The sequence below is a fragment of the Novosphingobium sp. HII-3 genome (genome assembly GCF_002916655.1).
GTDB classification, from domain to species: Bacteria; Pseudomonadota; Alphaproteobacteria; order Sphingomonadales; family Sphingomonadaceae; genus Novosphingobium; species Novosphingobium panipatense.
Map to the genome: position 1 here is coordinate 1 of NZ_PPSM01000057.1, position 114,510 is coordinate 114,510.

The 114,510-nt window shown below is 65.0% G+C and carries 99 protein-coding genes and 3 tRNA genes (1 of these 102 only partly in view); 31 read left to right on the forward strand and 71 right to left on the reverse strand.

The features are described 5' to 3' along the window. Positions 1 to 75 precede the first annotated feature (75 nt). The gene (locus C2R25_RS16505) at positions 76 to 321 is read right to left on the reverse strand and encodes a FadR/GntR family transcriptional regulator (RefSeq protein WP_233204091.1); all 246 of its coding nucleotides are present in this window, start codon (positions 319 to 321) and stop codon (positions 76 to 78) included. Positions 322 to 438: 117 nt separating this feature from the next. Next, complete coding sequence (recG, locus tag C2R25_RS16510; protein WP_255400473.1) at positions 439 to 2,523, reverse strand: ATP-dependent DNA helicase RecG; 2,085 nt, start codon at positions 2,521 to 2,523, stop codon at positions 439 to 441. Positions 2,524 to 2,596: 73 nt separating this feature from the next. Between recG and C2R25_RS16515 the strand changes: the two genes are divergently transcribed. Both C2R25_RS16515 and C2R25_RS16520 read left to right on the forward strand, forming a co-directional pair. Beyond that, on the forward strand, positions 2,597 to 3,019 hold the full coding sequence (locus tag C2R25_RS16515) for a host attachment protein (protein ID WP_103730258.1): 423 nt from the start codon (positions 2,597 to 2,599) through the stop codon (positions 3,017 to 3,019). Between the two features lie 46 nt (positions 3,020 to 3,065). Beyond that, complete coding sequence (locus C2R25_RS16520; RefSeq protein ID WP_103730259.1) at positions 3,066 to 3,347, forward strand: succinate dehydrogenase assembly factor 2; 282 nt, start codon at positions 3,066 to 3,068, stop codon at positions 3,345 to 3,347. A 24-nt stretch (positions 3,348 to 3,371) separates the two neighbouring features. Here C2R25_RS16520 and C2R25_RS16525 read toward each other — a convergent pair whose 3' ends face one another. After that, a complete protein-coding gene (locus tag C2R25_RS16525) occupies positions 3,372 to 4,109 on the reverse strand; it encodes an SDR family NAD(P)-dependent oxidoreductase (protein ID WP_103730260.1) in 738 nt (245 codons plus the stop codon). A gap of 178 nt (positions 4,110 to 4,287) precedes the next feature. Here C2R25_RS16525 and mfd point away from each other — a divergent pair, with 178 nt between their 5' ends. After that, entirely contained in the window at positions 4,288 to 7,764 is a 3,477-nt protein-coding gene (mfd, locus tag C2R25_RS16530) for a transcription-repair coupling factor (RefSeq protein ID WP_103730375.1), read from the forward strand. A gap of 62 nt (positions 7,765 to 7,826) precedes the next feature. On the opposite strand, the gene C2R25_RS16535 is transcribed toward mfd, so the two are convergent. Then, on the reverse strand, positions 7,827 to 9,179 hold the full coding sequence (locus C2R25_RS16535) for an EAL domain-containing protein (RefSeq protein ID WP_103730376.1): 1,353 nt from the start codon (positions 9,177 to 9,179) through the stop codon (positions 7,827 to 7,829). Between the two features lie 60 nt (positions 9,180 to 9,239). Between C2R25_RS16535 and C2R25_RS16540 the strand changes: the two genes are divergently transcribed. Together C2R25_RS16540 and C2R25_RS16545 are read left to right on the forward strand one after the other, a co-directional pair. Then, a complete protein-coding gene (locus C2R25_RS16540; protein ID WP_369825717.1) occupies positions 9,240 to 10,079 on the forward strand; it encodes an NAD kinase in 840 nt (279 codons plus the stop codon). A 110-nt stretch (positions 10,080 to 10,189) separates the two neighbouring features. Then, a tRNA-Asn gene (locus C2R25_RS16545) sits at positions 10,190 to 10,264 on the forward strand. A gap of 82 nt (positions 10,265 to 10,346) precedes the next feature. On the opposite strand, the gene C2R25_RS16550 is transcribed toward C2R25_RS16545, so the two are convergent. The 14 genes from C2R25_RS16550 to C2R25_RS16615 form a co-directional block, all read right to left on the reverse strand. Beyond that, positions 10,347 to 10,787, reverse strand: coding sequence for a hypothetical protein (locus tag C2R25_RS16550; RefSeq protein WP_103730262.1), 441 nt, complete (start codon positions 10,785 to 10,787; stop codon positions 10,347 to 10,349). A 49-nt stretch (positions 10,788 to 10,836) separates the two neighbouring features. Next, a complete protein-coding gene (locus C2R25_RS16555) occupies positions 10,837 to 11,169 on the reverse strand; it encodes a hypothetical protein (RefSeq protein WP_103730263.1) in 333 nt (110 codons plus the stop codon). Then, positions 11,166 to 11,591: a hypothetical protein gene (locus tag C2R25_RS16560; protein ID WP_103730264.1), complete on the reverse strand. Its 426-nt coding sequence runs from the start codon at positions 11,589 to 11,591 to the stop codon at positions 11,166 to 11,168. The genes C2R25_RS16555 and C2R25_RS16560 overlap by 4 nt, the downstream gene beginning before the upstream one ends. A gap of 224 nt (positions 11,592 to 11,815) precedes the next feature. After that, positions 11,816 to 12,547: a hypothetical protein gene (locus C2R25_RS16565; protein WP_103730265.1), complete on the reverse strand. Its 732-nt coding sequence runs from the start codon at positions 12,545 to 12,547 to the stop codon at positions 11,816 to 11,818. A gap of 311 nt (positions 12,548 to 12,858) precedes the next feature. Then, positions 12,859 to 14,373 (reverse strand): DUF3987 domain-containing protein, encoded by a 1,515-nt coding sequence (locus C2R25_RS16570; protein ID WP_103730266.1) that lies wholly within the window; start codon positions 14,371 to 14,373, stop codon positions 12,859 to 12,861. A 75-nt stretch (positions 14,374 to 14,448) separates the two neighbouring features. Beyond that, positions 14,449 to 14,622 carry an AlpA family transcriptional regulator gene (locus C2R25_RS16575; protein ID WP_103730267.1) on the reverse strand — a complete coding sequence of 58 codons (174 nt, stop codon included), beginning with the start codon at positions 14,620 to 14,622 and terminating at the stop codon, positions 14,449 to 14,451. Between the two features lie 83 nt (positions 14,623 to 14,705). Beyond that, positions 14,706 to 15,305: a hypothetical protein gene (locus C2R25_RS16580; RefSeq protein WP_146049688.1), complete on the reverse strand. Its 600-nt coding sequence runs from the start codon at positions 15,303 to 15,305 to the stop codon at positions 14,706 to 14,708. Then, positions 15,302 to 16,729, reverse strand: a complete 1,428-nt coding sequence (locus C2R25_RS16585; protein WP_103730269.1) for a site-specific integrase — start codon at positions 16,727 to 16,729, stop codon at positions 15,302 to 15,304. The genes C2R25_RS16580 and C2R25_RS16585 overlap by 4 nt, the downstream gene beginning before the upstream one ends. A 556-nt stretch (positions 16,730 to 17,285) precedes the next feature. Next, on the reverse strand, positions 17,286 to 17,909 hold the full coding sequence (locus C2R25_RS21340) for a PilZ domain-containing protein (protein ID WP_103730270.1): 624 nt from the start codon (positions 17,907 to 17,909) through the stop codon (positions 17,286 to 17,288). A 148-nt stretch (positions 17,910 to 18,057) separates the two neighbouring features. Next, a complete protein-coding gene (locus tag C2R25_RS16595; protein ID WP_103730271.1) occupies positions 18,058 to 18,909 on the reverse strand; it encodes a glucose 1-dehydrogenase in 852 nt (283 codons plus the stop codon). A 100-nt stretch (positions 18,910 to 19,009) separates the two neighbouring features. Further along, entirely contained in the window at positions 19,010 to 20,359 is a 1,350-nt protein-coding gene (locus C2R25_RS16600; protein WP_103730272.1) for a PepSY domain-containing protein, read from the reverse strand. Then, complete coding sequence (locus tag C2R25_RS16605) at positions 20,356 to 20,937, reverse strand: hypothetical protein (RefSeq protein WP_158250714.1); 582 nt, start codon at positions 20,935 to 20,937, stop codon at positions 20,356 to 20,358. Before C2R25_RS16605 ends, C2R25_RS16600 begins: the two co-directional genes overlap by 4 nt. A 217-nt stretch (positions 20,938 to 21,154) precedes the next feature. Then, a complete protein-coding gene (gene secA / locus C2R25_RS16610) occupies positions 21,155 to 23,887 on the reverse strand; it encodes a preprotein translocase subunit SecA (RefSeq protein ID WP_103730274.1) in 2,733 nt (910 codons plus the stop codon). Positions 23,888 to 23,991: 104 nt separating this feature from the next. After that, on the reverse strand, positions 23,992 to 24,270 hold the full coding sequence (locus C2R25_RS16615; protein WP_103730275.1) for a hypothetical protein: 279 nt from the start codon (positions 24,268 to 24,270) through the stop codon (positions 23,992 to 23,994). Positions 24,271 to 24,642: 372 nt separating this feature from the next. Between C2R25_RS16615 and argJ the strand changes: the two genes are divergently transcribed. From argJ to C2R25_RS16630, 3 genes are read left to right on the forward strand one after another with little or no spacing between them, the layout of a single operon-like run. Then, positions 24,643 to 25,869: a bifunctional glutamate N-acetyltransferase/amino-acid acetyltransferase ArgJ gene (gene argJ / locus C2R25_RS16620; protein WP_103730276.1), complete on the forward strand. Its 1,227-nt coding sequence runs from the start codon at positions 24,643 to 24,645 to the stop codon at positions 25,867 to 25,869. 2 nt (positions 25,870 to 25,871) lie between these two features. Next, complete coding sequence (locus C2R25_RS16625) at positions 25,872 to 26,501, forward strand: glutathione S-transferase family protein (protein ID WP_103730277.1); 630 nt, start codon at positions 25,872 to 25,874, stop codon at positions 26,499 to 26,501. Beyond that, on the forward strand, positions 26,498 to 27,319 hold the full coding sequence (locus C2R25_RS16630; protein ID WP_103730278.1) for an inositol monophosphatase family protein: 822 nt from the start codon (positions 26,498 to 26,500) through the stop codon (positions 27,317 to 27,319). The genes C2R25_RS16625 and C2R25_RS16630 overlap by 4 nt, the downstream gene beginning before the upstream one ends. Before the next feature lie 81 nt (positions 27,320 to 27,400). Here the strand turns inward: C2R25_RS16630 and trxA are convergent, their stop codons facing one another. The 8 genes from trxA to ahcY all read right to left on the reverse strand — a co-directional run bounded on the left by trxA (position 27,401) and on the right by ahcY (position 40,368). Beyond that, complete coding sequence (gene trxA / locus C2R25_RS16635; protein ID WP_103730279.1) at positions 27,401 to 27,721, reverse strand: thioredoxin; 321 nt, start codon at positions 27,719 to 27,721, stop codon at positions 27,401 to 27,403. A gap of 76 nt (positions 27,722 to 27,797) precedes the next feature. Continuing rightward, positions 27,798 to 31,289: a double-strand break repair helicase AddA gene (gene addA, locus C2R25_RS16640; protein ID WP_103730280.1), complete on the reverse strand. Its 3,492-nt coding sequence runs from the start codon at positions 31,287 to 31,289 to the stop codon at positions 27,798 to 27,800. Further along, a complete protein-coding gene (locus C2R25_RS16645; RefSeq protein WP_103730281.1) occupies positions 31,286 to 34,288 on the reverse strand; it encodes a PD-(D/E)XK nuclease family protein in 3,003 nt (1,000 codons plus the stop codon). Before C2R25_RS16645 ends, addA begins: the two co-directional genes overlap by 4 nt. After that, the gene (locus tag C2R25_RS16650; protein WP_103730282.1) at positions 34,281 to 35,006 is read right to left on the reverse strand and encodes a nucleotidyltransferase family protein; all 726 of its coding nucleotides are present in this window, start codon (positions 35,004 to 35,006) and stop codon (positions 34,281 to 34,283) included. The genes C2R25_RS16645 and C2R25_RS16650 overlap by 8 nt, the downstream gene beginning before the upstream one ends. After that, on the reverse strand, positions 35,003 to 36,001 hold the full coding sequence (locus C2R25_RS16655; RefSeq protein WP_103730283.1) for an aminoglycoside phosphotransferase family protein: 999 nt from the start codon (positions 35,999 to 36,001) through the stop codon (positions 35,003 to 35,005). Before C2R25_RS16655 ends, C2R25_RS16650 begins: the two co-directional genes overlap by 4 nt. Continuing rightward, positions 35,998 to 36,438, reverse strand: coding sequence for a tRNA (adenosine(37)-N6)-threonylcarbamoyltransferase complex ATPase subunit type 1 TsaE (gene tsaE, locus C2R25_RS16660; protein ID WP_369825718.1), 441 nt, complete (start codon positions 36,436 to 36,438; stop codon positions 35,998 to 36,000). Before tsaE ends, C2R25_RS16655 begins: the two co-directional genes overlap by 4 nt. A 13-nt stretch (positions 36,439 to 36,451) precedes the next feature. Then, the gene (locus C2R25_RS16665; RefSeq protein WP_103730285.1) at positions 36,452 to 38,809 is read right to left on the reverse strand and encodes a PAS domain-containing sensor histidine kinase; all 2,358 of its coding nucleotides are present in this window, start codon (positions 38,807 to 38,809) and stop codon (positions 36,452 to 36,454) included. A gap of 149 nt (positions 38,810 to 38,958) precedes the next feature. After that, on the reverse strand, positions 38,959 to 40,368 hold the full coding sequence (gene ahcY / locus C2R25_RS16670; protein WP_103730286.1) for an adenosylhomocysteinase: 1,410 nt from the start codon (positions 40,366 to 40,368) through the stop codon (positions 38,959 to 38,961). Positions 40,369 to 40,569: 201 nt separating this feature from the next. On the opposite strand from ahcY, the gene C2R25_RS16675 reads away from it, so the two are divergent. Continuing rightward, positions 40,570 to 41,049 carry a peroxiredoxin gene (locus C2R25_RS16675; protein ID WP_103730287.1) on the forward strand — a complete coding sequence of 160 codons (480 nt, stop codon included), beginning with the start codon at positions 40,570 to 40,572 and terminating at the stop codon, positions 41,047 to 41,049. 158 nt (positions 41,050 to 41,207) lie between these two features. Next, on the forward strand, positions 41,208 to 41,885 hold the full coding sequence (locus C2R25_RS16680) for an SDR family NAD(P)-dependent oxidoreductase (protein ID WP_103730288.1): 678 nt from the start codon (positions 41,208 to 41,210) through the stop codon (positions 41,883 to 41,885). Here C2R25_RS16680 and C2R25_RS16685 read toward each other — a convergent pair. The 3 genes from C2R25_RS16685 to C2R25_RS16695 all read right to left on the reverse strand — a co-directional run bounded on the left by C2R25_RS16685 (position 41,848) and on the right by C2R25_RS16695 (position 45,584). Then, the gene (locus C2R25_RS16685; protein WP_103730289.1) at positions 41,848 to 43,299 is read right to left on the reverse strand and encodes a hypothetical protein; all 1,452 of its coding nucleotides are present in this window, start codon (positions 43,297 to 43,299) and stop codon (positions 41,848 to 41,850) included. The genes C2R25_RS16680 and C2R25_RS16685 overlap by 38 nt on opposite strands. Positions 43,300 to 43,428: 129 nt before the next feature. Further along, complete coding sequence (gene folE, locus C2R25_RS16690; protein WP_103730290.1) at positions 43,429 to 44,049, reverse strand: GTP cyclohydrolase I FolE; 621 nt, start codon at positions 44,047 to 44,049, stop codon at positions 43,429 to 43,431. After that, complete coding sequence (locus C2R25_RS16695; protein ID WP_103730291.1) at positions 44,046 to 45,584, reverse strand: phospholipase D-like domain-containing protein; 1,539 nt, start codon at positions 45,582 to 45,584, stop codon at positions 44,046 to 44,048. Before C2R25_RS16695 ends, folE begins: the two co-directional genes overlap by 4 nt. A 427-nt stretch (positions 45,585 to 46,011) precedes the next feature. Here C2R25_RS16695 and C2R25_RS16700 point away from each other — a divergent pair, with 427 nt between their 5' ends. After that, positions 46,012 to 46,626, forward strand: coding sequence for a hypothetical protein (locus C2R25_RS16700; protein ID WP_103730292.1), 615 nt, complete (start codon positions 46,012 to 46,014; stop codon positions 46,624 to 46,626). 129 nt (positions 46,627 to 46,755) lie between these two features. Here the strand turns inward: C2R25_RS16700 and C2R25_RS16705 are convergent. The 3 genes from C2R25_RS16705 to C2R25_RS16715 form a co-directional block, all read right to left on the reverse strand. Further along, positions 46,756 to 46,832 (reverse strand) — tRNA-Arg (locus C2R25_RS16705). Positions 46,833 to 46,879: 47 nt separating this feature from the next. Then, a tRNA-Arg gene (locus C2R25_RS16710) sits at positions 46,880 to 46,956 on the reverse strand. A 57-nt stretch (positions 46,957 to 47,013) separates the two neighbouring features. Further along, on the reverse strand, positions 47,014 to 47,466 hold the full coding sequence (locus C2R25_RS16715; protein WP_146049690.1) for an NUDIX domain-containing protein: 453 nt from the start codon (positions 47,464 to 47,466) through the stop codon (positions 47,014 to 47,016). 95 nt (positions 47,467 to 47,561) lie between these two features. Here C2R25_RS16715 and C2R25_RS16720 point away from each other — a divergent pair, with 95 nt between their 5' ends. After that, positions 47,562 to 47,750 (forward strand): Flp family type IVb pilin, encoded by a 189-nt coding sequence (locus C2R25_RS16720; RefSeq protein ID WP_103730294.1) that lies wholly within the window; start codon positions 47,562 to 47,564, stop codon positions 47,748 to 47,750. 121 nt (positions 47,751 to 47,871) lie between these two features. Further along, positions 47,872 to 48,042, forward strand: a complete 171-nt coding sequence (locus C2R25_RS16725) for a Flp family type IVb pilin (RefSeq protein WP_103730295.1) — start codon at positions 47,872 to 47,874, stop codon at positions 48,040 to 48,042. Between the two features lie 85 nt (positions 48,043 to 48,127). Here the strand turns inward: C2R25_RS16725 and C2R25_RS16730 are convergent, their stop codons facing one another. The 4 genes from C2R25_RS16730 to C2R25_RS16745 form a co-directional block, all read right to left on the reverse strand. Next, positions 48,128 to 49,609 carry a M48 family metalloprotease gene (locus tag C2R25_RS16730; protein ID WP_103730377.1) on the reverse strand — a complete coding sequence of 494 codons (1,482 nt, stop codon included), beginning with the start codon at positions 49,607 to 49,609 and terminating at the stop codon, positions 48,128 to 48,130. A gap of 109 nt (positions 49,610 to 49,718) precedes the next feature. Beyond that, on the reverse strand, positions 49,719 to 50,621 hold the full coding sequence (locus C2R25_RS16735; RefSeq protein ID WP_103730296.1) for a tyrosine recombinase: 903 nt from the start codon (positions 50,619 to 50,621) through the stop codon (positions 49,719 to 49,721). 18 nt (positions 50,622 to 50,639) lie between these two features. Beyond that, complete coding sequence (locus C2R25_RS16740; protein ID WP_103730297.1) at positions 50,640 to 52,541, reverse strand: hypothetical protein; 1,902 nt, start codon at positions 52,539 to 52,541, stop codon at positions 50,640 to 50,642. Then, positions 52,538 to 52,735, reverse strand: coding sequence for a hypothetical protein (locus C2R25_RS16745; RefSeq protein WP_103730298.1), 198 nt, complete (start codon positions 52,733 to 52,735; stop codon positions 52,538 to 52,540). Before C2R25_RS16745 ends, C2R25_RS16740 begins: the two co-directional genes overlap by 4 nt. Before the next feature lie 57 nt (positions 52,736 to 52,792). On the opposite strand from C2R25_RS16745, the gene C2R25_RS16750 reads away from it, so the two are divergent. The 4 genes from C2R25_RS16750 (at position 52,793) to C2R25_RS20750 (ending at position 56,193) form a co-directional block, all read left to right on the forward strand. Next, entirely contained in the window at positions 52,793 to 53,377 is a 585-nt protein-coding gene (locus C2R25_RS16750; RefSeq protein WP_103730299.1) for a shikimate kinase, read from the forward strand. Beyond that, the gene (gene aroB / locus C2R25_RS16755) at positions 53,368 to 54,483 is read left to right on the forward strand and encodes a 3-dehydroquinate synthase (RefSeq protein WP_103730300.1); all 1,116 of its coding nucleotides are present in this window, start codon (positions 53,368 to 53,370) and stop codon (positions 54,481 to 54,483) included. The genes C2R25_RS16750 and aroB overlap by 10 nt, the downstream gene beginning before the upstream one ends. Before the next feature lie 136 nt (positions 54,484 to 54,619). Continuing rightward, positions 54,620 to 56,002, forward strand: a complete 1,383-nt coding sequence (locus tag C2R25_RS16760; protein WP_103730301.1) for a peptide MFS transporter — start codon at positions 54,620 to 54,622, stop codon at positions 56,000 to 56,002. Between the two features lie 14 nt (positions 56,003 to 56,016). Next, the gene (locus tag C2R25_RS20750; RefSeq protein WP_199183864.1) at positions 56,017 to 56,193 is read left to right on the forward strand and encodes a hypothetical protein; all 177 of its coding nucleotides are present in this window, start codon (positions 56,017 to 56,019) and stop codon (positions 56,191 to 56,193) included. Between the two features lie 7 nt (positions 56,194 to 56,200). On the opposite strand, the gene C2R25_RS16765 is transcribed toward C2R25_RS20750, so the two are convergent. The 10 genes from C2R25_RS16765 to gor form a co-directional block, all read right to left on the reverse strand. Beyond that, complete coding sequence (locus C2R25_RS16765) at positions 56,201 to 56,980, reverse strand: thioesterase family protein (protein WP_103730302.1); 780 nt, start codon at positions 56,978 to 56,980, stop codon at positions 56,201 to 56,203. Then, entirely contained in the window at positions 56,980 to 57,351 is a 372-nt protein-coding gene (locus C2R25_RS16770) for a tRNA-binding protein (protein ID WP_103730303.1), read from the reverse strand. The genes C2R25_RS16765 and C2R25_RS16770 overlap by 1 nt, the downstream gene beginning before the upstream one ends. After that, positions 57,351 to 59,372 (reverse strand): acetyl/propionyl/methylcrotonyl-CoA carboxylase subunit alpha, encoded by a 2,022-nt coding sequence (locus C2R25_RS16775; RefSeq protein ID WP_103730304.1) that lies wholly within the window; start codon positions 59,370 to 59,372, stop codon positions 57,351 to 57,353. Before C2R25_RS16775 ends, C2R25_RS16770 begins: the two co-directional genes overlap by 1 nt. Further along, a complete protein-coding gene (locus C2R25_RS16780; RefSeq protein WP_233204094.1) occupies positions 59,372 to 59,740 on the reverse strand; it encodes a lysozyme inhibitor LprI family protein in 369 nt (122 codons plus the stop codon). Before C2R25_RS16780 ends, C2R25_RS16775 begins: the two co-directional genes overlap by 1 nt. 7 nt (positions 59,741 to 59,747) lie before the next feature. Next, positions 59,748 to 60,797, reverse strand: coding sequence for a biotin synthase BioB (gene bioB / locus C2R25_RS16785; protein WP_103730305.1), 1,050 nt, complete (start codon positions 60,795 to 60,797; stop codon positions 59,748 to 59,750). Between the two features lie 71 nt (positions 60,798 to 60,868). After that, positions 60,869 to 63,028 carry a methylmalonyl-CoA mutase gene (gene scpA, locus C2R25_RS16790; RefSeq protein WP_103730306.1) on the reverse strand — a complete coding sequence of 720 codons (2,160 nt, stop codon included), beginning with the start codon at positions 63,026 to 63,028 and terminating at the stop codon, positions 60,869 to 60,871. 119 nt (positions 63,029 to 63,147) lie between these two features. Further along, complete coding sequence (gene mce / locus C2R25_RS16795) at positions 63,148 to 63,585, reverse strand: methylmalonyl-CoA epimerase (protein WP_103730307.1); 438 nt, start codon at positions 63,583 to 63,585, stop codon at positions 63,148 to 63,150. Further along, positions 63,582 to 64,772 (reverse strand): beta-ketothiolase BktB, encoded by a 1,191-nt coding sequence (bktB, locus tag C2R25_RS16800; protein ID WP_103730308.1) that lies wholly within the window; start codon positions 64,770 to 64,772, stop codon positions 63,582 to 63,584. Before bktB ends, mce begins: the two co-directional genes overlap by 4 nt. A gap of 82 nt (positions 64,773 to 64,854) precedes the next feature. Then, positions 64,855 to 66,381 carry an acyl-CoA carboxylase subunit beta gene (locus C2R25_RS16805; RefSeq protein ID WP_103730309.1) on the reverse strand — a complete coding sequence of 509 codons (1,527 nt, stop codon included), beginning with the start codon at positions 66,379 to 66,381 and terminating at the stop codon, positions 64,855 to 64,857. Positions 66,382 to 66,555: 174 nt separating this feature from the next. Beyond that, positions 66,556 to 67,902, reverse strand: coding sequence for a glutathione-disulfide reductase (gene gor, locus C2R25_RS16810; RefSeq protein ID WP_103730310.1), 1,347 nt, complete (start codon positions 67,900 to 67,902; stop codon positions 66,556 to 66,558). Between the two features lie 184 nt (positions 67,903 to 68,086). Between gor and C2R25_RS16815 the strand changes: the two genes are divergently transcribed. After that, complete coding sequence (locus tag C2R25_RS16815; protein WP_103730311.1) at positions 68,087 to 68,734, forward strand: alpha/beta hydrolase; 648 nt, start codon at positions 68,087 to 68,089, stop codon at positions 68,732 to 68,734. Between the two features lie 51 nt (positions 68,735 to 68,785). Here the strand turns inward: C2R25_RS16815 and pgi are convergent, their stop codons facing one another. Further along, entirely contained in the window at positions 68,786 to 70,306 is a 1,521-nt protein-coding gene (gene pgi, locus C2R25_RS16820; protein ID WP_103730312.1) for a glucose-6-phosphate isomerase, read from the reverse strand. Positions 70,307 to 70,458: 152 nt separating this feature from the next. Between pgi and lepB the strand changes: the two genes are divergently transcribed. Genes lepB through C2R25_RS16840 form a run of 4 tightly spaced genes read left to right on the forward strand, consistent with a single transcriptional unit; the run spans position 70,459 to position 73,924 of the window. Beyond that, the gene (gene lepB, locus C2R25_RS16825) at positions 70,459 to 71,301 is read left to right on the forward strand and encodes a signal peptidase I (RefSeq protein WP_103730313.1); all 843 of its coding nucleotides are present in this window, start codon (positions 70,459 to 70,461) and stop codon (positions 71,299 to 71,301) included. Continuing rightward, a complete protein-coding gene (gene rnc, locus C2R25_RS16830) occupies positions 71,302 to 71,970 on the forward strand; it encodes a ribonuclease III (RefSeq protein ID WP_103730314.1) in 669 nt (222 codons plus the stop codon). Then, the gene (gene era, locus C2R25_RS16835) at positions 71,967 to 72,860 is read left to right on the forward strand and encodes a GTPase Era (protein ID WP_103730315.1); all 894 of its coding nucleotides are present in this window, start codon (positions 71,967 to 71,969) and stop codon (positions 72,858 to 72,860) included. Before rnc ends, era begins: the two co-directional genes overlap by 4 nt. Then, positions 72,860 to 73,924, forward strand: coding sequence for an SGNH/GDSL hydrolase family protein (locus C2R25_RS16840; RefSeq protein WP_103730316.1), 1,065 nt, complete (start codon positions 72,860 to 72,862; stop codon positions 73,922 to 73,924). Before era ends, C2R25_RS16840 begins: the two co-directional genes overlap by 1 nt. Positions 73,925 to 73,955: 31 nt before the next feature. Here the strand turns inward: C2R25_RS16840 and C2R25_RS16845 are convergent, their stop codons facing one another. The 4 genes from C2R25_RS16845 to plsY form a co-directional block, all read right to left on the reverse strand. Then, entirely contained in the window at positions 73,956 to 74,135 is a 180-nt protein-coding gene (locus C2R25_RS16845; protein ID WP_103730317.1) for a hypothetical protein, read from the reverse strand. Further along, positions 74,132 to 76,726 carry a type I DNA topoisomerase gene (gene topA, locus C2R25_RS16850; protein ID WP_103730318.1) on the reverse strand — a complete coding sequence of 865 codons (2,595 nt, stop codon included), beginning with the start codon at positions 76,724 to 76,726 and terminating at the stop codon, positions 74,132 to 74,134. The genes C2R25_RS16845 and topA overlap by 4 nt, the downstream gene beginning before the upstream one ends. Positions 76,727 to 76,919: 193 nt before the next feature. Next, positions 76,920 to 78,029: a DNA-processing protein DprA gene (gene dprA / locus C2R25_RS16855; RefSeq protein ID WP_103730319.1), complete on the reverse strand. Its 1,110-nt coding sequence runs from the start codon at positions 78,027 to 78,029 to the stop codon at positions 76,920 to 76,922. Next, positions 78,026 to 78,622, reverse strand: a complete 597-nt coding sequence (gene plsY, locus C2R25_RS16860; RefSeq protein ID WP_103730320.1) for a glycerol-3-phosphate 1-O-acyltransferase PlsY — start codon at positions 78,620 to 78,622, stop codon at positions 78,026 to 78,028. Before plsY ends, dprA begins: the two co-directional genes overlap by 4 nt. A 109-nt stretch (positions 78,623 to 78,731) precedes the next feature. Between plsY and murI the strand changes: the two genes are divergently transcribed. The 3 genes from murI to C2R25_RS16875 all read left to right on the forward strand — a co-directional run bounded on the left by murI (position 78,732) and on the right by C2R25_RS16875 (position 82,278). Further along, a complete protein-coding gene (gene murI, locus C2R25_RS16865; RefSeq protein ID WP_199183865.1) occupies positions 78,732 to 79,580 on the forward strand; it encodes a glutamate racemase in 849 nt (282 codons plus the stop codon). Between the two features lie 257 nt (positions 79,581 to 79,837). Then, complete coding sequence (gene hemA, locus C2R25_RS16870; RefSeq protein WP_103730321.1) at positions 79,838 to 81,052, forward strand: 5-aminolevulinate synthase; 1,215 nt, start codon at positions 79,838 to 79,840, stop codon at positions 81,050 to 81,052. 125 nt (positions 81,053 to 81,177) lie between these two features. Further along, positions 81,178 to 82,278 carry an NADH:flavin oxidoreductase/NADH oxidase gene (locus C2R25_RS16875; RefSeq protein WP_103730322.1) on the forward strand — a complete coding sequence of 367 codons (1,101 nt, stop codon included), beginning with the start codon at positions 81,178 to 81,180 and terminating at the stop codon, positions 82,276 to 82,278. 138 nt (positions 82,279 to 82,416) lie between these two features. Here C2R25_RS16875 and C2R25_RS16880 read toward each other — a convergent pair whose 3' ends face one another. The 5 genes from C2R25_RS16880 to C2R25_RS16900 all read right to left on the reverse strand — a co-directional run bounded on the left by C2R25_RS16880 (position 82,417) and on the right by C2R25_RS16900 (position 87,178). Then, entirely contained in the window at positions 82,417 to 83,625 is a 1,209-nt protein-coding gene (locus C2R25_RS16880) for a type III PLP-dependent enzyme (RefSeq protein ID WP_103730323.1), read from the reverse strand. 379 nt (positions 83,626 to 84,004) lie between these two features. Beyond that, positions 84,005 to 85,189: a carboxynorspermidine decarboxylase gene (locus C2R25_RS16885; protein WP_103730324.1), complete on the reverse strand. Its 1,185-nt coding sequence runs from the start codon at positions 85,187 to 85,189 to the stop codon at positions 84,005 to 84,007. 27 nt (positions 85,190 to 85,216) lie between these two features. Next, the gene (locus C2R25_RS16890) at positions 85,217 to 85,567 is read right to left on the reverse strand and encodes a DMT family protein (protein ID WP_103730325.1); all 351 of its coding nucleotides are present in this window, start codon (positions 85,565 to 85,567) and stop codon (positions 85,217 to 85,219) included. Positions 85,568 to 85,574: 7 nt separating this feature from the next. Beyond that, positions 85,575 to 85,967, reverse strand: coding sequence for a hypothetical protein (locus C2R25_RS16895; RefSeq protein WP_103730326.1), 393 nt, complete (start codon positions 85,965 to 85,967; stop codon positions 85,575 to 85,577). Then, complete coding sequence (locus tag C2R25_RS16900) at positions 85,967 to 87,178, reverse strand: saccharopine dehydrogenase family protein (protein WP_103730380.1); 1,212 nt, start codon at positions 87,176 to 87,178, stop codon at positions 85,967 to 85,969. Before C2R25_RS16900 ends, C2R25_RS16895 begins: the two co-directional genes overlap by 1 nt. 138 nt (positions 87,179 to 87,316) lie before the next feature. On the opposite strand from C2R25_RS16900, the gene C2R25_RS16905 reads away from it, so the two are divergent. After that, the gene (locus tag C2R25_RS16905; RefSeq protein ID WP_103730327.1) at positions 87,317 to 87,580 is read left to right on the forward strand and encodes a hypothetical protein; all 264 of its coding nucleotides are present in this window, start codon (positions 87,317 to 87,319) and stop codon (positions 87,578 to 87,580) included. On the opposite strand, the gene C2R25_RS16910 is transcribed toward C2R25_RS16905, so the two are convergent. The 6 genes from C2R25_RS16910 to C2R25_RS16935 all read right to left on the reverse strand — a co-directional run bounded on the left by C2R25_RS16910 (position 87,577) and on the right by C2R25_RS16935 (position 95,756). Then, the gene (locus tag C2R25_RS16910) at positions 87,577 to 88,881 is read right to left on the reverse strand and encodes a class I SAM-dependent RNA methyltransferase (protein ID WP_233204095.1); all 1,305 of its coding nucleotides are present in this window, start codon (positions 88,879 to 88,881) and stop codon (positions 87,577 to 87,579) included. The two genes, C2R25_RS16905 and C2R25_RS16910, sit on opposite strands and share 4 nt — an antisense overlap. Then, on the reverse strand, positions 88,878 to 90,275 hold the full coding sequence (locus C2R25_RS16915) for an NAD(P)H-hydrate epimerase (RefSeq protein ID WP_103730328.1): 1,398 nt from the start codon (positions 90,273 to 90,275) through the stop codon (positions 88,878 to 88,880). The genes C2R25_RS16910 and C2R25_RS16915 overlap by 4 nt, the downstream gene beginning before the upstream one ends. Before the next feature lie 99 nt (positions 90,276 to 90,374). Further along, the gene (ilvD, locus tag C2R25_RS16920; protein WP_103730329.1) at positions 90,375 to 92,231 is read right to left on the reverse strand and encodes a dihydroxy-acid dehydratase; all 1,857 of its coding nucleotides are present in this window, start codon (positions 92,229 to 92,231) and stop codon (positions 90,375 to 90,377) included. Positions 92,232 to 92,319: 88 nt separating this feature from the next. Further along, positions 92,320 to 93,096 (reverse strand): N-formylglutamate amidohydrolase, encoded by a 777-nt coding sequence (locus C2R25_RS16925; RefSeq protein WP_233204096.1) that lies wholly within the window; start codon positions 93,094 to 93,096, stop codon positions 92,320 to 92,322. 60 nt (positions 93,097 to 93,156) lie between these two features. Further along, positions 93,157 to 93,966 carry a 4-(cytidine 5'-diphospho)-2-C-methyl-D-erythritol kinase gene (locus tag C2R25_RS16930; protein ID WP_103730330.1) on the reverse strand — a complete coding sequence of 270 codons (810 nt, stop codon included), beginning with the start codon at positions 93,964 to 93,966 and terminating at the stop codon, positions 93,157 to 93,159. Positions 93,967 to 94,106: 140 nt separating this feature from the next. Continuing rightward, complete coding sequence (locus C2R25_RS16935; RefSeq protein WP_103730331.1) at positions 94,107 to 95,756, reverse strand: electron transfer flavoprotein-ubiquinone oxidoreductase; 1,650 nt, start codon at positions 95,754 to 95,756, stop codon at positions 94,107 to 94,109. Between the two features lie 57 nt (positions 95,757 to 95,813). On the opposite strand from C2R25_RS16935, the gene C2R25_RS16940 reads away from it, so the two are divergent. From C2R25_RS16940 to moaB, 3 genes are read left to right on the forward strand one after another with little or no spacing between them, the layout of a single operon-like run. Beyond that, on the forward strand, positions 95,814 to 96,599 hold the full coding sequence (locus tag C2R25_RS16940) for a uracil-DNA glycosylase family protein (RefSeq protein ID WP_103730332.1): 786 nt from the start codon (positions 95,814 to 95,816) through the stop codon (positions 96,597 to 96,599). A 58-nt stretch (positions 96,600 to 96,657) separates the two neighbouring features. Further along, positions 96,658 to 98,445, forward strand: coding sequence for a lytic transglycosylase domain-containing protein (locus C2R25_RS16945; RefSeq protein WP_199183866.1), 1,788 nt, complete (start codon positions 96,658 to 96,660; stop codon positions 98,443 to 98,445). Continuing rightward, positions 98,429 to 98,956, forward strand: coding sequence for a molybdenum cofactor biosynthesis protein B (moaB, locus tag C2R25_RS16950; RefSeq protein ID WP_103730334.1), 528 nt, complete (start codon positions 98,429 to 98,431; stop codon positions 98,954 to 98,956). Before C2R25_RS16945 ends, moaB begins: the two co-directional genes overlap by 17 nt. A 23-nt stretch (positions 98,957 to 98,979) precedes the next feature. Here the strand turns inward: moaB and C2R25_RS16955 are convergent, their stop codons facing one another. Beyond that, the gene (locus tag C2R25_RS16955; RefSeq protein ID WP_103730335.1) at positions 98,980 to 99,822 is read right to left on the reverse strand and encodes an arylamine N-acetyltransferase; all 843 of its coding nucleotides are present in this window, start codon (positions 99,820 to 99,822) and stop codon (positions 98,980 to 98,982) included. 98 nt (positions 99,823 to 99,920) lie between these two features. Then, positions 99,921 to 100,814: an alpha/beta fold hydrolase gene (locus tag C2R25_RS16960; RefSeq protein WP_103730383.1), complete on the reverse strand. Its 894-nt coding sequence runs from the start codon at positions 100,812 to 100,814 to the stop codon at positions 99,921 to 99,923. A 157-nt stretch (positions 100,815 to 100,971) separates the two neighbouring features. Here C2R25_RS16960 and malQ point away from each other — a divergent pair, with 157 nt between their 5' ends. Next, a complete protein-coding gene (gene malQ, locus C2R25_RS16965) occupies positions 100,972 to 102,942 on the forward strand; it encodes a 4-alpha-glucanotransferase (RefSeq protein ID WP_103730336.1) in 1,971 nt (656 codons plus the stop codon). Here the strand turns inward: malQ and C2R25_RS16970 are convergent. From C2R25_RS16970 to C2R25_RS17000, 7 genes are all read right to left on the reverse strand, one after another. Continuing rightward, complete coding sequence (locus tag C2R25_RS16970) at positions 102,930 to 104,096, reverse strand: alpha-hydroxy acid oxidase (RefSeq protein ID WP_103730337.1); 1,167 nt, start codon at positions 104,094 to 104,096, stop codon at positions 102,930 to 102,932. The two genes, malQ and C2R25_RS16970, sit on opposite strands and share 13 nt — an antisense overlap. Next, positions 104,096 to 105,400 carry an LLM class flavin-dependent oxidoreductase gene (locus tag C2R25_RS16975; RefSeq protein WP_103730338.1) on the reverse strand — a complete coding sequence of 435 codons (1,305 nt, stop codon included), beginning with the start codon at positions 105,398 to 105,400 and terminating at the stop codon, positions 104,096 to 104,098. The genes C2R25_RS16970 and C2R25_RS16975 overlap by 1 nt, the downstream gene beginning before the upstream one ends. Before the next feature lie 206 nt (positions 105,401 to 105,606). Beyond that, positions 105,607 to 107,241: an alpha-D-glucose phosphate-specific phosphoglucomutase gene (locus C2R25_RS16980; RefSeq protein ID WP_103730339.1), complete on the reverse strand. Its 1,635-nt coding sequence runs from the start codon at positions 107,239 to 107,241 to the stop codon at positions 105,607 to 105,609. Between the two features lie 138 nt (positions 107,242 to 107,379). Continuing rightward, positions 107,380 to 107,898, reverse strand: a complete 519-nt coding sequence (locus tag C2R25_RS16985) for a hypothetical protein (RefSeq protein ID WP_146049691.1) — start codon at positions 107,896 to 107,898, stop codon at positions 107,380 to 107,382. Between the two features lie 5 nt (positions 107,899 to 107,903). Continuing rightward, complete coding sequence (locus tag C2R25_RS16990) at positions 107,904 to 108,464, reverse strand: LuxR C-terminal-related transcriptional regulator (RefSeq protein WP_233204097.1); 561 nt, start codon at positions 108,462 to 108,464, stop codon at positions 107,904 to 107,906. A gap of 140 nt (positions 108,465 to 108,604) precedes the next feature. Beyond that, entirely contained in the window at positions 108,605 to 110,407 is a 1,803-nt protein-coding gene (gene lepA / locus C2R25_RS16995; RefSeq protein WP_103730341.1) for a translation elongation factor 4, read from the reverse strand. A 103-nt stretch (positions 110,408 to 110,510) separates the two neighbouring features. Continuing rightward, positions 110,511 to 113,234 (reverse strand): EAL domain-containing protein, encoded by a 2,724-nt coding sequence (locus C2R25_RS17000; protein WP_233204098.1) that lies wholly within the window; start codon positions 113,232 to 113,234, stop codon positions 110,511 to 110,513. Positions 113,235 to 113,393: 159 nt separating this feature from the next. On the opposite strand from C2R25_RS17000, the gene C2R25_RS17005 reads away from it, so the two are divergent. Next, positions 113,394 to 114,510 carry the 5' portion of an FAD-dependent oxidoreductase gene (locus C2R25_RS17005; RefSeq protein WP_103730343.1) on the forward strand. Its footprint extends 188 nt past the window's final position, so only the first 1,117 of its 1,305 coding nucleotides appear in the window; its start codon is at positions 113,394 to 113,396; its stop codon lies off the right edge, out of view.

Here is a 114,510-nt window from a genome sequence, read left to right on the forward strand (position 1 = left end):
CAACCAACATCCCTGTACCCGCCGTCCGGAACCCAAACGGCGGCGCTTCTCATGATGAGATGAAGGGGGTCAATTTTAGACGCCGATCACCCCGCTAAGGGGGTCAATTTTGCACGCCGCTCCACACAGCGCTTCGCGGATGACCGGCCGGCTCACTCCCATAAGCACGGCCAGCTCCCGTTCGGCCGGCATACGTCCGCCTACCGGGTAGAGCCCCTCGCGCACGCCATCCATCAGGCGCGCGGCAATCTTGCGGTAGAGCCGAGGCGATGCCGGCTCCCTGGCGGATTGCGCCCCTTCCCCTGGGCTATCCTGTTTCATTCTGGGCCCTTCCCCGTCTGACCGATCTTTCGGCTTCAGTCGTTCGGTCTTACCAGTTCCACGTCCAGCGGAACAAGCAGCCTGCCGGGGCAGTCAATCGGCCTTTCCGCCTCGGGCTTATCCGGAGCGAAGCAACTGGACACCCCAGTCCCGCTCGAACAGGTACAGCAGCAGCCGCGCCGCTTCGCCGCGTTCCCCGGACAGGCCGCCGTCCCTCTCGATCAGCAGGCGGGCGTCGTCGTGCGCCATCGGCAGCAGGCGGGTAATCTGCTCCAGATTGGCGATGCGGAAGGGCGTGTCGCCCGACTGGCGCGTTCCCAGCAGTTCACCCCCGCCGCGTAGCTGGAGATCCTCTTCAGCCAGCCGAAAGCCGTCCTGCGTCTCGCGCATGAGGGCAAGGCGCTGGCGCGCGGTCTCCGACAGCTTGTCGCCGCGTAGCAGGAGGCAGGTGGACTTTCCCGATCCACGCCCCACCCGCCCGCGCAGCTGGTGCAGTTGCGCGAGCCCGAACCGCTCTGCCTGTTCGATGACCATCAGAGTCGCATTGGGAACATCGACGCCCACCTCGATGACGGTGGTGGCGACCAGCAGGCTGGCCTCGCCTCGCGCGAACCGCTCCATCGCCGCGTCCTTGACCTCCGGCCGGAGCTGGCCATGGACAAGAGCCACAGCATCGCCAAAACGTTCCTTGAGCGCCGCGTAACGCGCTTCCGCGGCCGCAAGGTCTTCGTTCTCATTCTCGGTTACCATCGGGCAGACCCAGTAGGCCTGCTGGCCCGAGGCAATGTGTCTGGCGAGCGCCTGCGCCACGTCGTCCAGCCGCTCGACAGCGACGACCCGCGTATCGATCGCCTGCCGTCCCGGAGGCAATTCGTCCAGCTTGGAGACTTCCATCTCGCCGTACTGCGCGAGCGTCAGCGTACGGGGGATGGGCGTGGCCGTCATCGCCAGGGTATGCGGCACCCGGCGTCCCTTGCGCGCCAGCATCAGGCGCTGGCCAACGCCGAAGCGATGCTGCTCGTCGATCACGACAAGGGCGAGGTTGCGGTACGTGACACTGTCCTGAAAAATCGCGTGCGTGCCCACCACGATCTGGATGGAACCGTCCAGCAGGCCCATCAGGATCGCTTCGCGCGCCTTGCCCTTGTCACGCCCGGTCAGCAGGGCGATCTCGACGCCGGTGCCCCGCAGCATCCGCGACAATGTTTCGTAGTGCTGCCGCGCCAGGATTTCGGTCGGCGCCAGAAGCGCGGCCTGTGCGCCCGCCTCGACCGCGATCAGCATCGCGGACAGCGCAACGACGGTCTTGCCCGACCCCACGTCCCCCTGAAGCAGGCGCAGCATCGGGGCGCCCTGCGCCAGATCACCCTCGATCTCCCGGATGGAGCGGGCCTGTGCGCCGGTCAGGGCGAAAGGAAGCTGCAGCTTGGCGCGCAGCGCGCCGTCGCCCTGCAGCGGCGTCCCCCGTTGCGATCGATTGCTCTCCCGCACCAGCATGAGCGCAAGGGCGTTGGCAAGCAGTTCGTCATAGGCGAGACGGTCCCGCGCCTCCGCGTGGGCGCTGCGATGGGCTGCGGCCAGCGCTTCGCGCCAGACGGGCCAGCCGGTCTTGGCCGCAAGACCGGGCTCGATCCACTCCGGCAGGTCGGGAAGCCCCTGGAGGGCCTGCGACACCAGCGAGCCAAGGCGCCCTTGGGTGAGCCCCTCGGACAGTGGATAGACCGCTTCGCACAAGTGCCCGAGCGGCGCGGACGCGTTCTCCGAAACATGCTCGGGATGAACGATCTGGAGCATCTGGCCGTACTGGTCCAGACGCCCTGCCACCCAGCGGGTTTCCCCCACCGGCAACTGCTTCTTCGCCGAATACGAAGCGCGGCCGAAGTAGGTGAGCGTACAGATATTGCCTGCAACGTCTTCGGCGACCACCCGGAAAGGCCCGCGCCCTGGCGGAGCCCGGTGCTCCCGCACGGTGAGGGCGACCACCACGTTCTCCCCGATGCTCCCTTCGTCGAGATTTGTGATGACCCGGCGTTCCACGAACCGGTCAGGCAGGTGGTAGGCCAGATCCCGGATCCGCGTGAGCCCCAGCTTCTCCAGTGGCCGACGCAGCTTCGGGCCGACGCCATCGAGAGCTTCGGTTTCGACGAAAAGGGAATTGAGCGCTTCGGGCCGCATGGCGGGCCTCTTAGCCTGAGTGCGCACCGTTTCGCCAGAGCCGCTGGAACTCCGTTCCCTGCCCTTCCGTTGATCTGGCGAGTTCAAAGAGGAGACAACCATGCTCTTGCCGCACGGAACCGTATTCGCGATCGTCGATGGAGAGAAGTTCGAGCTTTACCGGAACACCGGCATGGAAAGCGAACCGCAGCTCACAGCCCTGAATGCGCCGGCCCTCGAAGCCACGAACTACAGCGCGGCCGCCAACAATCATGACAAGATCTCTCGCTTCCAGTCCGGCGCGCCCAAGGACCGGCTCGACAAGATGGAGGAAGCCGCGCACGTCACGGCGGTGGCCCAGTGGCTGAACGGGCAGGTTCTGGATCGCCAGATCGACAAGCTGGTGGTCGTCGCCGATCCGAAGTCGCTGGGGCAGATGCGGCGGCACTACCACAAGGAGCTGGAGAACGTGCTCATGGCCGAGGTATCCAAGAACCTCGCCGGCCGTCCTCCGCAGGAGATCATCAAGGTGCTGCACTCCTGAGCCCAAAAATCTTGTCCATGGCCGCGCTGCGCTGTAACGCGCGGCCATGACCGACCTCCCGCCCGACAACGCCAGCCGCCTCGCCCGCCTCAAGTTCCGCGCGTGGCATCGCGGCACGCGCGAGGCCGACTACATGATCGGCTGCTTCTTCGACCGGTTCCACCATGAATGGTCGGGTGAGGAGATCGACCTCTTCGAGCGCATCATCGAGGAGGAGGACGTCGACATCATGGGCTGGGCGCTGGGTACGATACCTGTTCCGGACGAATACCGCGGCCCGATGATCGAGCGGATGATGAAGCTGGACTACGTCGAGATCCCTCGCTGATCGGATCTGCACGCACAGGCGCGCCTAAAGCGAACTGACGGTGTGCCCGCCGTCCACGGGAATGACCACGCCGGTCATGTAACGGGACGCGTCCGAGCAGAGCAGCAAAAGCGGCCCATCCAGATCCTCGAAGGTGCCGAAGCGGCGTTGCGGAATGCGCTGGGTCATGGCCTCGCCAAGCTTGCTGGAAAGGAAGTCCCGGTTCATGTCCGTGGCGAAGTAGCCGGGGGCCAGGGCATTCACCCGGATCCCGTAGCGCGCGCACTCCAGGGCCATCTGCTTCGTCATCTGGACCACGGCTGCCTTGCTCATCGCATAGACCGCCAACTGCCCGCCTTGCCTCAGCCCGAGGATGGACGCGATGTTCACGATCGCCCCGCCGGTCCCGCGCTCCCGCATGCCCCGGCCGATGGACGTCGCCATCAGGAAAGCGCCACGCAGGTTTGTGTCCATGATATGGTCGTACTCCTGCGGAGTGGTATCCAGCACCGCTCGCGCGCCTGCCACGCCGGCGTTGTTGACCAAAACGTCGATAGGGCCGGCTTCCTCTGCCACCGCCTTGATGCTGGCGACGTCCGTCACGTCGAGCGGCAAGCACGTCGCGCGTCCGCCGATTTCGGCCGCAAGCGCCTTAAGCGCCTCGACCCGGCGGGCGGCGAGCACCACGTCCGCTCCCTCCCGGGCAAGAACGGTCGCGAAGTGCCGGCCCAATCCGCTTGACGCCCCCGTCACCAGCACGCGCTTGCCTTCCAAAGTGGCCATCATCCGCTCCGATCCTGATCCGGCCCGTTGCGAGCCTCATGGCGCACCATGGCGCCATCTTTCGCGTTGTCACGTCAAAGACGATGCGAGCTGCGGATCAAGCAGCCGGGCGCGGTGTTACTGCGCAAGATGATTGTATTTCCGCACAGTCCCGCATATCCCGCCTGCCATCTCCGTCATGACTGATTTCAATCGCATCATCACGGCCCCGGCGCCGCTGACCCTCGCCTCGGTCACTCGCGGCGCCCAGCCGCTGGTCATGGCCGACCTTGCCCGCGCCATCGCAGCGAAAGGCCGCACCGTCTTTGTCGCTGACAATGACGCGGCAATGAGCGCCGTCGCCAGCGCCGCGCAGTTCTTCGCGCCCGAGCTGGACGTGATCGAGTTCCCCGCGTGGGACTGCCTGCCCTACGACCGCGCCAGCCCCGCCTTGTCGGTCAGCGCTCGCCGCCTTGCCGCGCTTCATGCGCTGCAACTGAAGCGGCAGGGTCCACAACTGCTGGTCACCACGACCAACGCGCTGCTCCAGCGCGTGCTGACGCCGTTCCGCATCCGCGAATCGGTGCGCCTGCTCAAACCCGGCATGGAAGTGGGCCACGAAAGCCTGATCGCGCTGCTGCGTCGGCAGGGCTACCAGCGCATCGACACCGCCATCGACGCAGGCGAGTTCGCCGTGCGCGGCTCCATCTTCGACATCGTGCCGAGCGGCCTGGACGGCGGTCTGCGCCTCGACTTCTTCGGGGACGAACTGGAGACGCTGCGCCTGTTCGATACCGGCACTCAGCGCTCCACCGGCACTATTCCGGACCACCTGCTGCTGCCCGCCAGCGAAGCTCTGCTGGACGACGACACCGTCAAGCGCTTCCGCACCCGGTATCGTGAGATGTTCGGCGCCAACGCCACGGCGGACCCGCTCTACCAGGCGGTCAGCGATGGGCGCCGCCTTGCCGGCATGGAGCATTGGCTGCCGCTGTTCGAGGACCGGCTGGTAACTCTGTTCGACCATCTGGGGCCGGACGACCTCATCGTGATCGACAACGCCGCGCTCGGCGCTGCGGATGAACGCCTCACTGACATCGCCGATTACCACAAGGCGCGCCTCGAGACATCGGGACAGAAGGCCGGCTCCTATCGCCCGCTGCCGACCGATTCGCTCTATCTCGCCAGGGACGAGTTCGAAGGACTGATCGCGGCACATCCCGTCCACCGGGCCGATCCGTTCGCCCAGCCGGAAAGCGCGAAGGTCATCGACTTCGGCTTCGGCAATGCACGGGACTTCGCGCCTGAGCGCGCACGAGGCGACAACGCCTACGAAGCCGCCGCGAAGCACCTTCATTCCATTGCCAAGTCTGGCCGCAAGGCGATCCTCGCCGCCTACTCCCCCGGCAGTCGCGCCCGCCTCGTCTCGATCCTCGGCGAGGCACAGGGTCCGGAGCCGCGCGTCGCGGAGACCTGGCAGGAGGCACTGGGGCTTGCCGTGCAGGGCCGCTCCGCCGCGCTGGTGCTGCCGCTGGAGACCGGCTTCTCCAACGAGTCGGTCGAAGTCATCACCGAGCAGGACATCCTGGGTGACCGCCTTGTCCGCCGGAAGAAAAAGAAGAAGGACTCCGACGCCTTCCTCGCCGAACTGGCGGCGCTGACGCCGGGCGATCTCGTCGTCCACATGGATCACGGCATCGGTCGGTATGAAGGCTTGCAGTCGATCCCCGTCGGCAAGAGCCCGCACGATTGCGTGATGCTGACCTATGCGGGCGGCGACAAGCTCTACATCCCGGTCGAGAACCTCGACGTCCTCTCGCGCTACGGCAGCGAAGCGGAAGGCGTCGCGCTGGACAAGCTGGGCGGCGAGGCCTGGCAGAAGCGCCGTGCCCGCCTGAAGGAGCGCATCCGGGAGATCGCGGGCGAACTGATGAAGACGGCCGCCGAACGCGCGTTGCGTCAGGCCCCCGTCCTCGCCGCCGACGAATCCAGCTTCAACCAGTTCGTCGACCGCTTCCCCTGGCAGGAGACCGAGGATCAGGAAGCCGCCATCGCGGACACGCTGGAAGACCTCTCCAGCGGCAGGCCGATGGACCGCCTCGTGTGCGGCGACGTTGGTTTCGGGAAGACCGAGGTGGCGCTGCGCGCCGCCTTCGTCGCGGCCATGGCGGGCCAGCAGGTCGCCGTCGTCGCCCCCACCACGCTGCTGGCGCGTCAGCATTATTCGAGCTTCGCGGAGCGCTTCAACGGCTTCCCGCTCAACGTCGGCCGTCTTTCCCGCCTCGTGCCTGAAAAGGAAGCGAAGGCCACCCGCGACGGGTTGGCGGACGGAACCGTCGACGTGGTTTGCGGCACCCACGCAATCCTTTCCAAGACCGTCAGCTTCAAGCGCCTCGGCCTCGTCATCGTCGATGAGGAGCAGCGCTTCGGCGTGAATCACAAGGAGAAGCTGAAGCAGCTGCGTGCCGACGTGCACGTGCTGACGCTGACGGCCACGCCGATTCCGCGCACGCTGCAGATGGCGATGTCGGGCCTGCGCGAACTCTCCACCATCCAGACCCCGCCGGTCGACCGCCTGGCGGTGCGCACGTACGTCATGGAATGGGACGAGATGGTGATGCGCGAAGCCTTGCTGCGCGAACACCATCGCGGCGGGCAGAGCTTCATCGTCGTCCCCCGCATCTCCGACATGGCCGAGATCGAGGACTGGCTGCACAAGAACGTGCCCGAGGTAAAGTACATCTCCGCTCACGGCCAGATGGCGGCGGGCGAAGTGGAAGAACGCATGAGCGCCTTCTACGAGGGCAAATACGAGGTCCTGCTCTCGACCACGATCGTCGAATCGGGCATCGACATTCCGCGCGCCAACACGATCATCATCCACCGCGCCGACCGCTTCGGCCTTGCCCAGCTTTATCAGTTGCGCGGACGCGTCGGCCGTTCAAAGCTGCGCGCCTATGCCTATCTGACGACGCCTGCAGACCGGGCCCTGTCCGAAGTCGCTGAAAAGCGCCTCAAGGTGCTGGGTGACCTCGATTCACTCGGTGCAGGCTTCCAGCTCGCCAGCCACGATCTCGACATTCGGGGAGCGGGCAACCTCTTGGGCGACGAGCAGTCCGGTCACATTCGCGAAGTCGGCTTCGAACTCTACCAGTCGATGCTGGAGGACGCCATCCTTGCCGCGCGCGCGGGCGGCGTCGGGCTGGAGAAGGACACTTCGGGCCTGTCTCCGCAGATCACTGTTGAAGCGCCGATCATGATCCCGGAAGATTACGTGCCGGACCTCGCCGTCCGCATGGCGCTCTACCGCCGCCTCAACGATGCGGATTCGCGTCAGGAGATCGAGTCGCTGTCCGCCGAGATGATCGATCGCTTCGGCCCCGTGCCCCAGCCGACTGCGAACCTTGTCCAGCTCATCCAGATCAAGCGGCAGGCGATCGAGGCGCACATCGCCAAGATCGACGTCGGGCCGCGCGGCACCCTGGTCAGCTTCCACAACGACAGCTTCCCCAACCCGGCAGGCCTTATCGCCTATGCCGAGAGGCTGAACGGCGCGGTGAAGCTGCGGCCGGACAACAAGCTGGTGCTGCAACGCGCCTGGGGCGATCCGAAGAGCCGCCTCAACGGCCTCCTGCAGCTGACCAAGGGGCTGAGCGCAGTCGCACGCAAAGGCTGAAGCCGGATAGGCGCAGCGCCGTTCGCGCTGCCCCCTGCGCGGCTCGGCGGCACCGGCAGGTGCTAAGCGACAGCGCTCTCCAGACCCGGCTCCTGCGCGGCGGCCAGCGCTGCGAACTTCGCCGCGCTCATCGGCTGCGCGCGCAGGAATCCCTGATAGTAGGCGCAGCCCTCCCGTGCCGCCACTTCGCGCTGCCCCTCCTCCTCGATGCCCTCGGCTATGACTTCGAGGTCGAGCGCCCGGGCCATGGCGACGATGGCGCGCAGCACGGCCACGTCACGGCGATCGGTCGTGATGCCGTCGATCATGGCGCGGTCCAGCTTCAGGTAGTGGATCGGCAGAACCTTGAGATAGCGGAAGTTGCAGAATCCGGCGCCGAAGTCATCCAGCGCGATGCGGATGCCCTGCGCCGAAAAGTCCGCCATCGTCTGCGCCGCGACGGTCACATCGCCGATCAACGCCTGTTCGGTGATTTCCAGTGTCAGCCGCCGCAGCGGGAACCCGCTTTCCCGGATCAACTCCAGCATCTGGCGGGTGTAACTGGCGAAAGCCAGATCGGCAGGCGTGACGTTGATGGAAAGGCGCAACTGGCCCGGCCATTCCCGCGCCGCCCACATCGCCTTGTGCGCGATGTGGCGTGACAGCGGCCCGATATAGTCTGCCCTCTCGGCGATGGCGAAGAGCGCGCCCGCGCCGATGCGGCCAAGCTGCGGATGGTTCCATCGGGCCAGCGCTTCGGCGCCCGTCAGCCTGTCGTCCCCGAGATTGAACTGCGGCTGGAACAGCACTTCGATCTCGTCCCGATCGATCGCCCCGAGCAGGTCCACTTCGAACTGCTGGGCGGATCGGCCCGGCGGCGTGACGCCGCGGTCTGCCCAGGCCAGACGGGTGCCTGGCTGCTCGTGCGCGTCCTCCAGGGCATGGCCCAGTCGGTCCAGCATGGATTCCACCGTCTCGGCAGGATGCGCCCGGATCAGCGCCACGCGCGGGGACAAGCGCAAAACGCCCGAGGGAAGCGCGATCGGCCGCGCAATCATATCCGCCAGCTGATCTGCCACGAGTTGCCAGCGCTCGCGCGTGCAGGCCTCGTTTGCAACGAGCAGAAAGCTGCCGCCGCCGGCGCGTGCCACAAGCCAGGGGCCATCCAGTTCCTCGTCCGCGAAGTGGCTGATACGCGTGGCCACTTCCTCCAGCGCGCCGTCCCCGGCCGCCGCGCCATAGGCCATGTTGATGGCGTCGAGCCGGCGCAGGCTCAGCAGCATCGCGTGGACCTGCATGTCCGGCAGGCCGAACGAGGAGTCATCGCGCCAGACGGCCACGCGATCGTGCACGGCCTCCAGCCCGGGAATGGCGGACAGCCGATCCTCGATCCGCGCGGCACGGTTGCGGACCATCTCGTTCACTTTTGCGACCATGGCGCGCTCATAGCCCAAACCTCTTGCCAAACCCTTCAAAATTCTACAGCCAAAGCGCCGGTGCGGTCCCAGAATGGGACCATCCTGCCCCTCTCGGGAGACACGATGACCAACGACGCGGAGCTGGCCCTGCCAAAGCTCGCCCTTATCGTCTCTGACAGCGCCAAGGCGCAGGCCGGAGCCCGGGTCCTTCACGATTCCCATGACTGGGTTGCGCCTCAGGAAGCCGATGTGCTGGTGGTCCTCGGCGGCGACGGTTTCCTGCTCCACGTGCTGCACGAACTGCTGGACCGCGACGCGATCAAGCCGGTCTATGGCATGAATCTCGGCACCGTCGGCTTCCTCATGAACGGCCCGCTGGACGACGACGCGATCGCCCGGCGCGTGGCGGAGGCGCACCGGGTGCCGGTCCGCCCGCTCTGCATGAACGCGACGACGCAGGACGGGCAGGAATTCAGCTATCACGCCATCAACGAGGTATCGCTGCTGCGCGAGACGCGGCAGACCGCCAAGCTGGAGATCCGCATCAACGGCCGCGTCCGGCTGGAGGAACTCGCCGGAGACGGCATACTGCTGGCGACGCCGGTGGGCTCGACCGCGTACAACCTGTCGGCCCACGGTCCGATCCTGCCGCTGGGTTCGCGCATGGTGGCGATGACGCCGCTTAACCCGTTCCGTCCGCGCCGCTGGAAAGGCGCCATTCTGCCGGAGAGCGCTGAGGTGGAACTGCGCATCCTCGAACCGGGCAAACGGCCGGTGGCCGCGGTGGCCGACCAGAAGGAAGTGCGCGACGTGGCCACCGTCCGAATCAACGCCACTGCGGAGAAGGAGCTCACGCTCCTGTTCGACCCCGGCTTCACGCTGGAGGAACGCATCTTCGCCGAGCAATTTCAGGTCTGAGCCAGATTTTTTTTGAAAATTTTCAAAAATCCTCGCGCTCGGGCTTGCCAACCTCGGAGAAGCTGTTATTGGCGCACCCCTGCCCGGCGGTGGAAACACTGACAGGCTGCTCCCCGATAGCTCAGCGGTAGAGCATTCGACTGTTAATCGAATGGCCGTAGGTTCGAATCCTACTCGGGGAGCCAACTACTCCATATAAATCAAGGACTTAGCTGACAAAGCGGTCCGAGTGTCACACTAGATGTCACACTTTCGCGGTCGCTTGGCTCAGTGGTCCGCATGGCGCGCCACCTCCATGGCGTCCATCACATCCGACCATCGGGCCATCTGGTCAGCAGCGAGGTGCTTGTAGTACGCACCGTCTCCGAATGCGGGCAGACCGTGGACTGCTCGCACCGTTGCCCGCGTGAAATCCCTGCACAGAGGATCGCCGGGGAACCATCGGGCCATCTCGCGCGCGAATGACCATTGAGTGCGGCACTTTCCCGCAGCGTAAGATCGGGTGATCAGCGCGGCTATGACAGGTGCGCCGACGCGGAACGTGTCGCCTTCGAGCCGCTGGCGATGCGGTGTGATCGCGAGCCGGACGGGACGGCTCCCCGGCATCGCGCTCTGGCGCTGTTCCATGCCGAGCACGTTCCCGTTGGCGTCAACCGCCATGTGCAGTCGCTTATTAACGACGCGGACAAGGGTGACCGGGACTTTCATCTCATTTTCTCCTGTGAAAAATTATCGGGTCTTCTTCCTCGGGCCGAATTTACGCGCGGTCCGGGTGGGCCATCCGTTGCCACGCATCATAGAAATCACCGGCAGCGATGGCTGCGCGGACGGTCACGTTCTCCGGCATGATGGCGTCAATGATCCGCACCGGCAGTTCATCCAGTTGGACAGCACCGCTCAGCCACGCGCCAAACGCCTCACCCGGATCGTCGCTGGCACCGGCAAGCGCGCGAGCGTTGTTTCGCAAGAACGCCTCATACCGGACCCGATCATCATCGGACAGACGTGCGACCCGACCGGCAAGGCTATCGCCGGGTCGCCAGTGCTCGAACAAGCGCTCAAGCCGCCGACCGATCGAGACCCGGCTCACCGCTTCGCGTCCCGTGCTGCACCGATGAGCGTCTCGAGTTCATCAAGGCGGTGCCGCAGTTCCTTAACCTCCTGCGTATCTGCGATGACTTTGAGGGCCTGTGCCGCCTTGCCCGCTTCACCCACGGTGATCTCTCCCGCAGCCATGGCGTCGGCCCAAGCGCTCGGTTCGCTGCTCGGCATGTCGATGACCCTAGTATCGGGAAGGAACCGGGTGAGGACGAACAGCGCCGCCTTCAGGTCGCCCGCTGCGATCTTGTCCTTCAACACCGCGAACGATGGCCCAACCAAATTGCACAAGTTGTCCAGCGCAGACGCGTTGAACTTGCCCTTCGCGCCGACCTTGCGTCCGCCGAAACTGTTACCAGCGCCGAAACGCCCGTCCGGGCCACGAGCCGTTTGAATGCCGTTATGTTCCGTCATGTTTCTCTAAATCCAATGAAGCGACACACCACGGGCCGCTAGCCATGATGCTAGCGCCGCCGTGTCGATGAGGTGGCGGCGGTCGGACGGCGGAAAGCCGTGCCGACGCCAGACGTGCGCCGTAGCGCGACTGATGCCGACGCGCGCATAGGCGTCCCCCGCCCGGAGCATCGCCGCACCGGACGGGAGGACCACGCGGGTAGGCAACGTGATCGGGCGGGCCATCAGGCGTCCAAGACCATGTCAAGCGCAGCGGTTGCGGGAACACCAAGACCTGCGCCGATCCACCGGACCAAGTTCTGAAGCTGGCCCTCCCGCTCATCAATCAGCGCGCCCTTCGCGTAGAATTGATCGACAGCGGCCTGAGCATCGGCTTCCACAGCGGCCTGATCGACGCCCACGCCGGTCAAGCGCTCTGCGGTCGGACGAATGCCGCGCCCCGCCGTGAGGCCCGCTCGTTCGATGTGGTGGACGACCATCGCCCGCTCCCGCAGCGTCTCCACCTGATCGCTAGTCAGACCCGCCGCCTCGGGCAGTGCCAGCAGCGCCGCCGCTTCGGTGGCGGATGCGGTGCGCACCTTAACCTCACGGTCGGCAGGCTTGGCGGCGCGCGACAGCGCCCTGATCTCCGTGCCGAACCGCTCGGCCTTCTCAGCAGTCGCGGACACAGGGGTAGTCATGAATACCGCCCGTTCGGCGTGCTCCTGCGCATCCCGGCGCGCGGCGTCGATCATGCCCCCCGCTGCGCCTAGGACGGGAGCGAGCACGCGGGCCAGAGCGGGCGCAAGAGCGTCGGGGAGATACGTAGCAGCAGCGGCTTGCGCGGCTTCGGTGGCGCTGTCGAGTACCGGGATCGCGCGGGCCATGATGTCATCCGACTGATCAATGAAAACGTGCGCACCATCCACACCGAAGACCGGACCGCGATCGGTGGTGGCTTTTGTGAAGTTCGGCATCAGTTACTCCTAGGTCAATTAATAACCTTTAATTTGATGTCCGCTGGAATCGCCGTCAATCTTTCCAAAAAAATAAATAACCTTCCACCGTGTAAGTACAATTGTGCCAATTGCTACAATTGTACTGATGGGGATTGGCGCGAGCCGGACAGGATAAAGCGGGACGACATGAGACGATCCAGTTGTCGACGTTGTCGCTTGCGTGCGTGTCGGACAAAACAAAATTTGTCCTTTTTTCTATTGTCCGACACGCGCACGATTTCAGATGTTTCGGTGTAACGCGCGCGCAAGCGACAACGTCGACGCGAACCTCATCGCTCGCATATCCCGCTCAGGTCTAGAATCGAAGCGCGCGCCTGAAGGCGGCGAGCCCTCTCTTGTTCGGCGCGTTCGGCAAACAGAACGTGAGACCACGGATTGACTGCCCAGCGCGAACCGGTGCGCCGCCCGTCAATGTCATCAACTGGCGTCAACCAGCCCATCGCCTCCAACGTCTCGAAAATCGTGCGCGTCTCCTGCCCGCTGAGGCCCCGACAATCCCGAACGCCGCGCTGGACGGTCCTGCGGTCTACCGTGGTCAGCCCATGTGCGAGGATGTAACCTGCCACCGCTTCCACTCGGTCTTGATCGTCGGCAAGGCCGAGCGAGGCATAGAAGCTGAGGGCGTGAGGCAGCAGGAATCTCCGCATGAAGGCTGCCACTCGCTCGGCAAGCTCTGCCGGTATCATTGGCGGAATAGGAGACCATGCATTTTCGGCGACGTGCCAAACGATGCACAGCCGGGCAAAAATGCCGTCCAACTTGCCGACGTGAGAGGCAAACTTGCGATTGACCGCTTCGCCGCCCATCAGTCCGTGATGCCGGAACTCCATTGCCGCTCGCACCTCATGGGCCTCTGGCGAAAACTGCAGCGGGTTCATCGCAAGAACGTGAGGTAGCCGCTTAACAGTAAGGTCGTACATGCCGACATCGCTCGGGACTGGCGCGTCTTCACCGACAGTTGCCGCGCGCAACACGATGGGCAAGAATCGTTGCAGCAGGCCGTCGTCGACCGCGTCGGCCATGATCCGACGAATTGCGTCGGGCTGAATTCCTCCGAGGATCGAAGCCGACAAATTCGGCAAAAGGATAGACCCTCTACTAACGCGATTTACGGCGTATTGCCCACCGTTCCACGCCTGCAGCCAAAATGCTCGGTCCGCCGACGCCCCACGGCCTCCGCTGTATTTGTCGAGCGACCCGAACCAGCCGGACAATTCATCGGCGTGAATTAGAAGACCGCTGGTAGTGCTGCGAAATACCTCCTGCGCGGCTTCGATTGTGGTGTCGCTCAGTCGAAGCCGGACTTGCCCAGGTGGTGGCGTAACCTTCTTTTCGTCGCGATCCAGCGCGTCCCATTCCATCTTCTGCCGGGTCCACGTCGCGAACAATTCGTGATCCATGTCAAGCAGCGGTTTGCTCGCTGCCGTCATTGTGGGTGACTTCTTACTGGACGGATCGCCGATCAACACAGTCCAGAGTCGCGCACTCTCCTTCCATCGTGCGTCGTGCTGCTTGACCTGCAGCCGGACATGATCAGGAATTGCGGCGGCACAGGTGGTGATTGCCGACATTGCGAGCGCAGCCGGATCAGCGCCCATTTGTGCCGAAAGGGCGAAAGCAAATCGCTCGATGAAATGGGGCAGCAAACCCATCGGCAGCGCTGGCGGTTCGAATTTCCCCCACGGGTCGACGGGCCGCTCATCTTCGGGATGGCCCTTCGGGACAGGCGGAACGATGGGCATGGCAGGAACTTGCGCGATCGGCGCAGCGGGCGTATTATTCATGTTGCTAAGTCCTATCCGACCCGCCGTGCCGTCCTGCTATCGGCGCGGCGGGTTGTTTCTTTTGTCGGTGATGGATCAGGCTGCGGACCGAGCCGCGAGCCAGCGCTCCACCGCATCGGCGTCCCAACGGGTGCAACCCTCGGACAAGCGAATTTTCATCGGGAAGGTCGGGTTCACACGAGACCAGCGCCAGACGGTCGCGGGTCCGACATTGAGGCGCTTGGCCACCTGATCGACATTCAAAAGCATTGGTTGTCACTCCATGTTTGGGGTGACGCTCAATTTCACCAGATTGATCGCGATTAGTACCTCAACAAACCGAAGGTATTTATTTAGGAATTTGACCCGCCAAGCATCGTGCGCAATCCGTCGAGTGCCATGCCGCGAAGGTCTTCGTCACTCGTCGGCCATTCCTGTTCGTCAAGCGGTGCCAACCCCTGCGCTTCGCGCGCGGCACTTTGCCAACGATAATACTCCACAACCGACGCGATGACCCTGCCTGCTGCTGCGATCCACGCTTCGACCGTCTTGGTAGAGACGTGGTATCGATCAGCGATGTCCTTCTTTGCATCCGTGGCCGTGCCGTGCGGCGGTTTGGCGGATAGATAGTCCAAGCCGACCAGCATTGAGACCGATGTCGGGACAACACTCGACCCAACGGGACGCGCTCGTTTGCGCGCCGGAGGCCTCCACTCCGCGATGATATGTGCCACCACGGGCCGCATGTCGTCAGTAATCGTTATCGACTGCTCGCGTTCAGCGATCGCCGTATCCTGCGGTATGAAACCATAACGATACAGCATCTCATGTTCGCCGTCGCCAAGCCGTCCACCCGACATAACGTAACGGGCCAGCGCTTCGCGTGCTGTGCTGCCACCTGCATAGGCCTCGCGGACCATGGCGGCCCATTCGGCGTCCACTGATCCACTCACGCCGCCCCCTTTCTGATCGGGACCACGTTGTCGGCGGCAGCCGGTGTCAGCCGAGCCGCAATGTCCGATGCCGACAATCCAGCCGCGCGCAGCACGTCCAGCGCTGCCGCCAGCGGGTCCACCTGTACCGGTGCGTCGGTTTTGCCCGTGATGAAATCGGCCCATGCCTGCATCACAGCCACGCGCTGATCGCGATACGATCCCCGCTGATATGCCAGCGACGTAGTGCCACCGACTGCATGTGCCAGCACGGCTTCTGCCACCTCGAACTGCACTTCGCCCCGGTCGGCAGCCCACGTTCGAAAGGTAGATCGCAAACCGTGCGGCACGGCAGGACGCTTTGATGCCTGATCGATCCAGCCAGCCTCACCGGCTGCCAGTGCGGCGGCGTGCATGTCTCTCATGACCTTACTGAGCGCCATGTCGGACAAAGCGCCGTCTCTCGGTGCAGGAAATACCAGCGAGACACCGGCGCGCCGTGGCAGGCTGTTCAACAGGTCGATTGCAGCATCCGACAGCGGGACCACATGCGGCCTGCGATTCGGGTCGCGCGACATCTTCGAGTTTTCGACCGGAATCGACCATGTGCGAGCCGCAAGGTCCACCTGCCCCCACGTCATCGCGCGGACCTCCCCTGATCGCACGCACGTTAGCGCCAGAAACTCTACAGCCCGCGCCGCAATGCCTTCCTTGTCGCGCAGCGCCGCGAACCATTCAGCCACCTGCTCCACCGGAACAGCAGGCTGCGGACCTCTACGGCCTGCGGCGTCCATTATCTGCGCGTTGCGGAGTGATCGCCAATGCGCGTGCGCATCGGGACGCGCGGGGTTGAGACGGTCGCGGTCTCGAAGGCCCTCATCGATTGCGGCACCGATAATCGCGCCGACGCGCTGGACCACCTTGCGCGCGGTTTCCCGCTTCGTCGAGTAGATGGGCTCCATTATCTGCTGAATATGACCTTCGGTTATGTCGTTCACGCGGACCTTGCCGATCACAGGGAAAGCGTAGTCTCGAAGGGTCGCCATCCACAGCTTCGCCGCTTTGGGCGTTTTAAACGTGGACGCCCGGTTCTCCATGTATTGCGCGGTATACTTGGCGAATGTGATACGCCGCGCAACCGCCGCCCGTGCCTTCTCAGCCTCCTGCCGGTCCTGTTCGATCGGATCGACGCCCGCCTTCACCTTGGCGTACGCATCCCGAGCGGACTGGCGAGCCGCCGCCAGCGATACGGCTGGATATGGGCCTAGCGCCATCTGGCGAGCCTTACCGTGCAGCTTGAACCGAAACACCCACGTGATTGCGCCAGTGTCGAACATGCGAGCGTAGAGACCGCGAGCGCCGTCCACTCGGACTGCATTCAACCCCGGCGGCAAATCAGGGTTCGTCGGCTTCCATTTTCGCAGTTCGGCATCGGTCTCGATCATGGCTCACCGGCTCTAGTGTCACACCTACTGTCACACTTTTACGCGATAGGGCCTGATCGGCAAAGCGCTCATTTGATCGGGGTGAGCGATTGGACAGATTATGGCCGAATGAGCAAAAAAATGGCTCTATACCGCTGTTTTAACTCGACAAATTATCCGTTGAGTAACTTCGCGCCGGGTTAAGACCCCGCCGATTCAGGGGGGGCGGGGGGGCCTATTTGATCGGCCCTGATCCCCCTATCTGGCTCCTACTCGGGGAGCCAACTTCTTCCAGACAATCCAGCGTAATCGATCCCTTCGGGGTGCTGATTGTCTCCGGCCAAGCGGCAGGGAAGACATTATGCGTCTTCGCGGATCGCTGCCCCAGCTTCCTGACAGACGATTCCTACACCCACAGCGGCATCGCGATCCCTCTTCGGCAAGCCGCTTCTGATCCGCACCTTCGATTACTTCGCGAGCCTCTTGTCGGTGCGTTGGCCACTGACAGCCTTCATGCCTTTGTTCGTCATTCGCAGTTCGCCACTGGAGGCGCTCTGCAGCAGCCGGAAGAAGAGGTTTAATCGCGGAGACTGCCCTCGAAAGCCGAGCGGGCCGGAAGAAGCGACCGCGACAACGCTGAGGTGGCGTGCGTAGCCAGAACGTAGGCGCCGAATGCCACGGCTATGACCACCACCGCCCACTCTGCCAATCGCGCAAAATATCTGCTTCGATGATGCTGGAGGTCTGCGGAAATCCTCGGTCGCAGTGCAACGTCGTCGCGCGGCTTCGCGCGGCGATCATTGCCGTTAGTCTCTCCTGGGCGCTCCGCGAGGAGCTGCTCTGCATCGATTTTACTCTGGCTCCGGATCCCGAAGCGCCCTTCCCTGCTCCACCGAACTTGTCCGACAATGCAGGAATGTCCCCGGCGTACCTCGATGAAGGTACCCCTCGCCGGTGGCTGGTGGGACTCCAACATAAGGCCCCGCGTCGAGACATTACGGATGATGACGTCTGACCAGCCCGCATCGCAACGAAGACGAGCCGTGAGATGAACGGCGCGACGCGGTTCCCTTTGTCTGAACGACCCCATGCTTCCCAGTAGAACATAAAAGTTAATGAAGCGTTCTGTCCCTCGATCAGACTGCAATCGAAGGCAAAGGGCAGACGCGGGAACCCGCCGGGACCTGTGAGGTGACCGCATTTGTTCTTGAGGAAGATGCAAGCGGTTCTGGACGTGTCTCGCTCAGGCATCTTGCGCCGATAGCGGGAGCGGGAGCGGGATCACCTCAGCGCCCGCTCCCCCGGCTTTCTCAAGGTGGTGACCCCGCAAGACCGGCCAGCGCCATCGCTCAACCGTTGACGATGATGCCGCCGTTCGGATGCAGAACCTGCCCGCTCATGTAGCTGGCGTCGTCGCACGCGAGGAACAGGAAGGACGGGGCCACCTCGTTGGGCTGCCCCGGACGGCCCATGGGTGTGCTTTCACCGAAATGCTCCAGCTTGTCCGGCGTGGCCCCGCCGCAGGGGTTCAGCGGCGTCCAGATCGGACCCGGGGCAACGGCGTTCACACGAATACCGTGCTCGATGAGGTTTTCGGACAGCGACCGCGTGAAGGCGGTGATGGCGCCCTTGGTCGAGCTGTAGTCGAGCAGTTCCTTGCTGCCCTGGTACATGGTTACGCTCGTGCAGTTGATGATCGCGGCGCCGGCGGAAAGATGCGGACGAACCGCCTGCGTCATGAAGAACATGCCGAAGATGTTGGTCTGGAAGGTGCGGCGCAGCTGCTCCTCCGAAATGTCCATGATGTCCTTGTCGGGATGTTGCTCGCCGGCGTTGTTCACGAGGATGTCGATGCGACCGAACGCCGCCAGCGTCTCTTCCGCGACTTTCTCGCACATCTTGCGCGAGCCGACGTCCGCGCGCACGGTGATCGCCCGTCGCCCTTCCGCCTCGACGATCCGCTTCGTCTCCGCGGCGTCATCGTCTTCGAGCAAGTAGACGATGGTTATGTCCGCGCCCTCTCGCGCATAGAGCGCGGCCACGGCACGCCCGATGCCGCTGTCGGCGCCCGTGATGACCGCGACCTTCCCCTGCAGCCGGCCCGATCCGGGATACCGTGGCTGCCACTCCGGCTTGGGTTCGAGAGTGCTCTCGTGGCCCGGTAGCGGGTCTTCGTGGATCATCTCGTTGGTCTCGGTCATGTGTATCTCCTTTCCAGATGGAACGAAGGCACCGCGGCGCGGTTTCCCCGCGCCTGCCGTTCGTCGCATCTGCGGAGCCTTCGACGGAGAACGCAGGCCTTCAGAGATTCACGAACCAGAGCCCGGCGGCAATGGCACAGGTCAGGACGAGGAGCCCTTGCGCCGATCGACGGAACCGCTGCGGCGGTATCGGCGCCAGAGCGATCAGCACGGCAAGAAGCGAGCCCAGCCAGAAGATCGCGGCCAGCGGCGCCTCGTTGCCAAGGGCGAACCGTGCGGCCAGCGAGAGCGCCAGCGCCGAGGGCATGCCCCAGACGACCGCGTCCCAAGCCTTGAGCAGCCGGGGCTCGTCATGCCCGCGGCGGCGGCGCTTGCCGAGCCAGATGTACGTGCCGGTCGCGCAGATCGCCGTCAGGGCCAGCCCGAACAGGACATAGGCCATCTTGACCGGAAGGCCGCCGAAATTGCCGAAATGAAGCCGATAGTTGGACGCGGCGATCTGCTGCCCCACCTCTCCGTCGGAAAGTCCGGCCGTGGCGATGAAGCGGCCTTGCCCGTCGAAGCGATAGGTTTCGCCGAAAATCAGGCGACGCTCGTGGAGCGCGGAAACCTGGATCTCCTGCCCCCGGGTGAGCGGATCGTGCAAGGTGACGTACGTGATGGTGCGCGAGGGATGCTGGCGCGCCATATAGCCTAGCGCCGCCGCCACGTTCGGCGCCGGGGCCGCGCTGGCGTCATGCTCGCCCTCCTCGCCGAAAAGGGGCGCGTAGACCGCTTCGATGTCGCCGTCATGATCGAGCGCGGCGATGGTGAAGGCGGTGACAGTCGCAAGGCCGATGACGGCTCCGGTCAGGGCGACGGCCACGGAAAACGGGAGAGTCCAGACGCTCATCCGGTTGTGCCAGTCGGCAAGGGCCACGCCGTTGCCGTTGCGCGCGCGCAGCAGGAAGGCATCGCGGAAGATGCGCGGGTGAGCGACCACGCCCGAGAGGGCAAGCGCAAGCATCATGACGCCGAGGATGCCGACGATGGTGATGCCCACGAGCGCCGGCAGGTTGAGCGTATAATGCAGCGCGACGAGGAAGTCCGACCAGGCGATCTCCTCGGCATTGGCAAGCGTTCCATCCGTGTTCACGTGGGTCGCGCGGGTGTCGGTGGTGATGGTCGTGCGCGGCAGTTCGGGCACCGGCATGTGAACGTAGAGGTGCGTCGTGGTAGGCCCGCCGCGCTCGGCATCCAGTGCCGCCTCCACGCCCCGCTGTACAGCCTGCGGGGTGATGGTGCTCATTTCGGGGGCACGCACCTGCTCCACCCGCTGCATCTCGGCAAAGAAGACGGCGAGGGTTCCGGTGAGGCTGACGAGGTAAAGCAGCGCTCCGCCGAGGAGGCCGATGGCGGCATGCGCGGACAGGGCCCGCTTGACGGTGGAAGGTTCAGGCGCAGTCGTCATGCGGCGATCCCGGCGGCAAGAGCAGGCAGAAGGGGAAGGCTTGCGAGGGCCAGTATCTTAAGCTGCCCTTGGCGGTCCGCCCGCATCAGCACCGCATAGGTGATGAGTGCCCAGACCAGCGGGGCCGCCATCAGCGCCGTGACCAGCGCGTTGGCGGTGCTCCAGCCCAGGGCTTTTCCGAGCTGCACCAGTGCCAGCGCCGCTCCGACAGAAGGGACGAGCGGCAGGACGGCGACCAGCAGAAAGGTGATCAGGCGGCGACCTGTCCGTCGCGGTTCGTTGCCTTCCGGCAGCATCCCCGCCCGTCGGTTTGACGCAGGCGACCGCGCCGCAGGAGCCGTCAGAGCGGCAACAGCGAGCAGGACGAAAGCCGCGCCCATGGCCCACAGGGCCGAGACCGTCGAGCCCCAGGCGCCGGCCCCGGCCCAGCCCCCGGCGACGGAAGCCGCCAGCAGGCCCCAGCCCAGCGTATTCAGCACCGAGGACCGCTTCGCGCGCGACCACGCAAAGCGCAGCGTGCCGATCCCGAGGACGGCGGCCAGCGCAGAAGCGGCGATCAAGGCATCCGTCGCCATCATTCAGCGCCGGGCCTGGCGGAAAGACTGATGCACGGCGGCACGGCCACAAGGAGGGCAGGCAAGTTTCGACAACGCACTCGGGTCCCCTGACGTTTATCCGCGAGCCTTTAATGCGAGTTACTTGCATTAACAAGGTCGTCAAAAAAGAAGGAGCCCCGGGCGATGCCGAGGCTCCTTCGATTTCGTCAGCCGCGACCGCGAGCCGGCGCGAAGGCCGTCAGGCCAGAGCGCCGTGACAGTGCTTGTACTTGTTGCCCGAACCACAGGGGCACGGTGCGTTGCGGCTGATCTGGAGATCGGCCCAGGGATTACCCTCCCCGTTCGCCCCGACGCCGTCCGGGCTACCTGCGAGCGCGCCGAACAGCTGCGGCATGGCGGCGGAACCGTCGCCATCGTTGCTGTTGTCGAGCCCGCTGAGCGGATCGATGTGCCCGGTCAGGAAGTCCGGCAGTTCAGGCAGCTCCGCAGGCTCCGCCATCCGCAGTTCGCTGACGGAAATGATGCGGGTGACGTCTTCGCGGATGGTGTCGAGCATGCGCTCGAACAGGCCGAAGGCTTCCTGCTTGTACTCGTTGATCGGCTGCTTCTGGGCATAGGCGCGCAGGAACACCACCTGACGCAGCGCGTCGAGCGTGGCGAGGTGCTCCTTCCAGTAATGGTCCAGGCGGTCGAGCAGGATCGACTTCTCGACCTGGCGCCAGATCGCCGGATCGTCCTGCGCCATCTTGGCTGCCATGTGCGCGTCGGCAAGCTCCGTGATGCGCTGCTCGATGTCCTCCGGTTCGAGCCCGTCTTCCTCGATCCACGCGGAGATCGGCGCGTCGACATTAAGGATGTCCTTCACCTTGACGGTGAGTTCCTCGACCTTCCAGTTCTCCGGATAGGAGCCGGCCGGGCAGGTGTCCGCGACAAGGGCGTTGATGGTGTCGTGGCGCATTTCGACGACAACGTCGTCCACGGCATCCGCATCCATGATGTCGGCGCGCTGCTCGTAGATGACCTTGCGCTGGTCGTTCATCACGTCGTCGTACTCGACGACCTGCTTGCGCACTTCGTAGTTGCGGGCCTCCACCTTCTTCTGCGCCGTCTCGATCGCCTTCGACAGCCACTTGGAGCCGATCGCCTCGCCATCCGCGAGGTTATTGTTCATCATCTTGGAGAACAGGGTGTCCGGACCGAAGATGCGCAGCAGGTCGTCCTCGAGGCAGAGGTAGAACTTCGACATGCCCGGATCGCCCTGGCGGCCGGAACGTCCGCGCAGCTGGTTGTCGATGCGTCGGCTTTCGTGACGCTCCGTACCGATGACGCAGAGGCCGCCCGCCTCCAGGACGAGACGCTTCTGCTCCCCCACCTCGGCCTTGATGCGCGCGATCGCGGAGTCGCGTTCCGGGCCTTCGGGCAGGTCACGCAGCTCGTCCTCGACGCGGAACTCGACGTTGCCGCCCAGCTGGATGTCCGTACCGCGACCGGCCATGTTGGTGGCGATGGTGACAGCACCGAGAGAGCCCGCCTGCGCCACGATGTGCGCTTCCATTTCATGGAAGCGAGCATTCAGGACCGAGTGCTTGACGCCTTCCTTGTTGAGGAAGTCCGACAGCAGTTCCGACTTTTCGATGGACACGGTACCGACGAGAACTGGCTGGCCCTTCTCGTTCTTTTCACGGATCAGCTTCGCGATGGCCGCGAACTTGTCCATCGTGTTCTTGTAGAACTCGTCCTCCTCATCGACGCGCTGGACGGGCACGTTCGTGGGGATGGTGACGACGTTCATCTTGTAGATGTCGTAGAACTCGCCCGCTTCCGTGGCGGCCGTACCGGTCATGCCGGACAGCTTCGGATACATGCGGAAGTAGTTCTGGAACGTGATCGAGGCGAGGGTCTGGTTCTCCGGCTCGATGCGGACGCCTTCCTTGGCTTCCACCGCCTGGTGCAGGCCGTTCGACCAGCGACGGCCATCCATCATGCGGCCCGTGAACTCGTCGATGATGACGACCTTGCCGTCCTTCACGATGTAGTCCGTGTCGCGCTTGAACATGAACACGCCCTTCAGGGCCTGGTCCAGATGATGGACGACCTGCGTGTTCTCCACGTCGTAGAGGTTGGAGCCCACGAGGAGACCGGCCGCTTCAAGCAAACGCTCGGCCTTCTCGACGCCGTCTTCGGTGAGCGAGATGTTCTTGGTCTTCTCGTCCGCCTCGTAGTCTTCGGGCTGGAGCTGCTTCACGATGGCATCGACCTGGACGTAGAGCTCGCTCTTGTCGTCGGTCGGACCGGAAATGATCAGCGGCGTCCGCGCCTCGTCGATCAGGATCGAGTCGACCTCGTCGACGATGGCGAAGTTGAAGGGGCGCTGCACCATCTGGCTGCGCTCGTGCTTCATGTTGTCGCGAAGGTAATCGAACCCGAACTCGTTGTTCGTACCGTACGTGATGTCGGCGCCATAGGCTTCGCGCCGCTCCCACTCATTTAGGTTGGGTACGATGACACCGACCGTCAGGCCCAGGAAGCCGTGCAGCTTTTCCATCTGCTCCGCGTCGCGGCGGGCGAGGTAGTCGTTCACCGTGACGACGTGGACGCCCTTGCCCTCGAGCGCATTAAGGTAGGTCGCCGTGGTGGCCACGAGGGTCTTGCCCTCACCGGTGCGCATCTCGGCGATTTCGCCGCGATGAAGCACGATGCCGCCGATCAGCTGAACGTCGAAGTGGCGCATGCCGAACACGCGCTTCGAAGCCTCGCGCACGGTAGCGAACGCTTCGGGCAGGATGTCGTCAAGAGTAGCGCCGTCCGCCAGCAGCTGGCGGAACTTGGGGGTCTGAGCGGCCAGTTCCTCGTTGCTCATCGCCTCCAGCGTGGGCTCAAAGGCGTTGATGCGGCCGACGACCTTGTCGAGCGACTTGACGTAACGCTCGTTGGACGAGCCGAAGATGGATTTGACGAGTGCGCCGAGCATGGCGGGGAATCCCTGTTTTCGTGAATGCGTATGATCGATGTGCGCGCGCCGCAGCGAGGCTGGGCGCGAAAAGGTCGCGAGAAAGCGAGGAATGCGCGAACGCGCTATTCGTGCGCGCGGTCTATGCCGGTCAGGACCGTCCTGACGACGATCGGAGTCGGCTCGGCAGTCCGCAAGGGTGCCTGGCGGCGCGTGTTGCGCAGACCGGGTTCCGGCAGGCGCGCCAATGCGACGGGAGCCCGTGGTGACTTTGCGGCTGTACGTTCGAACGCTGCGGAGACCTGCTGGGCGGCCATCTGCGCAACCCGCGCTTCGGCAGGGCCGATCTGCGCGGCAAAGCCCGTAAGCAGGGCAAGCAGGGTCAGGAGCAGGCGATGTGCCATCAGCTCGTCAGATAGGGTCGATGACGGGATGTGTCCACATGCGTTTGCGGTGAACGCCTCGCAGCACGGCTTTCACGCCCTCGACAGCACTGCCGGGATCGGGCGGAAAGACTATCGGCTGCGCCAAACAATGGCCTGGAATACAGGTAACTCCCTTCTTCACGCTTTCCTACAACTCTCCTGGAAATGTAGCGTCCATTCGGTGCCCCTGCCCCGACCTATCCCGCATCCCGCCACCGTCTGCACCCAGGCCTCCATGAACCGCAAGGCCTTGCTTCAGGACCGTGTAAACCGTGTAAACCTCTCGCAGCGGGTAACCCTCACCCCAAGCTCCCTTGACCTCCAACGCGCACGCGCTAGGCACCCTGCACCATGGCCTACACCGTTTCTCCGCTCGCCTCTCCCTTCCCTGTTCTGCCCGATATCGCGGGTGCTACGCCGCACGCCGTCCGTGCGGGATACAAGGACTGGGGGCGATGCGACCTGACCTACGTCACCCTTGATGAAGGCACGACGGTCGCTGGCGTCTTCACCCGAAATCTCTGCTGCTCCAGCGAAGTAGAACTCGGCCGCGCGAATATCACGCAGGGCCATGCCCGCGCCCTCGTGGTGAACGCCGGCAATTCCAACGCCTTCACCGGTTACCGTGGCCGGGAGGCGGTGGAGCAGATCATGGACCAGGTCGCCGCCCATCTCGGCTGCGCGAGGGAGCAGGTCTTCGTCTCATCGACCGGTGTGATCGGCGTGCCCCTCCCGAAGGACAAGGCGCGCGAAGGCGTCGCCAAGGCTCTCCTCGCAGAGCCATGCTCGTGGGAAGAGGCGGCGAACACCATCGCGACGACGGACACTTTCGCCAAGGGTGCCACGGCAACGGCGATGATCGGCGACACGAAAGTCACGATCAGCGCCATCATCAAGGGTTCTGGCATGATCGCGCCCGACATGGCGACGATGCTGGGCTACATCTTCACCGATGCCGCCGTGGAACCCGCCTTCCTGCAACAGTGCCTCTCGGCCGCGAACGAGCGCACGTTCTCCTGCATCACCGTTGATTCGGACACCTCGACCAGCGACACCGTGCTCGCCTTCGCGACGGGCAAGGCCGGTAACACGCCGCTCGCCTCGTTCGAAAGCGCCGGCGCGGACGCCTTTGCAGCGGCGATTCACGACGTCTGCCTGCAGCTGTCCCACCTCGTCGTCCGGGACGGCGAAGGGGCCCAGAAGTTCATCGCCGTAAGCGTCACCGGCGCCGTTTCGGACGAGAGCGCCCGCAAGGTCGGCATGGCCATCGCCAACTCGCCGCTGGTCAAGACCGCCATCGCCGGGGAGGATGCGAACTGGGGCCGCGTGGTGATGGCCGTGGGCAAGGCGGGTGAGCCCGCCGACCGTGACAGGCTCTCCATCGGCTTCGGCGGCACATGGGCCGCCCGTGAGGGGCTGCCGCTGGCCGACTACGACGAAGCGCCCGTCGCCGCACACCTCAAGGGGCAGGACATCTCCATCGAAGTGGACCTCGGTCTCGGCGACGGTGCGGCGACTGTCTGGACCTGCGACCTTACGCACGGGTACATCTCGATCAACGCGGACTACAGGAGCTGAACATGGCTGGGGCAGAGCCGTTCTTCACGATCTGGGGCCGCCTGAATTCGCACAACGTGAAGAAGGTCGTCTGGTTCGCGGAGGAGCTGCGCCTCGCGTACCGCCGCCACGACATCGGCGGCGCTTTCGGCTACACCGACGCTTACCTTGCAAGAAACCCGAACCGGCTCGTCCCGATGATCGAAGATGGCAAGATCGTCCTCTGGGAATCGAACGCGATTTTGCGGTACATGGCGGCGGAATACGGCGGCCCCGCCTGGTTTCCCGCCGATCCGATCGACCGCGCGCTGGCGGACCGGTGGATGGACTGGCAGATCACTTACGCGGATGCGCAGCGCGAGCCGTTCCTGGCGTTCGCCCGCACGCCGGAGGATCAATGGGACTATGACGCGATCGCCCGCCGCATCAACCAGTGTGCGCAGCACCTGAAGGTCATGGACACGTACCTCGGTGAGAGGCCCTGGCTCTCCGGAAGCCAGTTCGGAATCGGCGACATCCCCATGGGTGTCTACGCTTACACGTGGTTCAGCCTGCCGTTCGACAAGCCGGAGTTCCCGGCCGTGGCCGACTGGTACGCCCGGATCCGCGAGCGCCCCGGCTTCGGGGACAAGGTCATGATCCCGCTGACATGACACGTTCATCGCTTACACCCAGCCTGCACGACGCCGTGGAAGCCATCATGCGCGAGGCGAGCGGCGCTGCGATCCTCCCGCATTACCAACGTCTCGCGGCAAGCGAGATCGACGCGAAGGCGCCGGACGACGTCGTCACCATCGCTGACAAGGAAGCCGAGCTTCTCCTGACGGATCGCCTCGCGGCGTTGCTTCCGGAGGCCGCGGTCGTTGGAGAAGAAGCCGTCTACGCAGATCCGTCCGTGATGGAGCGCCTGAAGGATCGGCTCTGCTGGATCGTCGATCCCTTGGACGGAACCAACAACTTTGCGGCCGGAAAGCCCCCGTTCGGCATCCTCGTCGCTCTCGCGGACAAGGGGGAGACGATCGGAGGCTGGATCCTCGATTGCCTGACAGGACGGTTCTGCAAGACCGATCTCGGCGGCGGAGCCTGGATCGACGGCGCACGCGTGAGCGCACGCGCAACCGGATGCCAACCGCCGGTCGCGGCCATATCGACCGTCTTTCTCGACGAAGGCGCACGCCAGAAGGTGCTGACTCACATAGCGCCGGAGTACACCCTGGTGGACATTCCGCGATGCGCTGCCGAGCAGTACCCGCGGCTGGTCCTGGGCATCAACGACATCTCGGTGTTCAACCGCACCTTGCCGTGGGACCACGCGGCAGGCGTGCTGTTCCTGAACGAAGCGGGCGGCATGGCGGCACGGCCCGATGGCAGTGCCTACAGGGTCGACGAATACGACCGGCGCGACCTCATCGGCGCATCCAGCCCGCAGCTGTGGGACAGCTTCGCCGCCCTCACCGCCGCGATGGGCTGAGCGCCCGAACGCCTCCCAAAACGAAAGCCCCCGCCGCTTTTCGCGGCAGGGGCCTGCTGGGAAACACAAGGGCAGAGCGGCTCAGAGCTCGCTTTCGATCCAGCCCTTGAGCGCGCTCTTGGGTGCCGCGCCAAGCTTCTTCGCCACCGGCTGGCCGTCCTTGAACAGCACCAGCAGCGGGATAGACTGCACGCCGATCTGAGCCGGCGTGTCCGTGTTGGCCATGATGTCCATCTTGGCGATGGTCACCTGTTCGCCCAGTTCCTCGGCGATTTCCTCAAGCGCGGGAGCGATCATCTTGCACGGACCGCACCAATCCGCCCAAAAGTCGACGAGGACGGGCTTGTCGGACTTGAGGACGTCGGCCTCGAAGCTGGCATCGGTGACGGCAATGGTGGACATCGAAACACTCCTGAAGGAAACTTTGCCTACAATTTAGGACAGATACCCGGCGGCGCAACGCCGCAGGGCGAAAGGTTTACTCACCCGGCTCCAAGTCGGGCTTGTGCCGGGCCAGCACCTCGGCGGGCACCTCGATGAGACGCGGGATCGCGGTATACAGCAAGGCGACTTCCACCGACCGCCCGGGGAACGTGGCCTCGAGCGCTGCGGCGTAAGCGCCCATCTGGCGCAAAACGCCACGAGGCACGGCATCAATGTGGTCAGGCGGCCGGCGCGCACTCTTGTAATCGACGATGCGCACGCGATCCGGCTCGATGACGAGGCGGTCGATGGTGCCGGCAATGACCTGGCCGCCCACGACTGCTGCCACCGGAACTTCCGCAAGACTGTCCGGCGTGAAAAGGTCAGCCCAGGCCGGGTTCTCCAGCACCGCCAGTGCGCTGGCGAGCAGCGCGGCGCGGTCCTCCTGCGCAACATCGGCGGCATGTCGCTGCAGCCATGCTTCGCCGGCCGACCGGCGCGACGGCGGCGCTACATCGGGCAGGCGTTCCAGCAGCTTGTGGACCAGGGTGCCGCGGCGCGCGGCATCGCGTCCGGCCCCGGGCGGGAACGGCGGATCGGGCGCGTCCTCCTCGCCAAGGGCCGAGGGAGCCAGAGGCCGCGGCGGGCGCGGCTCGGCGGGTGGTGCGCGGTCCAGCCAGCGCGGCAGCGGTTCGCGCAAATCGAGTTGCGGCGCCCCCGTCTTCAGCGGCACCGGCTCTGCCAGGACGCCATGTTCGCACCGCCCACCCCAAATCGGATCGGCAAGGACGGCGTCTGTGGGAAAGAGCTGGCGCAGCCGGGCGTACCAGCTCTTCGGGCTCGGCTCGCCCTTATCGCGGCTGGTCAGGGCCCCGCCCACGAACAGCGCTTCCTCGGCCCGCGTCATCGCGACGTATAGCAGGCGCCAGTGCTCCTGTTCGTCAGCGCGTTTCCCTTCCTCGATCCGCTGGGCAATGCGGCCCTGCTTCTCCTCCTTCGACAAGGGCGGGAGCGGGATCAGACGAGTCTCGTTCGCCGGGTCGGGCAGATCTATCCCGCGTTCGCGCGCGTTATCCGGATTGGTCGTGGCGTCCGCAAGGATGACTATAGGTGCCTGCAGCCCCTTCGATCCGTGGACCGTCATGACCCTGACCAGACCGGCGGCATTGTCCGCTTCGCGCTTCAACTCGCCGTCACCCGCATCAAACCACGCGAGGAAGCCGGCAAGGCTTGGGGTGGCCGTGACGGCATAGGCCTTGGTCGCGTTCACCAGTTCGTCGATCGGATCGTTGGCTTCGGTGCCAAGCCGCGCCACCAGCCGGCGCCGCCCCTGCCATGGCCCCACGAGCAGCCACTGGAGGAGGTCCTGCGGCGGCGCGTAGTCCGCCCGGGCGAGAAGCTCGCCCAGCTGCAGCATGACGGCCGCGACCTCCGGCTCGCGCGAACGGCGCAGGTGCTCCCAAAGGCGGGCATGCTTGTCCCGGTAGCCATGAGCCAGCAACTGCTCCTGACTCCATCCCACCAGCGGTGACACCAGAAGAGCCGCCAGGTTGAGGTCATCCAGCGGCTGCACGGCAAAGCGCAACGCGGCGACCAGATCCTTGACCGCAAGCGGAGCCCCGAGCCGCAGACGGTCGACGCCGGCGACAGGCACACCCGCCGCATGAAGCCGTGCAACGATCAGCCCGGCGAGCTCCTTGCGCTGACGGACGAGCACCATGATGTCTTCCGCCCGGGCGCGGCGCGGCCGGCCTTTCACAAGCGTGAAACCCGGCCCCTGTTCATCCAGCCATTCCCGCACCTGAAGAGCGATGCGTTCCGCCATCTGGCGGTCGGGTCGGGAGAGCCAGTCGGGGGAGACGCCCTCCTCATCCGGCAGTTCGTCGTCCTCGCCACCGGCGACATCGCTGACGGGCTGCCAGACGGCGACGTAGCCGGGCCGCTCCTGCCCCTGGTGCCGCTCGGCCGGGCGGTCGAGGCCGAAGTTCTCGTGGCCGATTCCGGCGATGGCGCGATCCACGAAGTCGAGCACCGGCTGCGCACTGCGGAAAGACCGATCGAGGCCGTACTCGCGGAACTGGGGCGGCGTGATGGCGCTGCGAAGGGAACTGGCGTTATCCGCCGCCGCGCCCATCTCGCGACGGACGCGATCTGCGGCGCGGCGGAAATTCTCCGGGCTGGTGCCCTGGAAGCGGAAGATGGCCTGCTTGTAGTCACCCACGACGAAGAGCGTGCGCATGACATTCTCATGCTGGCCGAGCCCAGCCCAGAATTCGCCCGCCATCGCGAAGATGATGTCCCATTGCGCCGCGTTGGTATCCTGCGCCTCGTCGACGAGGATATGATCGAAGCGGCGGTCCAGCTTGTAGCGGATCCAGTCCGCCTGCGCCTGGTTGGCAAGAAGATCCGCCGCGCGGCGGATCTGGTCGTCGAAGTCGATCAGGCCTTCGCGCTGTTTCGCCGCGTCCCATGCCAGCGCGAAGGCACGCCCCAGACGCAGGGCAGGAACGAGGCGATCGGCAAGGGCGAGAAGCGCACGAGCCGCCCGGATCGCCAGCACATCCTCGATCACGCGCGCGCAGGAGTCCGCGTATCCGGGATCGAGCCTGTCCTGCGACGTCGTGGACTTGGGCTCGCCTTTCTGAGTGAGAAAGACCCGGGCAAGCGCCTCCAGCGCCTCCAGCCGCTGCGTGCCGGTACCAAGGAGCCACTCGCTGATCGCATCGACCGCCGTAAGCCCCGTCTTCGTCCCCCATTCGTTGTTGACGGCCATGCAGTGCCGCACCGACCGCACGTCGAAGGCGGCATCCTCGCACCTCGCCGCCAACCAGTCCCAGTCCGCTTCGGGAGGAAGGCCGAGCAGGCGGAGCACGTTGGCGCGCAGGTCGCCCGCTTGCCATCCGCCGGGACCGAACCACGCCTCACGGGCGGAGGCGCAGCGCAGCAGGAACGCCATGACCGCGTCCGGGCCGTGGCGCAGGGAAAGCTGCTCCACCGCCCTGAGCAGCGCGGGGTCACCTTTCAGGCCATCCTCGGCATCGACGAGCAGATCCGCCAGCACCTCACGCGCCAGCAAGTCACGTTCCCGATCTTCCATGGGCCGGCTGCCGGGGATGAGGTCCGCCTCCAGCGGGAAGGTCGCCAGAAGCCACTGCGAAAAGGCATGGATCGTGTCGATCCTCAGCCCGCCGCCCGGAGAATCCAGCACCGAGGCGAACAGCGTACGCGCGCGCGCGATGTTCTCAGGAGTCGCCTGTGCACCGATGGCGGCGAGGCGCATGCCAAGCTCGGCTTCGTGCAGACGCACCCACTCGGCAAGCGTGCCGTTGATGCGCGCCGCCATTTCCGTGGCGCCGGCCTTGGTGAAGGTGAGGCAAAGCACCTGCGAGGGGTCCACGTCCGGCTGGAGCAACAGGCGAAGCACACGCGAGGAAAGAACCTGCGTTTTGCCGGTGCCCGCCGAAGCGGAAAGCCACACCGTCTCCTGCGGGTCCACGGCCCGCATCTGGTTGCCGTGCAGCGGATGGACAGTTGCAGGACCGCTCATGCCCGGTCCGCTCCCGTTTCGGGATCGAGGGCGCCGAGCGAGGTGATCCACTCGTCCAGCCGCATCAGCTGATCGTAATCGGCATAGCTTCCCAGTTCAGGATTGAGCCGCGCGGTGAACGGCTCCTCGCCCAGAATCCAGCGATCGAGGGCGTCGTCGAGGTAACGCTGGGTTTCCGGCAGGAAGTCCTCCCGCGGGATTCCGGTCTTCTTCCGTCCCTCCCGCACTGGTTCGAACATGTAGCCCATTGCCCCGTCCCGGCCCTTGGCCATCGACCAGTACTCGAACGAGTCCGCCACGCCTTCGATGCCTTCAAAGCCGCCTTCCCTGGCAATCAGTGCGATGAGGCCGAGCTGAAGTGCGAAGCCCTCTTCGACCCGGCTGCCGGTGGGCGGCTGCCCGGTCTTGTAATCGACCACGGCAAGGCTGCCGTCCTCGCGCCGGTCGATGCGATCGGCGCGCCCGTGTATGCGCACGTCGCGGTAAAGCATGTCGCCCCACTGCTCCACGGCGATAACGTTCCGGCCGGCTTGCTTGCCCTCCAGGATCATGCGTTCGAAGGTTTCGAGCGCCGCCGACAGTCGGGGCCACCACAAGGCCCGCATGAGCGGATGGGCGTTCTGCTCCGTCAGCACCCCTTGCGCGATCGCGTGCAGACCGCCTGCGGGCTCCTTCGCCTCGTGCCAGCGTTGCATGATGAGGTGCGCAACTTCACCTTTCCAAGCCGCGCTGGGTTCGGCGTCGAGCCCATCGATGCTGCGCAGGCGGAGGATGGCGCTGGCGTAGAACTGGTACGGGTCCCCCCGCAGCCGGTCGAGCCCGGTCACTGACAAGTCCACCCGCCGCTGTTCTGCCGTCGGCAGGGGCTGGGGCCTGGGATGCGGAGCCACCGGAGCCGCATCGTCGAGCCGTCGCGCATGACGGACCGCCTCGCGTTCGACGTGGCGCTCCAGCTGGTCGCCGAGCATGGCCCTCACTCGAAGGACGAAACGAGAGGGGATCACCGGGCCGCCCTCGTCACGCTGCGCCCAGCTCAGCACGACCTGCGGCGCGCCGAGTGCCGCAGCAAGGTCGTGCGCGGCCAGGCCGATGCGGAAGTCCGCACCCGGCACGCCCAGCGCCCGAAGCACGGCGGGCGGAAGCAGGGCATCCAGCGATGCGCTGCCGGGCCAGACGCCCTCCACCAACCCGCCACAGATGACGAGATCGGCCCGGCTCATCCGGGCCTCCAGAAGGCCATAGATGGAGACACGCGGATGGCCGCCCCAGGGCGGCCTGACGGAAACCCGATCCATCACGTCGCGCAGGACGGCGTGAAGTTCACGCGGGTCCAGGAGCGTTCCAGCCGAACCAGCCGCCTCCCTCAGCTCTTCGAGCATGCTGCTAAGCGCCCGGCCGTCGGCGCCTCCCCAGAGGCTTTCGCCGCAAAGTGCCTCCGCGGCATCGGCCAGGAGGCCCAGCAGGTGGTCGAGCGGTTCCGTTTCCCCAAGGCTGAACAGCGGCGTCAGGATGCTCTGAATGCCGCCCCACCATTCCGCCACCTTTGCCACATTCGCCCGAGCGCCGATGGGATCGAGACCGATCCCCGGCCGCGGCCCGCGTAGCTCCAGATCCAGCTTGCGCGCGTTCTCAAGCCATCGCGCCCGGTTTTCGCCTGCACCCGCCAGTGGATGGACGAGCAAGGCAATCAGCGGGACAGGCGCAGCCTGCTCCGAAACCACCTCGGCCAGGAGCAGCAGCAGGCGTCCCGCCGCCGTCTGCGGCATCGGCCGGCCGGCGGTATCATCGGCGGCGATGCCCCAGCGCTCCAAGTGGCTGACCACCCGCGCCGCAAGGCCACGGTCGGGCGATATGAGCGCCACTCGCCGTTCCGGCGTTTCCAGCGCCTCGCGGATCAGCACCGCAATCGCCTGTGCTTCTTCCCCGGGATGCGCGCTTTCCATGAGGCGCACGCCGCTCAGCCTGCGTTGCTCGGCGGGAAGATTGACCCAGGCAGCCGATGCGCGAGGAGGCAGGAACAGGCTCGAGATGGCGCGACTGCGCTCCGGCGGCGCGGCGGCAAGGCCGGAGCGATGCCACGGCTGCACTTCATGGCGCGAAACGCCCATGCGGTTCAGCAGGAGCTTGAGATGGTACTGCGGGTGCGTGACAGCATCGCTGCGGCCGAACGGCGGATCTCCGTCATCAGCGGGCGCCCCGGCGGTGCCGAGTTCCGACCACACTTCGTCGGAAAGGGAAAGGTCTAGGTCCGGCAGGACCACCAGGCCTTGCGGCAGCTCGCTGACGACGCGCAGCAGCCGGGCCAGTGCGGGAGAGGCGCCCGTTACCCCCGCCGCGATGACGGGGTACGCGGGAGGCTGCACGCGCCAGCGCGCGGCTGCGTGATCGAACAAACGGTTGCGGCGCTCCGGCGCGTCAATCTCTCCCCTTGCGGCGAGTTCCGCGATCCAGTGCTGCTGGACCATGAGGAAGCTGCGCGTATTGTCCGTCCAGTGCCCGGCGAGATCGCCGACGATGCCGACCACGCGCTCCGACATCAGGTCGATTGGCGCTATCTCCTCCGCGATCAGGCGGTCCATCGTCCGACCGAGCTCGAAAGCGCGGCGCAGCAATGCCGCGCCCTTGCCCGCAGCGTCACCCTCCACTTCGCGCAGGTAGTGCGCGAGACGCAGCCAGCGACGGGTGCCGTCGGCCGCCGGAGGGATATCCGCTGCGCCGAGCGGATCGAGCAGCGGACCGACCGCCTCATCGAGATCCAGATCGCCCACCACCACCATGCGCGGCAGAAGAAGGCCGTTACCGGAATGACGGACGAAGGCCTCCGTCATGGTGCGCACCGTACGGCGGCTGGGCAGCAGCAGTGTCAGGCGGGCAAGGCCAAGCTCATCTTGCGTGTAGCGGGGCACGAGGCCCGCCACGAGCGCGTCGGCGAAGCCTCTGTGTGCGGCGATGGAATAGACCTTCGGGCGATCCTTCCCGCCCCCGGCCCGATCAGACACGAGTCAGCCATTCCTCGGTCGGCCTGATCGCCGACGGCTCCCCCACTTCGAACCACAAACCCATGTGCGAGATGCCGAAGAGCCGCCCCTCTTCAATTGCGCGGGACCAAAGGATATTGGTCGAGAACGGACCATCCGGCGCATCGCGAAGCAGGCGTCGGGACACAAGCTGGATGCCCGTGAAGATGAACGGCGCCACACGCCCCGGGCTACGACGGGAGACCAGGCCCGCCGGATCGAGGTGAAAGTCGCCCTCGCCCTTGTAATTGAGCGCACGGGTATGCGGCACCATCAGCAGCAGCGCATCCATTCGCTCGGCGTCCCACGCGGTGGAAAGCTCCGCAAAAACGTCATTCGGGCCATCGAGCCAGATGTTGTCGCTGTTGAGGCAAAAGAAGGGATCAGGAAGACGGTCAGCCGCCCTGACCATGCCGCCCCCGGTCTCGAGCAGCATGTCGCGTTCATCCGAGATGATAATCTGCGGCAGCGCCTTGCGCACGGCAAGGTGCCCTTCGAGTGCATCGGCCATGTAGTGGACGTTCACGACCGCCTTGGCGATGCCCGCGTTTGCAAGCTTGTCCAATGCATGATCGATCAACGACCTGCCCGCCACGCGCACGAGCGGCTTGGGCTGGGTGGCGGTCAGCGGACGCATGCGCTTGCCCAGACCTGCGGCCAGAACCATCGCGGTATCGCTGGCGAGCTGTTTCATGGTCATCGTGCGAAGCTACCCCCCTGCGCGGCCCGCAGTTCGGCTGGGATGTTCGCGTCGAACCAGGCCGCCACCGGCGCCAGCGCCGGATGCGCGAGGTCCCGCTCCAGCAAGGCCCACACGCGGGGGATAAGGTCGAGATAACGGGGCTTGCCGTCGCGCCGCCAGAGCCGCACGAAGATGCCTACGATCTTGGCGTTCCGCTGGGCGCCGAGGCGGGCATAATCCGCCAGGAAGCGGTCCACGTTCACGCCCGTCTTCTGGACGTAACGATCGAACATCTGCGCTTCGAGTTCCGCCGAGACATCGCGGCGCGCATCCTGCAGCAGCGACACCAGATCGTAGGCCGGATGGCCGACGAGAGCGTCCTGGAAATCGAGCAGCCCCTGCTTTTCGAGGCTCCCGATCAGCATGATGTTTTCGGCGTGGTAGTCGCGCAGCACGGTGACGCCGGGCCGTTGCCGTGGCAACAGGTCGGCCAGGGCGCGCTCCCACGCGTTGGTGAACCCGGCCGCATCGACATAGAGGTTTTGCGCGGTGCAGTACCAGTCGATGAACAGCTTCGCTTCCCGCAGGTATTCCGAGAGCGAGTAATCGAGGAACGGCCCGGCCGGCAGCTGATGCAGCTTCACAAGAGCATCGACCGCCGAGGAATAGACTGCGCCCTCATCGTCCGGCCACTGGTCGAGATAGTCGCGCATCCGCGCTTCACCGAAGTCCTCCAGCAGCACCAGCCCGCGCTCCGGCCGTTCCGCCAGGATGCGCGGCGCACGCATGCCATTGTCGTCCAGCCAGTGTGCGGCGCGCAGGAACGGCCCCGGATCCTCGTGGGGCGGCGGCGCGTCCATGAGCATCGCGGTTTCGCCACCCGCCTTGCGGATGCGGAAGTAGCGCCGGAAGGAGGCGTCGCCCGGCAGCGGCTCTACCGCTGCGCCTCCCCAGCCGGCGGTGGCGAGGAAAGCATCGAGGCCTTCGGGATAGTTCGGGTTTTCTAACGTCATACCGGCATCCGCCCTAGCCAATCCGCCCCGCCTTCGACAATGGCGATCCTGCCGTCCTCGACAACTTCCAGCGCGACCGAGAGGCAGCCTGGCTCATGCGCGAAACCGCCGGCGTGCTCCGGCCACTCGGCAATGAGCGCCGCGCCTTCCCGGTAATCGTCGAGGCCAATCTCATCGGCCTCGCCGGGATGATTCAGCCGGTAGAAGTCGGCATGGACCAGCGGCAGCCGCACCGTGGGCGGATCGTAAGGCTCGATGATGGCAAAGCTGGGCGAGGGAACCTCCCCGTCATGGCCGAGACCGGCGATGATCGCCCGCGCAAGCGTGGTCTTGCCCGCCCCAAGCCCGCCGGTGAGAGCGATCACATCCCCCGCCCGCAAGGCATCGGCCACGGCACGCCCAAACCGATCCATCGCGGCAAGATCCGGTAACGCGATCGTCCTCACAGTCTCACTTCCAGGGCAATTCGATAAGGGCGGTGGTGCCTTGTCCAGGCTCCGATACGAGGCGCAATGCCCCGCCATGTGCTTCAACCAGTTGGCGCGCGAGCGGGAGGCCGAGCCCGTCGCGGCTCTGCACCTTGCCGTCCGCCCCGACCTTCATCCCATCCAGCGCGCGGGCAAGGGTACGGCTGTCCATGCCCTGCCCCCTGTCCTGCACCAATATCTGCAGGCAGTCGCCTGCGGCACCCTTGCTGCGCGACAGTTGCACCAGCACCCGCTCGCCCTTGGGAGAAGCGGCGATGGCATTGTCGACGATGTGCCCGATCGCCCGGGCAAGCCGCCTGCTGTCTGCCACGATGGGGCGCAGCAGCCCTTTCGCCTGAAGGTCCAGCGTCACGCCGGCCTTTTGCAGGCGCCCCGCCCGCTCCTCCACCACGGCCCGGACGAAGGACATCGGATCCACCTCGTCGAACTTCAACGGCAGGAGACCCGCCTCGCTTTGCGAGAGGTCCAGCAGGCTGTCGATATGGTCGCCAAGATGCCGCGAAGCTTCGATGATGGAGTGGACATAATCCTTTCCGGGCTCGTTAAGATCGCCGCCCAGACCAAGGTCGAGCATCTCCGCGAAACCGCCGATGGAGGTGAGCGGCGTGCGCAGTTCCTTGCTCATGTTCGCGAGGAAGCGCGTCTTGATCGCATCCGCCTCGATCAGCGCCTGGTTGCTTTCGCGCAGCGCCTGTTCGGCCTTCATAGAGTCGGTTATGTCCAGAACCGCAAGAAGACCGTTCCCGTCCGGGAGGGGAACCCCGGCGTACTCCAGCATACGGCCATCAGAGAGCCCGATCCGCCCGCCGGTCTGTGTCCGGTCAAGCGTGGCGGCCCGCACGACATCGCCGACCATTTCCGCCTCCTCGGCGCGCTGGAGGCGCCCGGCGAGCTTCTTCAGCAGCGCCTCGATATGCGGATGCGTGTCAAGGAACTCGCTATCGAGGCCCCAGTCTGCGGCGAAGCGGCGGTTCCAGATCTGCATCCGCCCGTCCGGTGCGAAGACGGCAATGGATTCGAAAAGACTGTCGAACGTCGCGGTACGGGTGCGCAGCAGGGTGTCGCGGACGGCGGAGAGGCGGAGCTGCTCGGTCCTGTCCTCGACGATAAGCAGCAGGCCTCCGTCAGGGACAGGCTGCGCCACGATGCGCAGGTGCGTGCCATCGGCAAGCGCCCACGCCTCCTCCTGCGCGTTCCCGGCGGCGAACCAGCCCGCCCGTTCGCGTCGCCAGGCGGGAAAGTCCCGCACTTCCGGCACGCGGCCCACGTCGCGTGCGGCATCAAGGAGGCGCTCGAACGCGGGTGGGTCGATCATGACGCGCGGATCGAGCTTGAAAAGACGCTGAAACGGCTGGTTGGCAAAGGCCAGCCGGCGTTTGGCGTCGAATTGGGCGACCCCTGCGGAGAGCTGGTCCAGCAGCGCGCGTTGCGCGTCGCGGAACGCCCGGAACGACCGCGACATCTCCTCCAGGTCCTCGATGTCGATGGCATAGCCGGCGACACCATCCTCTCCCAGCGGCAGATCGCTGACACGCAGGGCACGGCGCTGCCCCTCGATCGTGGTCGATACGATACGCTCGATCGGTGTGCCCTTCTCCGCTGCCTTGCGGGCGACATGCGCGGGGGATAGACCGTCCACGGCCTCGATGAGTTCGATGCCCCTGGCGACCGCATCCTCCGCGTTCTTCGCCCCTACGGCAGCGACATAGGCATGGTTGACCAGTTGCAGTTCGCCATCGGGCCGGCGAAACCACATGGGCATGGGCGCGGCTTCGATGAGCGAGACGAGCGCGTGGAAATCACCCCGCGCCCGTGCCGCTTCGTCACGCAGCCGCACGAGCTCCATCTCGTTGTCCGAAAAGTCGAACACCCACACCAGCGCAGCCCCGCCCGGGGAGACCTGCGGATCGGCGAGGTACCCTCGCAAGGCGAGACTGCGGGTCGATCCATGGGGCGTCACCGCCATGCGGAACGGCGTTGCCGCCTTCTGGCATCGGCGCACCGCTTCCGTCAGCTCCGAAAGCTTGTCCGCCGGAAGACCGCGCCCATTGCCGTCCAGTTCCGACAGGTACTGAGGCACTTCGTCCAACCCCAGCCACTGTGCCAGCCGCGGGCCGGCCTCGATGCGGCCATCGGTCCGCACCAGCATGGGAAGCGCGGGTGATTCCTCAACCAGGCGGCTGAGGCGGCGTGCGGACCGCAGCTGGGTTTCGGCATGATGCTGACGCGATCGGGCCGACAGAACGGCCCAGGCAGCAGCGATCGTCCAGGCGCCGAGCAGGAGACCTATGAGGAGAGGCAGGAAGCGCGAAAATTCCATCGCGCACGGCTATGATGTGCAGGCGGCGCGGTGACAATGGGTGTTGGCGCGAAAAGCGGTCGATACGCCCCGGGCCGGGGGCGGCCGCGAGGCGCGAACGCGAAAGGCGCGCCCTTCCGGACGCGCCTTTCTTCGTGGCTCCTGCCCGATCAGTAGCGGTAGTGATCCGGCTTGAACGGACCAGCCTGCGGCACGCCGATGTAGTCGGCCTGCTTCTTCGAGAGCTTGGTGAGCTTCACGCCCAGCTTCTCGAGGTGGAGCGCGGCGACCTTCTCATCGAGGTGCTTGGGCAGCACGTAGACGCGGTTCTCGTACTCGTCGTTCTTGGTGAACAGTTCGATCTGCGCGAGCGTCTGGTTGGTGAAGCTCGACGACATGACGAAGCTTGGGTGGCCGGTGGCGCAACCCAGGTTCACGAGGCGCCCCTTGGCGAGGACGATGATTTGCTTGCCGTCCGGGAAGGTGACGAGGTCGGTGCCCGGCTTCACTTCCTTCCAGTCGTAGTTGTCGAGCGCCGAAATCTGAATCTCGGAATCGAAGTGACCGATGTTGCAGACGATCGCCTTGTCCTTCATCGCCGACATGTGCTCGCCGGTGATGACCGCTTCGTTGCCCGTTGCTGTAACGAAAATGTCGCAGCGCGCGACGGCCTCTTCCATGGTGACGACTTCGTAGCCTTCCATGGCGGCCTGCAGGGCGCAGATCGGGTCGATTTCCGTGACCATCACGCGGGCGCCGCCCTGGCGCAGCGAGGCGGCCGAGCCCTTGCCCACGTCACCGAAGCCGGCCACGCAAGCCACCTTGCCAGCCAGCATCACGTCAGTGGCGCGGCGGATCGCGTCGACCAGCGATTCGCGGCAGCCGTAGAGGTTGTCGAACTTCGACTTGGTGACCGAATCGTTCACGTTGATGGCGGGGAACGGCAGCTTGCCGTCCTTGGCGAGGTGATACAGGCGGTGGACGCCCGTGGTGGTTTCTTCCGAGACGCCCTTGATGGCGTTGACGGTGCGCGAGAGATAGCCCGGCTTGGCCTTGAGGAAGGCGTTCAGTGCGCGCACGAATTCGATTTCCTCGGCGTTCGAGGGTTCGAAGAGCGTCTCGCCCGCTTCGACGCGTGCGCCCCAGAGCGCGAACATGGTGGCATCGCCGCCGTCATCGAGGATCAGGTTCGCGGTGAGATCGGGATTTCCTTCGCTCGACCAGTCGAAGATCTTGCCGACATAGTCCCAGTAGTCGGCCAGCGATTCACCCTTGATGGCGTAGATCGGGATGCCGGCAGCCGCAATGGCGGCGGCGGCATGATCCTGCGTGGAAAAGATGTTGCAGGTGGCCCAGCGGACCTCTGCACCCAGCGCCACCAGCGTCTCGATCAGCACGGCGGTCTGGATGGTCATGTGCAGCGAACCCGTGATGCGGGCGCCCTTCAGCGGCTGCGACGCGCCGAACTCCTCGCGCAGCGCCATCAGGCCCGGCATCTCGGTTTCGGCGATGGCGATCTCGGTGCGACCGAAGTCGGCGAGCGAGATATCGGCGATGGCGTAGTCGGGGGCAGTGGTCATAGTGGCCACGGGAAACTCCTGATCGTAGTAGGCTCGGCACGAGTGGCCGACGATGCGTGTCCGTACCCTGTCCGAGGGGACGAGGCAAATATAAAGATATCTTTATATGGCTGCCTGCAGCCGTGACACCGTTGCCGCGCGGGAAGCCACGCTTATATCTGGCCGCACCTCAAACTCCCCATCGAGCAAAGGACAAATGCCATGACCATCTCCGTCGGCGACAAGCTGCCCAGCGCAACTCTCATCAAGGTCGGCGAAAGCGGCCCGGAGCCTGTGCAGGCCGCCGATTACTTTGCCGGTAAGAAGGTCGCGCTCTTCGCCGTGCCCGGCGCTTTCACGCCGACCTGTTCCGCCAAGCACCTGCCTGGCTTTGTCGAGAAGGCGGCGGACCTCAAGGCCAAGGGCATCGATGAGATCGTCTGCACCTCGGTCAACGACGCCTTCGTGATGGGCGCCTGGGGCAAGGTTTCCGAGGCGCAGGACGTTACTTTGCTTGCGGACGGCAACGGTGAATTCGCGCAGGCCGTGGGCCTGACGATGGACGGCTCCGGCTTTGGCATGGGCACCCGCAGCCAGCGCTACTCGATGGTCATCAACGACGGTGTGGTCGAACAGCTCAACGTCGAGGCACCCGGCACGTTCGAGGTCAGCTCGGCGGATCACATGCTCGGCCAGCTCTGAGCCTTCCTCCACGTCCTACTGACGTGCGACAGGCGGTGCTCCCCCGGAGCGCCGCCTGTCTGCATGGGCATCGGGGGGGCGTTGGAACACCACGGTGGCTTGGCGACCGGCGTCGTCCGGTCTAGCACACCCGCCAGAAGAAGCGTCAGGGAAGCATCATGACTCGTAGCGTAATCGTAACCGGTGGCTTCGGCATTCTCGGCCAGGCCGTCGCCCGGACCTTCGCCGGGAACGGAGACAAGGTGGCGCGCGTCGATTTCGCATCCGCCGCGCCTGACCAGCAGGCCACCCTGGACATCGGCGGAGTGGATCTTACCGATCCCGCATCAACGCAGGACGCGCTGGACAAGGTGATCGCCGCCCATGGTGGCCTCGACGTTCTCGTCAATGTCGCAGGCGGCTTCACCTGGGAAACGCTTGAGGGCGGGTCGATCGATGCCTGGGTCAGAATGCAGTCCATGAACCTGCTTACGGGCGCCACCATCACCAAGCTTGCGCTCCCTGCACTGAAGGCCTCCGCGGCGGGGCGCGTCGTGAACATCGGCGCGGGCGCAGCCGCCAAGGCAGCCGCCGGCATGGGGGCGTACACGGCGTCCAAGTCCGGCGTCCACCGGCTGACGGAAGCTCTGGCGGACGAACTCTCCGGCACGGCGGTGACGGTGAACGCCGTTCTTCCCAGCACGATCGACACGCCAACGAACCGCGCGGACATGCCGGATGCGGACTTCGGCGGCTGGGTGCAGCCCTCAGCGGTGGCGGACGTCATCCTGTTCCTCGCCTCGCCGCAGGCACGCGCCATCAGTGGGGCGCTGATCCCGGTGACTCGCGGCGGCTAAGCCGGGGAAGATAGACCACGATGCCGTCACTGGCATAAGTCAGCCGCCACGCCGGACTTTGCGAAAGGGCCTCCGCAAGCGGGCGGTTGTGCACGCTATCGAGCACGAAAGCCGCCGGATTCCACTTACGTACCACGTCCACTAGGGGGACGATGCCGGTTTCGATGCCGCCGTTGTACTGCCACTCCTTGCGGGAGTACCGGTAGTAGCGGCCATCATAAGCCACTTTCCAGTCGGGATAGCCCGCATCGATAAGGACGCCGCCGAAAGGAAAGTCGCCGTATACGGTGCCCTGCACCTGGAATCGGCGCAGGTGCTCCACGGCGGCAAGAGGGAGGCTTGCGGAAAACCGTGTCGGCGCCAGCACCGGTGTGCCAATCGCCACCAGAAGCAGAGCGCTGCCGGCGATCAGCGCTTCCCGGCGGGAATGCCCCTCATCGTCCCCCCTCAAGCAGCGGGAGACTACCGGAACTATCGCGACAGCCCAGAAGAGGACGAAGCGATAGGCCGCCACCGTCATGACCAGAAGCCCCAGAGCTACGGCCAGTTCGCTCGCGTTCAGACGACGGTAGCGCCGCAGCAGCACGAGTGCCGCCAGCAGGACGACCGTGATCCGCAAGGCGTGCTTGCCGTTCGCTGCGATCCACAGCGGACGCCACTCGCTGGCTCCCATAAGGACGCTCATTTCCGCGTTGAGCGCAGATGTCTCCAACAGCGAGACGCCATCGGGCGTGGCGAACATCGCAGCGAGGCCCAGAAGCGCGAGCGCGCTAGCCGCCACCGGCGGTTCGTTGCGCCGCCGCAGCCATCCAATCCAACCAGGCAGCGCCGCCAGACTCATCGCGATCACCCCCACGCTTACGGAGGGATGCAGGTTCTGCCAGGCGACCAGCAGCGGTGCGCCGATCGCAATCGTGAGCACAGGGCGCAACTGCAATCTGTGCAGCGCCAGCAGCAGCCCGAAACAAAGGCACGCGAAGCTCTGAGGTCGTACGCTGGCGGTCGGCAAGGCAGCGAAGCACGCAAGGGCGATCGCCAGCGCCACTCCTGCAGCCGAAGCGCCGCGCCACCGGCACGCGGCGCTCACGGCCAGGAACCCGCCGAGCCAGCACACAGCATCAAGCACGCGAACCAGATCCCATCCGCCGATCTGGCGCGCGAAGGCGAGCACCGCCTGCCCCGCCCACGCCACGGCCGGCAAGGGCTCTCCGAGGTGCCTGGCCGCAAACGGTTCTGTCCGGATTGGCCCTGCCTGCTCGAGGATGAGTTCGCCCAGCTTCAACTGCCAGAAGATGTCGACATCCCAGACGGGACGCAGCAGCAGTACCAGCAGGATTCCCGCGGGAACGAGCGCCAAAAGTGGTCGCCACCGTGCCCCGTTCGCCCGATCGCCCTGTGAGGTCTGTTCGATCATCTGCCCATCCGTCAAGAACGAGCGCCTCTTGCCACCGCTGCAGCGGCGTTCAAGCCTCTTGTCGAAAGCTGGGTCTGCCCGGAAGGTGCGGGCGGCTCCGGTCCGCCCCCCGTCACCGTCCGTCAGCGATCAGTAGCCCATCAGGCTGAGGACTTCCTTGCGGGAGCGCTCGTCCTCCAGGAAGGTGCCCATCATGCGGCTCGTGGTCATGGCCACGCCCGGTGTCCGCACGCCGCGGGCCGTCATGCAGGCATGGCTCGCCTCGATGACGACCGCCACGCCTTGCGGCTTGAGGTGTTCCCAGATGCACTGCGCCACCTCGGCGGTCAGGCGCTCCTGGATCTGCAGCCGGCGCGCGAAACCGTGCAGCACGCGGGCCAGCTTCGAAATCCCGACCACGTGGTTGCGGGGCAGGTACGCGATGGACGCTTTGCCGATGATCGGCGCCATGTGATGTTCGCAGTGGGACTGGAAGGGGATGTCCTTGAGGAGCACGACCTCGTCATAGCCGCCTACTTCCTCGAACACGCGGGACAAGTGAATGGCCGGGTCTTCGTTGTACCCCTGGCAGTACTCCAGCCATGCGCGCGCCACGCGCTTGGGAGTGTCCAGCAGGCCTTCGCGTTCCGGGTCGTCCCCCGCCCATTCTATGAGCGTGCGGATGGCGTCCTGGACGTGATCGGGAACATCAGGCTTGCGAAGCAATCCATTGTACGGATCGTCCTCGTCCGGCCCCACAAGACTGCTCATCCCGACTTGCTCCTTCTCAGCTTTCTCATCAAGCGTGTACGCATCAGGTGTCCTCGTCCACGGAACAAGCCACGTCGCTCCATGGGCTCGAACATTTCGCCGGGGCGTTCTGGATCAAGCACACCGCTTTCACCAAGTGCTCTTTCAGCTTCCGACAGCTGTTTCAAGGGGAGGCGTTCGAGATATTTTCTTCCGCTGTGTGCTCCTTCGCGGTTTAAGGCGTCCACCATGGCCGCCATCGATCCATGCCGTTCGAGCCCGCTGGCGACCTCCTCTTCCGAGATGCCGCAATGCTCGGACAGAAGCCGGAGCCGCAGCCCGGTGATCCGCGCGGGATCGACATGGGCGTTGGCCGGCCGCCTTATGTCGAGGAACACGTCGCATTCACTGTCGAGGCCCATCGATCGGTTGTTCATGTTCGCAGAGCCGACGCGCAGGATCTCGTCGTCGACGATCATCAGCTTGGCGTGGACGTATATCGGTTCCCCGCCAGCGTTGACCGGTGTGTAGATGTGGAAGCGGTTATGGCGATCGGCGACCTGAAGCGTTTTCACCAGTTCGACACGGGCGGTGTCCATGGCCTTCTGTTCGAGCCAGCCATCCGCTGTCACCGGATTGACGATGAAGAACTCGGGGGGATCGTCCTCTTCCAGACGCCGGCACATAGCCTCCGCAATCGCGCGGGAGGCGAAGTACTGCGTCTCCGCGTAGATGAACCGCCTGGCCCGGCCGATCTGCTCGACGAACAGCCGCTCGATTTCCCGGACTTCCGGACACTTGCCGTATTCGGCCCGTGTCCGTGCTATGCCGATTTCCACATCCTCGAACTCGGCCTTCAGCCCCTCCGGCCAGGGTGAATGGTTCTGCGGCCGGCAGGGCTCGAGCGCTTCGCCTCCGGCCGTTTTCCACCGGTCCCGCCCGAGTTCGCCCAATGCCGCTGCGACGTCGCCCTCCAGCATCATCGTCACGTCGTGCCATGGTCCGTACAGCCGTCCCGTGGGGCGTCGCCGCCGCTTGTCATGGGGCAGATGGTCGGACGTGTCCCAGCGGTCCGACGTCATGTCGATACCGCCACAGGCCGCGACGACATCGTCGATGACAACGATCTTCTGGTGATGGCTGCAGCCGACCGGGTGAGCGGAATCGAACTTGAAGTCGATCCGGGGATGCTTGGCCCACCGTGCCAGGTCAAACAGCATTGTGCCCCGGAACATGTACTTCACGATGGCGAAGTTCCATTTCAGCACCCGGATCTCGAGATCGCGGTTGCGCTTCACCAGCCAGAGCATGAACGATCCGAGCCTCGCCGGAAACTTGCGCCGCCTGCCCGCCTGCCACCACCGCCGACCCGACGAGAGCAGGATACGTGAATCGAAGTCCCATCCAATGAGGAAGATGCGCTGCCGCGCCTCCTCCATCGTTTCGCGGATCACTTCGAAGTAGTTGGCCGCATCGATAACCACCAGGGCGCGCGACGTCTTCGCAAAGCGCCAGACAGCGGGCGAGGCCCGCTGGTCGCCATCATCATCTGTCATCACGTCTGTCTTACCTTCCACCACCCTCGATCAAGCCATGAGCCGCAGGTATGTTCCGTCAGACCCCGGCGCTCCGCGCGCGCGGGTTTGCCGTGCATCGAGCGGGAGGAAGACTTCCAACAGTCATCCCAAAAGATCGCCACAGCCCACGCAGGTGCGGTGCAACCGTGTTTTTTCCACAGATGAAAGTCGCTTCGCCGTGCCAAGAGGGCAGCCTGTCCCTTGTTTTCGCAACCGTTCACCTCCCGCTGTTTTTGCCTGCTTATAGTCGCAGACCGCCCGACGCCGTGAGCGAGACGCTTGTTCCGGCTCTCCACGCAATGTGGATGCGGCGGTCTGATCCCGGTTCGCCGGATCGCCTTTGATGCCCCAACAGGGGCTTGTTCCGGAGTCGTCCTCCCACGGCTCCGCCAACAAGGAGTACGCCATGAAAAAGACCCTTATCACTGCCGCACTTGCGGCAGCCGCTCTTGCTCCCGCTGCCGTGATGGCGCAGGCCGCTCCGGCAGCCGCGCCCGCTGCTTCCGCAACGGCAGCGGCAGCGGCCAATCCGACCGTCGGAGCGAAGGTGTTCGATGCTTCGGGCGCAGAAGTCGGCACGGTGGAAGCCGTTCAGGGCGATATTGTCACCGTGTCCACCGGAACGGCCCGCGCCGGGCTTCCCAAGAACGCATTCGTCATGCGCGACAAGGGGCTCACCATCGGCATGACCAAGGCTGAACTGGAATCGGCGGTGAACGGCGCCAGCGCCGAGAACAACGCCAAGAAGGACGCGGCGCTTGTCGCCGACGCTCCGGTCAAGAGCAGCGACGGCATCGTTCTGGGCACCGTCAGCAAGGTCGAAGGCGACAACGTCATCGTCCAGCTGAGCAGTGGATCGGCGGCACAGCTCAAGAAGAGCTATTTCGGCCTTGCCGCTGACGGTTCGCTTGCCCTCGGCATGACGGCTGCGGCCTTTGCAGAAGCCACCCAGTCGACCGCTGCCGCGCAGCCGGCAGCCGGCACCGGCACGGCCGCCCCCACTGCCACCGCAGGGCAGTAACACGGGGCACGCGCCCGTTCGATAGGCGCGCAAACGGGTTGGGTGCAGCAGCATCCAACCCGTTTTTTTATGCGGTGGGCAGAGAAGAGCAGAAACGAAAAACCCCGCACGAGGCGGGGTTCTTAAAAATGGCGCGCCCGGAACGATTCGAACGTCCGACCCTCAGATTCGTAGTCTGATGCTCTATCCAGCTGAGCTACGGGCGCGTGCCAATTTTTAACCCAACAGAGCCAAAATCCCCGACAAGGGAGAATGGCGCGCCCGGAACGATTCGAACGTCCGACCCTCAGATTCGTAGTCTGATGCTCTATCCAGCTGAGCTACGGGCGCGTTGGAGGGCCGCCTCTAGAAGGGGAATCGGAATCGGTCAACGCCTATCTTCCACAATCAGGCAATTTTTTCAGACTTACGAAGGAAGCCGAGGAGCGCGGCCGCCAGGGGGTAATCCAGCGGCGGCATGGCCATGTCCTTCAACGTGGCCGGAGCAGCCCACTGCAGCGCGGCCGCATCCAGCGCGCGCGGGAGTCCTTCCCACCGGGTGCAGGCATAAAGCAGGATGACGATGGGCCTTGCGCTTGCCCTGCCGGCCGGCGGCCGGGCCTCAGTGTACCCGCTGGCGAAACCCACAGGATGAAGGTCCTCCCGGGCGACTGTCACCCCAAGCTCCTCCTCCAGTTCACGTGCGAGCGCGTCTTCCGGCCCCTCCCCCGGCTCAACCTTGCCGCCGGGAAATTCCCATAACCCGGCGTGAGCCACGCGTGACGACCGCTGCTGAATGAGGACACGGCATTCTTCCTCACCAAACGGACGGTCGAGCAGGGCAGCCGCCACCACGATCATCAGTTCCGATGGACTTCCCAGCGCCGCCTCCTGCCTTCACACGTCATTAACTCCTGCGTGCGACTACAGGCTTTTCTACGAAATTGCAGGGTAAGATGCGCCTCAACCGCCTGCTCAGGACTTTGGCCGACAACCAGGTAGGCGCGTCCACCGTCGAGTACGGCATGATCCTGGCGTTCATAGTGCTTGCCATCCTCGCCGTGCTCCGGGGCTTTGCCGGTGAGACAGTATCGATGTGGGACAACGTCGCCACCCGGTCCTCGGAGGCAATGTCGAAAAACTGAGGCGCAACAGGCTTAAGTCTTTGTCAACGATTGCAGTCTAGAAGGAAGATGTCCAAGGCGCAGAAAGAGACTGAAGCGAGGCGGACCGGGTAAACCAAGACTGCTTTTTCAGGAGACCACCATGAAGTTTCTCAACAAGCTGCGCCGTGACGAAAAGGGCGCGACCGCCATCGAATACGGCCTGATCGCTGCCCTCATCGCCGTCGCCGCGATTGCCGCCATGCAGGGCATGGGTGGTCAGCTGAAGTCGACGTTCAACAAGACCTCCTCGTCGATGGCCGCTACCAACTAAGCGCTGCGACGACGTTGCCTGACAGGGGCGGCAGGGGGTACCTGCCGCCCTTTTCGTTTGTGCTCGGCTCGCGTCCGGTGCTGCCTCAATACGTGACCAGCTTGACCTTCTGCCCCGGCGTGAGTGTCGCATTCGCCTGAAGTCCGTTGAGGACCAGGAACCGCTCCGTCGCTGCATCGGTATAGGCCATCCGTGCAGCCAGGGAGCGCACCGTATCGCCCTGCTTCACCGTTACGACCCTGAGCAGCCGAGGCTTCACGTTGCCGCCTTCTGCCGCCGTGATCCGCCGCAATGAGCGAAACATGGGCGTGAACACCTCCGCGCCGCCAGCCTGCGCCAGCGCGACGAAATGATAGGCTTGCCCGTTACCGAAATCGTAGGCGAAGACGACCAGGTCGACCGTGCCGCTGGATGATTGCACGCGCGAGATGCCATAGGCTGCGGTGAGGCCGTTCACGGTGGTGCGTTCGATCGAGGACGGCGTGATCCGGGTCTGATTCGATTCGGTCAGTCCGGCGAATACATTCGTGATATAAGCATCGAGACCGCCGGTGAGCTTCCCGCCCGAGAACTGCGCTTTGCCCGAAGAGCCACTGATCGTCACCGCGCTCGTACCGTTCACCATGAAGAACCCGTCAGGCGCTTCGAAGGCGAAGCGCAGCGTAGGATGCGTGAACCTGCGCCCATCCACCACGCCCTGCTTCGGATCATCCCCGTAGACAAGACCGTCGATGCCCGAGAGGAAGCCGTCGCGGTTGGTCATCCCGGTGGCGGTTGACCCGGCATAAGTCATTGCCGAACGGACGCGCGAGGCGGGATCCGGGTGCGTGGAGGCCCACTCCGGCGTCTGGCTGGTGCTGCCACGAAGCTGCGCTTCCAGCGCATTCTGCCTTGCGAGGCTCTCAAGCACGCTGGACATCGCGCGCGGATCGTACCCGGCGCGCTTCAAATACGTGATGCCGAGCTGGTCTGCCTGCAGTTCCTGCGAACGCGAGAACTTCAGCGTCAGGAGCTGCGATCCTTGCGAGAAGATCCTTTGCCCCAGCTGCCCGAAAGCATTGTCGCCTAAGACCGCGCCCGCGAGCACCGACCCGAGCACGCCGAGGATCTGATTGCGCTGCGCCGTCTTCTGCCGCTGCGCCGAATGGCGAGCCGCGACGTGGCCCACTTCATGGCCCAGCACCCCCGCCAGTTCGGCCTCGTTGTTCATCAGCGCTGTAAGTTGGCGCGTGACGTAGACATAGCCCCCGGGGATGGCGAAGGCGTTGTTCACCGGAGAGTTCAGCAGAGTGACGGTGAAGTCACCCGCCGCGTTCGACAGTCCCGACTGGACGGCGATCCGCTTGCCGACCTGCGAGACGTAGTTTGCCTGGCTGCCGGTCAGCGCCCCGCCGAACTCCGCCAGCAGTTCCGGATGCGCCTGCGCACCCTGGGACTTGTCCGCCGCGCTTATGGCATAGACTTTGGGCGCCCGGGACGACTGCGCGCCCAGGGGTACAGGGCCGGTGACAAGGAAGGTCAAGGCGCCAAGAGCAGCCGTCGTTCGCAGCGTACGTTTCCAGTTCATGCCCAGATGTCCCCTTTTGCTCCTGCAGCCTGCGGCCAAACGTTGCGTCAGCGTCATGGCGGTCGAAACGAAGCACATCGAAGCCTTGTTCCCTCAGCGGCTTCCGCTCTTATGCCGCTGCGCCGGGCCGAGCGAGAGGATGACGCAGGTTGACCAGTTCGACGAGGCGCGCGCTGTCCACATGCGTATAGATCTGCGTCGTCGCGATGTCGGCGTGCCCCAGCATCATCTGCAGCACCCGCAGGTCCGCGCCCCCTTCCAGCAGGTGCGTGGCGAAGGCGTGCCGCAGGACGTGCGGAGAAACCCGCTCCGGCGGCAGTCCCGCCCTGAGCGCCAGTTCGCGCAACAGCTGAAAAAGCCGAACGCGCGTGAGGTGGCCGCTGGCCCCAGTGGAAGGGAAGAGGAAGCGCGATTTGTCTCGGCTCTTACCAGCCCTCACGTCCAGCCAGCGCGAGAGTGCCGCGCGGGCGCGCGTGCTTACCGGCACCATCCGTTGCTGCCCACCCTTGCCGTCGACATGCAGGAACGGAGCGTCTCTTGGAACGGCGGAGAGCGGAAGGGACACCAGTTCCGTGGCCCGCAAGCCTGAACCGTAGAGCATTTCCAGCAGCGTCAGCAGCCGAATCGCTTCCGGTCGGCCGCTTGCCGCCTCTTCGTCGGCCCGTGCAAGGAAACGCTCGACCTCGTCGCGGCTGAGCAGTCGGGGCAAGGGGCGCTGTGTCCGGGGGCGTGGAAGCGCACCGGAGGGATCATCGTCGCGCAGTCCCTCATCGACCAGAAAGCCGTAGAACTGCCTCAGCGCAGAGCAGCGGCGAGCAAGACTCGACGGAGCCAGTGCGGCCCAGGCGGCCCCCAGCTCCTCCAGCGCTTCCGCATCCGCACCGGCGAGGTTTCCAAGCGCTTCCTGCGCGGCGGTTAGATCACGCCGGTATGCCGCAAGCGTGTTGGCCGCCGCGCCCCGCTCCGCCGCCAGCATCGCGAGGAAGCGCCCGGCAGGATCGAGGTCGGCCATTCAGCGTGCCCCCGCCGCTCAGACGCGCGCGACCGCCTCGGCGGCAATCATGCGCGCCTCCGCCTCCAGGCCGACCGACCGCAGGGCCGAAACGATATGATAGAGGTAGCGCGGCGTCATGCGCTGCCAGCTTTCGCCCTGCATGCCGAAGGCGGCCAGGAGGACCACGGTCGCCTCATCGCCCCGGCCCGCAGCGCTTTCGATCGCCTCAGTCCAGCGCGTGGAACCGCCCATGTTCATGCCCGCGTCCCGCGCAATGCGTTCCGCCGTGTCCCGATCAAGGCGGTCGAGACCGGCAAGACCCGCAGCGAGCAAGGTGGAACGGCGGCTGTCGGCGCTGTCGTCCTCCTTGACGAAAGTGTCGATCGCGCCGCCATCCAACGCAGCAACCCGCCCGGGAGCAGCAAGCACCAACATGCCCCATGCACGCGATCCCGCCTCGACCACCCTCGACCAGCGCAGCGCGTTGGCGTCGTACCCGGCGGCCAGCATGGAGGCGATCAGCAGCGGCGCGCTGTCGGTCAGTTCCGCGCTCGGCGCCACCCGGGCCGCAGCGGCAGCCGTAAGAACCTGGCGACCGTACTGCGAAGGCCCTTTCACGTTCCACAGGCTCTTCATCGCCGTCAGACGTGCCGCGGCATCCTGCTGGACGTAGGCGTCGCGCAGCGCTTCCGCACGCTCCTGCCACTCGCCCGTGACGTACGGATCCGCGTAGATCTGTGAGTACAGGTCCACCATCGCCGCATTCGAGAGCACGCCTTCAGCGGCCGCCCGATCGGCAGCCGCCGCGCGGCGCGTCAGGCTCACCATGGGGGCAAGCGCTGTAGCGAAGTCGTAGGACGGGCCGGCCTGCGCCATCAACGCCGCCGGCGGCTCCAGCCCGGTGCCGATGGCTAGGCCATACCGCCACGGCGTCATCGTGGTGACCTTGTCCCACTCGATCGTCACCGCCCGGCGCGCCTTTCCGGCGGCGCCGGCGTATTTCTGCGCCAGAAGAAGATCGATCTGATCCATCTTTCCGCGGATCCGGTCCCGCTCCAGCCGCGCGATCGCGGCCGTGCTGTTGCCGCGGAAAGCCTCGCAGATCGTGCGCGACGTGTTCCACGCCGCGTCATCCCGCATCGAGCCGTGGGACGCCATGACCGGGCACAGGCCTGTGAAGTCCGCCGTTCGTGCGTAGACATCGAACGCGAGGGTGCCGAACGCGGGGCTGTAATCCGCGATATCGAGATCCTGCAACACCGCGCGCGCCGCGTCTGTCTCACCCATTCGCAACAGCAGGCCGACACGAAGCGCAACGAAGTCCGCGCCGCTCATACCGCTCGGGGGATTGAGCCGGGAGGCGAGCGCGCGACGCAGGAGGATGTGTCCCCACCGCGAGACGAGCTGCCCGCGATTGCCCAGAAGAGCCACCCGGATCAACGCGCCGTTCTGACCGCGCAGCGAATCCATCGGCAGGCCGCCTTCCTGCGCATCGATCAGACCCGCCTCATCGGGCGTGCGGCGGACGCCGGGCGGCATGTCTATCAGGACCTTGGTGCCCAGAAGCGCCTCGAAGTCTTCCGGCGACATCCGCTCGAGCTCTTCCAGTGAGGGAATTCGCTGGAGCGCACCTTCCGGAGGCTTCGATGCGGACACGACCGCTGCAGGAGCAGATGTGGCGGCCGGAATCGGCTGGACAACCGGGGTCGACGTGGCCGCCACGCGCGGGGCGGCCGAAGCCGCAGCGGCGGGCGTGGCAGCCGCACGCGGGGCTGGGCGGCTGGGCGCGGGGCGAGGCGTCGGCCGGGGAGAGGCGGAACGCGAGGGCGCCGGCTCGTCGAACATCTTGGGAAGAAGCGATTCGGGACTGTCCTGCGCCACCGCCCAGACCGAGGTGAGGGCCAGCGAAGCTCCCGCCAGCAGAACGATCCGCCTCACTTTGCCTGCTCCCCAGACGGCCGGGCGGCCGGCACTTCGGGCACGGGCACGGAAATGGTCTGATCCACCACGGGCTCCACGCCTGCATCGTACCAGGCCGCGGTGCCGAGTGCGAGGAGTGACAGCAGAACGACGATGGCTACTGCTCCTCCGAGCGGGAGCTTCCGCCCGGGCCTACGCGTACCGATGTTCACTCGCCTTCCTTCACCATGCTTGCGCTGCGACCTAGCGCAACTATAGGCGATGGGGCAATGGACGTTCAACAGACCCGGTTCTCAGCGCAAGAAATTGCGGCGCTCGCCCGTCGCATAGATCGGCCGATCGTCCTTGTCGGGATGATGGGCGTAGGCAAGTCGAGCGTCGGCAAGAGGCTGGCAACCCTTCTGGACTGCCCCTTCGTCGACGCCGATGACGAAATCGAGCGCTCGGCGCAGATGACCATACCGGAAATCTTCGAAACCTTCGGCGAAGACTACTTCCGAAACGGAGAGCGCCGGGTGATCGCCCGCCTCATTGCCGAAAGCGGCGCGGCGAAGAAGCGCATCGTCATAGCGACGGGGGGCGGCGCCTTCGTGAATGCGGAGACGCGTGCCCTGATCCTGGACAAGGCCATTACGATCTGGCTCGACAGCGAAGTCGATACGCTGGTCGAACGCACCGCCCGCAAGGACAACCGGCCGCTTCTGCGCAACGGCGACCCGCGCGAGATCCTGGCGCGCCTGCGGGAGGAGCGCGCACCCCATTACGCCCTTGCGCCGATCCACGTCGTCAGTTGCAGCGGGCCGCATGTGCAGACAATCAACAAGGTGCTTCAGGAAATCTCGCAATGGCTGTGATCCCCGTCGATATCGCCGCCCGCCCCTACGAGGTCCGCGTGGGTTCCGGGCTCCTCGCGACGATCGCCGAGAACTGCGCCGGCCGTCTGCGCAAGCGCGCCGTTCCGGTCATCACCGACAGCAATGTGCACGCCGCCTGGGGCGCGGTAATCGACAAGAGCCTGCGCGAAGCCGGCCACGAACCGCGCTGGCGCATCCTTGCACCGGGCGAACAGACCAAATCGTGGGAGGAACTGGCCGCCACGGTGAACTGGCTCCTTGAGCTGGAGGTGGAGCGCGGGGACCACATCATTGCACTGGGTGGGGGCGTGATCGGCGATCTGACGGGTTTCTGCGCATCCATCGTCAAGCGCGGCTGCCACTTCATCCAGGTGCCGACCACCCTTCTGGCGCAGGTCGATTCCAGCGTCGGCGGCAAGACCGCGATCAACACTCCGGCCGGCAAGAACCTGGTCGGCGCCTTTCACCAGCCGTCGCTTGTCCTTGCCGACCTTGCCGCACTGGACACGCTGCCGCAGCGGGACCTGCGCGCTGGTTACGCCGAAGTGGTGAAATACGGCCTGATCGACGACGCCCCATTTTTCGCATGGTGTGCTGAGAACGGCGCGGCCATGCTGGCAGGCGATCCAGATCTTCGGGAATATGCCGTCGCCCACTCGGTCGCGGCCAAGGCCCGCATCGTCGCGGAGGACGAGTTCGAAACCACTGGTCGCCGCGCGCTTCTGAACCTGGGGCACACGTTCGGCCACGCTCTCGAGGCGGAAACCGGATTTTCGTCACAGCTCCTTCATGGAGAGGGCGTCGCTTTAGGGATGGTGCTGGCAGCGCGCTATTCGGCGCGGGGCGGGCTGATGCCGGCTGAAAGGGCAGAAGACGTGGCAAGGCATATAGGCGCGGTCGGCCTGCCGGCAAACCTCGCGGCGCTGGGTCTCGACTGCGACGGCCGCGGGCTCGTCCGCCACATGCTGCACGACAAGAAGATGGATGCGGGCACCCTGCCCTTCCTGCTCATGAAAGGCATCGGTCAGACCTACCTCGACAAGCAGGTCTCGCTGGACGATGTCGCCGTATTTCTCGACGAGCAACTCGCGCACCAGCCCGCCTGAGCTGGCGCTCTGCCCGGCCCGGCAGCCAGGCGCTTGCCCCGCCACCGTTCCTCTCCGCTTTTGACCTGCCGGAGGGTCCGTGCCATGGCTCGCTGCACGTTGGCGCCATGCGCCGCAAGATGATAACGGGTCCAAGATGACGGCTGCAGAAGCAACCCCGAACCTCGACTTTCCAGAGGAAGCTACACACAACGACCGCGCCTTTCTCGGCCATCCAAAAGGGCTGGGGTACCTGGGACTGGTCGAGGCGTGCGAGCGATTCTCGTACTATTCCATGCAGACGCTGCTGACGCTTTACATGGTCAAGTACCTGCTGGTTCCTGGCCGCCAGGAGTCGGTGCTCGGTCTCGAATGGCTCAGCACCCATGTGTTCCCCGGCCTTCAGGGGCAGCCCCTCGCCTCGCAGATCTTCGGCGCCTACACGGCCCTCGTCTACCTGACCCCGATCCTCGGGGGCATTCTGGCGGATCTCGTGCTCGGCAGGCGCGCCGCCCTGATCGCGGGCGGCGTGATCATGTCGATCGGCCATTTCCTGATGGCTTTCGAGAGCGCCTTCCTCCTCGCGCTCGTTTCTCTCGTCATCGGCGTCGGCCTTTTCAAGGGCAACATCGCCAGCCAGGTGGGCGAACTCTACAGGCCCGAGGACAGCCGCAGGGCCATGGCGTTCCAGATCTTCTATATCTTCATCAACGTGTCAGTCATCGCCGCTCCTCTGATCTCGGGTACGCTCGGTGAGAAGGTCGGTTGGCACTGGGGCTTCGGCTCGGCCGGCGTGGTCATGGTGATCGGCCTGGTCATCTATCTGTACGCCCGGCCCTGGCTGCCGGCAGCCACGCGGAAAACCCGCTCGGCCGAGCCACGCGCCCGCTTTCGCAAGGGGGACGGCCCGCGGCTCCTCGCCGTGCTGCTCCTCGTGCCGATCATGGGCGTGTCGCTGCTGACCAATCAGCAGATCTTCAACGCCTATCTCATCTGGGCGGACCAGCAGTTCCAGCTCTCCTTCATGGGCACGACGCTGCCGACAAGTTGGATGATCACCGTGGACGCCACCCTAAGCTTCTCGATGCTTGTCGCTGTGGCAGCGTTCTGGGCCTTCATCAGCAGGCGGACGGGGCGCGAGCTGGATGATCTGGGCAAGATGGTGCTGGGCTGCGCCTTCATCATCGCCGGCGGCGGTTGCCTCTACATGGCGGCCGCCACGCAGGGCACCGGCAAGATCGGCCTGTTCTGGCCAGTGCTTTTCCATCTGGTGAACTCGATCGGCTTTGCGCACCTCCTGCCGGTTAGCCTCGCCCTGTTCACGCGGCTGGCCCCGGGGGCGTTGAACGCCTCAATCGTCGGTATCTATTATCTTGCGTTTTTCGGCGCCAATCTCGCTGTTGGCAAGATCGGGTCGCTGTTCGAGACCATGCCTGCGACTCAGTTCTGGCTGCTCCACATGGCCTCGGCCGCGGCCGCGCTGGTGGGCTTTGGCCTGTTCAAACTGTTCTTCGCCAGAAGGCTGATGGGCACGAGCTAGGAGACAATCGCATCATGGCGGTGATCGGCTGCCTTCTGCTTATCGTGCTGCCCCTGCTTGGCCTGATCGTCGGTGGTCTGCTGTGGGGAACCGAAGGCATGCGATGGGGCGCGGGAATCGGCTTTGTCCTCGCCCTCGCCGTGCTTGGTGGCAGCACTTACGCTCTGGTGAGGGCCACTCGCCGCAAATAGCAGGTCATCAACCGAAGACAGCGACCGACTGAAGCCCCATCATCGCGGCACTGCCCTCGCTGTTCCACTGGCCGATGTGCTCGCTTGCCGCGCCCTGCGCACAGTAGGGGCTGGTCGACCGTATCAACCACCAGCCATCCGCAGAGGGCGTCGGCTCGATCATGTTGACGTGCCAGTGCATCGAGGAGATGGGCACCGCAAAGTCGAGAAGGGGGAGCACCGCCGTCGGCAGGGCGTCTCCGACCAGGACGCATTCGACCTCCGGGTGGAGGCCCTCCCGCGCCTTCGCCCGCACCCACCAGCAAAGGTCCGCCTCTCCAGGCGCGGCCTTGGGCAAGGCAAACCGCGACTCAAAATGGGTGCGCAGGAAGGCCGGGGAACGCTCTGTCGGGACCGGCCGCGCCTCGCTCACCGGGATGAGATCCCGCGGCATGGTGTAATGATCGAGCGCGACCACGCTCTCGATCCGGCGCATGAACACGAAACTGGCCGTGAAGCCGACGCCGCTCGCGCCGCTGAGCTCAACGGAAATCCAGGTGGCGTTCCGGCCCCGGCGAAGCACCCGGGATCGCGCCTCCACTCGGCCGGCCAGCGGCGCGACCATGGCGAACTGACCCGACCGCAGCGGCGGCAGATCCTGATCGACGCACCGCGCCGCAGCTAGAGCGATCGCGGAGGTGAGGCCGCCGTAGGCGGTGCGCCCCTGGAGCCAATCCTCCGCGATGGCCACGGCAAAGCCGTCTTCCAGCGGTTCCGCCTCGCTCAGCAGCTGAGGAAGACCCGGCATCAGAAAAGGCGCGCGCCGTTCGGAACCGGCTTGTCCGGCGAGAACAGCGTCACGCGCCCCTCTTCATCCGCAAAGCCCAGCGTCAACGCTTCGGACAGCGCCTTCCCGATCTGGCGCGAAGGGAAGTTGACGACCGCGGCGACCTGCCGCCCCACAAGCTCTTCGGGCGAATAGAGCGCGGCCACCTGGCCCACGCTCTTCTTCTCCCCGACCCCGGGACCGAAATCGATCCGCAGCCGATAGCTTGGCTTGCGGGCTCCCTCATAGACTTCCGCAGCGACAATGGTGCCGATGCGAATATCCACCTTTAGGAATTCGTCGAAGCCAATCTGCTCGGCGGGGGGCGCCGCAGGGTCGTGGTCGAGGTGCATCACTCCATCTCGAGGATGATCGCATCCACGGCAAGGCTCTCGCCCGCCCTAGCGTTGACGGCCTTCACCACGCCCGCCTTCTCGGCACGCAGGATATTTTCCATCTTCATGGCTTCGACGACTGCAAGCGGCTGCCCCGCTTCGACCTTGTCCCCCTCACCCACATGGAGTGCAACGAGCAGGCCCGGCATCGGACAGATCAGGAAGCGCGAAAGATCCGGCGGGACCTTTTCGATCATGTGCCGGGTGAGCTTGGCCATACCGGCCGGCAGACAGCCGACCTTATGGACAGCGCCGCGTGTCGTCATCCTAAAGCCCGTGCGGGTCACTTCCAGCTTCAGCGTCAGGTCCTCGCCGTCCACCTCGGCATCCACGAAGCGGTCCCCCGGGGTGTATTCGAGGGCAAGGTCGACCTCCTCGCCATTGACGGTCACCACATCCTCGTCGATCGACACCTCGTAGACGTCCTTGTCGATGGTGACAGTCCAGTCGCCCGGCGGGTCGAGCGGAGCCCCCAACTGGCCTTCGACGCGCCGTGCGCGATCAGCCCGGGCGGTGGCAACGAACGCGGCGACCGCAGCCAGCTGCACCTTGAGCTCGTCCGATGCGGGCGCGCCGGTGAATCCTTCCGGATATTCCTCGGCGATGAAACCGGTGGTCAGTTCGCCCGAGCGGAAGCGCGGGTGCTGCATGATGGCCGAAACAAAGTCGATGTTGTGGCCAAGGCCCTCGATCTCAAAGGCGTCGAGCGCGGCAATCTGCTTGTCCGCCGCCTCGTCGCGCGTTTCGCCCCAGGTGATCAGCTTGGCGATCATCGGATCGTAGAACATCGAGACTTCGCCGCCTTCGTAGACGCCGTCGTCCACGCGAATACCGTCCACGCCGCGGCGGCCGTTCTCCTCACCATCATCCGTCCAGCCCTCGACTGGCGGATTGTAGCGCACAAGGCGGCCCGTCGAGGGCAGGAAGCCGCGATAGGGATCTTCGGCGTAGACGCGGTTCTCGATGGCCCAGCCATCGATCTTCACGTCGTCCTGCGTCATCTCCAGCTTCTCGCCGGCAGCGACGCGGATCATCTGCTCCACGAGGTCGACGCCGGTGATCGCTTCGGTGACCGGGTGCTCCACCTGCAGGCGGGTGTTCATCTCAAGGAAGTAGAAGCTCTCGCCCGTCGGGTCCGCGCCCGAAACGATCAGTTCCACGGTGCCCGCCGAATAGTAGCCCACCGCGCGCGACAGAGCGACGCACTGCTCGCCCATGGCCTTGCGCATGGCGGGCGTGACGAAGGGCGACGGCGCTTCCTCCACCACCTTCTGGTGGCGGCGCTGGATCGAGCACTCGCGCTCGTTCAGATAAAGGATGTTGCCGTGCTTATCGCCGAGGATCTGGATCTCGATGTGGCGCGGGTTGAGGATGAACTTTTCGATGAAGACGCGGTCGTCGCCGAAGGAATTGAGGCCCTCGCGCTTCACGCTCTCGAAGCCTTCGCGCACGTCCTGCTCGGTGTAGGCCAGGCGCATGCCTTTGCCGCCGCCGCCAGCCGAAGCCTTCATCATCACCGGGTAGCCGATCTCGTTCGAGATGCGCACAGCGTGCTCGGTGTCCTCGATCTCGCCGACGAAGCCGGGAACGACATTGACACCCGCTTCCTTGGCCAGCTTCTTGGACTCGATCTTGTCACCCATCGCGGCGATCGCGCCTACGGGCGGCCCGATGAACTCGATGCCTTCCGCTGCCAGCGCCTCGGCAAACGACGTCCGCTCGGACAGGAAGCCGTAGCCCGGATGAACCGCTTCGGCGCCGGTCTGCTTGCAGGCGGCGATGATCTTGTCGGCAATCAGGTAGGACTGCGCGGCCGGCGCCGGGCCGATGTGAACCGCCTCATCGGCCATCTGCACGAACGGTGCGCGGGCGTCGGCATCGGAATAGACGGCTACCGTCTGGATGCCCATGCGGCGTGCGGTCTTGATCACACGGCAGGCAATCTCGCCCCGGTTTGCGATCAGGATTTTCTTGAACATCAGTTCCCCGTCTCCACGTATCCGCGCAGCTGTTTCGTGCGCGCTTCGGTCAATTCCCTGAGGCAGCCGTTCTGCTGCAGCGGCCAGATCGTGCCGCTTTCCTCACGCGGGCCGTTCTCCGCCAGGCACTGGGCGTCGCGCCAGGTGAGCCACTTTCGCTGCGCATCGAGCAGCCGAGTGAAATTTCCGCCGGGGCCCTGCTGGTCGGTCGCCTTCGCCGCCGCAGCCGCCCTCCTCCAAGCCTCATTCATCACCCGATCGGCCGATTGGAAGTCGCGGTACGAACAGACGTTCATGTCCGTCTGCGTCATCGCGTTGGCGCAATCGGTCGTGGGCTCCGAGGCGAGGAGGAGGATCGGCAGGATCACCGCTTGATCACTCGGCCGCTTCCAGCTTCGCGCAGCCCCTGGGCATGCGCTGGGCCTCGACCTGCGCGGGCGTCAGTTCGATGGCCATCGGCTTGATGCCGAGGCGTGCGAACATCGCGAGATCGTTGTCGTCGCCCGCGTTGGGGGCGGTCAAGAGCTTGTCGCCGGTGAAGATCGAGTTCGCGCCGGCCATGAAGCACATCGCCTGCGTCATCTCCGACATCGATTCGCGCCCGGCCGAGAGGCGCACCATCGATTGCGGCATGGTGATGCGTGCCACCGCCACGGTGCGCACGAACTCCACGTCATCGATCTTGGCGAGCGGCGTGTCGGCCAGCATGTCGCCCAGCACGGTGCCCTTCACCGGCACCAGCGCGTTGACCGGCACTGACTGCGGATGGTCGGGCAGCGTCGCCAGCGTGTGGATGAAACCGACGCGGTCAGCGCGGGTCTCCCCCATCCCGACAATGCCGCCCGAGCACACGTTAATGCCCGCCATGCGCACGTTCGACAGCGTTTCGAGGCGATCGTCCATCGTGCGCGTGGTGATGACCCGGTCGTAGCGTTCGGGCGAAGTGTCGATGTTGTGGTTGTAGTAGTCCAGGCCCGCTTCGCTCAGCATGTCCGCCTGCTCAGGCGTCAGCATGCCCAGCGTCATGCAGGTTTCCATGCCCATCGCACGCACGCCCTTCACCATCTCGATGATGGCGGGCATGTCGCGGTCCTTGGGGTTGCGCCAGGCCGCGCCCATACAGAAACGGGTGGAACCCTGGTCGGCCGCCTGCGCCGCGCGCTGGAGCACCGCTTGCACTTCCATCAGCTTGGTCGCCTTGACGCCGCTTTCGGCATGGACCGACTGCGAACAGTAACCGCAATCCTCCACGCACCCGCCGGTCTTGATCGAGAGCAGCGTGGAAAGCTGCACCTCGTTTGCCGGATGGCTGGCGCGATGCACTTCGGCCGCGCGAAAGACCAGCTCCGTGAAGGGCAGGTCAAACAGGGCAGCGATTTCCTCGCGGGTCCAGTCGTTACGGGGAGCGATTGCGGATACGGTCATAGTCATTCCTTAGCTGGCCAGGGCCAAGCCTGCGTCATAGACGCTGGCGGTGCCCTGATCCAGCATCAGCCTTACTCGGCCGCCTGCAGGTCGGAACCGAGTGGCGGCATGTTGTGGCCGAGCAGCCTGAGCACGTCGGCCGCGCACTCCACCACGTTGGATCCCGGGCCGTAGATGCCCTGAACGCCGGCGTTGCGCAGGAACTCGTAGTCCTGCGGCGGAATGACGCCCCCGGCGATCACCTTCACATCGTTGCGACCCGCCTCGCGGAGCCTGTTGATGAGTTCCGGGATCAGGGTCTTGTGGCCGGCTGCCAGCGACGAGGCGCCGACGACGTCGACTTCGTTCTCCAGCGCCAGCACCACCGTTTCCTCAGGCGTCTGGAACAGCGGGCCGGACACGACATCAAAGCCCATGTCGCCGAAGGCAGAGGCAATGACATTGGCGCCGCGGTCATGTCCGTCCTGGCCCATCTTGGCGACCAGCAGCTTGGGCTTGCGACCAAGGCGACGTTCCACCGCAGCCACGCCGTCGAGCACCTGCTGCCAGCGCGGATCACCTGCGTAAGGCGCGGCGTAGACGCCCTTAACAGGAGTGGGCTGGGTGCCGTAGCGCTGGAAGCTCTCTTCCATAGCGCTGCTAATCTCGCCCAGAGTCGCGCGGGCGCGCGCGGCTTCGACGGCAAGGGCCAGCAAGTTGTTTTCGAGGCTCGCGGGTGCCGCGGCTCCGTCGCGCAGCGCCTGGAGTGCAGCCTGGCAGGCGGCTTCGTCGCGCTCTGCCTTGACCTTGTTTATGCGGGCAATCTGGGCCTCGCGCACCTTTGCGTTATCGACCTCCAGAGTTTCGAGAAGGTCTTCGTTGGCGAGGCGGTACTTGTTGACGCCGACGATCACATCCTCGCCCCGATCGACGCGGGCCTGACGGGCGGCGGCGGCTTCCTCGATCATCGCCTTGGGCCAGCCCGCCGCAACGGCCTTCGCCATGCCGCCTTCCGCTTCGACGCGCTGGATGATTTCCCAGGCCTTGTCGACCAGTTCCTGCGTCAACGCCTCGATATAGTAGGAGCCGCCCAAAGGATCGACCACCTTGGTCATCCCGGTCTCTTCCTGAATGACGATCTGCGTGTTGCGGGCGATACGGGCCGAGAAGTCGGTGGGCAGGGCGATCGCCTCATCCAGCGCATTCGTGTGGAGCGATTGAGTGCCGCCCAGCATTGCGGCCATCGCCTCGATCGTCGTGCGGATGACGTTGTTGTAGGGGTCCTGCTCCTGCAGCGATACGCCCGAAGTCTGGCAGTGCGTGCGCAGCATCTTTGAGCGCTCGTCCTTCGCGCCGAGGTTCGTCATCACGCGGTGCCAGAGCACACGCGCCGCGCGCAGCTTGGCGACTTCCATGAAGAAGTTCATACCGATGGCGAAGAAGAACGAGAGGCGGCCGGCGAACTTGTCGATGTCAAGGCCCGAAGCGACGCCGTACTTCACGTATTCGGCACCGTCGGCGATGGTGAACGCCAGTTCCTGGACCTGCGTCGCACCGGCTTCCTGCATATGGTAGCCGGAGATCGAGATCGAGTTGAACTTGGGCATCTCCCGGCTGGTGTAGCCGAAGATGTCGGAAATGATCCGCATGCTCGGCTCGGGCGGGTAGATGTAGGTGTTGCGGACCATGAACTCCTTGAGGATGTCATTCTGGATGGTCCCGTCGAGCAGCCTGCGCTCAACGCCCTGCTCTTCACCGGCGACGATAAAGAACGCAAGGATCGGGATCACCGCGCCGTTCATGGTCATCGAGACGGACATCTGGTCGAGCGGGATGCCGTCGAACAGGATCTTCATGTCCTCCACCGAATCGATCGCGACGCCCGCCTTACCGACATCGCCCACCACGCGCGGGTGATCCGAATCGTAGCCGCGGTGCGTGGCGAGGTCGAACGCGACCGACAGGCCCTTCTGACCGGCCGCCAGGTTGCGGCGATAGAACGCGTTCGACTCCTCGGCAGTGGAGAACCCGGCGTACTGGCGGATGGTCCAGGGGCGGCCGGCATACATCGATGCGCGCACGCCGCGCGTGAAGGGCGCAAAGCCGGGGAGGCCGGGATCGACGGTCACGTCCTCAGCGGTGTAGAGCGGTTTCACCGCGATGCCCTCGGGCGTGTTCCAGGTCAGGTCCTTGCCCTTGACCTCCTTCGCCGCCGCAGCCTGCCAGCTTTCGAAGGTGGGTTTATCGGTCATCGCGTTGCCTCGCCAAATCGCGGTGCTGAAGCCGTTTCAGCATCCGCCTCTTGTTCTAGATCGTTCTTCGTCAGTTCAGGTTTTTCCAAGCCCCGGGACTTCGAGGAACCTCGTATGCCTCAGTGCCCGTGCCTGGGCGCTTCCATGATTTCGGTCAGCTGGCCGCCCATGTCCCTGGGGTGGACGAAGAAGATCAGGGTCCCGTGCGCGCCCATGCGCGGCTCCCCCAGAACGCGCTTGCCCAGCTTCTCGAACCACGCCTTCGCGGCGTGGATGTCGGGCACTTCGTAGCAAATGTGATGCTGCCCCCCGAGCGGGTTCTTCTCCAGCCACTTGCCCACCGCAGAGTCGGGTGTCGTGGGCTGCAGCAACTCCACCTGCGTGCCGGCCGTACCGTTCTCGCCGGGCGTGTTGACGAAGCAAACCCGCACCTGCTGGCTCTCCAGCACGAAGGGTTCCGTGATGTCCGTGGCGCCCATCACGTCGCGATAGAACGCGATCGCGGCATCAAGGTCCGGCGTCGCGACACCGATGTGGTTCATCCGGCCAAGCTTCACGATCCTGCTCCCGCGTTCTCGATGACGAGGGCGATGCCCTGGCCGCCGCCGATGCACATCGTGATCAGGCCATAGCGACCGCCCACGCGCTTCAGCTCGTACATGCACTTGATGGTCAGCATCGTGCCCGTGGCGCCGACCGGATGGCCAATCGAGACTCCCGAGCCGTTGGGGTTTACCTTGTTCGCGTCGAAGCCGAGCGCCTTTGAGACGGCGGCGGCCTGCGCGGCGAAGGCCTCGTTGCTTTCGATGACGTCCATCTGGTCAAGCGTCAGCCCGGCGCGCTGCAGCGCGATGGGAACAGCTTGAATGGGGCCTTCGCCCATATATTCGGGCTCAACGCCGGCATGCCCCCAGGCGACGATCCGCGCCATGGGCTCGAGGCCTCGCTTCTCGACCTCGGAAGCGGTCGCCAGCACCACCGCGGCAGCGCCGTCGTTGATCCCGCTGGCGTTACCCGCCGTGACAGTGCCGTCCTTCTTAAATGCCGGGCGCATCTTGGCGAGGATCTCGGCAGTGGTATCCGCTTTGACATGTTCGTCGGTGTCGAACACGGTGACGCCCTTGCGGGTCTTCACCTCGACCGGAAGGATCTGGTCCTTGAAGCGGCCTTCCGCGATGGCTTTCGCCGCGCGGGCATGGCTGGTGGCGGACAGCGCGTCCATGTCCTCGCGAGAGACGCAATGACGCTCCGCCACATTTTCAGCCGTGATGCCCATGTGGTAGCCGCCGATGGCGTCGGACAGGCCGAGCGTCAGCGCGTCTTCCTGCGTGTTGGCGCCCATCTTCCTGCCCCAGCGCACGCCGTGATCGTGGTAAGGCACGTTGGACATCGATTCCGCACCGCCCGCAAGCGTCACGGACGCCTCGCCCAGCATCATGACGCGGGCCGCGGAGACGATCGCCTCGACGCCGGAGCCGCAGAGGCGGTTGAGCGTCAGCGCGGGGGTCGAGAGCGGCACGCCGGCGTTGATACCGATCACGCGGCTGAGCATCTCGTCGCGGGCGCTGGTCGGCATGACCTGGCCGATAACGACGTGCTGCACGGCCTCGGGTTCGACGCCGGCGCGCTTCAGCGCCTCCGCGGCGACGAGACCCCCGAGTTCGGCCGGCATGAACGACTTGAGCGATCCGCCGAAGTCTCCGACTGCCGTGCGAACGCCGCTGACGATGTAGATGTCTTCCATGACGTGCTTTCCAATCCCTTGTATGTTGCGCCGGTGCCTGAACTCCCGGCTGCCGCCCCGCCCCTGTCGACGACGGTGCGCTTCAGAGCGGAATGTTGTCGTGCTTCTTCCAGGGGTTCTCGAGCGCCTTGTTGCGCAGCTTGCGCAAGCCGAGCGCGATGCGCCGGCGGGTCGAGTGCGGGTAGATGACCTCATCGATATAGCCCCGGCTCGCCGCCACGAAGGGGTTGGCGAAGCGGTCTTCGTATTCCTTGGTCTTGGCCGCGATGCCGTCGGCGTCCTGGCCGCGGAAGATGATCTCCACGGCGCCCTTGGCGCCCATCACCGCGATCTCCGCGGTCGGCCACGCGTAGTTGAGATCGCCGCGCAGATGCTTGGAGCTCATCACGTCGTACGCCCCGCCGTAAGCCTTGCGGGTGATGACCGTGATCTTCGGCACGGTGGCTTCGGCGTAGGCGAAGAGCAGCTTGGCCCCATGCTTGATGATACCGTTGTGCTCCTGGTCCGTGCCCGGAAGGAAGCCCGGCACGTCGACGAAGGTGATCAACGGAATGTTGAACGCATCGCAGAAGCGCACGAAACGTGCTGCCTTCTTGGACGAATTGATGTCGAGGACGCCTGCAAGGACCATCGGCTGGTTGGCGACGATGCCGACGGTGCGGCCTTCGACACGGCCGAAGCCGATGATGATGTTGCCGGCGTGCAGCGGCTGAAGCTCGAAGAACTCACCCTCGTCGACCGTCTTACGGATGACTTCGTGCATGTCGTAAGGCTGGTTGGCGCTGGGCGGGATGATGGTGTCGAGGCTCGGCTCGAGGCGATCCCAGGCGTCTGCGGTGGGCCTTTCCGGCACGTCGTCACGGTTGCACGAAGGCAGGAAGTCGAAGAAGTCACGGGCTGCCAACAGCGCCTCGATGTCGTTCTCCAGCGCAAGGTCCGAGACGGAGGTCTTGCTGGAGTGCGTCACCGCGCCGCCCAGCTCTTCCTGGGTGACGACTTCGTTCGTGACGGTCTTGACGACGTCCGGCCCGGTCACGAACATGTACGAGCTGTCCTTCACCATGAAGATGAAGTCGGTCATGGCGGGCGAGTAGACCGCGCCGCCTGCGCAGGGGCCCATGATCAGGGAAAGCTGCGGCACCACGCCCGAGGCTAGCACGTTGCGCTGGAACACGTCGGCATAGCCGCCAAGCGAGGCCACGCCTTCCTGGATGCGCGCGCCGCCGGAGTCGTTGAGGCCGATGACCGGCGCCCCCACCTTCAGCGCAGCGTCCATCACCTTGCAGATCTTCTGCGCGTGACGCGCCGAGAGCGATCCGCCGAAAACGGTGAAATCCTGGCTGAACACATAGACGAGGCGGCCGTTGATCGTGCCCGAACCCGTGACCACGCCGTCGCCGGGGATCTTCTGGTCCTGCATGCCGAAGTCGACGCAGTCATGCTCGACGTAGAGATCCATCTCCTCGAAACTGCCTTCGTCCAGAAGGACGTCGAGGCGTTCGCGGGCGGTAAGCTTGCCCTTGGCGTGCTGCGCATCGATGCGCTTTTGCCCACCACCCAGCTTTGCCGCGTCCCGGCGCTTCTCCATTTCGGCGATATTGGCTGACATCCGGCTTCCCTTGCCTGCTCTGGTTCCAGCATCGAAAATGCTCACAGCGGTAAAGGCAGCTAGAAACGCACAGGTCAACTGTTTTTAATCGGCCGATTAAAAGCAGCGGCTGCGCGAAGCTTCGCGCAGCCGTCAGGAAAAGCGCCGAGGACACCCGTCGTGTAATTTAGTTGCTTACTTGAGCAACACCATCTCCTCCGACATCGTCGGGTGGATGGCCACGGTGGCATCGAAATCGGCCTTGGTAAGCCCCGCCTTAACGGCCACGGCGGCGACCTGCATGATCTCCGGCGCGTCCGGCCCGATCATGTGAATTCCAAGGATCTTCTCAGTCTCCACATTGCATACCATCTTGTACAAGGACCGCTCGTTGCGGTGCGCGACGACGTTCTTCATGGGACGGAAGTCGCTCGTGTAGACCTTGACAGATCCGAACTTCTGCGTCGCCTGAGCCTCCGTCAACCCGACGCCGGCAATCGGCGGATGGCTAAACACCGCGGACGGAATGCAGGAATAGTCGACCGTCGTCGGCTTGTTGCCGAAGAGCGTGTCAGCGAACGCCTGCCCCTCGCGGATGGCGACGGGGGTAAGCTGGACGCGATCCGTAACATCGCCGACGGCATAGATGCTGGGCACGTTCGTGCGCGAATTCTCGTCGACCTCGATCGCGCCGCGATCGGTCAGCCGGACTCCGGCACTTTCAAGACCAAGACCTTCGATATTCGGTACGCGCCCGGTGGCGAACAGCACGCTGTCGACCGCGAGCGGCTCGTGGTTGGACATGAACACGAGCAGCGAGCCGTCCTCCTGCTTCTCGATCTTCTCGAAAGCCGCGTTGAAACGAAAGTCGATGCCCTTTGTGAGTGAGATCTGCAGCAGACGGTCACGTACGCTCTCGTCATAACCGCGCAGCAACTGATCAGACCGGTTCATCAGGGTGACCTTGGCCCTGAACTGGTGAAAGATGCCCGCGAACTCGTTGGCGATATAGCCCGCTCCTGCGATCAGAACGCGCTTGGGTATCGCATCAAGGTGGAACGCCTCATTCGATGTAATGCCGTGCTCATGGCCCGGGCAGGAAGGAACGTGCGGGCGAGCACCCGTGGCAATGAGGATATAGCGTGCCGTCTTCTTCTCGCCGCTCGCCAGGGTGACCTCGTTGGGACCCGTGATCGTGGCGCGCTGGTGGTAGATCTCGACGTTGTTGTTCTCGAGCGTCTGCGTATACAGGCCGTTCAGCCGATCAACATCGCTCAGCACGTTGTCGCGAAGCTTCTTCCAGTCGAACGTGCAGCCTGAAATCTCCCAGCCGAAGTGCGTCGCATCCTCGAGATCCTCGGCGAAATGAGCACCGTAGACGAGCATCTTCTTGGGTACGCAGCCACGGATCACGCAGGTGCCACCGACCCTGTGCTCCTCAGCCACGGCTACCCGCGCGCCGTGCGCGGCCGCGACCCGGCTGGCCCGGACACCGCCAGAACCTGCCCCGATGGTGAAAAGATCGTAGTCGTAGTCAGCCATGCGAAAAATGCTCCCTAGGGTCCGGGGGCGCATATGGGACATGGTTGTTCCGATTGCCACCCGCCGGGGAGCGGAGCCCGATTTTCATCGGCGTCAACACATTCTTCCCGGCCCGGGGAACCAAACAGCATTTCTCTACTTTTACGATTGAGTTATAGCAGCAACGGCGAATTGGGAGATCCCCATGGCGAGCTTGCACGAAACCGAACACACGAAGCGCCCCTTGATCCTGCTCGTTCCCGGTCTGGAGGGGAGCGGCCCCGGGCACTGGCAACGCCGCTGGTCCGAAGAGTTGGACGATTGCCAGGTCGTTGAATTGGGCAGCTGGGACAACCCCCATCGCAACACATGGATCAACCGCCTCAACCTTGCGGTATATCGCGCGAACCGGCCGGTCGTGATCGTCGCCCACAGCCTTGGCTGCATCCTGACGGCCTGGTGGTCCAAGTTCGAGCAGCCCGTATCGACTGGCGCGGTCGTGGGCGCGATGCTGGTCGCACCGCCGGAGGTGGACTTCTTCCCGCGCGACGAACGCCTGACCGGTTTTTCCCCCACACCCGCCGAGGCGCTGCCCTTCCCTTCGCTGCTCGTCGCCAGCCGCAACGATCCATGGATGGGTTTCGAGACGGCGAAGAGCCTGGCCCGACGTTGGGGCAGCACCCTCGTCGATGCGGGCGACGCGGGTCACATCAACGCAGACTCGGGACTTGGCAGCTGGGATCACGGCAAGGCGCTCCTTGCCCGGCTGATCCAGAGCGTTTCCGGACCGGCGGCGGCCGGAACGCGGCCCCGTCAGCCAGGCCGGGACGAAGGTCTCGCGTTCCGCACCTGATGAGGCCCGCTACGTTTCAGGTGGACCGCCCCGGCCGCCCGGGACCACCGGTCAGCCGATGCCGGCAAGCGAGAGCAGCGCCATGGTCGAGGGGTCGAAATGGGCCTCCCCCTGCTCGATCTGCTTTGCGATTTCCTTGCCCAATTCCACGCCGAACTGGTCGAAGGGATTGATCCCCATGAGCACTGCGTTGGCGAAGGTGCGGTGCTCATGGAAGGCGATCAGTGCCCCGAAGGTGGCCGGCGTCAGGTCATCCACCAGGATCGTCGCCGAAGGTCGGTCGCCCGGGTAAACCCGCGCCGGATCCTCGCTCGCCTTGCCCGCCATCAACGCCGCACCTTGCGCGAAGCAGTTGGAAAGCAGGATGCGGTGATGATCGCTCGCGAGATCGTGACCGGGAGCGATCGAGGCTATGAAGTCCACCGGCACCAGGTTGGTGCCCTGATGCAGCAGCTGAAACACCGCATGCTGCGCATCCGTGCCGACGCCGCCCCAGGTGATCGGTGCAGTGGGACCGTCCACCGGCGAGCCGTCCAACTTCACCGACTTGCCGTTCGACTCCATTTCCAGCTGCTGCAGGTAGTCCGGCAGCAGGCTCAGACGCTCGTCATACGCAAAGACCGCGCGTGTCTGGCAGCCACGCAGGCGGGTGTAGTACTGGTCCGCGAAGGCGGCGCGCAAGGGCAGGTTGGCCGCGCCATCCGTGTCCCGGAAATGCAGGTCCATGGCGGCCGCGCCGTCGAGGAACTCCGCGAAGTCGGGCCAGCCCAGGGCCATCGCCACAGGGAAGCCGATCGACGACCACAGCGAGTACCGACCGCCCACGCTTTCCGAGAACGGCAGAATGCGGGTTTCGTCAACGCCCCACTCGATCGCCTTTTCCGGCGCGGCCGTGAGGGCCACCACACGGCCATAGGGATCCTCTATTCCGTTTTCGCGCAGCCAGATGAGAACGCTGTCGGCATTCGTCATCGTCTCGATCGTGGTGAACGTCTTCGAGGCGATCGCAAGCATCGTCGTGGCCGGGTCGCATCGGGCGAAAGCCTGTTCCAGTGCACAACCGTCGATGTTGGAGACGACATGCACATCCACCATGGCCCCCTCGCGGGCGAGGGCATCGATCGCCAGCGCCGGTCCAAGGGCCGACCCGCCGATGCCCACATGGATGAGGTGTTTGACCTCACCCATCGCCCCCCGGTGAATGGCCTCCACGATCGCTGCCATGCGGTGGTGGTTTTCCGCGGCCGTCCTGACGCTGTCTTCCTTGCCGATTCCGCGCTGCGCCGTATGCTCGGCGGCACGCCCTTCGGTCGGGTTGACGATGCCGCCGTCGAACAGCGCGGACCGACGTCCCGCGAAGTCCATCTCTGCCGCGAGTTCCTCGAACAGGGCGATGTGAGGGGCATCGAGGTGACTCTTGGACCAGTCGAAGAGGATGCCTGTGGAGTTCTCCTCCTCACCGAGGTCGAACCGGGTCGCCAGCCTGTCGAGCCGCGAGCAGTCGGCATCGAAAAGCTGCTTCAGAGTCGGCTTGTCGAGGCCCTGCAGCTTGTTCCACACCGCTTCGCTCATGCCACGCATCTCCTTCTAAGGCGTTTCGGCCCGCCTTATGCGTTCCGGGGCCGCGAAAACCAAGCCCGGCCTGTGCATTTATCGATGCGGGTCAAAGGTTGGTCTGGATCGCTCTTGACGGAACGGTGCCCGCGTGAGCAAGGGTTTGACCCATGAGCGACACCCACAGCGCGACCAAGATCGAAGCACCTGGCACTGATACCGGAAAACCCGCTGCCAAGCCCAAGAAGGACGAGAACTTCTTCTCCTTCCTTTTCTGGCTGGTGCTCGGAGTCGCGGTGCTGCGCAGCTTCATCATCTCGCCCTTCAACATCCCGAGCGAATCCATGCTGCCGCGGCTCCTGACCGGCGATTACCTGTTCGCCACGAAGTGGTCCTATGGATACTCGAAGTATTCGCTGCCCTTCAGCCTTCCGCTGATCCCCGGGCGCATCCTCGCGAGCCAGCCGGAGCGTGGTGATGTCGTGATCTTCAAGGCTCCACCGCAGAACGACATCGACTACATCAAGCGCGTGATCGGATTGCCCGGTGACGAGATCCAGATGAAGGGCGGCCAGCTTTGGATCAACGGCACCTCCGTACCCAAGGTGAAGGTCGCCGACTTCGTGGTCCCCGTCAGCCCCAACACGGATTGCGGCCCCGGCTTCGAGAAGGTGCTCCATGGCAGGGAAGTCTGCGCCTACCCGCAGTTCCGTGAAACACTGCCGAACGGCAAGAGCTACAACGTGCTCGACATGGCCGCCACGCCGCAGGACGACACCGGGGTCTTCGTCGTGCCCGAGGGTCATCTGTTCCTGATGGGCGACAATCGGGACAACTCGATGGACAGCCGTTTCCCGCCCGTCGAAGGCGGCGGCGTGGGAATGGTTCCCCAAGCCAATCTGGTCGGCAAGGCCGCGCTCATGATGTTCTCCACCGACGGCTCGGCCGAATGGATCAAGCCGTGGACCTGGTTCACCGCCGCTCGGTGGAGCCGCATCGGGAGCGTGATCTGAGTGCTTGAAGGCAAGACCCGCGACTTCCTGATCAAGCACGCCGGCTACGAGCCGATCGATGCGGCCCTTTGGCAGTCCGCGCTCACGCACGGCTCCACCGGCGAGAAGCGCAATTACGAACGGCTCGAGTTCCTGGGCGATCGGGTTCTCGGCCTCTCCGTCGCCGAATGGCTGTTCCGCAACAGCGACGAGGCGGAAGGCCGCCTTTCGCAGCGGCTCAATGCCCTCGTCAGCCGTGCCACCTGCGCCATGATCGCGCGCGAGATCGGCCTCGGCCCTCACATTCGTCTGGGCAAACAGGCCCGCGATGACGGAGGAGAGGATTCCGACAACATCCTTGGCGACGTGATGGAGGCGCTGATCGGCGCCTGCTTTACCGAGCGCGGTTTCCCTGCCGCCCGGGACATGGTGCTGCGGATGTGGGAGGACACGCTTCAGGGCAAGACCGGCAAGCGCAAGCATCCCAAGTCCGCCCTTCAGGAGTGGGCCGCCGGGAATCGGCGGCGCATGCCCGAATACACGCTTGTGGACCGCTCCGGTCCAGATCACGCTGCACGCTTCACGGTCGAGGTTTCCGTCCACAACGTGGGAGCGGCACAGGCCACTGCGCATTCCAAGCAGGACGCGGAAACACGTGCAGCAGAAGAATTCATGAGGAAATTCGGATGACCCAACACTGCGGTCTCGTCGCCGTCATCGGCGCGCCCAATGCGGGCAAGTCCACGCTCGTCAACGCCCTTGTCGGCCAAAAGGTGGCGATCACCTCGGCCAAGGCGCAAACCACGCGCGCACGCCTTCTCGGCATTGCGCTTGAGGGGGACGCCCAGATCATCCTGGCGGATACCCCCGGCATCTTCGCTCCCAAGCGCCGCCTCGACCGCGCCATGGTCGCTGCGGCCTGGGAGGGCGCGCAGGAAGCCGACGCTCTCCTCCTGATCGTAGACACGGTGAAGCTGCGCCGCCACGAACTCATGCCACTGCTGGAGACGCTGAAGGACCGGCCCGAGCGCAAGGTTCTGGTGCTGAACAAGGTGGACGCCGGTGCCAAGGAGAAGCTGCTGCAACTGGCACAGGAATTCACCGCCGAAGTCACGTTCGACGAAGTGTTCTTCGTGTCGGCGTTGACCGGCGACGGCATACCGGAACTCAAGTCCTGGCTTGCCCGGCTAATGCCGGAGGGCCCGTGGCACTATCCGGAAGATCAGGTGTCCGATGCCAGCGAGCGCCTCCTCGCCTGCGAGATCACCCGTGAGCAGCTTTACCGCCAGCTTCATGAGGAACTGCCCTACGACGCCGCCGTCCGCCCTGAAGCCTACACGCAGCGCAAGGACGGTTCGGTCGAGATCCGCCAGCAGATCGTCGTCGCGCGCGACGGCCAGCGGGCCATCGTGCTGGGAAAGCGGGGAGCCCGGATCAAGGCCATCGGCGAGGCGGCACGCAAGGAGCTGACCGAGGTGCTGGGGCAGAAGGTCCATCTTTTCCTTCACGTGAAGGTCGAAGAGAACTGGGCCGAAACCAAGGACATCTACGAAGAAATCGGCCTGGACTGGGTGAAGTAATGAAGCGACCCCCTGCGGGCGCATGGCTCACGGCCGCCCTGCTGTGCGCCTGCGCCGTGCCTCTCACCACTGCTGCCGCCGCAGAGAAGCCGGTTGCGGCTGCTGAAAACCTGGCCGGGCAACGCTACGTTGCCATCGGGTCGTCCTTTGCAGCGGGCCCGCAACTGCCGCCGGCGAAGCCCAGCTGGCCGGCACGCTGCGGGCAGAGCTTCAGCAATTACCCCACCCTCCTCGCCGCGCGTTTCGGCATGGAACTGATCGACCGCTCGTGCTCCGGCGCGACGACGGATCACGTCCTTGGCCCCTGGGCCGAGGTCCCGCCTCAGATCAACAGCGTCACGCGGGAGACGCGGCTGGTCACGATCACCATCGGCGGCAATGACCTGTCGTATATCGGCAATCTCTTTTCCGCGACCTGCGCCTTCAACGCCCGGGTCATCGCCACGCAGGGCTCCAACGGTCGGGCCTGCGGACCAGTATACGTGCCAAGCGAAGCAGACTACGTTCGTGACGAGGCGCAGCTGAACGAGATCGCGCGGCGGATCAGAACCACCGCTCCGCAGGCCCGCATCGTCTTCGTCCAGTATCTCACCCCGCTTCCGGCCCCCGGCAAGCTGTGTGCCGTGACGCCGGTGAATGAAGCGGACGCCGCTATCGTGCGTGAAATTGGACGGCGACTGTCCGAGATCACCGCCCGCGTGGCGCAGGCTCATGGTGCAATGCTGGCCAGGATGGACGTCGCGTCGGCGTCGCACACACCGTGCGATGAGGAACCGTGGATGATCGGCTCACCGGAAGGCTACGATGGGCGTCAGGGACTACAGTGGCACCTGAACCGGGCGGGCATGGAAGCCACCGCCGAAAGCGTGGCGACCCTCCTGATCGAGAGCGGCGTGCGGCCGGTGAAGACACCAAAACCGGCTGAAGCGACACCCGCAGGCACGCCGGTGCCGCTCCGTCTGGTGCCAAAGCCCCTGCCCGCCCCCACAATCTCGGTGCCGCCGCCGGTCGGCAAGCCCAACCGGACGCCGACCCCGCAACCGGCGAACGGCAAGCGCAGCTGAGAAGCCCCCCGGCCGCGACCGGGGATGCCTCTTATCGTGCCTTCGAGATGGTCATCCCATGCTGGCGCGCCGCATCCTTGGTGGATTCCTCGGTGCGGTTGAGCGCCTTGGCGATCTCCTTCAGGCCCTTTCCCTTTCCGGCGAGGGCCTGAAGCTTCTGCAGCTCTTCCGGCTTCCACGGCTGCTTGTGCTTGGCAACCTTATCGCTCATTCTGCAGCCTCCTTGGTCTTCCTGGCAGGCGCCTTCCTGGCAGGCGCCTTCGTTGCCCCCTCCTTCTTGGCAGGGGCCTTCTTGGCGGGTGCCTTCTTGGCCGCAGCCTTCTTCGGCGCCGCCTTCTTCTTGCCCTTCGCAGGCCCCTTCGCCGCCTTTTCGTCGATCAGGGTGATGGCCTGCTCCACGGTGAGGTCCTCTGGCTTCTGGTCGCGCGGGAGCGTGGCGTTGGTCGTGCCATCCGTGACGTAGGGGCCGTAACGCCCCGCAAGCACCTTGATCTCGCCACCGGTGGTCGGATGAGCGCCAAGTTCCTTGATCGGCTCGGCCTTGGTCCGCGAAGCGGCGCCGCCCCGGTTGGCGGCGTCGGCCAGCAGAGAAACGGCCGCGTTCATGCCGGTGTCAAAGACTTCAGCGGTACTGCGCAGACGCGCGTACTTGCCGTCATGTGCCAGGTACGGACCGTAGCGGCCGATACTGGCGGTGATGTCCTTCCCGCTTTCAGGGTGCTGGCCGATGGTGCGCGGAAGGCTGAGCAGTTTTATTGCCCAGTCCAGCGTCAGCTCGTCGATGTCCTTGGGAATGCTTGCGCGCTTCGCTTCCTTCCCTTCACCCAACTGGATGTATGGCCCGAAGCGGCCCGAGCGACGCACGATATCCTCCCCGGTCTCCGGGTCCTTGCCCAGCGCTTCGTCCTCGCCCGCATCGGCAGTGCCGCCGGGCTGCGCGAACTTCCGGGTGTACTTGCACTCGGGATAATTGGAACAGGCGACGAAGGCGCCGTAGCGTCCGCCGCGCAGGGCAAGCCGCCCGTCGCCGCACTTGGGGCAGAGGCGCGGATCGCTGCCGTCATCCTTGGGCGGAAAAAGGTAGTCGGACAGGAACTCGTCCAGCGCCTCGGTCACCTCCGAAGGCTTCTTCTCCATGACCTCGTCGGACTTCGGCTTGAAGTCGCGCCAAAAGGCTTCGAGCAGGGCCTTCCATTCCTGGCGGCCGCCGGAAACGTCGTCGAGTTCATCCTCCATCCCGGCGGTGAACTCATAGGCCACGTAGCGCGGGAAGAAGCGCTCGAGGAACGATGTCAGGAGACGGCCCGATTCCTCAGCAAAGAAACGGTTCTTTTCCGTCCGGACGTAATTGCGGTCCTTGATGACCTGGATCGTGGCCGCGTACGTCGAAGGACGACCGATGCCGAGTTCCTCAAGCCGCTTCACCAGGCTCGCTTCGGAGTAGCGCGGCGGGGGCTGCGTGAAATGCTGCTCGGCGCTGACGTCCTTCTTAGCCGGCATGTCGCCTGCCTGCATGAACGGAAGAAGACCGCTCTCGTCGTCCTCGGTCTTGTTGTCCTGCCCTTCCTCGTAGACCGCCAGGAAGCCCGGGAACTTCACGACCTGCCCGGTCGCGCGCAGTTCGTTGCGGCCAGTGCCATCGCGCAGGGTGATGGTCGTGCGTTCCAGCGCGGCCGAGGCCATCTGGCTGGCCATCGCACGCTTGAAGATCAGATCGTAGAGACGCGCCTCGTCGCCGGAGCCATGGCGCTCCTTTGTGAAGTCCGTGGGGCGGATCGCTTCGTGCGCTTCCTGCGCGTTCTTCGCCTTGGTTGCATAGTGGCGGGGCTGTTCCGGCAGGTAGTGGCCGGAGAAGCGCTCCGAAATTGCGGATCGGCAGGCCGAGATCGCGCTCGGGTCCATCTGCACGCCGTCCGTACGCATGTAAGTGATGGCGCCGGCCTCATAAAGCGTCTGCGCCACGCGCATGGTCTGGCTGGCAGAAAAGCCGAGCTTGCGCGCGGCCTCCTGCTGCAGGGTCGATGTCGTGAAAGGCGGCTGCGGATTGCGCCGATGGGGCTTCGTCTCGACCCCCTCGACCTTGAAGGCGCCCTGCTCGACGGCGGCCTTCGCGCGCATGGCGGTGCCTTCGTCGCCAAGGCTCAGGCGGTCGAGCTTCTGGCCATCGAACGTGACCAGCTTGGCCGTGAAGTCGGTTCCGTCATGCGCCATGAGCGCCGCGACGGACCAGTATTCCTGTGGCCTGAACGCCTCGATCTCACGCTCGCGGTCGACGATCAGCCGCAAGGCGACGGACTGGACGCGGCCGGCAGACTTCGCCCCCGGCAGCTTGCGCCACAGCACCGGCGAAAGCGTGAAGCCGAAGAGGTAGTCGAGAGCGCGGCGGGCGAGATAGGCGTCGATCAGGTCCTGATCCAGCTCGCGCGGCTGGGTCATCGCCTTCGTTACGGTGTCCTTGGTGATGGCGTTGAAGGTGACGCGCTGCACGTCCTTGGGCAGCGCCTTGCGCTTCGCCAGCAATTCACGCACATGCCACGAGATCGCCTCCCCTTCGCGATCAGGGTCAGTTGCGAGGATCAGCCGGTCGGCACCCTTGGCGGCGTCCGTGATCGCCTTAACCTGGCGCTGCTTGTCGCCATAGAGCTCCCAGTCCATCTCGAAGCCCTCGTCCGGGCGAACCGATCCATCCTTGGGAGGAAGGTCGCGGACGTGGCCGTAGCTGGCGAGGACCTTGTAGTCCTTGCCCAGGTACTTCTCGATGGTTTTCGCCTTGGCCGGCGATTCTACAATGACAAGCTGCATTCTCTGATCCGGTCTGCCCCTCGCGTGCGCGCACGCATACATACACGTACAAGGTGGGTTGCGTCCGACGCTGCCGTCAAGCCCTGCCGCGGCGCTCCCTTGCCGCATTAGGATGACGGGATAAAGCGGCATATCGCAGCAGCCCTCCTGTCCCACCCTGCGCGCCACATCCCGACGGCGTGGCAGGCCGGGCTCAAGCCAGGCTGACGCGGCCTCCGGCGTGGCGTGCGAGCCGCCCGTCCAGTTCCAGTTCAACCAGCGCAAGCTGAACCGCCGCCGCTGCAGCGCCCGACTGGCGGATCAACTCATCAACCCCGACGGGTGTCGTGGTGAGAAGGGAGAGGACCTCCTCTCCCGGCACGGCAAAGCTCTCGACCGCCGTGTCTGCCGCACCGTCTCCCTCCCTCTCCGCACCGTCGCTGCGAGCCGTCCCTGCGGACGCGTCGAGAAGTTCGAGGACGTCTGCGGCATCCTGCACCAGGGTCGCGCCTTCGCGGATCAGATGGTTGCAGCCATGCGACCGGGGGTCGAGCGGCGATCCCGGAATTGCCATGACATGGCGCCCCATGTCGTTGGCGAGTCGCGCCGTGATGAGTGAGCCGGACTTCGGAGCCGCCTCCACGACGACTGTTCCTAGACTGAGCCCGGCGATGATGCGGTTTCGTGCGGGGAAGTGCCGTGCCAGCGGCTCCGCCCCCAGTGGCTGCTCCGCAAGAAGCAGTCCACGCGTGGCGACCTCTTCCTGAAGCGCGGCGTGCTGAGGCGGATAGGCGATGTCTATGCCGCTGGCGATGACACCCACTGTACAACCCGCCGTGAGGGCGCCCTGATGGGCGGCGCCGTCGATCCCCCTTGCCAGGCCGGAAACGACCGTCCAGCCTTCGCCCGCCAGATCGTGCGCGATTTCCCGCGCCAGCCTCATCGCCGCAGCGGAGGCATTGCGCGCGCCGACCATGGCGACGCAGGGCCTGGCAAGCACCGACAGATCACCGCGGTAGGTGAGGATGGGTGGCGAACCGGGGCTCTGATCGAGCAGGAACGGGTATTCGGGCGAATCGTGGAAGAGATACCGCACTCCGGCCTTGCGGGCGCTGGCGATCTCTTTCTGGATCGAACGCTCGTCCGCCAGCACGCAGGCGCGGCTCGCCCGGTCGGGGAGCTCCGGCAGGGTCGCGACAGCATCGAGAGCGCTGCCGAAGCGGGCCAGCAGGTGCCGGTAGGTGATCGGTCCGAGGTTGGACGAACGCAGAAGCCGGATCCGGGCGAAGGCCTCTTCCTGGGAAAGCCCGCCCGCTGCGCTCACTTGGCGCTGCCGGTCTTGCTGCCGCCGATACGGGGTTCGGTTCCGGCGCGCAGCCGGGTGATGTTCTCCCGATGCTGGAACAACACGAGGGCCGCAATGACGGCAAGGACGAGCCCGGCTTCAGGCCGACCGAAGCCATAGGCGGCGAGCGGCGCGACGACAGCCGCCGTCATCCCTGCGACCGACGATATGCGCACGAGAGCCAGCAGGCTCAGCCATGTGACGGCATAGGCCAATCCCACGGGCCATGCGAGGCCGAAGGCAACACCGGCCGTGGTCGCGACGCCCTTGCCGCCCTTGAAGCCGAGCCAGACCGGGAAGCAGTGGCCGAGGAACGCCCCAAGCGCGGCGAGCGCGGCCGCTTCAGGCCAGAATTGCGCCGCGACCAGCACGGCCGCAAAGCCCTTGAGCAGGTCCAGCAGAAGGGTTGTGGCCGCAAGACCCTTGCGGCCCGTGCGTAGCACGTTCGTCGCGCCAATGTTGCCGGAGCCGATCGAACGCAGGTCGCCCGCGCCGGTCATCCGGGTGAGTATGAGGCCGAACGGCACGGAGCCGAAAAGGTAGCCAAGTCCAAGTGAGAGAATCCACGCCATGCAGCGGCCTTAGCGTTCTATCGGGCTTTGCAGAAGACGGCTTGCTGCATTCGTCGTTGCCGGGATGGCTCTCGGGCGGTTAACAGATGTCAAGGTCCAGGGATTGAAGATGGCATCCGATATCACGAGCGCGCCCGAAATGGCCGCTACAATGCCGGCGCGGGTCGATCCGGCCTCGCCGATACTGCTGTTCGACTCGGGCGTTGGCGGGCTCACGGTTCTACAGGAAGTCCGCAAGGTGCTGCCTGATGCGCCGGTGATCTATGCCGCCGATACCGCTGGCCTGCCTTATGGCACGAAGACGGAGGCCCAGATTGCCGCGCGGGTGGCGGGGCTCCTTGGCCGTATGACCGAACGGTTCCGGCCCCGACTGGTCTGCATCGCGTGCAACACGGCATCGACCATCGCCCTCGGCATGGTGCGCGACGTTTTGGAAGTGCCGATCGTGGGCACGGTGCCTGCGATCAAGCCCGCAGCCATGATGACCAAAACAGGCGTGATCGGGCTGTTGGGGACACAGGCCACGATCCGGCAGGCCTATGTCGACCGTCTCGAGCACGAATTCGCCGCCGACCGGCGATTGCTGCGCCACGGGGCTCCCGGCCTCGTCGAGGCGGCCGAGGCCAAGCTGCGCGGTGAACGCGTCGATCCGGCGCTCATACGGCACGCAGCGGAGGCCTTGCGGTCGCAGCCGGGCGGAGATCGGATCGATACCGTCGTGCTCGCCTGCACGCATTTCCCCCTCGTCGAGGATGAACTTGCGGAAGCCTTCGGGCCGGGCGTGACGTTCGTCCACGGAGCGGCCGGCATCGCGCGGCAGGTGGCTCGTCTCACAGCAGGTCAGGAGTACGCGCGTTCATCGGCCGACCTGGCCCTGTTCACGGGATTGGGCAACCTGCCCTCATCCTACGCGGCACGGTTGCCAGCCTATGGCCTGACCCGGATGGAACGGTTCTGAAGCGCCCGGCGTTCTCCCGGCGGTAATTGATGACGATCAATGCAGAACCCGCCGCAGCGTCGCAATTGCGCCCATGGCCCCGGGACGTGCTCGCGGAAAACCCGTTTTCCGCAGGCACGTTTTCCGATTAGCGTAGGCTCATAAGCAACTGGCAATAGGAACGCCGATACGGTATTGGCCACCGCAAAAGCGGTCCGGGCAACGGATGCGGCGCTGAGGACAGGCGGCAGGGCAGCCAAGGCAGGACAAGTCGACACGTGAACTACGAACACATTTTCGACCAGGCGATCGAGCGCCTGCACTCCGAAGGCCGCTACAGGGTCTTCATCGACATCCTGCGCAACAAGGGTGCCTACCCGAACGCGCGCTGCTTCGCAGGCCATAACGGTCCCAAGCCGATCACCGTCTGGTGTTCCAACGACTACCTCGCCATGGGCCAGCACCCGAAGGTCATCGAAGCCATGGAGGAGGCGCTGCACGACGTCGGCGCCGGCTCCGGCGGAACCCGCAACATCGGCGGCAACACGCATTACCACATCGACCTGGAGCACGAGCTTGCCGATCTCCACGGCAAGCAGGGTGCGCTGCTGTTCACCTCCGGCTACGTCTCGAACGATGCCACGCTTTCGACCCTCGCCAAGCTGCTGCCGGGCTGCGTGATCTTCTCGGACGAGCTGAACCACGCCAGCATGATCGCCGGCATCCGCAATTCCGGGTGCGAAAAGAAGGTCTGGCGTCACAACGACCTCGAGCATCTCGAGGAACTGCTGGCGGACACCGATCGCAACGTGCCGAAGCTGATCGCCTTCGAATCCGTCTATTCGATGGACGGCGATGTGGCGCCGATCCACGCGATCTGCGACCTTGCGGAAAAGTACAACGCCCTCACCTACATCGACGAAGTCCACGCGGTTGGCATGTACGGTCCGCGCGGCGGCGGCATCACCGATCGGGACGAGGCGGCACACCGCATCGACATCATCGAGGGCACGCTGGGCAAGGCGTTCGGGGTCATGGGTGGCTACATCGCCGCCGACACCAAGATCATCGACTGTATCCGCTCCTACGCCCCGGGCTTCATCTTCACCACCTCCCTGTCGCCGGTGCTGGTGGCGGGCGTGCTTGCCTCCGTGCGGCATCTCAAAAGCTCCAGCGTCGAGCGCGAGGGGCAGCAGCGTTCGGCCGCGATGCTCAAGCAGATGTTCCGCGACGCGGGCCTGCCCGTCATGGATTCGGTCACGCACATCGTCCCGCTGATGGTCGGCGATCCCGTCCGCGCCAAGCAGATCAGCGACATCCTCCTGGCGGAATACGGCGCCTACGTGCAGCCGATCAACTTCCCCACCGTGCCGCGCGGAACGGAGCGCCTGCGCTTCACCCCGGGGCCGGCGCACACCGAAGAGATGATGCGTGACCTGACCGACGCTCTGGTGGAAATCTGGGACCGGCTGGAGATGCGCCTCGCCGCCTGAAGCGGCTGACAATGTCTACGGCAGGTCGAAACGGGTCTTTTAACCTGCGCCATGAATACCCAACTGATGCCGCACTGCAGCGACCGGCCGGTCGCCCTCGCAACTGCAACACCAGAGGACATTTCATGGCGAAGCTCTTCGAGCCCCTCACCCTCGGCGATACCACTCTTGCCAATCGCATAGTCATCGCGCCGATGTGCCAGTATTCCGCCGAAGACGGGCGGATGACCGACTGGCACACCATGCATCTGGGACAACTGGCCCAGTCGGGCGCAGCCATCCTGACGATCGAGGCCACTGCCGTCGTGCCGGAAGGACGGATCTCCTACGCCGACGTCGGCCTGTGGGATGACGCCACCGAGGAAGCGATGCGCACCACGCTGGAAAGCGTTCGCCGCTGGTCCGACATGCCCATCGCCATCCAGCTCGCCCATGCAGGCCGCAAGGCGAGCACGGCCAAGCCATGGGACGGCGGCGCTCAGATCGCGCCTGACGCGCCTAACGGCTGGCAGACGGTCTCAGCCTCCGAGTTGCCCTTCGAGGAGCACGAGCACCCTCCTGTGGCCCTCGACAAGGAAGGCCTGGCCCGGGTTCGCGACGCCTTCGCCGATGCGGCCCGCCGTTCGGCTCGGTTGGGGATCGATGCCATCCAGATCCACGCCGCACACGGCTACCTGCTCCATCAGTTCCTCTCCCCCCTCTCCAACACCCGCACTGACGAGTACGGCGGCTCTCTGGAAAACCGCATGCGCTTCCTTCTCGAAGTGTTTGACGCGGTCCGGGACGCCTTTCCGGCGGAGAAGGCCGTCACCGTACGCCTTTCGGGCACGGACTGGGTCGAGGGTGGTTGGGATATCGAGCAGACGATCGCTGTTTCCAAGGCGCTCGAAGCACGGGGCGCCGCGGCCATCCACGTGTCGAGCGGCGGCCTCCACCCCGCTCAGAAGATTCCGGTAGGGCCCAACTACCAAGTGCCGCTGGCCCGCGCGGTCAAGCAGGCCGTGTCCATCCCGGTTATCGCGGTTGGCCTCATCACGGAACCGGAGCAGGCGGAAGCGATCGTGGCGACCGGAGACGCAGATCTCGTCGGCGTGGCCCGGACCGTTCTCTATGATCCGCGCTGGCCGTGGCATGCCGCCGCCCAGCTCGGCGCCACGGTGAAGGTTGCCCCTCAATTCCTGCGCAGCCAACCGCGCCTGTACAAGGACCTGTTCACCGCGGATTGACCCCGGACCCCGCCCGGCGCACCGTAAGGCTCGCCGGGCGTTCCCGCACCGGTTAGCGGTTCGCCACACGCAGAAAAGCCCGCCAGCTTAGCGCTGACGGGCTTTTCATATATACTGAAAGGTCGGGCGGACCGGAATTCAGCGCAATGAGACGACGTTGTCGGACACACGCGGATCCTTGCGGCCGGTGTAGAGGCTTGCCATCGGCTCATCCTCGACGGTCACGATTTCACCGCCGCCGAAACCATTGAACGCAGTGCGCATGGCAGCCCCATAAGCGCCCAGCATACCCACCTCGATCCAGTCCCCGGCCTTGATGTCGGCCGGCAGCAGGAACGGACCTTCCATGAAGTCCGCATCGTCGCACGTCGGGCCGTAGAAGGAGAACTCCTGCATCTCGCCCGTGTGCTCGCCATCGTGCGCGATCGCCTTTACCGGGAAGCGCCAGGCGACGTGAGCCGCATCATAAAGGGCACCATAGGCACCGTCGTTGATGTAAAGCTCGTCGCCGCGGCGCTTCTCGACCTTCACGATGAGGGAGTTGTACTCAGCCGACAGCGCGCGGCCGGGCTCGCACCACAGCTCCGCGTTGTAGGCGATCGGCAACGCCTCGAAGTGGCGGTGGATGATCGCGAAGTAATCCTCCAGCGGCGGTGGTTCCATGCCCGGATAGGAGGAAGGGAACCCCCCGCCCACATCGACCATGTCGATCACGACACCCGCTGCGGCAATGGCGGCACGGGCGCGCTCGAGCGCCTGCACGTAAGCGAACGGCGTCATGGCCTGCGAGCCGACGTGGAAGCACACGCCTAACCAGTCCGCGACCTGGCGGGTGGCTTGAAGCAGTTCACCCGCGTCCGCCACATCGATGCCGAACTTCGAGGCAAGGCTCAGTTCCGAATACTCGGACGAGACCCGCAACCGCACACAGAGGCGCAGGTCCTTCGCGGCGTTGCCCAGAGCGTCAGTGGTCGCATCCACGATCTTCTCGACTTCCTCGATGGTGTCGAGGCTGAACGTGCGAACGCCATGCTTGAAGTACGCTTCACGGATCGCGCTCGCGGTCTTGACCGGGTGCATGAAGCACAGGGTCGCGTCCGGCAGCGTCTGGCGCACCATGCGCACCTCGGCAATCGAGGCGACATCATAATGCGTGATGCCGTTGGCCCAGAGAATCCTGATCAGGTCCGGCGACGGGTTCGCCTTCACCGCATAGAGCGACTTGCCCGGAAACTTCGTAGCGAAGAAACGAGCGGCGCGCGCCGCAGCATGCGGGCGGTTCAGGATAACGGGTTCGTCAGGCGCGAGGGAGCGCGCTACGGCCGGTGCGTCGAGGTGAATGTGCAACTCAAGGGACCCCCAAACGGTGTTTAGCGACAAGGCTGCCTTGCGGTTTGGAAGTCCCCATGGGGCAGCGAGGGGCGGATATAGGGTTCAGCACATGAATCGCAAGTGAAAAACGGGGCATTTTCCAAAAACACTGACGGTGCTGTCCCGCACAGGGACCACGGTACCCCTACATTGGTAATACGTAGCATCTTCAAGGATTTGCATCCGAGTCTCCCGACCTGCCCGGCAAAGGGTGGATCACCTTTCGGTGCGGCATATCAACGTTTGCAACGCGTCACCGGCTGCGGACGATCCCCTTCGAGTCGCAATTGCAGGATCGATCGTCCCCGAGGCGCGACGGGGCGCCTTTCCAACCGCTGAGGGGGCCGACGCCTTGTCAGCTCAGGCGGTTGCGGAAATCCTCATAATCGAACTTGCGGATGCACTCGAGCGAGTCGGTTTCGGAGTCCCACAGCCAGATCGAAGGCAGTGGCACGCCGTTGAAGGTCGTGGTCTTGACCATCGAGTAGTGCGCCTGATCGAGGAAAGCGAAACGCTGCCCCACCTCCGGACCGGCCGGAAGGACATAGTCGCCGATGACATCGCCTGCCAGGCACGACGGCCCGCCGAGACGTACCGCCTCGCCCGCGCCCTCACCTTCCTGCCGCTCACCCAGCAGCGCGGGACGATAAGGCGCCTCGATTACGTCAGGCATGTGGCAGGTGGCCGATATATCGACGACCGCCACAGGCATGCCGTTCCAGCCCACGTCGAGCACAGTGCCGACAAGGATGCCGGCGTCGAGAGCGACGGCTTCGCCCGGCTCGATGTAGATCTCGGCTTGGGTGTCATCGGCCATGTCGGCAAGGAACTGGACCAGCTCCTCGCGCTGGTAATCCGCCCGGGTCACATGGTGCCCACCGCCGATGTTGATCCACTTCAGCTGGCCAAAGTATGGTTCGAGGAAGTCGAACACCTTGTCCCAGGTACGACGCAACGGCTCGAAGTCCTGTTCGCACAAGTTGTGGAAGTGAATGCCGTCGATCATACCGACATGCTCTTCCGTGAGCTGATCGATCGGGAAGCCGAGGCGGGAATGAGGTGCGGAAGGGTCGTACTTCGGCACCTCGCCCTCGGCATGAAGAGGGTTGATGCGAAGGCCGATGTCGAAGTCTTCGCCGCGCGCGCGCGCCAACTCTATGAAGGGCCAGAAGCGCTCGATCTGAGCGGGCGAGTTGAAGATGACGTGATCGGAGAGGCGCAGGATCTCATCCATGTCCTCTTCCTTGTACGCCGCGCAGTACGTCGCGATCTCGCCGTCGTAGAATTCCGAGGCCAGGCGCGCTTCCCACAAGCCCGACGTGCAGACGCCGTCGAGATACTCGCCCACAATGGGCGCGGTGGACCACATCGAGAAGGCTTTGAGCGCGGAGAGAACCTTGGCTCCGGACCGCTCGCCGATATCGGCCAGCACGCGCAGGTTGTCGCGCAGCTTTGCCGCGTCCACCACGAAGGAGGGGCTGTCCACCCGCGAGAGGTCGAAGTTGGCAAATGCGCCCGGATCGCCGGCTCTGGTTTCCATGTGTTTCAGTCCCGTCTCGCCAGCCGGTCAACCCAGCGGGCCCTTGAAGATGAACCAGGCCCCTGCCCCGACGAGGGAGAAGCCCACGATCTCGTTCCACCCCGGTTTCTGCCCGAAGAGTGCCCAGGCTACCAGCACGAAGGCCACCAGTGAAAACGCCTCTTGCATGACCTTGAGCTGGCCCAGCGAGTAAACCTGCGCGCCGATGCGGTTGGCAGGCACGGCCAGGCAGTATTCGAAGAAGGCGATGCCCCAGCTCATCAACACCGCCACCCACAGCGCCTTGCCGGGCACTTTCAGGTGGAGATACCAGGCCGTGTTCATAAACAGGTTCGAGCCGGCCAGCAGAGCCGCCGGAGCCAGCGCCGTCCAGTTCATCGTGCCGTCAATCGATGCAGAGCAGGTCCACCCGGCTGCCGCCGTGTACTTCGGCCACGCAGCCGAACAGGCGATTGTCGGCCTGGCACTGGCCCGATATATTGGCGGTCTTGCCCATGTCGTCCTTGCTGCCGATGCAACGCCCCTCGCACTGCGAACTGTCGGTGCACTGCTTGCCCGCGTCGGCATAGGAGCGTACGCACATCTCCATGCTCGCCCGGCCGCGGCGCTGAACGGTGCCCCCGCCCGACGTGCAGGCTGCGCGATCAGCAGCGCTCAGGTCCCGTGAGAGCGATCGCCCGTCCGCAGCCTCAGGCGTCGGCGCGGCGGCCTGCGGCGTACAGGCGCCGAGCACGAGTACGCCCAGCGCCGCGACTGCGAGGTGACGCAGCGCCCGCATCAGAACGGCAAGGGCGCCGGCAGCTCTTCGACGGTCCAGGGCAGGCCGTGCTTGTTTAGCATATCCATGAAAGGATCCGGATCGAACTGTTCCATGTTGAACACGCCCTCCCCGGACCATGCGCCGGTCACGATCATGGCCGCGCCGATCATCGCGGGAACACCGGTGGTGTAGCTGACCGCCTGATTGCCGGTTTCGGCATAGGCGTCCTCATGATCGCAGATGTTCTTGATGTAGAACGTCTTCTCGCCCGATCCGTCGAGCGCTTCGCCCGTCGCGATGTCGCCGATGTTCGTCTTGCCCTTCGTCGTCGCCCCCAGCGATGCGGGCTCCGGCAGGACGGCCTTGAGGAACTGCAGCGGCACGATCTCGACGCCGTTGTACATCACAGGGTCGATGCGCGTCATGCCCACGTTCTGCAGCACGGTCAGGTGCTGGATATATGCGTCGCCGAAGGTCATCCAGAAGCGCGCGCGCTCCATTTCGGGGATGAACTTCGCGAGGCTTTCCAGCTCCTCATGGTACATCATGTACATGTTCTTCGGGCCAACGCCTTCGAAGTCGAACTCGACCTTCTTGCCCATGGCAGGCGTTTCGACGAAGTCACCGTTCTCCCAGTGACGGGCCGGCGCCGTCACTTCCCGGATATTGATTTCCGGATTGAAGTTGGTCGCGAAGGCCTGCCCGTGGTCACCACCGTTGCAGTCCAGAATGTCGAGCGTGCGGATGGTCTTGAGCTTGTGCTTCTTGAGCCACATCGCGAAGACGCTTGTGACGCCCGGGTCGAAGCCCGAACCCAGCAGCGCCATGAGGCCCGCTTCCTTGAAGCGCTCCTGATAGGCCCATTGCCAGTGGTATTCGAACTTGGCGACATCCTTCGGTTCGTAGTTCGCGGTGTCCATGTAATGCGTGCCGGTCGCCAGGCAGGCGTCCATGATCGCGAGATCCTGGTACGGCAGGGCGAGGTTCACGACCAGCTTGGGCTGGATCCGACGAATCAGCGCCGAAGTCGCCTCGACGTCATCCGCGTCGATGGCATAGGTTGCGATGGTGACGCCGGTGCGCTGCTTCACCGAATCCGCGATGGCTTCGCACTTGGAAACCGTACGGCTGGCGAGATGGATGTCCGAGAAGATATCGGGATTCATCGCCATCTTGTGGACCGCGACCGATCCGACGCCGCCTGCGCCGATCACCAGAACCTTGCTCACCAACCTGTCTCCTTCGGCCAAGGCCATTCGAAAGAGGGCCATATAGTGCGCCTGCGTGACAACTCAACTGTACGGTCCACAACCGGCTGCGCACGCCCACAGGTTGAATGGACACTCTGCGGACTGTAGAGCCCGACCATGGATTTCGACGACCAGCTTCGCCGCTACTTCGGCACTGCCGATCTGGCCACCATCGCGCCCACGACGCTGGAAACCGGTGTCGACCGCATGAGAGTCGAATTCGGCATGGAGCAGGATCGCGGGCGTCGCTTCGCCCTCTGGACGCTCATGTACATGTTCGGCGCCGCGCCGGACCTCGACGTCGCCTTTGAGGACGAGGACGACAGGAACGCCGCCCGCGACTTCATGGACATGATGGATGGGGCGAACGGCGGCCTCTAGCCGCCTTCAGCCTCGGAGGCGTCCCGCACGAAATAGCTGGCCAGTTCGACATGAGTGGACCACCGGAACTGCCCGACCGGCCGCAGTTCCGCCAGACGAAAGCCGGCATCGACAAGACGCGCCGCATCGCGGGACCAGCTTGACGGATTGCAGCTCACGTAGACCACGCGGCTAACCGAGGAGGCGGCGATGCACTCGACCTGCTCACGCGCTCCCGCCCGGGGCGGATCGAGAACGACGGCTTCGAAGCGGCTCAGTTCATCAGGCTGAAGCGGGTTGCGGAACAGATCCCGGTGGGCACAGAACACCGGAAGCTGTGCCCGATCCGCGGCCGCCTTGCACGCCAGATGAGCATCCCTCGCCGCTTCTGCCGCAAGCACTCTAGTGTCCGGGCCAGCTAGAGCGAAGGCGAACGTGCCCAGCCCCGAAAACAGGTCGGCTATCGTAGCGGCACCCTGTAGCCATCCTCGTGCGGCATCGACGAGCGCCTTTTCTCCATCGGCTGTGGCCTGCAGGAACGAGCCCGGCGGAAACGGCACCTGCACATCACTCAGCGTCACTGTGACCGGTTCAGGCTCCCAGACCGTCTCGAAGCCGTAGCCGCCATCCATCGTCAAGCGGGCAAGCCGGTGTTGGCGCGCGAAGTCCAGCATGGCTTCGGTGGCGCTCAACCCCTCGGCAACAAGCCCTTTGATGCCAAGGTCGACGCCCTGATCCACCAGCGTCATTTCGATGTCGGCAGCCATACGCGGCATCGCCTGTGGCTTGGCCGGCTTGCCGCCCTTCCTCGAGCCGGACTTGCCCGCCGCGCTCTTGCCCATCACGATCAGCAGCCTGCGAAGTGGCGCGACGAGGGCGAAGAGTTCGGCTGCGAGGACGTGGCATTCCTCCAGTTCGACGAGGCGGTGCGATCGGGCCTCCCGAAAGCCGATGACGATGCGGCCACCCGAGCTTTCCGCGCGCAGCGACGCCCGGCGACGGGAGTACGGCGGTGAGAGATGCGGCGCCGCCAGATGCTCTGCCCCCAGCTCCTGCGCCGCGGATGCATTCGCGACCCGCCCTTCGACGAAGCTCGAGAGGCTTTCCTCGTCCAGCTGCTGCAGCTGGCAGCCACCGCAACGGCCGAAGTGGCGACACGGCGGGGTGACGTGGTGCGGCCCCCATTCCAGCGTACCGTCGGCCTGAAGCCAATCGCCCGGCGCAGCCCCCCAGGCGAAGCGCCCGGATGCGGTCACGCCATCCCCCTTGGAGGCGATGCGCAGGATTTCTTCGGGCAGAAGCTGTTCGATATCGTCGGTCACAGGCAGGCCGCTAGCGCAGCGGGCACCGCCTGCGCAAGCTGTCCTGCGGTAAAGGCCGGCGGACAAAGCCGCGCTGCCTCACCGTGCAGCCAAACACCCTGGCATGCGGCTTCGAAGGCATCCACCCCGCTTGCCACGCGGCTGGCGATGATGCCGGCAAGGACATCCCCGGTCCCTGAGGTGGAGAGCCATGAACTTGCGCGGGACGCACAGGCCAGCCTTCCCTCCGGATCCGCGACGAGAGTGTCGGGGCCCTTGGCAACCACGATCATGCCGCTTGCCAAAGCGAGAGCGCGCGCCCGCTCGGGCCTGGTCCCCACCCCGTCGAGTCCGAACGCGCGCTCCAGAGCAACGAATTCGCCTTCGTGCGGGGTAGCTATCGTGGCGGCCTGACGTTCCGCCAGTTGCCGGCTGCCCAGCAGAACCAGGGCGTCCGCGTCGAGAACGACCGGCACCGGGTCGGCCAGAGCGATGGCCAGCCGCTCGCGAGCGGAAGCATCACGGCCGAGCCCCGGGCCCACCAGTATCGCGGCGTTCCTGTCGTCCGTCAGCACTTCGGTTAGAGGCCCCTGCTCCACCACCACGTCCATCGGGACACTGCGCTTGCTCTCAGCGAAAAGCTTCACGTAGCCAGCGCCCGCGCCTTGGGCGCCCACGCTCGCCAGCACCGCCGCGCCCGGCATGGCGCCGCTGACGACGGCAAGAAGGCCCCGCTTGTACTTGTGCGCGTCGGCGGCGGGCGCGCGCGCAACTGGACGGCCAATCGCGGTCGCGGCGCCCGTAACAGCGGCAAGGCCGATGCCTACCCGCTGCAAGCGCCCCATACGCGCCGCAGCGGGCATGAGGAAATGCGCAAATTTCCAGGCGCCCAGTGCGAGGGTCAGGTCGTAAGCGGGAAGCCCATCATTCAGCACCATGCCCGAATCAGCCTGTACCCCGCTCGGCAGGTCCACGGCAATGCGGCGAGGGTGGAGAGCGGCCAGATCCGCCAGGGCGCCGGCATGCTGCGGCGAGAGCGGGCGGGTCAGTCCGGTGCCGAACAGGCAATCGACAAGCACCTCTCCGTGCGGCGCCTCTGCGACGTCAAGCACAGGACCCTGGTAGCGAGCCCGGGCCTCCCTGCACGCCGCGGTGGACGGCTCCCCGCCGACCACCACCGCGACGTTGCCGCCACGTTCGCGCAGGGTCTCGGCAATCACGTAGCCATCGCCGCCGTTGTTGCCGGGCCCACACAGCACGGTCACCCGGTGCCGTGCGGCCAGCCGCCAGACCCACTCGGCCGCCCCGCGCCCGGCTGTTTGCATCAGGGAGCCGACGGTCTCGCCCGCTTCGATCAGAAGCTGCTCGGCATCACGCACCTGCTGCGCTGTCAGGATCTGGTCGCTGTGGGGCATAGGCTTCACCGTTCGCAGGAGTGGAGGACGTCTGCGCCATCGTAGCGGCAGCACCGCTGCGAACAAGACACCCGCCCCGCCTCCGGCGAAAGGGCCGACTTACCCTCGCTTGAGCTGGCTCACGTCCCGGATGGCGCCGCGCGCCGCGCTGGTCGTCATCGCGGCATAGGCCTGCAGCGCCGCCGACACCTTGCGAGGTCGCGGATGCACCGGGGACCATGCCGCATCGCCCCGCGCTTCCTGCTGCGCACGCCGGTGGCTGAGCACCTCATCCGAAACCTTGAGGTTGATGGTCCGCCCGGGGATATCGATCTCGATGGTGTCGCCATTCTCGACCAACCCGATTTCCCCGCCCTCAGCAGCTTCGGGCGAGGCATGACCGATCGAAAGGCCGGAGGTGCCGCCTGAGAAACGCCCGTCGGTCAGCAGAGCGCAGGCCTTGCCCAGCCCCTTCGACTTCAGGTAGCTCGTGGGGTAGAGCATCTCCTGCATGCCGGGGCCGCCGCGCGGTCCTTCGTAGCGGATGACCACGACGTCGCCCGCCGAAACCTGGCCACCAAGGATCCCGGCAACGGCCGCATCCTGCGATTCGTACACGCGTGCCGTACCGGTGAACTTCAGGATCGATTCGTCGACGCCCGCAGTCTTCACGATGCAGCCATCGCGCGCGATGTTGCCGTAGAGCACCGCCAGGCCACCGTCCTGGCTGAACGCATGCTCCTTGGAGCGGATGACGCCATTCTCGCGATCGAGATCGAGCGACTCCCAGCGCCGGGACTGGCTGAACGCCGTCTGCGTCGGCACCCCCCCGGGCGCGGCGCTGAAGAACTCCTGCACTGACGGCTCATTGGTGCGGCTGATGTCCCAGCGGTTCAGCGCATCGCCCAGCGTCCTGGAGTGCACGGTCGGCAGGTCGGTGTGCAGCAGGCCCGCACGGTCAAGCTGGCCCAGGATCGCCATGATCCCACCGGCGCGGTGAACATCCTCCATGTGAACGTCGTTCTTTGCCGGCGCCACCTTCGACAGGCATGGAACCTTCCGGCTCAGACGGTCGATGTCCGCCATGGTGAAGTCCACGCCTGCTTCGGCCGCGGCGGCCAGCAGGTGCAGCACGGTGTTGGTCGAACCGCCCATGGCGATGTCGAGGCTCATGGCGTTCTCGAATGCCTTGAAGCTGGCGACGCTGCGCGGCAGCACGCTTTCGTCCTCCTGCTCATAGTAGCGTTGGCACAAGTCCACCGCGAGGCGACCCGCTTCCAGAAACAGGCGCTTGCGATCGGAGTGTGTAGCGAGCGTGGAGCCGTTCCCCGGCAGGGACAGGCCCAGAGCTTCAGTCAGGCAGTTCATCGAGTTCGCGGTGAACATGCCCGAACAGGAGCCGCAGGTGGGGCAGGCGGAACGCTCGATCGCCTTGACCTCCTCGTCGGTATAGCTCTCGTCCGCTGCGGCGACCATGGCATCAACGAGGTCGAGCGCCTGCTCCTTGCCCTTCAGCACGACCTTGCCGGCCTCCATCGGCCCGCCGGACACGAACACGGCGGGGATATTGAGGCGCATCGCGGCCATCAGCATTCCCGGCGTGATCTTGTCGCAGTTCGAGATGCAGACCATCGCATCCGCGCAGTGTGCGTTGACCATGTACTCGACGCTATCGGCGATGAGATCACGACTCGGCAGCGAGTAGAGCATGCCGTCGTGGCCCATGGCGATGCCATCGTCGACAGCGATGGTGTTGAATTCCTTCGCCACGCCCCCGGCCGCCTCGATTTCGCGTGCGACGAGCTGGCCCAGATCCTTGAGGTGGACGTGGCCCGGCACGAACTGAGTAAACGAATTCACCACCGCGATGATGGGCTTGCCGAAATCGGCGTCCTTCATGCCCGTCGCACGCCATAGCCCCCGCGCACCCGCCATGTTGCGGCCGTGGGTAGAAGTGCGTGAACGATAGGCAGGCATTTGCGGGACTCCGGAAGGTGGCGCCTCACGCGCCAGGCGAGCTGCCCCTACAGTGCATTAGGTTTCAACACAACGCATCATTCCGAAACTATATTTCGTCCGGCGCCGTTGCGCGGTAACCCGGCGGGTCGCTCAACTGCCCTGCCACCGTCTCGCACATGGTCGCCATCAACGCCGCCCACCGTGCCTGACCCTCCTCGTCGGAGATCAGCTCCTGGCGGATCTCGATGCTGATGTACGGGATGCCGCCCGCTTCGGCATGACGGTTCATCGAGGCGTTGAGGAGCTTGCCCGAATAAGGTTGCTGATCTCCGACTATGAGATCGCGGCCCCGCAGCCAGTCGAGCGCCAGATGCGCCGTACGCTCGTCCTGGTTGTAAAGCACACCCACGTGCCAGGGGCGGGGGCTGTCGCAGGTGGCCAGGCCTGGCGTGAAGCTGTGCAGGGACAGAATCAACGCGGGGCGATGCTCGCGCAGCAGGGCCGCAAGGCCGTTGTGGTAGGGTCGAAAGAAGCGCTCTACCCTCGCGTTACGTGCCTCGTCGCTCAACACGTTTCCGGCGATCGCGTAGCCGTCGCTGACCTCCGGCATCATGCCAGGCGCGCCCGGCTCGCGATTGTAGTCGCAGACGAGGCGGCTCACGTTGCCGAGCCAGGCCGCCGTTCCCGGGCGGACCATGTATTCGGCAATCTGCGCCACACCGATGTCGACCGCGATATGCTGGTCCAGAAGAGCGGGATCGATCCCCAGGTCGATGTCGCGCGGCACGCGGTTCGACGCATGATCCCCCACCACCAGTATTCCGCCCGCCCGCGGCGTGCCGAGAAGCCGGCTTGCCCTTTCGTCCAGATCAGCCTGTGCCAAAACTGCCTCCCCTCTGCTGATAGCGCCCCCTCGGGCCGCCGCGTCGTACTGCGGGCCAGCTTAACGCAAGCTGCCTGTCATCTGCCACCAGCCGGGGTGCTTCTCCGCCAGCTTTTTCGCAGCGCGGTCCCGCTGCGCTTCCTCGTCGTAGAGCGCGAAGCAGGTGGCGCCTGAGCCGGACATGCGCGCCAGGAACGGGTCCGTGGATTGGAGGGCCGCCAGCACGTCCGCCACGGCCGGGCAGAGGACGATCGCCGGAGCTTCCAGATCGTTCCGCCCGCCGAGGGCAATCTCCCGCACCGAGCCGGAAGGCATCGCTCCCCTGTCGACACCGTCCCACGCCTTGAACACAGGGCCGGTGGGCACCGCCGCGCGCGGGTTTACGAGCAGCACCGGCGTGCCCGCGAGATCGCTCTGCACAGGGGCCAGTTCCGTGCCGGTGCCGGTGCCGACGCACGTCGTTGAGAGGACGCAGGCGGGCACATCGGCGCCGAGCCGGGCGGCGCGGGCCTGCCAGTCATCAGGGAGCCCGTGCGCGCGCTCCACCATGCGGAACACCGCGCCCGCATCCGCCGACCCCCCGCCCAGCCCGGCGGCTACCGGCAGGCGCTTCTCCAGGTCGACCGCCCAGCCCTTGCCATGAGGCAGGCTCGACAGCGCTTTGGCCACGATGTTGCCAAAGGGGTCTTCGATCAGGGACGCGAACTCACCGTGAGTGACAAGGCTGTCGGCTTCGGCCGGTGATGCCGATAGCCTGTCACCCCCATCGACGAAGGCAAACAGTGTCTCGAGCTCATGATAGCCGTCATCGCGCCGACGACGGACATGCAGGGCCAGGTTGATCTTGGCGTAAGCGGTTTCGGAAAGCATCGCTGCTTCATGGAGCGGCGGCAGCGGTGACGCAATCCTTCGTCGTCGGCAACCTCTTCGCCGAAGCAGGGTGCCTAATGGCGGGAACCTCCCAATCAGCAAGGCTGACGGGAGGTTCCGGTATTCCTGACAAGGCAGGCTTACATGTTCGGGTAGTTAGGTCCGCCGCCGCCTTCGGGCGTGACCCATTCGATGTTCTGCTTGGGGTCCTTGATGTCGCAGGTCTTGCAGTGGACGCAGTTCTGCGCATTGATCTGGAGCCTGGAGCCGGCGCCATCGGGATCCACGAACTCGTACACTCCCGCCGGGCAGTACCGCGCTTCCGGTCCTGCAAAGACCGGCAGGTTCACTTCCGTCGGGATCGCAGGATCCTTGAGCTTCAGGTGGACCGGCTGGTCCTCCTCGTGGTTGGTGAACGAATATGATACGCTGGTAAGACGATCGAAGCTGATTACGCCATCGGGCTTGGGATAAGCGATCGGCTTGTAAAGATCGGCACGCTGCAACTGGCTGGCATCGGTGTGGTGCTTCATCGGCTTTGCGACGCCGAAACCGAAGAGCGTGCGCAGCCACATGTCGGCGCCGGCAAGCACGGTCCCCAGCTCACCGCCCCACTTCGCCACAAGAGGCTCCGCGTTCTGCACGAGCTTCAGTTCCTTGGCGATCCAGCTGGAACGGACCGCGTCGTCGTAGTCCTGCAGCGTGTCCTGCTCGCGGCCGGCCTTGATGGCGGCGGCAATCGATTCGGCGGCGAGCATGCCGCTCTTCATGGCGGTATGCGTGCCCTTGATGCGCGGCACGTTGACGAAGCCGGCGGAGCAACCAGCAAGCACGCCGCCGGGGAACGCCAGCTGCGGCACGGACTGCCAGCCACCCTCGTTGATCACGCGCGCGCCATAGGCCACGCGCTTGCCGCCTTCGAGGATCGCACGGATTTCCGGATGCTGCTTCCAGCGCTGGAATTCCTCGAACGGATGGATGTGCGGGTTCTTGTAGTCGAGCGCCGTTACGAAACCGAGCGCCACCTGGTTGTTCGACTGATGGTAGACGAAGCCGCCGCCCCAGGCGTCGTTTTCGCTCAGCGGCCAGCCCTGCGTGTGGATCACCCGGCCCGGGACGTGCTTGTCGGCCGGAATGTCCCACAGTTCCTTGATGCCGAGGCCGTAGATCTGCGGCTGACAGTTGGCCTCCAGATCGTACTTCGCCTTGAGGCGCTTGGTCAGGTGCCCGCGCGCGCCTTCGCAGAAGACCGTGTACTTGCCCAACAGGTTCATGCCGGGCTGGAAGTCGCCCTTGGGGTTTCCTTCGCGATCGACACCCATGTCGCCGGTCTGGACGCCGATGACGGCGCCGTTGTCGTCGTACAGGATTTCGGCGGCGGGGAAGCCCGGGAAGATCTCGATCTCGAGCGCTTCCGCCTGCTCCGCAAGCCAACGGCACAGGTTGCCGAGCGAACCCGTGTAGTTGCCCTTGTTGGACATGAAGGGCGGCTGGATGATGTGCGGAAGAGCGTATTTGCCCTTCTTCGTCAGATGCCAGTGCCAGTTGTCCGTGACGGGCGTTTGCGCCAGTGGGCAGCCGTCCTCGCGCCAGGTGGGCAGCAGTTCGTCCAGCGCCTTGGGGTCGATGGTTGCGCCCGAGAGAATGTGTGCACCGATTTCGGAGCCCTTCTCCAGAACGCAGACCTGAAGGTCCGGGTCGACCTGCTTGAGCCGGATCGCCGTTGAAAGGCCGGCAGGGCCGCCCCCGACAATGACGACGTCATAAGGCATCTCTTCGCGTTCGATCATGGGAGCCCCATAAGAGTTCTTTTTGTGTTTAGCCGTGCGATTAAAGTCGCAATTGCCTTGATTGCTCCGGCGCGGCAGGTCAAGACCCGCGCGATGGATCAGCCGCCAAATCCCGATTTTCTGGACGATATCACGGGGGCACTCGATTGGTGGCGAACCGCCGGCGTCGACTGCGACTTCCTGGATGAGCCGGTTGAATGGCTCGCTGCGCCCGAAGGTGAGGAGCCCGCGCCGGTGGAACGTCGCCGTCCGCCGCCCAGACCCGACCCCGAAGCGCCGTCACCTGTCGCCCGGCTCGATCCGGGCTCCCTTCCCCAAAGTCTCGAGGCGTTCGCCAGCTGGTGGATGACCGAACCGCTACTTTGCGAGGGCGGTCCCGCAGCACGCGTCCCGCCGCAGGGGCGGCCGGGCGCGGACCTCATGGTTGTGGTGGAGGAACCGGAAGCGCAGGACATCGACACCCTGTTGAGCGGCAGTCACGGCAAGCTGCTGGACGCGATCCTCTCCGCCTTCGGGACCGACCGGCACGGCGTCTATCTGGCGAGCGCGTTGCCGCGTCACACGCCGGGCGCGGACTGGGAGGCCATGAACGAGCGGGGACTCGGTCAGGTGCTCGCTCATCACATCGGCCTCGTAGCGCCAAAGCGACTTTTCGTGCTCGGTGGCAACGTCTTGCCGCTAATCGGCCACGAATCACCGCATCGGCCTGCCATGTTGAGAACTTTCAATCATGTAGACAGACAGATACCTCTGCTCGCCTCCTGGGCACTGCCTGCGCTGCTTACGCAGCCGCGCGCGAAGCCGGTACTCTGGAGGGCCTGGCTGGAATGGACCGCAGGCTGACAGGCGCGACGGTCCATCCGCAGGACAGCAGGATCGCACATTATTGCGGGGATGCGACTTGAAACGATTTATCAGGGCCGGGCTGGCGACGAGCGCCTGCCTTGCGGCAGCTGCAGGGACGGTACCGGCCTTCGCGAACAGCGCGGCAGTGGACTACTTCCGCGCCCGGGCCGATCGGACGGCGGTGCCTTCTCTGCTCAGCCAGGATGAGCGCACCTATTACCGCCAGGTCTTCGACGCGATCGAAGCGAAGGACTGGTCTACCGTACAGAGGATGCTGGCGGAACGGTCGGATGGTCCGCTCCACCAGCAGGCCCGGGCGGAATACTATCTCGCGGCAGGCTCGCCGAAGATCGAGCTGAACGAACTCCAGACCTGGCTCGCCCAGGGAGCGGAGCTGCCGGGGGCCGACCAGATCAGCCGCCTCGCTCTGAAGCGAGGCGCCACCGCGCTGCCGCAGCTACCCGCGGAGCAGAGCTTCGCACGCTTGCCGATCATGTCGAAGCGAGCCCGTCCCTCCTCGATCGAGGATGGCACGATGCCGGCCGCCATCGCCAGCAGCATCAACGATCGCATCAAGAATGACGACCCGGTGGGCGCACGCCTCCTGCTGGACGGCATCGACGCCAGTCTCAGCCCGTCGTCGCAAGCCGAATGGCGCCAGAAGGTGTCGTGGAGCTTCTATATCGAGAACAAGGACGCCGAAGCCTACCAGATGGCCCAGATCGCAGCTCTGGGTCAGGGCCCATGGGTAGGCGAAGCGTGGTGGACCGCCGGGCTGGCGGCATGGCGTCTGGGCGACTGCGACGGCGCGGCCGATGCCTTCGCCAAGTCGGCGAAGGCCTCTGAAAACGCGGAACTCACCAGCGCGGCGCATTACTGGGCCAGCCGGGCGCTCGTGCGGTGCCGCAAACCGGAACAGGCGAGCGCCCTCCTGCGGCTGGCCGCTGCTCGTGACGAAACGCTTTATGGCATGCTGGCGGCGGAGCAGCTGGGCGTGAAACTTCCGGAGCAGCATGCCGCCGCAGACTTCACGCAGGCCGACTGGCAGCAACTGCGGTCAAGCCCGAACGTGCGTGTCGCCGTGGAACTGGCCGAAATCGGCAAGGATGGGCTCGCGGACGAGGTCCTGCGCCATCAGGCGCGCATCGGCCAGGCGTCGCAGTATGCCCCGCTGACGCGGCTTGCCCGCGACCTGGGCCTGCCGGGCACGCAGCTCTGGATGGCGTATAACGCGCCCTACGGGGGCAAGCCCGAGCCCGCGACCCGCTTTCCCACGCCCAAGTGGACACCGGTGGGTGGATGGAAGGTGGACCCTGCCCTGGTCTATGCGCACGCATTGCAGGAATCCGTGTTCCGCTCCAGCGCCGTCAGCCCTGCCGGCGCCCGTGGCCTGATGCAGATCATGCCGGCGGCGGCTCGCGATCATGCCGGGGCACTTGGCGTGGTTGGCAGCGCCACGGACCTCAACAAGCCGGAGGTCAATCTGGCCTTCGGGCAGCGGCATCTCCAGATGCTGCAGAACCACTCCGGTACGCAAGGCCTGCTCCCCAAGGTCATGGCCGCCTACAACGCGGGCCTTGCTCCCATCACCCGCTGGAACACCGAGGTGAACAGCCAGGGCGATCCGCTGCTGTGGATCGAATCCCTGCCCTATTGGGAAACCCGGGGCTATGTGAACATCGTTATGCGCAACTACTGGATGTACGAGCGGCAGGCCGGCGGCCCTTCCGAAAGCCGCATGCAGCTGGTGCAGGGCCTCTGGCCGACGTTCCCCGGGCTGGCAGGATCCGAAGGTGTCAGAATGGCTTCGAATGGAGTGATCGTACGTGGCCATCGACCCTGAGCGCGTCTTCAAGCCCATCAACATCGCGCTTCTTACCGTCTCGGACACCAGAACCGCTGAGAACGACACTTCGGGCGACATACTGGCCGATCGCATCACCGGCGCGGGCCACCGGCTCGCCCGCCGCGCCATAAAGCGCGACGATGCGGAGGCCATCGCCGCCTTGTTCAACGCGTGGATCGATGATCCGGAAGTGGACGCGGTCGTTTCCACCGGCGGCACGGGCCTGACGGGTCGGGACGTGACGCCGGAAGCCCTGGCGAAACTGGGCGGACGGGAGATACCGGGGTTCGGTGAGTTGTTCCGCTGGCTCAGCTACAAGACGATCGGCACATCGACCGTGCAGAGCCGCGCCATGGCGGTCCTCGTGCGCAGCACGTACCTTTTCGCCCTCCCCGGCTCCAACGGCGCGGTGAAGGACGGCTGGGACGGCATCCTTGCCGAACAACTCGACAGTCGCAACCGTCCCTGCAACTTCGTGGAACTGATGCCCCGTCTGCTTGAGGCCTGAAGCGCTGGCGGGACGTTTCGTTCCTAGCTGAACAGGGCCAGCGCCGCGGCCTCTTCCAAGTCCAGGCTGATCTGGAATATCTCGCGCAGGCTCTGCGTATAATCGGCAGCATCTGTGATCGCGCGGCTGCGGGTTCCTGCTCCGTCGTGGATCGTCAGTTGCAGGTCAGTCATGGACGCGAACCCCGACGGCAGCGGAATGCTGGCAACATGCAACGTCGTAAACCGGGTGTCTGGCCGGGTGGACGTCCAGTGATTGGCCTGGTCCAGGTCCGCCTGCCCCACCGCGCTAAGGTCGAAGCTGTATTGTGGCTGCCAGTCCTCATGCGCCTGGGCTCGCCCATCCGTGGCATCCGCCGGACCTGCCCGCTCCAGCAGCCATTCGCCCTTCATCTCGCCGCGTTCTCCGACGCGCCGAAGCCGGTGGCGCGCTCCATCGGCGGTCGTGGCCTGCGCCCCGTCTCGCAGCGGAAGAGGGGGTACGTTGCTACCACCGAAGCCCGCATCGGCCAGCCATGGATCGCCGTCCAGAATGGCGAGAACCGCCGTATGCGTGCGCGGCGGTTCGGCCCCTTCCGGCTGCCCCAGCCATACCCGCGCAAGCAACGGCCGCGTCACGACGCCGAGCGTTTCGAGCGCGTCCGCGAACAACCGGTTCTGCTCGAAGCAATAGCCGCCGCGCCTTCGGACGACCAGCTTGTCAAAGACGCTGGAGGAATCGATGCGAATCGCCCGGCCCAGCATCACGTCAAGGTTCTCGAACCCGAAAGCCCGGCGATGCGCTGCCTGAAGCGCTCCGAGCCCGGCCGGATCAGCGGCAGGGGGCGCGCTCAGGTTCACACGCTGGAGGTACCGATCGATATCCATCCTGCTTTGCTAGACCAGCGCCCCCGCTGGCGGCAACCCTGTGGAAAAGCCCGGCACAAGCGGTGCACGCGATGTGGAGAACGGAAGCTGGCCGGCCCTTATCGAGCCTCCACCGGCTTGGCGGCGGTGTTCTCGACGAAGTCGAGGATCAACGGCACCAGCCTTGGCCAGGAGCGAAACAGTGTATGGCCTTCTGCGCCGGACATGGTCTGCGCCGACCGACGATTCCATTCATCGTCCTCCCACGGCGGGTCGAGGATGAGGGACTGCGGCACGAGCCGATGAACCCATTCGGATGTCGCGCGAGTATGGGACAGATCGCTGCGCCCGCTGCGGAACACGAGGGTGGGCATGGTCAGGCGGGCGAAATCCCGGGGCAACATGCCGGGAACCGGCGTGATCGCCGACGGCGCGTAGGCCGCTGCCCACTTCTGCATCACCGCGATGAATTTGTCTGGGTTCTGGGCAAGGATGAAGCTGCGCGCCTGATCGCTTTTTGCCAGGTTCTCCGCCCAGCTGGTGGCCTTGAGGACCGCCTCCATCCCGCCCGCGCTGGCCAGCGTCGCCGCTTCTCCGCAGTAGTAGGTCGCAAGCTGCATGAGGCCGATCGGATCGCCCGATATCCACCACAGCACAAGGTGCGAGCAGATGTCGGGATCGCGGGCCGCTGCCAGCATGGAAACCCGGCTGCCGCCTGAGCCTCCGGCGATCACCGTCGGCCCGAGCTCCAGCTTGCGTATGAGGCCCGCCAGCCCCTCGGCTTGCATCTCGGATTCGCTGTCTCCCAGGAGGCAGGCATCAGACAGGCCGCAGTTCGGCCGATCGTAGATGAGCGCCCGGTATCCCGCGTCGACGAATGCCTGCGCCATCTCGCGCAGGCCGGGGACGTCCATCGTGAAGCGTCCTCCGGGTGTCAGTGCGATGGCCGGAGCATTCTGCGGTCCCAGCAACTCGTAAGCGATACCGATTCCGCCGACATCGATCCTTGGCATGCCCATCTCCCTTGCTCTTGCGCAGGAGCGTCCTCCGGAGGATGAAGCAACACAAGTCCCCGCGCTGGAACAATCGCCCTAGCGGTCCGATGTCACGGATGATTGTGGCCGTCCGGCCTCCGATCTAGCCTCCCGCCCGCAAAGGAGCCTCCGACGAATGCCCGAACTGTACGCGCTTGCCGAGGCCATCGGGCTGTGCCGGATCTGGCACGATGTCGAAGGGAAGCCTCAGGTCGTGGCGGACACCACCCTTCGAGCGATCGCCGGCGCGTTGGGCTACCCTGCGGATAGCGACGCTGAAATCGCGGCCAGCCTGAAGGCGGCGGAACAGGACAACGCTCGGCCTCCCGCCCTGATCGTCGCGGAGGCCGGAGTAGAGACGGCGCTACCGCCTTCGCTTTCGAGCGCCGCCGCCACGCTTCCCGCAATTGAGGAGCCGGGATACTACGAACAGACCATTGCCGGGCACCCGGTCACGATTGCAGTCGCCCCCGCCTCCTGCCGCAGCGTCGAAAGCTTCGGCAAAGGGCGCCTCTGGGGGCCGGCCCTCCAGATACCGGCACTCCGAGGCCGTTCGCCCCAACCCTTCGGCGCCTTCGGAGAACTTGCCGAGGCGGTCGCGATCATGGCCGCCCGTGGGGCCGACGCCGTTGCGATCAACCCCGTTCATGCGCTCTTCCCCGGCGATGGCGAGGGCTTCAGCCCCTACTCGCCATCAAGCCGCCTCTATCTCAATGGTGCGATGGGCGACCCCGCCCTCGTCGGACTGGCACCCTTTCCTGCCGAAGCGGCGCCGGAGGGCGCTCTGATCGATTGGGAAGCTGCCCTTCCGCAGCGCCTTCAGCAGATGCGCGCCCTCTTCCGCGGCCTCGACGCGGCAACACGGCAGAAGATCGCTGACGAGAGCGCCGCGCAAGGGGAAGGCCTGCGCCGTCAGGCCATCTACGACGCGTTGTACGTGCACTTCCGCGAATGCGGCGCCCGGCGTTGGCAGGACTGGCCCACTGCCCTTCACGATCCCGACGGACCGGCAGTAGCCGCCTTCGCGCGTGAACATGCGGAGGAGGTCGCGTTTCACGTTTTCGCCCAGTGGCTCGCGCGCAAAGGTCTTGCCGAAATCCAGCGCGGGGCTCGAGCGGCAGGTATGGCCATCGGCCTTGTCGCGGACCTTGCAGTGGGCGTGCACACCGGGGGCGCGGACGTGTGGTCCATGGGCGACGCGTTTCTGCAGGGCGTCACGATCGGCGCTCCGCCAGATCCCCTGGGCCCACTGGGCCAGAACTGGATGTTGACCAGCTTCTCGCCCCATGGGCTGGCGCGCAGCGGCTATCAGCCGTGGATCGCGACGATACGCGCCGCCCTCTCCACCGCAGGGGCCCTGCGGATCGACCACGCCTTCGGCCTTTCCCGTCTCTGGGTTATCCCCGATGGCATGCCGTCGACCGAGGGCGCCTATCTTCGATACCCCTTCCAGGACCTCATCCGCCTCCTTGCTCTTGAAGCCCATCTGGCCGACGCGGTCCTCGTGGCGGAAGATCTCGGCACCATGCCCGAGGGGTTCGGCCCCGCCATTGATAACGCGGGCCTGCTGGGCATGCGTGTATTGTGGTTTGAGCGTGCTGCGGACGAAGGCTTCATCGGGGCGTCCGACTACGACCCGCAGGCCGTCGCCATGACCGGTACACACGACACCCCGACGGTGGCAGGCTGGTGGACGGGTCTCGACATCGAATGGGCGGAACGCCTCGGTCGGCTGCCGGAAGGCACCACGCGGCAGGACGCGGAAGCCCGTCGGGCATGGGAGCGCGGCCGCCTGTGGGCCACCCTCGCTCCCGATGCGCTACCCCGCCCGTCACCCGCGGAGCCCGAACCGGTTGTGGACGCCGCTCTGGCCCACATCGGACGAACGCCGTGCGGGCTTGCTATCGTCCCTGTGGAGGATGTCCTTGCGGAGCGCGAGCAGTTGAACCTTCCCGGCACGGTTACCGAGCACCCAAACTGGCGCCGTCGCCTGAAGGCGCCCCTCGCCAAGCTTCTCGACGAACCGGCGAATGCGGCACGCCTCCGGATCCTGGCCGAGGCGAGAAAGGGACCGGCTCCGTCCGAGGGACCGGATCAGCCTCTATAGGATCCGGGCACGAGGTACGTGCGGTCGAGTTCCGCAGGACTGCACACGCCGACCATCGCCATCGCGACGTCGATCTCATTGGCAAGAAGGTCGATGGCGTGCCGGGCGCCAGCCTCGCCGCCTGCCGCGCAGCCGTACAGCGTGGCGCGGCCGATCAGCACGGCACGCGCACCGATGGCGAGTGCCTTCAGCACATCCGCCCCGCGGCGCACACCGCTATCGAACAGCACGGTAGTGCGGTCGCCTACCGCATCGACAATGGCGGCAAGCGCATCCACCGCCGGTAGCGCACTGTCGAAGTTGCGCCCCCCGTGGTTGGAGACGGCGATCCCGTCGACCCCGTGGTCGACCGCTATGCGCGCATCTTCGACGCTCAGCACGCCTTTAACGACCAGCTTTCCCGACCAGCGACGCCGCAGTTCCGAGACGTCGGTCCAGCACACCGATGCCGAGTTGGCGACCCGGCTCACGGTTCCGGTCAACTTCGATCCGACCTCGGCCGGATAGTTGGCGAACTGAGGCAAGCCGCCGTCGCGATAGTAGCGGGCGATGACGGTGCTCAGCCAAGCGGGCCGTCTGAGGAAGTCCGCCACCAGCCGCGCATTCGGCCGGATCGGGTTCGACATCCCGGCTCGCTTGTTGAACTCGCGCAGCGGCCACATCGGCGTGTCGACTGTCAGGACGAGGACGTCCGCGCCGTTCCCGCGAGCGGCCTCCACAACCTGCCATGAGAGCTCCCGCTTTTCCCAAAGATACATCTGCATCCAGTGGCCGGCCGTGGCGCACATGGCGATATCGGCAAAGCTTGTTGTCGAACTGGTGGTCTGGGTGAAAGGGATACCGGCCGAAGCGGCTGCGCGGGCAATCGCCCGCTCCCCCTGATACCATAGCAGATCCGAAACGCCCGTCGGCGCGATCACCAGCGGCAAGCGCTGTCGACGACCGAACAGCTCGATCTCCGAGCAGCGCGCCGCGACATTGCGCAGCGTACGCGGAACGAACTGGACCTCCTGCAGCGCCCGAATGTTGCGCTCGATGAGCAGGTCGTCCTCGGTGCCCCGTTCTATGAACTCCCAGATCGCTCTTGGCAGTCGTCGCCTTGCCAGGACGCGCAACTGGGCGATGTTGTGAGCGGCACGCCTGATGTCACTCATCAGAGCCCCAGGTTCTCGCGCAGCGTCGTGCCTTCGTACTCGGTACGGTAGACCCCCTTCTTTTGCAGAAGGGGCACGACTTCGTCGACGAAATCCGTGACAGAGCTGGCCATGACCGTAGGCGTCACGTTGTAGCCGAAGCAGCCCGTTTCCCGCCAGATGCGCTCCATCTCGTCGGCAACCTGCTCCGGCGTGCCTACGATCTGCGGTTTGCCCACGGCGAGGCCCCACCGCACGGCGACTTCCCGCAAGGTCAGCGGCTTCCCCCCCTCGATGTTGGCGAAGGCCTTCATCAAGCCCTGGGACGCCTGCGTCTCGATCTCCGCCAGCGGCTGATCCAGATCCATTCCCTCGAAGTTGACGCCCATCGTGCCCGAAAGCCGCGCCAGGCAGCCGTCGATCGGCAGCTTCTCCACAAGATCGGCAAGTTTCCGGCGGGCCTCCTCCTCGGTGCCGCCAACGATCGGCTGAATGCCGAAGCTGACACCCGGCGTGGGCTTACCCGCGGCAAGCGCCGCTTCGGCAAGATTGGTCATGAAGCGCTTCATGCCCGGGACGTTAGGCTGGATGGAAAACACCACGTCCGCGTGACTGACAGCGAACTGCTGCCCTCGCCCCGAGCTTCCTGCCTGGAACAGGACCGGCCGTCCCTGCGGAGAAGGCGGGACCGGGCCGACTGTCTCGCACGAGAAGAACTCCCCCCGGTGCCTTATGAAATCGACCTTCGCCGGATCTGCATAGATCCCGCTGCTCCTGTCCGCGACGATCGCGTCGGGCCGGATGGAATTCCAGAGCTCATAGCAGATTTCCATGTACTCATCGGCCCGGTCGTACCGGCGATCGTGATCGAGCTGCTGCAGGCCCAGAGCACGGTGTTCGCCACGCAAATGGCCGGTGACGATGTTCCAACCGACCCGGCCGCCAGAAAGATAGTCGATCGTTCCGAGCTGGCGCACGATGGTCCAGGGCTGGTAGGCACTGGTCGACATCGTGGTTGCCAATCCAAGGTGCCGCGTCGCGGCCGCCAGCGCCGAGAGCAGGACGACGGGATCAAGCGAGGGCCAGCACACACCGTATCTCACCGCATCTTCATGGCTGTCCCTGTAGCGGTCGAAGACGCCCGGCGTGTCCGCGAAGAAAACCGCGTCGAATTTGCCCCGTTCGAGGGTCTGCGCAAGCTCCTGCCACAGCTTCAGGTCCGCCAGGGCATCCAGCCGGTTGTCGCTGGGCTGCGCCCAGCTGAGGACCGTATGGTTGATTGGCGAGTTGATCAGAAAGCTGACCAGATGGATGTGCTTGCTCATGGCCTTTGGCCCTCCCTCTACCATGATGGTCCGAGGGAAGGCTGGCTTGCAAGGTCAAACCGCCAGCCATGTATACACTGGGTCGAACTGCACGGCCGTATCTGCCGGATTTTCTACGATCCGGGAGCTACAGAACATTCAACCATCGCTGCAGCGTATCCGTTCCAGCCCACAAGGGACGTGAGGCACCCCCGCTCAGGCGCGTCTCAGGTAATCACGTCCGGAGCGCTGCGCCCCGTGTGCCGCGCGATCCCGGCAATAGCTTCTGCCGCTGCAACCTGATGCTCCAGCATGGCTGCGGTCTCTGCGTCCAGATGGCCGAACCGCGGTTCGAACCGCTCGAGATAGACGCGCAAGGTGGCCCCCTGCGTGCCCGTACCGGAAAGACGGAATACGATGCGGCTGCCGTCCTCGAACAGCACGCGAATGCCCTGATTGGCGCTGACGGACTCGTCCACCGGGTCCGTATAGGAGAAGCTGTCCGCCTCACGCACGGTCAGCGGGCCCAGGGTCGCGCCCGGAAGCGAGGACAGCTTCGCCGTCAACTCCTTCATCAGCGCGTTTGCGCTCTCCGTGGCGATGCCTTCGTAATCATGGCGGGCGTAGTAGTTCCGGCCGAACCGCGCCCAATGCTCGCGCGCAAGGTCATCGACGCTGATGCCGCGAACGGCGAGAATGTTGAGCCATAGCAGGACCGCCCAGAGACCGTCCTTCTCGCGCACATGGTCCGAACCTGTTCCGGCGCTCTCCTCCCCACAGATCGTAACCTTTCCGGCATCGAGCAAATTGCCGAAAAACTTCCATCCGGTGGGCGTCTCATACAGGGGAACGTCCAGTTCCTGCGCCACGCGATCCGCCGCGCCGCTCGTGGGCATGGACCGCGCGATACCCGCGAGTCGTCCCCTGTAGGCAGGTGCGATCTGGATGTTGGCCGCCAGCATCGCCAGCGAATCGGACGGCGTAATGAAGCGTCCGCGCCCGATGATGAGGTTGCGATCACCGTCACCGTCCGACGCAGCACCAAGGTCCGGCGCGTCATCGGACATCATCAGATCGTAAAGTTCCCGCGCATGGATGAGGTTGGGGTCCGGATGATGCCCGCCGAAGTCCTCCAGCGGCGTCCCGTTGACCACGGTGCCCGCAGCAAACCCGAGCCGCTTTTCAAGGATCTCGTGTGCATAGGGTCCGGTGACTGCGCTCATCGAATCCATGCGCATCGTGAAGCCAGAGGCGACGGCCTTGCGGATGGCGTCGAAATCGAACAGCTCCTCCATGAGATCCGCATAGTCCCTGACCGGATCGATGACATCCACGATCATCTCTCCGACGTGAGCGCGCCCCTGCTCGTCGAGATCGACATCAGGCGCTTCAACGGTCAGCCAGCGGTCGATCATTTTGGTCCTCGCAAGAACCGCGTCGGTGACATTCTCGGGCGCGGGGCCTCCGTTGCCGATGTTGTACTTGATCCCGAAGTCCTCTTCCGGCCCGCCGGGGTTGTGGCTGGCAGACAGGATGAGGCCGCCGCTCGCACGGTACTTGCGGATGACGTGGCTTGCAGCGGGAGTGGAGAGTATCCCACCCTGCCCAACAAGAACACGGCCATAGCCGTTCGCGGCCGCCATGCGGATCGCCTGCTGGATGACGGTGCGGTTGTGAAAGCGCCCGTCGCCCCCGATGACCAGAACAGCCCCCGAGTCCGGCTTCACCACGTCGAAAACGGACTGGATGAAGTTCTCGGCATAGCCGGGCTGCTGGAAGATCTTCACCTTCTTGCGCAGGCCGGACGTACCGGGCGCCTGCCCCTCGAACGGAGTGGTCGGAACCGTGAGGATCTTGGTCAAGGGAAGCTTCTCCAGGAAAACGGCAAAGTCATGTGCGCACAAGCCGACAGTTTCGGACCCGCCGGTGGTTTGTCAAACCATCGAACGACCAATGCGGCAGGAGCGGGAGGGTTGCACGCGAACAATCGGTAAGCATTCCTACCCCCTCTGAGCGTCCGGTCCCGCTCCCCGGAAAAATGGGCCACGGTCATCAGGATGCCTCCAGGAGCGGTAGGGCCCCCAGTGATGGCGCCTCATGGCGTGTCTTGTCAGACCGATCGCCATTGCGACGAGTTGCACGTAGGAAGGGAACATCGCCATTGCCGCATATGCGAAAGCGCTAATATCCGGCATTCCCACGCGGAACAGGTGGGCCGTGAGCGTTATGAGCTGCGCTCCGGCCATCCAGAGCGGATACTCCCGGTTTGCGTAGAGCGCCACGACGACGAGACTGCACATCGCCAGTGAGTCCACGGCAAGGTGGCCCATGTCCGCTTCCCGCCAGAGGAGAGGTCCGCCGATCTCCACCTCGAAAAGGGTGTTGCTGGCAGCCATGCAAAACAGCAATCCGGAAAGGATCCACTCCGGTGCAGCGGCCTTCAGGGGATGGCAGCAGAGCAGAAACAGCGCTGCGATGATCATACCGATGGCGTCACGATGCTCAAGAAGAGCGCTCATCAGCATCAGAAGATCTGGGTCAGTACGCGGGCAACGCCAAGACCGATCATGACGATCAGCAGCATTCCCACGGCGATCACCACGATTGCAGCCACTCGGGCGAGACCCGCATTGGGACCTTCGAGGGACTTGGCCACCACGCGATGACGGGTATCCTCATGGGCGGTACTCTCGACCTCCGGCGCAGAAGCGGGCGTGACCGGCAGGGACGGTGTCGCATCCGGCGCAGCGTCCCCGGTGTGATCCGTCGCATCGGATGCCGGCGGAGCAGGTGCGAAGGGCACACCCGGCGTCTGTTCCACCTCCTGCAGATACTGCCGATAGGATCGCGCCAGCTCCGAGCGAGGCGGGGAGCCGGTGCGAGCCCGCACATTTTCGATGCGCTGATTCACCGCACTTTCGGAAATGCCCAGAATGAAGGCTATTTCCTTAGTGGTGCGGTTTTCCGCGACATGGCGCAGCGCGTCGCGCTGCTTGGCCGTCAGGAAGCGGAAGACCTCGACATGGTTCTGTCCGCACGAGCCTGATCTCTCGTCGCCTTCGATGCCGCTGCCTCCTGCCCTCAACCAACCGATACTTTGCCAGTCGACGAGTTTCGCAGGAATTAGCGGTATTAGTCAATAGTTTACTCAGCCCTGACCGGCGCAGGCGCGGCGCCGCCTGGCCACCTTCGGCGCTGGTCCGGGCGGAATGACACCCGTAGCGCTTACTCCTCGCCCATCCGCAAAGCGGCGATGAAGGCTTCCTGCGGAATCTGCACGTTGCCATACTCGCGCATGCGCTTCTTTCCTTCCTTCTGCTTCTCGAGGAGCTTCTTCTTGCGCGTGATATCGCCGCCATAGCACTTGGCGGTGACGTCTTTGCGCATTGCCGAGATCGTTTCACGCGCGATGACCTTCGCGCCAATCGCCGCCTGAATCGGAATCTTGAACATGTGCCGGGGAATCAACTCCTTGAGCCGCTCCACCAGCGCACGTCCACGCGGCTCGGCCTGCCCGCGATGGACGATCATCGACAGCGCATCGACCGGCTCGTTGTTCACGAGGATGTTCATCATCACGAGGTCACCCTCTCGGAGGCCGATCTGTTCGTAGTCGAAGCTGGCATAGCCGCGGCTGATCGACTTCAGGCGGTCGTAGAAATCGAACACCACTTCGTTGAGCGGCAGTTCGTACGTCACCTGGGCACGGCCGCCGACATACGTGAGATCCTTCTGGATGCCACGACGGTCCTGGCACAGCTTGAGGATCGAGCCGAGGTACTCGTCCGGCGTGTAGATGACCGCCTTGATCCACGGCTCCTCCATGAAGTCGATCTTCACGGGATCGGGCATGTCGGCCGGATTGTGCAGTTCCTTCACGGAACCGTCCGTCATCGTCAGGCGATAGACCACGGAGGGCGCCGTGGTGATGAGATCGAGGTCGTACTCGCGGCTCAGGCGCTCCTGAATGATCTCCAGGTGCAGCAGGCCGAGGAAGCCGCAGCGAAAGCCGAAGCCCAGCGCCGCGCTCGATTCCATCTCGAAGCTGAAGGATGCGTCGTTGAGGCGCAGCTTGCCGATCGATTCGCGCAGCTTCTCGAAATCGTTCGCATCGACCGGAAAGAGGCCGCAGAATACCACCGGCTGCACTTCCTTGTAGCCCGGCAACGCTTCTGTGGCGCCCTGCTTCACGGTAGTGATCGTGTCACCGACCTTCGCCTGCTCCACTTCCTTGATCTGCGCGGTGATGAAGCCGATCTCGCCCGGCCCGAGTTCGGGCAGGTCGATGCGCTTGGGGGTGAAGCAGCCGACGCGGTCGATCAGGTGCTCGGTCCCGCCCTGCATGAACTTGACGTTGAGGCCCTTCTTGATGACGCCGTCGATGACGCGCACCAGAATGACGACACCGAGGTACGGATCGTACCAGGAGTCCACCAGCATCGCCTTGAGCGGCTTGTCGCGCTCCCCCTTCGGGGGCGGGATCTTCTTGACGACGGCTTCCAGCACTTCGGTGATACCGATGCCCGACTTAGCGCTTGCCATCACGGCTTCGGAGGCATCGATGCCGATCACCTCCTCGATCTCGTTGCGCACCTTCTCGGGTTCGGCGGCTGGCAGGTCGATCTTGTTGATGACCGGCACGATCTCATGGTCGTGCTCGATCGACTGGTAGACGTTTGCCAGCGTCTGCGCCTCGACGCCCTGCGCCGCGTCAACCACCAGCAGCGCGCCCTCGCAGGCGGCAAGGCTGCGGCTCACTTCGTAGGCGAAGTCGACGTGGCCCGGCGTGTCCATGAGGTTCAGCTCGTAGGTCAGCCCGTCGGAGGCGGTGTAGCTCAGGCGCACGGTCTGCGCCTTGATGGTAATGCCGCGTTCCTTCTCGATATCCATGTTGTCGAGCACCTGCGCGCTCATCTCGCGCTCGGACAGACCGCCGGTTGTCTGGATCAGACGGTCGGCGAGGGTCGACTTCCCATGGTCGATATGGGCGATGATGCTGAAGTTACGGATCTGCGCAAGGTCGGTCATGCGAGCGCCGTTAGAGCATTTTAGCGCGTGGTGAAATGACCTGACGAAGCTCGAACTACGAAAAATCGCGCTTCGGGCCTGGTAGCGCCGCACCGCCTTGAAGTCAGGCCATGCGGCGCTGCCCACTCAGGACAGGTTCGGGTGGCTCGCGACGCTGCCCTGCCCGGCCGAAGAGGACCGCGCCGTTCGCGTCGCACGCAAGCGTCTCAGCGAATTCCACGCCCATGCGGTCCTCCTGACACCAGCGGGATGTCGCAAGGATCTCATGATCGTCGGCCAATTGCACCCGGAATTGCGTGCCCGCCGGCACGTTCCACAGCCCCTCTATCATGGCGCCCGTGCGCGAGATATTGCGGATCATGCCGTCGTACCTGTGCGTGCCATGCTCGAGCACAACCTTGCGCAGCATGGTCTGGCGGGTCGCCCGCACCGATCGGGGCCCCTGTGCGGTGAGCACCAGCCCGCGCCCGAGCTGCTCCGCCACGCCTTCCGCACTCAGTGGCCGCTCGTAGATGTAGCCCTGGACGTGACTGCAGCCCAGACTCTTCACGAGATCCAGCTCGTCGAAGGTTTCTATGCCCTCTGCGGTGGTATCCATCTCCAGCGCTTGTGCCAGACTGACGATGGAGGAGATGATGGCGCCGTTACGGCTTCCCTCGATCGCGGCACCGCGCACGAGACTCTGGTCGATCTTGATCCTGTCGAAGGGCGCGCGCTTCAGGTAGCCGAGGGAGGAATAGCCGGTGCCGAAATCGTCCAGCGCGAGCCGCACGCCCAGACCCTTGAGAGCGCCGAACATCGCCTCCGTCGCCTTCTCGTCGCTGAGGAACACACTCTCCGTAATCTCAAGTTCCAGTTGCCCCGGGTTGATCCCGGCCGCGGCAACCGCACTCGTCACGATTGCCGGAAGTGCGGGGTTGGCGAACTGCAAGGGCGAGATATTGACGGCAACGCGGACAGCTTCGGGCCAGTTCGCAAGATCCTGGCACGCCGTGCGCAGCGCCCACTCACCGATCTGCGCGACGAGCCCGGCATCCTCTGCCACGGGCACGAACTTGGCCGGTGAGATATAGCCGTGAAGCGGGTGCTTCCAGCGCAGGAGCGCCTCATAACCCGTCACAGCGCTCGTCGCGGTGCGAACCTGCGGCTGATAGTGCAGTTCAAGCGCGCCTCTGGCGATGGCCTCGCGCAGGTCCTCTTCCAGTTGCTCCCTCTCCTTGGCATCCGAATGGAGATCGTCGTCGTAGAAGTGGTGGCGCCCCCTTCCGCCCCCCTTTGCGGCGTAAAGAGCAAGGTCGGCATTGCGGATGAGTTCATCGGCCGTCACACCGTCGTCCGGGCAAAGGGCGATGCCCACGGAGGCACCGATCGTCACGGTCGCACCCTCGATCGCATAGGGCTGCGAGAGCGTCTCGATGATGCGCCGGGCAAGTTGCGCCAGGCCTTCGCGGTGCTGAGCGCCGTGCAGGATCACCTGAAACTCGTCGCCGCCGAGCCGCCCCACCCGGCCGCGGTCGCTGACGGTGACGCCCAGTCGCTCCGCCACCTGTTTCAGCAGCGCGTCACCGGCCGGATGGCCCATCGTGTCGTTAACCTGCTTGAAGCGGTCGAGGTCCAGCAGAAACACCGCGCACGCCCGCATTTCGATGCGCGGAGTCGACAGGATCTTGTCCAGCCACTCCGCCATCTGGAAACGGTTGGCGAGGCCCGTCAGCGAATCGAAGCGCGCCAGGTGAGTCACCCGCTGTTGCGAGCGCCGCCTTTCCGTAAGATCACTTCCCGCACCGCGAAAACCCAGGAAATTGTCAAAGGGATCGAGAACCGGCCGTCCCGATATGGTCCACCAACGCTCATCCGCCGTCGCCGCCCTTACGCCCAGTTCATGGAAGGACGACCGCGTGCTGAGGTGGAACAGCAAGGTTCGCTCCTCCTGCGCGCTGGAGCCGGCAAGTTGAAAGAGGCTCGTGAAGGGCTCTCCCTCGAGAAGCGATGCGCTCGTGCCCATCAGCTCCGCCACGGTTTCCGAGATGTAGGTGATGCGCCCCTGCCGGTCGGTTTCCCAGAACCATCCCTGGCCGGTCTGTTCGTATTCGCGAAGCAGCTCTTCGGCGCGGCGCTGCTGGCGTTCGTCCTGTGCACGTTGCTGCGCCTGCGCCGAAGTGTTTCTCACCTGGCTGATCGCCAGCAGCAAGCCGGTCAGGCCACCGATGCTCAGAAGCCCGAGCGCGATGAGCGAACCCTGATCAAGGGCCGCGCCGCTCCACAAGCCAATCGTGGCCCCGACGATCGACATCGGCCGGGTCGCGAGCAGAGCCGTCGCCACGAGCGCAAGGATCACAAAGACATTGACGGTCACGTCCCGGTCAAGCGATGCCGCACGATCGGTCCATAGCGCGCCGCCAAACCCGAACAATCCCATCGGCAAAAGGATGGCGACAAGGAGCAGCAGGTAGCGTTCCCATCGATCATGCCCCAGCCGCCGCTCGACACGCGCAAAGAAGGCAGCCGGAAGGCACAGGACGATGCTCAGGCCAAGGCAGCCAAGGGAAACTGGCGGCGGCAGTGTGCCCGAGAGCAGGCTCATGAGCGCCGCTCCGGCGAGCAGGGCCGCCGCCATGAACGCCCAGCGCGCGCAGGTGAAAAACTGCGGCCGGTCCATCGCGTCGACCTCGATCCGCGGGCGTGCGAACCCGCCCGGCTGGAGAGCGCTTGGAGAGCCTGTAGCCGACAGCCCTGCCCCCGCCGCGTACCCCCCGCCCGCCGCAGGATCCCGTCCGGCGTCCGAACGCCCTCCTCGCCGTCGTTCACGCAGGCCTGAATGCAACATGCGCGGACCATGGCCTTGCCGCTCTTGCCAAAGTGTAAATGCGGGCGGTCACGAGGCGGATAAAGTCTCCCGCATTTCGCTTGCCCCGGTCCAGCTGGCGTGCTTGCTTGTCGGTATCGGGCCGGCGGCGGCGCCGGCCTCCTGATGGGAGACATAGCCATGCGGCATATCGCCATCGTCGGATCGGGTCCGGCCGGCTACTACACTGCCGAAGCGGCGCTGAAGCAGTGGGGCGAAGACGTCCACGTGGACATATTCGACACCCTTCCCGTCCCCTTTGGCCTTATCCGCACCGGCGTTGCGCCGGACCATCAGGCGATCAAGGGCGTGATCGAACGCTACGAGACGACGGCGCTGACGCAGAACGTGCGCTTCGTCGGTAACGTGATGCTTGGCCGGGACGTGTCGGTGAGTGAACTCCAGACCCTCTACGATGCGGTAATCCTCGCCACCGGAGCACCGCGCGACCGCCGGCTCGAGCTGCCCGGTGACGATCTGGCCAACGTCTTCGGCTCGGCCGCCTTCGTCGGGTGGTACAACGGACATCCGCAGTTCTCCGGTCTAAACCCGCAGCTGGATCATGACACGGCAGTCATCGTGGGGAATGGCAATGTCGCGCTCGATGTGGCCCGCATTCTCGCCAAGTCGGAGGAGGAGCTGACGGGTTCGGACATCGTCTCCCATGCGCGCACTGCCCTAGGCGGTTCGGCTGTGCGGCGCATCGTGATCCTTGGCCGGCGCGGGCCGCACCAGATCGCGATGACACCCAAGGAGCTTGCTGAACTGGCCAGCCTCACACGCGCCCATCCCCGGGTCGATCCGGCCGATCTTCCGGACCTCGACCGCGATACGCAGCTCGACCCCGGATTGCGCAAGGCTATGGCTCTCCTGCGCAGCTTCGCCACCGACGCCGATAACGACCGGGACGATGTCGCCGTCGAATTCGATTTCTTCGCGGCGCCCCATTCCATCATCGGCCAAGGCCGCGTCGAGGCTGTCGAAGTCGAAAGAACACGGGTCGAGGGGGGCAAGGCCGTCGGCACCGGCACCTTCTACCGCGTTCCGGCCGGGCTCGTCGTCTCCTGCATCGGGTACCAGACGTCACCCATTCCCGATGTGCCTTATGACGAACAGGGCGGCCGCTTCGCCAATGTGGAAGGCCGGATCGCCCCCGGCCTTTACTGCGTCGGATGGGCGCGACGCGGGCCAACGGGCACGATCGGCACCAACCGGCCCGACGGATTCTCGATCATCGAAAAGGTCGAAGCCGACATTC

Excerpts from the sequence above, each read along its gene's own strand:
- C2R25_RS16845 (WP_103730317.1), bottom strand. The coding sequence starts at position 74,135 with ATGAGCGATAAGGTTGCCAAGCACAAGCAGCCGTGGAAGCCGGAAGAG.
- C2R25_RS16605 (WP_158250714.1), bottom strand. The coding sequence starts at position 20,937 with ATGATGGCGACGGATGCCTTGATCGCCGCTTCTGCGCTGGCCGCCGTC.
- C2R25_RS16905 (WP_103730327.1), top strand. The coding sequence starts at position 87,317 with ATGGATTTCGACGACCAGCTTCGCCGCTACTTCGGCACTGCCGATCTG.
- C2R25_RS16765 (WP_103730302.1), bottom strand. The coding sequence starts at position 56,980 with ATGCCGGGTCTTCCTCAGCTGCTGAGCGAGGCGGAACCGCTGGAAGAC.
- C2R25_RS16700 (WP_103730292.1), top strand. The coding sequence starts at position 46,012 with ATGAAAAAGACCCTTATCACTGCCGCACTTGCGGCAGCCGCTCTTGCT.
- C2R25_RS16685 (WP_103730289.1), bottom strand. The coding sequence starts at position 43,299 with ATGATCGAACAGACCTCACAGGGCGATCGGGCGAACGGGGCACGGTGG.
- C2R25_RS17000 (WP_233204098.1), bottom strand. The coding sequence starts at position 113,234 with ATGTTGCATTCAGGCCTGCGTGAACGACGGCGAGGAGGGCGTTCGGAC.
- C2R25_RS16575 (WP_103730267.1), bottom strand. The coding sequence starts at position 14,622 with ATGCTTTTGAATGTCGATCAGGTGGCCAAGCGCCTCAATGTCGGACCC.
- gor (WP_103730310.1), bottom strand. The coding sequence starts at position 67,902 with ATGGCTGACTACGACTACGATCTTTTCACCATCGGGGCAGGTTCTGGC.
- C2R25_RS16930 (WP_103730330.1), bottom strand. The coding sequence starts at position 93,966 with ATGCTTTCCGAAACCGCTTACGCCAAGATCAACCTGGCCCTGCATGTC.
- C2R25_RS16730 (WP_103730377.1), bottom strand. The coding sequence starts at position 49,609 with ATGAACTGGAAACGTACGCTGCGAACGACGGCTGCTCTTGGCGCCTTG.
- addA (WP_103730280.1), bottom strand. The coding sequence starts at position 31,289 with ATGAGCGGTCCTGCAACTGTCCATCCGCTGCACGGCAACCAGATGCGG.
- trxA (WP_103730279.1), bottom strand. The coding sequence starts at position 27,721 with ATGTCCACCATTGCCGTCACCGATGCCAGCTTCGAGGCCGACGTCCTC.
- C2R25_RS16815 (WP_103730311.1), top strand. The coding sequence starts at position 68,087 with ATGGCGAGCTTGCACGAAACCGAACACACGAAGCGCCCCTTGATCCTG.
- ahcY (WP_103730286.1), bottom strand. The coding sequence starts at position 40,368 with ATGACCACTGCCCCCGACTACGCCATCGCCGATATCTCGCTCGCCGAC.
- C2R25_RS16650 (WP_103730282.1), bottom strand. The coding sequence starts at position 35,006 with ATGACCATGAAACAGCTCGCCAGCGATACCGCGATGGTTCTGGCCGCA.
- C2R25_RS16720 (WP_103730294.1), top strand. The coding sequence starts at position 47,562 with ATGCGCCTCAACCGCCTGCTCAGGACTTTGGCCGACAACCAGGTAGGC.
- bktB (WP_103730308.1), bottom strand. The coding sequence starts at position 64,772 with ATGGAAGACATCTACATCGTCAGCGGCGTTCGCACGGCAGTCGGAGAC.
- C2R25_RS16975 (WP_103730338.1), bottom strand. The coding sequence starts at position 105,400 with ATGAGCAAGCACATCCATCTGGTCAGCTTTCTGATCAACTCGCCAATC.
- C2R25_RS16675 (WP_103730287.1), top strand. The coding sequence starts at position 40,570 with ATGACCATCTCCGTCGGCGACAAGCTGCCCAGCGCAACTCTCATCAAG.
- C2R25_RS16520 (WP_103730259.1), top strand. The coding sequence starts at position 3,066 with ATGACCGACCTCCCGCCCGACAACGCCAGCCGCCTCGCCCGCCTCAAG.
- C2R25_RS16525 (WP_103730260.1), bottom strand. The coding sequence starts at position 4,109 with ATGGCCACTTTGGAAGGCAAGCGCGTGCTGGTGACGGGGGCGTCAAGC.
- lepA (WP_103730341.1), bottom strand. The coding sequence starts at position 110,407 with ATGACCGACCTTGCGCAGATCCGTAACTTCAGCATCATCGCCCATATC.
- C2R25_RS16885 (WP_103730324.1), bottom strand. The coding sequence starts at position 85,189 with ATGGAAACCAGAGCCGGCGATCCGGGCGCATTTGCCAACTTCGACCTC.
- folE (WP_103730290.1), bottom strand. The coding sequence starts at position 44,049 with ATGAGCAGTCTTGTGGGGCCGGACGAGGACGATCCGTACAATGGATTG.
- C2R25_RS16985 (WP_146049691.1), bottom strand. The coding sequence starts at position 107,898 with ATGAGCGCTCTTCTTGAGCATCGTGACGCCATCGGTATGATCATCGCA.
- C2R25_RS16535 (WP_103730376.1), bottom strand. The coding sequence starts at position 9,179 with ATGGTCGCAAAAGTGAACGAGATGGTCCGCAACCGTGCCGCGCGGATC.
- C2R25_RS16970 (WP_103730337.1), bottom strand. The coding sequence starts at position 104,096 with ATGAGTGACATCAGGCGTGCCGCTCACAACATCGCCCAGTTGCGCGTC.
- C2R25_RS16770 (WP_103730303.1), bottom strand. The coding sequence starts at position 57,351 with ATGCACCTCGACCACGACCCTGCGGCGCCCCCCGCCGAGCAGATTGGC.
- mfd (WP_103730375.1), top strand. The coding sequence starts at position 4,288 with ATGACTGATTTCAATCGCATCATCACGGCCCCGGCGCCGCTGACCCTC.
- C2R25_RS16665 (WP_103730285.1), bottom strand. The coding sequence starts at position 38,809 with ATGGAATTTTCGCGCTTCCTGCCTCTCCTCATAGGTCTCCTGCTCGGC.
- C2R25_RS16570 (WP_103730266.1), bottom strand. The coding sequence starts at position 14,373 with ATGAATAATACGCCCGCTGCGCCGATCGCGCAAGTTCCTGCCATGCCC.
- C2R25_RS16760 (WP_103730301.1), top strand. The coding sequence starts at position 54,620 with ATGACGGCTGCAGAAGCAACCCCGAACCTCGACTTTCCAGAGGAAGCT.
- C2R25_RS21340 (WP_103730270.1), bottom strand. The coding sequence starts at position 17,909 with ATGCGGTCACCTCACAGGTCCCGGCGGGTTCCCGCGTCTGCCCTTTGC.
- C2R25_RS16960 (WP_103730383.1), bottom strand. The coding sequence starts at position 100,814 with ATGCCAAGGATCGATGTCGGCGGAATCGGTATCGCTTACGAGTTGCTG.
- plsY (WP_103730320.1), bottom strand. The coding sequence starts at position 78,622 with ATGGCGTGGATTCTCTCACTTGGACTTGGCTACCTTTTCGGCTCCGTG.
- C2R25_RS16515 (WP_103730258.1), top strand. The coding sequence starts at position 2,597 with ATGCTCTTGCCGCACGGAACCGTATTCGCGATCGTCGATGGAGAGAAG.
- C2R25_RS16935 (WP_103730331.1), bottom strand. The coding sequence starts at position 95,756 with ATGATCGAACGCGAAGAGATGCCTTATGACGTCGTCATTGTCGGGGGC.
- topA (WP_103730318.1), bottom strand. The coding sequence starts at position 76,726 with ATGCAGCTTGTCATTGTAGAATCGCCGGCCAAGGCGAAAACCATCGAG.
- C2R25_RS16840 (WP_103730316.1), top strand. The coding sequence starts at position 72,860 with ATGAAGCGACCCCCTGCGGGCGCATGGCTCACGGCCGCCCTGCTGTGC.
- C2R25_RS16680 (WP_103730288.1), top strand. The coding sequence starts at position 41,208 with ATGACTCGTAGCGTAATCGTAACCGGTGGCTTCGGCATTCTCGGCCAG.
- C2R25_RS16890 (WP_103730325.1), bottom strand. The coding sequence starts at position 85,567 with ATGAACTGGACGGCGCTGGCTCCGGCGGCTCTGCTGGCCGGCTCGAAC.
- era (WP_103730315.1), top strand. The coding sequence starts at position 71,967 with ATGACCCAACACTGCGGTCTCGTCGCCGTCATCGGCGCGCCCAATGCG.
- C2R25_RS16625 (WP_103730277.1), top strand. The coding sequence starts at position 25,872 with ATGGCTGGGGCAGAGCCGTTCTTCACGATCTGGGGCCGCCTGAATTCG.
- C2R25_RS16565 (WP_103730265.1), bottom strand. The coding sequence starts at position 12,547 with ATGCCGAACTTCACAAAAGCCACCACCGATCGCGGTCCGGTCTTCGGT.
- C2R25_RS16600 (WP_103730272.1), bottom strand. The coding sequence starts at position 20,359 with ATGACGACTGCGCCTGAACCTTCCACCGTCAAGCGGGCCCTGTCCGCG.
- argJ (WP_103730276.1), top strand. The coding sequence starts at position 24,643 with ATGGCCTACACCGTTTCTCCGCTCGCCTCTCCCTTCCCTGTTCTGCCC.
- ilvD (WP_103730329.1), bottom strand. The coding sequence starts at position 92,231 with ATGCCTGCCTATCGTTCACGCACTTCTACCCACGGCCGCAACATGGCG.
- C2R25_RS16505 (WP_233204091.1), bottom strand. The coding sequence starts at position 321 with ATGAAACAGGATAGCCCAGGGGAAGGGGCGCAATCCGCCAGGGAGCCG.
- C2R25_RS16695 (WP_103730291.1), bottom strand. The coding sequence starts at position 45,584 with ATGACAGATGATGATGGCGACCAGCGGGCCTCGCCCGCTGTCTGGCGC.
- murI (WP_199183865.1), top strand. The coding sequence starts at position 78,732 with ATGGCATCCGATATCACGAGCGCGCCCGAAATGGCCGCTACAATGCCG.
- C2R25_RS16615 (WP_103730275.1), bottom strand. The coding sequence starts at position 24,270 with ATGGCACATCGCCTGCTCCTGACCCTGCTTGCCCTGCTTACGGGCTTT.
- C2R25_RS16630 (WP_103730278.1), top strand. The coding sequence starts at position 26,498 with ATGACACGTTCATCGCTTACACCCAGCCTGCACGACGCCGTGGAAGCC.
- pgi (WP_103730312.1), bottom strand. The coding sequence starts at position 70,306 with ATGAGCGAAGCGGTGTGGAACAAGCTGCAGGGCCTCGACAAGCCGACT.
- malQ (WP_103730336.1), top strand. The coding sequence starts at position 100,972 with ATGCCCGAACTGTACGCGCTTGCCGAGGCCATCGGGCTGTGCCGGATC.
- C2R25_RS16915 (WP_103730328.1), bottom strand. The coding sequence starts at position 90,275 with ATGCCCCACAGCGACCAGATCCTGACAGCGCAGCAGGTGCGTGATGCC.
- C2R25_RS16735 (WP_103730296.1), bottom strand. The coding sequence starts at position 50,621 with ATGGCCGACCTCGATCCTGCCGGGCGCTTCCTCGCGATGCTGGCGGCG.
- C2R25_RS20750 (WP_199183864.1), top strand. The coding sequence starts at position 56,017 with ATGGCGGTGATCGGCTGCCTTCTGCTTATCGTGCTGCCCCTGCTTGGC.
- C2R25_RS16775 (WP_103730304.1), bottom strand. The coding sequence starts at position 59,372 with ATGTTCAAGAAAATCCTGATCGCAAACCGGGGCGAGATTGCCTGCCGT.
- C2R25_RS16715 (WP_146049690.1), bottom strand. The coding sequence starts at position 47,466 with ATGATCGTGGTGGCGGCTGCCCTGCTCGACCGTCCGTTTGGTGAGGAA.
- C2R25_RS16585 (WP_103730269.1), bottom strand. The coding sequence starts at position 16,729 with ATGATCGAGACCGATGCCGAACTGCGAAAATGGAAGCCGACGAACCCT.
- lepB (WP_103730313.1), top strand. The coding sequence starts at position 70,459 with ATGAGCGACACCCACAGCGCGACCAAGATCGAAGCACCTGGCACTGAT.
- C2R25_RS16805 (WP_103730309.1), bottom strand. The coding sequence starts at position 66,381 with ATGTCAGCCAATATCGCCGAAATGGAGAAGCGCCGGGACGCGGCAAAG.
- C2R25_RS16875 (WP_103730322.1), top strand. The coding sequence starts at position 81,178 with ATGGCGAAGCTCTTCGAGCCCCTCACCCTCGGCGATACCACTCTTGCC.
- scpA (WP_103730306.1), bottom strand. The coding sequence starts at position 63,028 with ATGACCGATAAACCCACCTTCGAAAGCTGGCAGGCTGCGGCGGCGAAG.
- C2R25_RS16955 (WP_103730335.1), bottom strand. The coding sequence starts at position 99,822 with ATGGATATCGATCGGTACCTCCAGCGTGTGAACCTGAGCGCGCCCCCT.
- bioB (WP_103730305.1), bottom strand. The coding sequence starts at position 60,797 with ATGACCGTATCCGCAATCGCTCCCCGTAACGACTGGACCCGCGAGGAA.
- secA (WP_103730274.1), bottom strand. The coding sequence starts at position 23,887 with ATGCTCGGCGCACTCGTCAAATCCATCTTCGGCTCGTCCAACGAGCGT.
- C2R25_RS16725 (WP_103730295.1), top strand. The coding sequence starts at position 47,872 with ATGAAGTTTCTCAACAAGCTGCGCCGTGACGAAAAGGGCGCGACCGCC.
- C2R25_RS16560 (WP_103730264.1), bottom strand. The coding sequence starts at position 11,591 with ATGACGGAACATAACGGCATTCAAACGGCTCGTGGCCCGGACGGGCGT.
- C2R25_RS16655 (WP_103730283.1), bottom strand. The coding sequence starts at position 36,001 with ATGACGTTAGAAAACCCGAACTATCCCGAAGGCCTCGATGCTTTCCTC.
- aroB (WP_103730300.1), top strand. The coding sequence starts at position 53,368 with ATGGCTGTGATCCCCGTCGATATCGCCGCCCGCCCCTACGAGGTCCGC.
- C2R25_RS16895 (WP_103730326.1), bottom strand. The coding sequence starts at position 85,967 with ATGCGGGCGCTGCGTCACCTCGCAGTCGCGGCGCTGGGCGTACTCGTG.
- C2R25_RS16550 (WP_103730262.1), bottom strand. The coding sequence starts at position 10,787 with ATGAAAGTCCCGGTCACCCTTGTCCGCGTCGTTAATAAGCGACTGCAC.
- C2R25_RS16595 (WP_103730271.1), bottom strand. The coding sequence starts at position 18,909 with ATGACCGAGACCAACGAGATGATCCACGAAGACCCGCTACCGGGCCAC.
- C2R25_RS16750 (WP_103730299.1), top strand. The coding sequence starts at position 52,793 with ATGGACGTTCAACAGACCCGGTTCTCAGCGCAAGAAATTGCGGCGCTC.